Annotated in this window: 89 protein-coding genes, 2 tRNA genes, 1 pseudogene and 2 riboswitches (2 of these 94 cut by a window edge); of the genes and pseudogenes, 31 read left to right on the forward strand and 61 right to left on the reverse strand. The window is 40.6% G+C overall.

Annotated features, from left to right (window positions below):
- From radC to EHW67_RS14560, 26 genes are all read right to left on the reverse strand, one after another.
- Positions 1-92, reverse strand: the beginning of a protein-coding gene (gene radC / locus EHW67_RS14435) for a RadC family protein (RefSeq protein WP_126163086.1). The gene continues 607 nt to the left of window position 1, outside the view; only the first 92 of its 699 coding nucleotides appear in the window; the start codon lies at positions 90-92; the stop codon falls past the left edge of the window.
- A gap of 152 nt (positions 93-244) precedes the next feature.
- Complete coding sequence (locus EHW67_RS14440) at positions 245-1,582, reverse strand: Gfo/Idh/MocA family protein (RefSeq protein WP_126163087.1); 1,338 nt, start codon at positions 1,580-1,582, stop codon at positions 245-247.
- Between the two features lie 8 nt (positions 1,583-1,590).
- Positions 1,591-2,397 carry a 3-keto-disaccharide hydrolase gene (locus tag EHW67_RS14445; RefSeq protein ID WP_126163088.1) on the reverse strand — a complete coding sequence of 269 codons (807 nt, stop codon included), beginning with the start codon at positions 2,395-2,397 and terminating at the stop codon, positions 1,591-1,593.
- 225 nt (positions 2,398-2,622) lie between these two features.
- Positions 2,623-4,350, reverse strand: a complete 1,728-nt coding sequence (locus tag EHW67_RS14450) for a glycoside hydrolase family 26 protein (RefSeq protein WP_126163089.1) — start codon at positions 4,348-4,350, stop codon at positions 2,623-2,625.
- A 74-nt stretch (positions 4,351-4,424) separates the two neighbouring features.
- The gene (locus EHW67_RS14455; protein ID WP_126163090.1) at positions 4,425-6,980 is read right to left on the reverse strand and encodes an LTA synthase family protein; all 2,556 of its coding nucleotides are present in this window, start codon (positions 6,978-6,980) and stop codon (positions 4,425-4,427) included.
- 165 nt (positions 6,981-7,145) lie between these two features.
- Positions 7,146-8,210 (reverse strand): serine hydrolase domain-containing protein, encoded by a 1,065-nt coding sequence (locus EHW67_RS14460; RefSeq protein ID WP_126163091.1) that lies wholly within the window; start codon positions 8,208-8,210, stop codon positions 7,146-7,148.
- A gap of 141 nt (positions 8,211-8,351) precedes the next feature.
- The gene (locus tag EHW67_RS14465; RefSeq protein WP_238389951.1) at positions 8,352-9,167 is read right to left on the reverse strand and encodes a head GIN domain-containing protein; all 816 of its coding nucleotides are present in this window, start codon (positions 9,165-9,167) and stop codon (positions 8,352-8,354) included.
- A 122-nt stretch (positions 9,168-9,289) separates the two neighbouring features.
- The gene (locus tag EHW67_RS14470; RefSeq protein ID WP_126163092.1) at positions 9,290-10,387 is read right to left on the reverse strand and encodes an acyloxyacyl hydrolase; all 1,098 of its coding nucleotides are present in this window, start codon (positions 10,385-10,387) and stop codon (positions 9,290-9,292) included.
- Positions 10,388-10,477: 90 nt separating this feature from the next.
- The gene (metF, locus tag EHW67_RS14475; protein WP_126163093.1) at positions 10,478-11,431 is read right to left on the reverse strand and encodes a methylenetetrahydrofolate reductase [NAD(P)H]; all 954 of its coding nucleotides are present in this window, start codon (positions 11,429-11,431) and stop codon (positions 10,478-10,480) included.
- 350 nt (positions 11,432-11,781) lie between these two features.
- A complete protein-coding gene (gene metH / locus EHW67_RS14480; protein WP_126163094.1) occupies positions 11,782-14,490 on the reverse strand; it encodes a methionine synthase in 2,709 nt (902 codons plus the stop codon).
- 39 nt (positions 14,491-14,529) lie between these two features.
- Positions 14,530-15,471: a pyridoxal-phosphate dependent enzyme gene (locus tag EHW67_RS14485; protein ID WP_126163095.1), complete on the reverse strand. Its 942-nt coding sequence runs from the start codon at positions 15,469-15,471 to the stop codon at positions 14,530-14,532.
- On the reverse strand, positions 15,468-16,481 hold the full coding sequence (locus EHW67_RS14490) for a homocysteine S-methyltransferase family protein (protein WP_126163096.1): 1,014 nt from the start codon (positions 16,479-16,481) through the stop codon (positions 15,468-15,470). The genes EHW67_RS14485 and EHW67_RS14490 overlap by 4 nt, the downstream gene beginning before the upstream one ends.
- Before the next feature lie 186 nt (positions 16,482-16,667).
- Positions 16,668-16,821, reverse strand: a riboswitch (SAM riboswitch).
- 155 nt (positions 16,822-16,976) lie between these two features.
- Positions 16,977-18,041, reverse strand: coding sequence for an NAD(P)/FAD-dependent oxidoreductase (locus EHW67_RS14495; protein WP_126163097.1), 1,065 nt, complete (start codon positions 18,039-18,041; stop codon positions 16,977-16,979).
- Between the two features lie 72 nt (positions 18,042-18,113).
- On the reverse strand, positions 18,114-18,944 hold the full coding sequence (gene cobA / locus EHW67_RS14500) for a uroporphyrinogen-III C-methyltransferase (protein WP_126163098.1): 831 nt from the start codon (positions 18,942-18,944) through the stop codon (positions 18,114-18,116).
- A 4-nt stretch (positions 18,945-18,948) separates the two neighbouring features.
- A complete protein-coding gene (locus EHW67_RS14505; protein WP_126163099.1) occupies positions 18,949-21,039 on the reverse strand; it encodes a HEPN domain-containing protein in 2,091 nt (696 codons plus the stop codon).
- Between the two features lie 120 nt (positions 21,040-21,159).
- The gene (locus EHW67_RS14510; protein WP_126163100.1) at positions 21,160-22,407 is read right to left on the reverse strand and encodes a sulfate adenylyltransferase subunit 1; all 1,248 of its coding nucleotides are present in this window, start codon (positions 22,405-22,407) and stop codon (positions 21,160-21,162) included.
- A 72-nt stretch (positions 22,408-22,479) separates the two neighbouring features.
- Positions 22,480-23,415 carry a sulfate adenylyltransferase subunit CysD gene (gene cysD / locus EHW67_RS14515; protein ID WP_394343593.1) on the reverse strand — a complete coding sequence of 312 codons (936 nt, stop codon included), beginning with the start codon at positions 23,413-23,415 and terminating at the stop codon, positions 22,480-22,482.
- A gap of 84 nt (positions 23,416-23,499) precedes the next feature.
- Positions 23,500-24,123: a phosphoadenosine phosphosulfate reductase domain-containing protein gene (locus tag EHW67_RS14520; RefSeq protein WP_126163101.1), complete on the reverse strand. Its 624-nt coding sequence runs from the start codon at positions 24,121-24,123 to the stop codon at positions 23,500-23,502.
- A 36-nt stretch (positions 24,124-24,159) separates the two neighbouring features.
- Entirely contained in the window at positions 24,160-24,429 is a 270-nt protein-coding gene (locus EHW67_RS14525) for a DUF2061 domain-containing protein (protein WP_126163102.1), read from the reverse strand.
- 227 nt (positions 24,430-24,656) lie between these two features.
- Positions 24,657-25,067, reverse strand: coding sequence for an RrF2 family transcriptional regulator (locus EHW67_RS14530; protein WP_126163103.1), 411 nt, complete (start codon positions 25,065-25,067; stop codon positions 24,657-24,659).
- A 102-nt stretch (positions 25,068-25,169) separates the two neighbouring features.
- A complete protein-coding gene (locus tag EHW67_RS14535) occupies positions 25,170-26,342 on the reverse strand; it encodes a trans-sulfuration enzyme family protein (protein WP_126163104.1) in 1,173 nt (390 codons plus the stop codon).
- A gap of 188 nt (positions 26,343-26,530) precedes the next feature.
- Positions 26,531-29,917 carry a bifunctional aspartate kinase/homoserine dehydrogenase I gene (gene thrA, locus EHW67_RS14540; protein ID WP_126163105.1) on the reverse strand — a complete coding sequence of 1,129 codons (3,387 nt, stop codon included), beginning with the start codon at positions 29,915-29,917 and terminating at the stop codon, positions 26,531-26,533.
- A 155-nt stretch (positions 29,918-30,072) separates the two neighbouring features.
- A complete protein-coding gene (locus EHW67_RS14545) occupies positions 30,073-31,350 on the reverse strand; it encodes an O-acetylhomoserine aminocarboxypropyltransferase/cysteine synthase family protein (RefSeq protein ID WP_126163106.1) in 1,278 nt (425 codons plus the stop codon).
- Positions 31,351-31,475: 125 nt separating this feature from the next.
- A riboswitch (SAM riboswitch) is annotated at positions 31,476-31,617 on the reverse strand.
- A 75-nt stretch (positions 31,618-31,692) separates the two neighbouring features.
- Positions 31,693-32,949 (reverse strand): methionine adenosyltransferase, encoded by a 1,257-nt coding sequence (gene metK / locus EHW67_RS14550; RefSeq protein WP_126163107.1) that lies wholly within the window; start codon positions 32,947-32,949, stop codon positions 31,693-31,695.
- Positions 32,950-33,187: 238 nt separating this feature from the next.
- A complete protein-coding gene (locus tag EHW67_RS14555; protein ID WP_126163108.1) occupies positions 33,188-35,875 on the reverse strand; it encodes a carboxypeptidase-like regulatory domain-containing protein in 2,688 nt (895 codons plus the stop codon).
- 57 nt (positions 35,876-35,932) lie between these two features.
- On the reverse strand, positions 35,933-36,769 hold the full coding sequence (locus EHW67_RS14560) for a GLPGLI family protein (RefSeq protein WP_126163109.1): 837 nt from the start codon (positions 36,767-36,769) through the stop codon (positions 35,933-35,935).
- A 198-nt stretch (positions 36,770-36,967) separates the two neighbouring features.
- On the opposite strand from EHW67_RS14560, the gene EHW67_RS14565 reads away from it, so the two are divergent.
- Entirely contained in the window at positions 36,968-37,582 is a 615-nt protein-coding gene (locus EHW67_RS14565; RefSeq protein ID WP_126163110.1) for a deoxynucleoside kinase, read from the forward strand.
- Positions 37,583-37,675: 93 nt separating this feature from the next.
- Here EHW67_RS14565 and EHW67_RS14570 read toward each other — a convergent pair whose 3' ends face one another.
- The 5 genes from EHW67_RS14570 to EHW67_RS14590 form a co-directional block, all read right to left on the reverse strand.
- Positions 37,676-38,941 carry an MgtC/SapB family protein gene (locus tag EHW67_RS14570; RefSeq protein WP_126163111.1) on the reverse strand — a complete coding sequence of 422 codons (1,266 nt, stop codon included), beginning with the start codon at positions 38,939-38,941 and terminating at the stop codon, positions 37,676-37,678.
- Between the two features lie 85 nt (positions 38,942-39,026).
- Complete coding sequence (locus tag EHW67_RS14575; protein WP_126163112.1) at positions 39,027-41,444, reverse strand: sodium-translocating pyrophosphatase; 2,418 nt, start codon at positions 41,442-41,444, stop codon at positions 39,027-39,029.
- Positions 41,445-41,559: 115 nt separating this feature from the next.
- Positions 41,560-42,090, reverse strand: a complete 531-nt coding sequence (locus tag EHW67_RS14580; RefSeq protein WP_126163113.1) for an inorganic diphosphatase — start codon at positions 42,088-42,090, stop codon at positions 41,560-41,562.
- Positions 42,091-42,156: 66 nt separating this feature from the next.
- Entirely contained in the window at positions 42,157-44,652 is a 2,496-nt protein-coding gene (locus tag EHW67_RS14585; protein ID WP_126163114.1) for a DUF5686 family protein, read from the reverse strand.
- A gap of 172 nt (positions 44,653-44,824) precedes the next feature.
- Positions 44,825-45,805, reverse strand: coding sequence for a pyruvate dehydrogenase complex E1 component subunit beta (locus EHW67_RS14590; RefSeq protein ID WP_126163115.1), 981 nt, complete (start codon positions 45,803-45,805; stop codon positions 44,825-44,827).
- Positions 45,806-45,991: 186 nt separating this feature from the next.
- Between EHW67_RS14590 and EHW67_RS14595 the strand changes: the two genes are divergently transcribed.
- The 8 genes from EHW67_RS14595 (at position 45,992) to EHW67_RS14630 (ending at position 53,661) form a co-directional block, all read left to right on the forward strand.
- Positions 45,992-46,738, forward strand: a complete 747-nt coding sequence (locus EHW67_RS14595; RefSeq protein WP_126163116.1) for an electron transfer flavoprotein subunit beta/FixA family protein — start codon at positions 45,992-45,994, stop codon at positions 46,736-46,738.
- Between the two features lie 143 nt (positions 46,739-46,881).
- Complete coding sequence (locus tag EHW67_RS14600) at positions 46,882-47,850, forward strand: electron transfer flavoprotein subunit alpha/FixB family protein (protein ID WP_126163117.1); 969 nt, start codon at positions 46,882-46,884, stop codon at positions 47,848-47,850.
- 89 nt (positions 47,851-47,939) lie between these two features.
- Positions 47,940-48,569, forward strand: coding sequence for a bifunctional nuclease family protein (locus tag EHW67_RS14605; RefSeq protein ID WP_126163118.1), 630 nt, complete (start codon positions 47,940-47,942; stop codon positions 48,567-48,569).
- 29 nt (positions 48,570-48,598) lie between these two features.
- Complete coding sequence (locus tag EHW67_RS14610) at positions 48,599-50,059, forward strand: NupC/NupG family nucleoside CNT transporter (protein WP_126163119.1); 1,461 nt, start codon at positions 48,599-48,601, stop codon at positions 50,057-50,059.
- 184 nt (positions 50,060-50,243) lie between these two features.
- Positions 50,244-51,068, forward strand: coding sequence for a thymidylate synthase (locus tag EHW67_RS14615; protein WP_126163120.1), 825 nt, complete (start codon positions 50,244-50,246; stop codon positions 51,066-51,068).
- A 157-nt stretch (positions 51,069-51,225) separates the two neighbouring features.
- Positions 51,226-52,386 carry an ergothioneine biosynthesis protein EgtB gene (gene egtB / locus EHW67_RS14620; RefSeq protein ID WP_126163121.1) on the forward strand — a complete coding sequence of 387 codons (1,161 nt, stop codon included), beginning with the start codon at positions 51,226-51,228 and terminating at the stop codon, positions 52,384-52,386.
- Positions 52,387-52,402: 16 nt separating this feature from the next.
- Entirely contained in the window at positions 52,403-53,374 is a 972-nt protein-coding gene (locus tag EHW67_RS14625) for an L-histidine N(alpha)-methyltransferase (protein WP_126163122.1), read from the forward strand.
- 47 nt (positions 53,375-53,421) lie between these two features.
- Positions 53,422-53,661, forward strand: a complete 240-nt coding sequence (locus EHW67_RS14630; RefSeq protein WP_126163123.1) for a DUF427 domain-containing protein — start codon at positions 53,422-53,424, stop codon at positions 53,659-53,661.
- A 137-nt stretch (positions 53,662-53,798) separates the two neighbouring features.
- Here the strand turns inward: EHW67_RS14630 and EHW67_RS14635 are convergent, their stop codons facing one another.
- Together EHW67_RS14635 and EHW67_RS14640 are read right to left on the reverse strand one after the other, a co-directional pair.
- On the reverse strand, positions 53,799-54,095 hold the full coding sequence (locus EHW67_RS14635; RefSeq protein ID WP_126163124.1) for an isoamylase early set domain-containing protein: 297 nt from the start codon (positions 54,093-54,095) through the stop codon (positions 53,799-53,801).
- A gap of 160 nt (positions 54,096-54,255) precedes the next feature.
- Positions 54,256-55,332, reverse strand: coding sequence for an aminotransferase class V-fold PLP-dependent enzyme (locus EHW67_RS14640; protein WP_126163125.1), 1,077 nt, complete (start codon positions 55,330-55,332; stop codon positions 54,256-54,258).
- 56 nt (positions 55,333-55,388) lie between these two features.
- On the opposite strand from EHW67_RS14640, the gene EHW67_RS14645 reads away from it, so the two are divergent.
- On the forward strand, positions 55,389-55,778 hold the full coding sequence (locus tag EHW67_RS14645; protein WP_126163199.1) for a 2TM domain-containing protein: 390 nt from the start codon (positions 55,389-55,391) through the stop codon (positions 55,776-55,778).
- Positions 55,775-56,269, forward strand: coding sequence for a dihydrofolate reductase (locus EHW67_RS14650; protein WP_126163126.1), 495 nt, complete (start codon positions 55,775-55,777; stop codon positions 56,267-56,269). The genes EHW67_RS14645 and EHW67_RS14650 overlap by 4 nt, the downstream gene beginning before the upstream one ends.
- 99 nt (positions 56,270-56,368) lie before the next feature.
- On the opposite strand, the gene murI is transcribed toward EHW67_RS14650, so the two are convergent.
- A complete protein-coding gene (gene murI / locus EHW67_RS14655) occupies positions 56,369-57,163 on the reverse strand; it encodes a glutamate racemase (protein WP_126163127.1) in 795 nt (264 codons plus the stop codon).
- Positions 57,164-57,282: 119 nt separating this feature from the next.
- Entirely contained in the window at positions 57,283-58,644 is a 1,362-nt protein-coding gene (locus EHW67_RS14660) for a UDP-N-acetylmuramate--L-alanine ligase (RefSeq protein ID WP_126163128.1), read from the reverse strand.
- 377 nt (positions 58,645-59,021) lie between these two features.
- Here EHW67_RS14660 and EHW67_RS14665 point away from each other — a divergent pair, with 377 nt between their 5' ends.
- The 3 genes from EHW67_RS14665 (at position 59,022) to EHW67_RS14675 (ending at position 66,563) form a co-directional block, all read left to right on the forward strand.
- Entirely contained in the window at positions 59,022-59,807 is a 786-nt protein-coding gene (locus EHW67_RS14665) for an SDR family oxidoreductase (RefSeq protein WP_126163129.1), read from the forward strand.
- Between the two features lie 245 nt (positions 59,808-60,052).
- Entirely contained in the window at positions 60,053-66,121 is a 6,069-nt protein-coding gene (locus EHW67_RS14670; RefSeq protein WP_126163130.1) for an alpha-2-macroglobulin family protein, read from the forward strand.
- 67 nt (positions 66,122-66,188) lie between these two features.
- The gene (locus tag EHW67_RS14675; protein WP_126163131.1) at positions 66,189-66,563 is read left to right on the forward strand and encodes a DoxX family membrane protein; all 375 of its coding nucleotides are present in this window, start codon (positions 66,189-66,191) and stop codon (positions 66,561-66,563) included.
- A gap of 98 nt (positions 66,564-66,661) precedes the next feature.
- Here the strand turns inward: EHW67_RS14675 and EHW67_RS14680 are convergent, their stop codons facing one another.
- The 3 genes from EHW67_RS14680 to EHW67_RS14690 all read right to left on the reverse strand — a co-directional run bounded on the left by EHW67_RS14680 (position 66,662) and on the right by EHW67_RS14690 (position 69,579).
- Positions 66,662-67,183, reverse strand: coding sequence for a DUF4136 domain-containing protein (locus EHW67_RS14680; RefSeq protein ID WP_126163132.1), 522 nt, complete (start codon positions 67,181-67,183; stop codon positions 66,662-66,664).
- 152 nt (positions 67,184-67,335) lie between these two features.
- Positions 67,336-68,337, reverse strand: a complete 1,002-nt coding sequence (gene obgE / locus EHW67_RS14685) for a GTPase ObgE (protein WP_126163133.1) — start codon at positions 68,335-68,337, stop codon at positions 67,336-67,338.
- 126 nt (positions 68,338-68,463) lie between these two features.
- On the reverse strand, positions 68,464-69,579 hold the full coding sequence (locus EHW67_RS14690) for an adenylate kinase (protein WP_126163134.1): 1,116 nt from the start codon (positions 69,577-69,579) through the stop codon (positions 68,464-68,466).
- A 143-nt stretch (positions 69,580-69,722) separates the two neighbouring features.
- On the opposite strand from EHW67_RS14690, the gene EHW67_RS14695 reads away from it, so the two are divergent.
- The 3 genes from EHW67_RS14695 to EHW67_RS14705 are packed head-to-tail and all read left to right on the forward strand — an operon-like array spanning position 69,723 to position 73,455.
- The gene (locus tag EHW67_RS14695) at positions 69,723-70,877 is read left to right on the forward strand and encodes a 5-(carboxyamino)imidazole ribonucleotide synthase (RefSeq protein ID WP_126163135.1); all 1,155 of its coding nucleotides are present in this window, start codon (positions 69,723-69,725) and stop codon (positions 70,875-70,877) included.
- Between the two features lie 15 nt (positions 70,878-70,892).
- A complete protein-coding gene (gene purE / locus EHW67_RS14700; protein WP_126163136.1) occupies positions 70,893-71,381 on the forward strand; it encodes a 5-(carboxyamino)imidazole ribonucleotide mutase in 489 nt (162 codons plus the stop codon).
- Positions 71,382-71,436: 55 nt separating this feature from the next.
- Positions 71,437-73,455 (forward strand): M3 family metallopeptidase, encoded by a 2,019-nt coding sequence (locus EHW67_RS14705; protein ID WP_126163137.1) that lies wholly within the window; start codon positions 71,437-71,439, stop codon positions 73,453-73,455.
- A 43-nt stretch (positions 73,456-73,498) separates the two neighbouring features.
- On the opposite strand, the pseudogene EHW67_RS21025 reads toward EHW67_RS14705, so the two are convergent.
- Positions 73,499-73,651 (reverse strand): annotated as a pseudogene (locus tag EHW67_RS21025) (PH domain-containing protein); the annotation flags it as partial.
- Positions 73,652-73,987: 336 nt separating this feature from the next.
- Positions 73,988-74,353, reverse strand: coding sequence for a rhodanese-like domain-containing protein (locus tag EHW67_RS14715; protein ID WP_126163138.1), 366 nt, complete (start codon positions 74,351-74,353; stop codon positions 73,988-73,990).
- A gap of 75 nt (positions 74,354-74,428) precedes the next feature.
- Between EHW67_RS14715 and EHW67_RS14720 the strand changes: the two genes are divergently transcribed.
- Positions 74,429-74,989, forward strand: a complete 561-nt coding sequence (locus tag EHW67_RS14720) for a sigma-70 family RNA polymerase sigma factor (protein ID WP_126163139.1) — start codon at positions 74,429-74,431, stop codon at positions 74,987-74,989.
- A 220-nt stretch (positions 74,990-75,209) separates the two neighbouring features.
- Here EHW67_RS14720 and EHW67_RS14730 read toward each other — a convergent pair whose 3' ends face one another.
- Complete coding sequence (locus EHW67_RS14730) at positions 75,210-76,031, reverse strand: UbiA prenyltransferase family protein (protein ID WP_126163141.1); 822 nt, start codon at positions 76,029-76,031, stop codon at positions 75,210-75,212.
- A 138-nt stretch (positions 76,032-76,169) separates the two neighbouring features.
- Between EHW67_RS14730 and gcvP the strand changes: the two genes are divergently transcribed.
- The 4 genes from gcvP (at position 76,170) to EHW67_RS14750 (ending at position 81,782) form a co-directional block, all read left to right on the forward strand.
- On the forward strand, positions 76,170-79,019 hold the full coding sequence (gcvP, locus tag EHW67_RS14735) for an aminomethyl-transferring glycine dehydrogenase (protein WP_126163142.1): 2,850 nt from the start codon (positions 76,170-76,172) through the stop codon (positions 79,017-79,019).
- Between the two features lie 168 nt (positions 79,020-79,187).
- Entirely contained in the window at positions 79,188-80,246 is a 1,059-nt protein-coding gene (locus EHW67_RS14740; RefSeq protein ID WP_126163143.1) for a 3-oxoacyl-ACP synthase III family protein, read from the forward strand.
- A gap of 115 nt (positions 80,247-80,361) precedes the next feature.
- Complete coding sequence (locus EHW67_RS14745) at positions 80,362-80,922, forward strand: methyltransferase domain-containing protein (protein ID WP_126163144.1); 561 nt, start codon at positions 80,362-80,364, stop codon at positions 80,920-80,922.
- Between the two features lie 5 nt (positions 80,923-80,927).
- Positions 80,928-81,782: a glycosyltransferase family 2 protein gene (locus EHW67_RS14750; RefSeq protein WP_126163145.1), complete on the forward strand. Its 855-nt coding sequence runs from the start codon at positions 80,928-80,930 to the stop codon at positions 81,780-81,782.
- Positions 81,783-81,825: 43 nt separating this feature from the next.
- Here EHW67_RS14750 and pafA read toward each other — a convergent pair whose 3' ends face one another.
- On the reverse strand, positions 81,826-83,529 hold the full coding sequence (gene pafA / locus EHW67_RS14755) for an alkaline phosphatase PafA (RefSeq protein WP_126163146.1): 1,704 nt from the start codon (positions 83,527-83,529) through the stop codon (positions 81,826-81,828).
- A 115-nt stretch (positions 83,530-83,644) separates the two neighbouring features.
- Between pafA and EHW67_RS14760 the strand changes: the two genes are divergently transcribed.
- Both EHW67_RS14760 and EHW67_RS14765 read left to right on the forward strand, forming a co-directional pair.
- Positions 83,645-84,382 (forward strand): MlaE family ABC transporter permease, encoded by a 738-nt coding sequence (locus EHW67_RS14760; RefSeq protein WP_126163147.1) that lies wholly within the window; start codon positions 83,645-83,647, stop codon positions 84,380-84,382.
- Positions 84,382-85,149: an ABC transporter ATP-binding protein gene (locus EHW67_RS14765; RefSeq protein ID WP_126163148.1), complete on the forward strand. Its 768-nt coding sequence runs from the start codon at positions 84,382-84,384 to the stop codon at positions 85,147-85,149. The genes EHW67_RS14760 and EHW67_RS14765 overlap by 1 nt, the downstream gene beginning before the upstream one ends.
- On the opposite strand, the gene EHW67_RS14770 is transcribed toward EHW67_RS14765, so the two are convergent.
- The 3 genes from EHW67_RS14770 to EHW67_RS14780 are packed head-to-tail and all read right to left on the reverse strand — an operon-like array spanning position 85,146 to position 88,305.
- Positions 85,146-86,609, reverse strand: coding sequence for a DUF389 domain-containing protein (locus tag EHW67_RS14770; RefSeq protein WP_126163149.1), 1,464 nt, complete (start codon positions 86,607-86,609; stop codon positions 85,146-85,148). The two genes, EHW67_RS14765 and EHW67_RS14770, sit on opposite strands and share 4 nt — an antisense overlap.
- A gap of 2 nt (positions 86,610-86,611) precedes the next feature.
- Positions 86,612-87,691, reverse strand: coding sequence for a mannose-1-phosphate guanylyltransferase (locus tag EHW67_RS14775; protein WP_126163150.1), 1,080 nt, complete (start codon positions 87,689-87,691; stop codon positions 86,612-86,614).
- Between the two features lie 11 nt (positions 87,692-87,702).
- The gene (locus tag EHW67_RS14780; protein WP_126163151.1) at positions 87,703-88,305 is read right to left on the reverse strand and encodes a SprT-like domain-containing protein; all 603 of its coding nucleotides are present in this window, start codon (positions 88,303-88,305) and stop codon (positions 87,703-87,705) included.
- Between the two features lie 190 nt (positions 88,306-88,495).
- Here EHW67_RS14780 and EHW67_RS14785 point away from each other — a divergent pair, with 190 nt between their 5' ends.
- Positions 88,496-89,548, forward strand: a complete 1,053-nt coding sequence (locus EHW67_RS14785; RefSeq protein ID WP_126163152.1) for an AI-2E family transporter — start codon at positions 88,496-88,498, stop codon at positions 89,546-89,548.
- Between the two features lie 17 nt (positions 89,549-89,565).
- On the opposite strand, the gene EHW67_RS14790 is transcribed toward EHW67_RS14785, so the two are convergent.
- The 7 genes from EHW67_RS14790 to porV all read right to left on the reverse strand — a co-directional run bounded on the left by EHW67_RS14790 (position 89,566) and on the right by porV (position 96,669).
- Positions 89,566-90,207, reverse strand: a complete 642-nt coding sequence (locus EHW67_RS14790; RefSeq protein WP_126163153.1) for an HAD family hydrolase — start codon at positions 90,205-90,207, stop codon at positions 89,566-89,568.
- Between the two features lie 15 nt (positions 90,208-90,222).
- On the reverse strand, positions 90,223-90,903 hold the full coding sequence (locus EHW67_RS14795) for an SDR family NAD(P)-dependent oxidoreductase (protein WP_126163154.1): 681 nt from the start codon (positions 90,901-90,903) through the stop codon (positions 90,223-90,225).
- Positions 90,903-91,952, reverse strand: a complete 1,050-nt coding sequence (locus EHW67_RS14800; RefSeq protein WP_126163155.1) for a M28 family metallopeptidase — start codon at positions 91,950-91,952, stop codon at positions 90,903-90,905. The genes EHW67_RS14795 and EHW67_RS14800 overlap by 1 nt, the downstream gene beginning before the upstream one ends.
- Before the next feature lie 196 nt (positions 91,953-92,148).
- Positions 92,149-93,762: a pyruvate dehydrogenase complex dihydrolipoamide acetyltransferase gene (locus EHW67_RS14805; RefSeq protein WP_126163156.1), complete on the reverse strand. Its 1,614-nt coding sequence runs from the start codon at positions 93,760-93,762 to the stop codon at positions 92,149-92,151.
- Positions 93,763-93,766: 4 nt separating this feature from the next.
- Positions 93,767-94,765 (reverse strand): pyruvate dehydrogenase (acetyl-transferring) E1 component subunit alpha, encoded by a 999-nt coding sequence (gene pdhA, locus EHW67_RS14810; RefSeq protein ID WP_126163157.1) that lies wholly within the window; start codon positions 94,763-94,765, stop codon positions 93,767-93,769.
- A gap of 195 nt (positions 94,766-94,960) precedes the next feature.
- A complete protein-coding gene (cdd, locus tag EHW67_RS14815; protein WP_126163158.1) occupies positions 94,961-95,446 on the reverse strand; it encodes a cytidine deaminase in 486 nt (161 codons plus the stop codon).
- A gap of 77 nt (positions 95,447-95,523) precedes the next feature.
- On the reverse strand, positions 95,524-96,669 hold the full coding sequence (gene porV / locus EHW67_RS14820) for a type IX secretion system outer membrane channel protein PorV (RefSeq protein WP_126163159.1): 1,146 nt from the start codon (positions 96,667-96,669) through the stop codon (positions 95,524-95,526).
- 436 nt (positions 96,670-97,105) lie between these two features.
- On the opposite strand from porV, the gene gldJ reads away from it, so the two are divergent.
- Both gldJ and EHW67_RS14830 read left to right on the forward strand, forming a co-directional pair.
- The gene (gene gldJ, locus EHW67_RS14825) at positions 97,106-98,767 is read left to right on the forward strand and encodes a gliding motility lipoprotein GldJ (protein ID WP_126163160.1); all 1,662 of its coding nucleotides are present in this window, start codon (positions 97,106-97,108) and stop codon (positions 98,765-98,767) included.
- A gap of 65 nt (positions 98,768-98,832) precedes the next feature.
- Positions 98,833-100,110 (forward strand): UDP-N-acetylmuramoyl-tripeptide--D-alanyl-D-alanine ligase, encoded by a 1,278-nt coding sequence (locus tag EHW67_RS14830; RefSeq protein WP_126163161.1) that lies wholly within the window; start codon positions 98,833-98,835, stop codon positions 100,108-100,110.
- Positions 100,111-100,134: 24 nt separating this feature from the next.
- Here EHW67_RS14830 and EHW67_RS14835 read toward each other — a convergent pair.
- Positions 100,135-100,209, reverse strand: a tRNA-Val gene (locus tag EHW67_RS14835).
- A 661-nt stretch (positions 100,210-100,870) separates the two neighbouring features.
- Here EHW67_RS14835 and EHW67_RS20405 point away from each other — a divergent pair.
- Complete coding sequence (locus tag EHW67_RS20405; RefSeq protein WP_158285132.1) at positions 100,871-101,035, forward strand: hypothetical protein; 165 nt, start codon at positions 100,871-100,873, stop codon at positions 101,033-101,035.
- Positions 101,036-101,208: 173 nt separating this feature from the next.
- Here EHW67_RS20405 and EHW67_RS14840 read toward each other — a convergent pair whose 3' ends face one another.
- From EHW67_RS14840 to EHW67_RS14875, 8 genes are all read right to left on the reverse strand, one after another.
- Positions 101,209-102,357, reverse strand: a complete 1,149-nt coding sequence (locus EHW67_RS14840; protein ID WP_126163162.1) for a lactonase family protein — start codon at positions 102,355-102,357, stop codon at positions 101,209-101,211.
- A 452-nt stretch (positions 102,358-102,809) separates the two neighbouring features.
- Positions 102,810-102,884, reverse strand: a tRNA-Val gene (locus EHW67_RS14845).
- 97 nt (positions 102,885-102,981) lie between these two features.
- Positions 102,982-104,193, reverse strand: coding sequence for a bifunctional folylpolyglutamate synthase/dihydrofolate synthase (locus EHW67_RS14850; protein WP_126163163.1), 1,212 nt, complete (start codon positions 104,191-104,193; stop codon positions 102,982-102,984).
- A gap of 106 nt (positions 104,194-104,299) precedes the next feature.
- Entirely contained in the window at positions 104,300-105,199 is a 900-nt protein-coding gene (locus EHW67_RS14855; protein WP_126163164.1) for an energy transducer TonB, read from the reverse strand.
- A complete protein-coding gene (locus EHW67_RS14860; RefSeq protein WP_126163165.1) occupies positions 105,199-105,585 on the reverse strand; it encodes an ExbD/TolR family protein in 387 nt (128 codons plus the stop codon). The genes EHW67_RS14855 and EHW67_RS14860 overlap by 1 nt, the downstream gene beginning before the upstream one ends.
- A gap of 13 nt (positions 105,586-105,598) precedes the next feature.
- Complete coding sequence (locus EHW67_RS14865; protein ID WP_126163166.1) at positions 105,599-106,291, reverse strand: MotA/TolQ/ExbB proton channel family protein; 693 nt, start codon at positions 106,289-106,291, stop codon at positions 105,599-105,601.
- Between the two features lie 49 nt (positions 106,292-106,340).
- Complete coding sequence (gene nhaD, locus EHW67_RS14870; RefSeq protein WP_126163167.1) at positions 106,341-107,705, reverse strand: sodium:proton antiporter NhaD; 1,365 nt, start codon at positions 107,703-107,705, stop codon at positions 106,341-106,343.
- A 21-nt stretch (positions 107,706-107,726) separates the two neighbouring features.
- Entirely contained in the window at positions 107,727-108,953 is a 1,227-nt protein-coding gene (locus EHW67_RS14875; RefSeq protein WP_126163168.1) for a Glu/Leu/Phe/Val dehydrogenase dimerization domain-containing protein, read from the reverse strand.
- 245 nt (positions 108,954-109,198) lie between these two features.
- Here EHW67_RS14875 and EHW67_RS14880 point away from each other — a divergent pair, with 245 nt between their 5' ends.
- The 3 genes from EHW67_RS14880 to EHW67_RS14890 all read left to right on the forward strand — a co-directional run.
- Complete coding sequence (locus tag EHW67_RS14880) at positions 109,199-110,341, forward strand: acyl-CoA dehydrogenase family protein (RefSeq protein ID WP_126163169.1); 1,143 nt, start codon at positions 109,199-109,201, stop codon at positions 110,339-110,341.
- A gap of 308 nt (positions 110,342-110,649) precedes the next feature.
- Positions 110,650-115,158, forward strand: coding sequence for a glutamate synthase large subunit (gene gltB, locus EHW67_RS14885; RefSeq protein ID WP_126163170.1), 4,509 nt, complete (start codon positions 110,650-110,652; stop codon positions 115,156-115,158).
- 7 nt (positions 115,159-115,165) lie between these two features.
- A protein-coding gene (locus EHW67_RS14890; RefSeq protein ID WP_126163171.1) for a glutamate synthase subunit beta crosses the window boundary here: on the forward strand, positions 115,166-115,343 show its start. 1,289 nt of this gene lie beyond the right edge of the window; only the first 178 of its 1,467 coding nucleotides appear in the window; it begins with the start codon at positions 115,166-115,168; its stop codon lies beyond the right edge, outside the window.

Genomic DNA, 115,343 nt, shown 5'->3' on the forward strand with positions numbered 1-115,343 from the left:
AGTACAGACCTACCTTTTTGCACTAGTTTTTCGCGTGGCTTATCGTCATCGGACCAGTTTTTTATGGAGAAGGAAGTGGGCTTCTGTTGCATAGTCTAAAGATAAGAATCTTAAGCATTTACCATACTATTAAAGCGGGATATTGCTAGTATTTCCCATACCTCCCTTATATAAAAAAGTCCGACCACCCCTATCGTTCTCATGAACATGGGATGTCGGACTTTATATAATTTGGCAATATTCCTTAAAAGTCCCTGTACGGAGCGTCTAAAAATTTATTGGCTTCCGGTTCCGAGAACTGGGCAGTATTGGTATCCCAGTGCAAGGTTTTATTTGGAAAACGGCCGGCAATTACCCCAAGCAATATAGTTTCCGTTAATCGGGCCGAATAGTCAAAGGGTGCACTACATTCGTCCTTGCCCAAACAAGCATCAACAAACTGATGGTAGTGCTTATTACCCTCAGGGCCATAATCCCTTACTGGCTCCCCAATGGCCTCCTGATCCTTTATTATGGACAGGTCCAACTCCTTGTATTCACCATCTACAATATGCCTTGGCAATTGCATAAAATGTGGCAACAACAGTCTCCCTTTTTCACCTATGAACATAGCTCCCTGTCCGGGCAACTCTTCATTATTGGGAAGCTTTAGATCTTTATGCTTTTTTGGAGCTCCAGGACCATCATACCAAACCCACTTTAGGGTATCCCCGGTATATTTGGTCCCTGGAAAGGTATAGGTCACCGTATTATTTTCTGGAAAACCAAAACCTGTAGGCTTTCTACATTTATTTTTGATGGTCATAGGCACATCCAATTGCAAGGCATTATAAGGGGTGTCAAAAATATGAACACCCATATCCCCTAGGGTACCACAACCGTAATCCAATAGTTTTCTCCAATTGGCAGGATGGTAATAGCCTTCCTTATAAGGTCTTTCGGCCGAAGTTCCCAACCATAGGTTCCAGTCCAAATTGGCAGGAACTGGATCGGACCCCTTAGGCTCAGGACCATTAAATCCCCAGTTCTTGGGCGACCAAGCCCTTACCGTATGTACCTTACCTATAATTCCAGATTGGATTAACAAGGTGGCCAATTTATAGTCATAAAAAGAGTGTACCTGAATTCCCATTTGGGTAACCAGGTTTTTTTCCTTGGCCATCTTCCTCATTGCCCTAGCTTCGGCCACATGGTGCGTTAACGGCTTCTGACAATAAACCGGTTTTCCCAGGTCCATAGCCATCATAGAAGCAGGAGCATGGGTATGATCGGGCGTTGAAACGATTACAGCATCTATATCATTCTTCATTTCTTTGAGCATTACCCTGTAATCTTTATAGGTAGCGGCCTTTGGGTGCAATTCCTTGGCAGTTTGTAAGGCCTTGGAATCCACATCGCACAACGCTACCACATCTACCAACTCATGCGATGATATGGCTGCAAGATCGTTGCCCCCCATATTACCAACACCAATATGCGCTGTTCGCAACCTGCCATTCTTACTCAAGGCCCATACCGAGGATGGTAACATGGCCGTTAATCCCAGAGCGGCCGTACTTTTAAGAAAATCTCTTTTTTTCATATTCTTATTTATAATTTTTTGATTTTTATATTTTTAAACCATATTGGACTGCTATGGTCCTGAAAACCTATGTAACCCGATTTGTAACGGCCGTAATGTTCGGCATCCTTCCACTTCCCTGAATTCTTTTTTTCATACCATTCATCGGACCAAGGGACAAAAGATAATACTTTTTTCCCATTGAGCCAGTGCTCAACACGCTCTGGGGTAAATACAATTTTGGAAGAGTTCCATTGCCCAACAGGGTACAGCACCTTTTTTTCTGGATCTGCAACATGCATGGCGTAATCCGATGCGGTCTGTTGCAGTGGCTGCAACTCCGCTGGATTCTCTGTATGGCCTAGACTTAAATTATATTGGGTAAGATCATGGATTTTAGCGTAATTCTCATCATCTATCAATTGATACTCCGGTGATATTACTGGGGGTCCTGCATTGGGAATATGCTCCTTTAAATGATAAAAAATTCCGCTATTGCCTCCCTCCGGCAATTTCCATTCCACATAAAACTCAAAATTATCAAACTCTTCAAGGCCATAAATAATGTCCTTTCCCCCTGTGTAGTCCTGTTCCAATCCCAGTTGGGTATCAAAGGTAAGTACACTGTCCTTTACGGTCCATCCAGGAGGCAAGCTATCCCCGTTGTAAGCTCTCCAGCCATTGGTGCTAACACCATCAAATAGATAGATCCATTCATCGGTCTTTGCTTTGGATTCTTGAGCTGTTTCAGATTTGGAATCGGCCTTGGATTTGGTATTCTGTTTACAGGAAAACAAGACCAAAGTCATGGTAAAAAAGGTGATTAAGAATTTCATATTATTACTTTTTTCGTAGTATTTATAAAGGTTTGAAGATATAATATTTTTTTTAACCAATTCTTGTACCCTAATTGACTATCAATTTTCAATAAAAAAGCTGCGTCTATTGGTTTGCCAACCATCAATAAAAATCCTTCCGCATAGCAGTCTGCACCGCATAAGCTCTCTGTTGCTTTACTTGCTGTTGATCCAAATTCAACATAATGTTCGGCACCGCTATCTTTATTTCTTCTTCTCCCTTTTTAGGGTTTCAGTGAAGCTTTGAAAGGATTTTTTGGAGATACTCCAGTCCGGCGGTTTAATTTCACCCCAAGCCTTGGGGGTATCAGACATATTAAAATAATTTACACCTATAAGCTGTGAGTTTTGTGTAATTATTTCCGCAGCCCGCTCCAGCCATTTGGTTTGGTATTCTTCGGGCCCCTTGACCCCAAATTCTGTAATAAAAATAGGTTTGTCCAAAAATCGCAATCGCCAAACCTTCCGATTAAAAATAGTTTCAAAAGATTCTTGTTTTTCTGGATCTGTAATGTTTTTATCAGGCAGGCCGTAAATAGCGATACTCACTATATCAACCACATCATTACCTGGCCACCACTCCAAAGAGCCCCTATCTCCGGCCGGACCCCAAACCCGTTTAATATTGGACATTTCCTTCTCCGGAAAATTCATAAAATAACGGAACGAATTAATATAAACAATTGGATCTTGACTCTGCCACGGGTAACGTGTAATTGGAATTTCCATTTCATGGGCATACCTCAAATACACCAAGCGCTCTGTATTTCCTATTATACGGTACAACTGTTTAATTTCCCGATCATACTTACCTAGGGAAACATTTTGAAGCACCTCAAAATCAACTTCTTTGTTGGGATTCCTAAAAGGTTCAAAGGTTACGATTATATCGTGTTCACGGGAAATTACTTCTTTAAACCGCCTTTCAAAACTTCCATTCTTCAAATTTTCAAAATCAACAAAAAGATGTTCAACGGTTACGGATTTCTCCGTGTTCAGCAATGCTTGGGGGTCATAAAGTCCTATCTCCAACCCCGTTCCTGCCCTCTTCATGGTAGCAATATGAGCACGATTAAAATTCGCGGTGGAATATACGGTTCTGTTATAATTACTTACTTTATTTGCCAAGGAAGTGAATAAGGAGGTATTTATGGAGTCTTTAGGAGTTAATTGGGACCCCAAAATAAAAATAGGTTTATCTATAAACCTTAATCGATGTAATCTCCTAAAAACATCGTAGTCAATAGGATAATCTTTGGGATAAACCTTCAAGACCATCTCCGATTCACTTTTGGCAATTATAGCAGCTGCATCAACCACATCATCTCCAGGATAATACTCCATTACGCCAGGATAACCGGCTGTCCCCCATACTAATTTCACCGCGGGAGCAAATTCTTTGCACAGCTTCGAAAAATGGCGATACGCTTCAATATAATCAATCCCACCATATCGTTGCCAAGGATAGCGTTTTACCGGAACCTCCATAACTGGATTAAACCTTATATATACGTTGTCCCTATTGCCTATAAATTGGGTACACATTGCTTTGATAGCGTCATCATAATTCCCCTTTATAAGTCCCCCCATTGGGTTATACCTATAGGAGTCATACAGTCCTTCGCCCCAAGTTTCCACTGTAATCATGATGGGAGTAGTATCTGGAAATTTGGCTATTTCATTTGCCGCTTTTTCCCAATTTACACTTTTTGTGAGCCGTAGCCTGTAATGCTTATAAGTCGAAATAAGTTCACTAGGCGCATCCGGCTTAAAAGAAAACACCCCAAGAACTGGTTCTGATACAACTTCTTCAAAGACAGTTGAAGTGTTGGATTTGACTAAATAAATAATGATGTGTTTGTATTTAAACACATAGTAGCCGGCAATTAGAATACCCCCTATAAACAGTATATACAAGATTAATTTTTTCATGTGATTTGGTCTAAGGTTAAATTACAATTGTGCCATTGTCTTGCACAGACTGGTACAACAAACTATTTATGTCACTAATCATCATTTTTTCTTAATATCCCTTTCACAAATTTATCCTGATATTGCACCCAAGCACCCAACCTTTTTCGAGCGTGTTTTACCTCATCTTTTAAGTCCGGTGAAAACAAATTTACTTTTTCACCAAAATCAGTACTAAGGTCATAGGCTTCCACCATGTTCTGACTCTCATTAAAGATAAACTTCATATTTCCCTTTCGATATCCAAATAAATAATCCGACCAAGGGGAAAAGAAAAAAGCTTCTTCGAAATGGGTATTAAGTAAATCCCTCCCCTGCCAAACCTCTGGAATATTTTTATTAATGATAGGAAAAACGGTAGTTGCCAAATCCTTTAACCCTCCTATATCTTTCTTCTGCTCTCCATGAAACAAGGACCTGTTAATAAAATAAAGCGGGACTCGTAGATTTTCTTCGTAAATAGAAGAACCATGACCGTATTGCCCATGCTGCCCAAAGGCTTCCCCATGATCTCCAGTAACCACTACTAAGGTAGTTTCCGCAAGGCCTCGACTTTCCAGTCCTCTCATTACCTGCCCAATAAGCTCATCGTTATGTTTTAAGGCGTTGAGATACCTATTAAAATACACGTCTCCAACACCAAAATCTACCTCTTCCTGTGCATAAAAATAAGGATAGTGTCCTTGGACTGTCCAAATCATGGAAAAAAAATTCTGGTACGAGTTTTCATCTAACCAGGAAAAGAACCTATCAGAAAGACATATGTCATCTATGCCATTGCCTTCCTCGTAAATATCCTGTTTAAATTGTTCATCACAACTAATACGCCTATAGTCTTCTATATGATCCAATCCCCTGTTCGCCAAAAATTTATTACTGCTTAAAAAATTGAGGTCGGCTGAAGTAAAAAATGATGTTCTGTATCCCACTTTCTTTAATATTGAAGACATGGTAGGATGATCAAAATCCGGCGCCTCATTGGTTAAACTTTTATATGATAAATAGGGATACATAGACCCTAATATAGAAACCAGGGATTGATTGGTACCGGGGGCATGTGCATAAATGTCCGTAAACAGTACGGCCTCATCTTCATAACTATTTAAATTGGGGGTTAGCTGATAAGATCCGCCATAGCCATCCAAATAAACTGATCCTGCAGATTCCAAAACAATAAAAAGTACATTTTTAACATGACTTTTATTTTCCGGTTTCCCAACATTAACTATGGGTGTCCCTTCTGTAGGACTAAATTCCGACGTCCCCTCAGGAAGAATGGCCGAAAAAAAAGAAGCTTCGGTAGAAGATGAAAAAATGGAATGGACAAAGGCAATTACAGCATTCTGTGACTGCCCCTTGCTCCATGTACCCTCTACTCTATAGGCGCGATTAAATAAAAGTATTACCGCCATAAAAGATAAGGGCACAACAAAGTATTTTACCCGCCGTGGCACTGAGATCAATTGATAGGACAGGTATAGAATTTTGGACAGAATAAAAACGGAAAGACAAAATGCCATTAAATTGGCCAATATTTTAAGGGATAAATTTTCTTGCAAGGCATTTGTGGCATCATCACTACCCAAAAAGTCCGAATAATAAAACCATTGATAATTAAATGGTTTTCCCAGATATACTACCGTACTAATATTGGTATAGGCAACCAAAGTAGACAATATCACCAAAAAGACAAAAATTCCATATACAGTGTTTTTTAGTCTTATACCCCTGCTCCACCTCTCCAATATTCCAAACAACAATACAAGACCTATAACATATATAAAATCTTCAAATCCCGCCTTGACAATCCTTAATATTAAGCTAGGACTTTTAAAAATATATCTAGGATCTACACCTACTATTTCAGACCTCGCAAGTGCATGAAATAATAACAGGCTTAAGCCCATGGATATAATTGCTCCTCGTTTATCAACCGCACTATTGGTAATTAACATCCTATTCCTTAGTCCCCACAACAACCCATACACCCCTAACAATACAAGAAGTAGCATCCACCCCCGTGCTACAATTTGGGATTTCTTATTATCTATCCTTTTAACGTATTGAGCCTCTTTCAAAATAGGTGAGGCATCAGAAACTACCATTCTACCCCCTGAATGGCTATCCCAATGATCTTGGTAATGTCCTTGGGCATTTTTGGAAATCCAAAACAAATACTCAAAACTACTTCCTAAAGGAATTCTTAACCGTATCTTAAAGGTATCCTGCTCTAGGAGCATAGAATTTTGCAAAAAACTTTTAACCCGCCCAGTGTGGTCGTTCCAGCTCATAGCTTCCTCAAGGGTATGGTTTCCTGATTTCCACACTATACTCACCGATCCAGCCTCAGGGGCATAGTACCGTAACTCTTTTTCTATAAATTTTACAGACTGTTCTTTTCCTTTGGTAGTCGGGGAAGTACCTGACAAATGTTGCGGCACTGCAGCACTCAGCATTACTCTGCTTATATCTTTCTCCCATAGGTTAGCCTTACAAACAGAAGCCCCTATTAACACCACTACGGTAAATAGTATTCCCCTTAACCTATACCTTATCATATTTGCCGCAACTAGCGTTACCATAGAAGTCATTACATAGTTGTTCTACTTAAAACCTTAGACCAATTTAACTTTTTTTTCCTTGTGTTAACGGTTATAAAAAATTATGAACCTCCATTCCAATAGGCTAAAAAAGCACTATCACCTCTATAAACCAATGGGGTCTTCCCGTTATTTTTTTTGTTAACCGTCCTATGGTCATTTTAGAAGTTCGTCCACCACTAATACCAAATCCTCACGAACCCCTGGATTGGTACAATTTATCATTATAGAAAAAACCATATCCTGTTCCGGATACACATAAAACACAGCATAACCACCAACCCCATTACCAATATGTCCAAAAAAAGACCTGCCCTTGGCATCCTTGCTTACCTCCCAACCCAGTCCGTAATGGGTAGACTCACCCTTTACAGTTTGGGCAGTTAGGAATTGGGACCATGTCCCACTTCCCCTTGCTGAAATATCCAAACAGGCCTGTCCAAAACGTGCTATATCTGAAGAAGTGGACAAATACCCCCCTCCGGCCAATTTGTAATGGTTATTTACGGGAATAGCCTTTCTAAAGCCTTCTTTTTTTCTTGAGTAAAAAGATGTACAATGAACATTATTCTTAGCCTGTTTTTCCGTAAAGGTGTCTTTCATCCCATAAGGCTCCAATACCTTTTCCCTAACATAGTCTGCAAAAGGAATACCGCTGACCTCTTGCATGGCCAGGGAAATCAATACCCAGCCATAACTATTATAGAGAAATCCCTTTCCCGGCTCAAACAGTAGGGGGTCGTCCTTAAATAGCTCCAGGCCCTCCTCTATGGTCAAAGGCCTATTTAATCCGTATTCACAACCCCTATACCCTCTTATTCCTGCAGTATGCCCTGCCAATTGGCGTATAGTAATATCAAATTGCTTCTTTGGAAAAAAAGGCACATAATCATATATGGAGGCGTTGAGATCCAACCCATGGCTCTCCACCATCGCCGCCAAGGCGGCCGCAGAAATTGGCTTGGATACACTGGCCACCCTAAATATTGTCCTTTGGGGGTCTACTAACGTACCTTTCTCCAAGTCGGCATAGCCATACCCTTTTTGAAAATAGACACCGCCTTTCTTTAAAACCGTAATCGCCAACCCAGGGATACGGCCATCATTTATCAGTTGTTGTAGTTTGTGATCTGCCCTAACTTTTCCCATTGTACTCCCATCTGCTCCCAGTATACGCTGGGAGGCAAATAAACCCTTAAGATATGTAAGAATTGGATTCATGGGGATCTAATAAAAAAGAATTCTTTGGCCCGCCGGGCAACCACTACCTCATATGGCAATACTGCGTACTGCAATCTAAACAAAATCTTTTAACTTCCCTATCCCACCTTGGCAGCCATCATCCTATAAAGCAAAGCAGTGCTAATCTTTAAAAATAAGCTTCCCTTTATATAGCTGTTCCACTTCAACCACTGGTGGCCTTGAAATACTTACCAAATCGCCCGTACCGCGTAAAACTCCCTTCAGGGATTCCTGGGGGTTTACCAAAATGTCATTGGATCCCCGGTGGTTTAAACTAATATTTTTGGCAATCAAGGCTTCTGCTTCCAAACGGGAATCTCCTGAAGCAAAGATTATACTAAAATTGTCGGTGCTGCCCTTTAAGCTGTAATAGGAGATGCCATTGGAGACAATAGAAAGGCTTTGGGTATCCAACTCCAATTTAAAAGCCCCGCTGGTATAGCCGGCATCCGGATCGTTAAAACTTTCAGATATAAGGGAAAGACTGGGAAATGCCAAGACTCCCTCACTTGTAATATCTAAACCGGTACTACTCCTTATTTCCGTAATATTGGGGGCTGTGACATACACTTTGGTCAATCCGTAGTCACGGGTAAAGTTACAGTTATTGGTATCACGCAACAATAGTCTGCCTTCCTCCACGGAAAGCTCTACCTCATTGCGTAAATAAGCCCCGGTTTCCAGCTCTACAACAATAGCATCGCCTTGCTTTACCACTAGCTGTACATTTTCATAGACCGTAATCTTGTTGAAATCGGGCAGCTCTACTATTTCTTTTTCAATACGACCGGCATTTTGGAAGCAATCCGGCGCATTTTCGCTATTGCAATTCAGGAACAAAAAGGACAGGGCTAGAAGAGGAAAGTAATTTATAACTTTCCTAAATATGTCGCCCTTACTTAATTTTACACCCTTCATACCCAATGTGAAGTTCATATTCTTAATTACCTATAATTGTCCCTAATAAAAAAATTTTATACCAACCCTTTAAGGTTATACCAACTGTTCCTTGTATTATCCCTTTCTCCGGGACCACTGTCCTCATTCCATGGTTCCCCTTACAGCCTCACTCCCACTCCTACTTCAACTGCTTCGGCCTTGGCCCCGTGCGATTTTAAGGTTACCGCACCATAGATTTTATCGGAAAAATAACGCTTCAACCCAATTCTATTATAAACCCTTCCTTCAAAATCAAAGGGGTAATACACATAATAGCCCAATTGCGTTAGTACCGACATTTTATTGATAAAAAGTTCATGGCCCACAAAAATGCCCGCCCTTTTATAGTCGTCATCCGCTTGCACGCCATACTCGGGGAAGGCAACGGACTGGTAGCGTATCAATTCCTTAAGAAAGTTGGAAAAGTAAAGGTCGGCACCCAATTGTAGCGCACTTCTCCTGCTAAGTCGTTTGTCCACATAGGCCGATAAAATATAAAAGGTATACTGCCCAGAATCCACTACATCACTTTCATTTACTCCTGTTCTAAATGCCAGATTGTACCTAAAAGGCTCTATTCGCTGTATCTTTTCGGAACTTATATAATCAACTTCCCTACCGCCGTCCAAGTCATAGGTAAGCCCCAGGTTAAGGGCCATGGTATTGGTAGAGGTATTGGGGGCCGTAACATTGGCATTGGAATAATGAATCAGGGAAACACCCGCTTTTAGCCCCAAACCATGAAAAATATTTTCCTTGTGATAGTTAAGCATCAAATAGGTAGAACTCAGCAAATGGGAGCCGTAGGCGTTGTTCCTAAAATTCTTTTCCTTATCAAAGGGATTGGTATTATAGGCTATCCCCTGCCCCAACCTAAATTGTAGGTTACGCTTAAACAAATAAAAGTTGTAATGTGCATAGACCCCATAATTCTCCCCCAATGTACTATTGTTCATATTCTGGTATATGAAAGAAAATCCCGTATCGGGATAGTTATACCATTGATGCCACTCCTCGTCCCCATAGGTCTTTTTATTAAAACCTATTATAACACCTGCTGGGTGATGGGTAATTAAATGGGAGATATCCGGATTGTGCAAGAGTACGGAACCATTGTACTGACTAACGTCCAAGGTGTACCTTTTGGTTTCTTTACGGTCTTGTGAAAAGCAAAGAGCTGTAAGGAAACAGCCTATAAGAAATAGCCTTAGGTTCATGGGGAGCAAATGTACGGAAAAATTAAAACAGGGCGTTACAAAACAACACCCTGCCATATACTCTACCGGACAAATTACGTCTAAAATCCTTTAGAACACACCTTTTGCAATAGCCTCTACATTGTCCGATTTTCCCATGGAATAATAATGTAATACGGGAACTCCTGCCTCCTTTAATTCCTTGGATTGCTGAATGGCCCATTCTATTCCCACCTGTCTTACCGCAGCATTATTGGAGCAATCATCCACAGCATCTATCAAATCCTGAGGCAAATCTATCTTGAACACCTGTGGCAACAACTGTAAATGCCGTTTTACCGCAATTGGCTTAATACCGGGAATAATGGGTACATTGATCCCCATTTCCCTTGCAGCTTCCACAAATTCAAAATAACGCTGATTGTCAAAAAACATTTGGGTCACCACATAGTCCGCACCGGCATCTACCTTTTCCTTCAACCGCTTAAGGTCGGTTGTCAGGGACGGTGCTTCCAAGTGTTTTTCCGGGTAGCCGGCCACCCCAATACAAAAATTGGCCTTGTTCACCATCTCTACCCTGTCATGCAAGTAACTACCACAGTTTAAGGCGTATATCTGCTTAACCAAATCCGAGGCATAGCAATGCCCTCCCTTGGTGGGACTAAAATATTGTTCCCCTTTCATGGCATCGCCACGCAGTGCCATCACATTTTCAATTCCCAGATATTGGCAATCTACCAATACATACTCTGTTTCCTCCTTGGTAAAACCACCACATAGAAGGTGGGGTACGGTATCTACCTTATACTTGTGCTGTATGGAGGCACAAATACCAACAGTACCCGGCCTCATACGGGTAAGTTTTTTATCTAGCAACCCATCCCGCTCAATATAAACATACTCCTCACGGGAGGTAGTGACATCAATAAATGGGGGGTTAAACTCCATTAAGGGATCTATATTATCATAGAGTTCCTGAATACTCCTACCCTTTAAAGGTGGTATGATCTCAAAGGAAAACAATGTCTTTCCCTTGGCATTTTTTATGTGTTCTGTTACTTTCATCGCTTCTCCCTAAGTCCTCCCCATACGGTAAGGCCCATATTTGGTTTATATTATAAATTCTATTTTATTCTATTTTGGCATTCCCCATCCCCTCTGTATCCATCGGGGTCGGGGCCGGGCTATCCACTGTATTTTTTTATGTAAAGTACATAAAAAAGATGCCGTTCCTATCCCTATTGCAGAAAGCCACCATCTCCCTATACGTTCCAGTTTTATTGTTCCCTGCATATTACAAGGATTGTAGCCCTTCGTAATCTTGGTTGTTCTAGACCTACAAGGTTTTAAAAACCTTGCAGGTCTACTTCTCCCTGCTGGTCCGCTTTCAATCTTGACAGGCCCTATGGTTCTGGCTATTCATCCGCAATATTGGGTGCCAACCACTTGCTGGCCTCCTCCAAGGCAATGTTTTTCCGATCTGCAAAATCGGCCACCTGATCTTCCTTTATCTTGCCCAGGCCAAAGTACCTTGCTTCTTCGTTCCCAAAATAATAACCACTAACACTGGCCGCTGGCCACATGGCCAAACTATCCGTCAACTCCACCCCTATATTTTCCTTAACCTTCAATAAGTCCCAGATCGTTAATTTCTCCAAGTGGTCCGGACAAGCCGGGTAACCAGGTGCTGGCCTTATTCCCTTATAGGTTTCTTTTATCAATTCTTCATTGCTCAGCACCTCATCTGCGGCATACCCCCAATGCTGTGTCCGCACTTCTTTGTGGAGGTATTCTGCAAAGGCCTCGGCAAACCTATCGGCAAGTGCCTTGACCAGGATACTGTTATAATCATCCAGATTTTTGCGATAACTATCGGCCAATTCATCGGCTCCAAATCCGGCCGATACACAGAAACAACCTATATAATCCTGTATACCACTATCCTTGGGGGCTATAAAATCCGACAAGGCAAAATTGGGCTTGCCAGCATATTTTTTTGTCTGTTGCCTTAGGGTCCTAAATATATATTCCTCCCCATCGTGCTCCAAGGAAATATCATCCTCATTAATTGTATTGGCCGGAAACAGTCCAAAAATAGCCCTTGCTTGGAACAGTTTTTTATCCAATACTTTTTGCATCATTTGCTTGGCATCTGCAAAGAGTTCCTTGGCCTGCTCCCCTACCACATCATCCTCCAAAATATCTGGATATTTGCCGTGTAGTTCCCAACTTCTAAAAAATGGGGACCAGTCTATGTAGGGCACCAGTTTTTCCAAATCCATTTCCTCTATCATCTGTATGCCCAAAGTATTGGGTTTTACAATATTGGCTTTGGTCCAATCCAGTTGATATTTATTTTCCCTGGCCTCCAAAAGGGTCAAGTACTCCTTATGTTTGCCCCTGTTTAGGAATTTTTGCCTAAAGTCGGCATAATCCAATTTTATACTTTCCTTGTACTTCTTTGAAACCTCTTTTTGCAAGAGATCCCCAACCACCGTTACCGCCCTAGAGGCGTCATTTACATGCACTACGGCACTTTTATATTGGGGGTCTATCTTAACGGCTGTATGCGCCTTACTGGTGGTTGCCCCACCAATGAGCAAGGGAACCGTAAAATTCTGCCGTTCCATTTCCTTGGCCAAAAAGACCATTTCATCCAAGGAAGGCGTAATAAGTCCGCTTAGACCAATAATATCTACATTCTCCTCCTTAGCGGTATTAATTATTTTTTCGGGCGGCACCATAACGCCCAAATCCACAATCTCATAATTGTTACAGGCAAGCACCACACTAACTATATTCTTGCCAATATCATGTACATCTCCCTTTACGGTGGCCATCAATATTTTTCCGGCTGCCGAGCTACCTCCCTCGGGCAGGGGATTTTTTAGTTTTTCCTCTTCTATAAAGGGCAAAAGATAGGCTACCGCCTTCTTCATGACCCTGGCAGATTTTACCACCTGTGGCAAGAACATCTTACCACTCTGAAACAGGTCTCCCACTACATTCATTCCGGTCATCAAATGACCTTCTATAACCTCTATGGGTGCCTCAACACTTAAACGGGCCTCTTCCACATCTTCGGTAATGTATTGATCCAATCCCTTTACCAATGCCCGGGTAATCCTATCCTGCAAGGGCTCTTCCCTCCAAGACAGATCCACCTTATTTTCCTTGGCCTTCCCTACTACCGATTCGGCAAAATCCAATAGGCGCTCCGTGGCATCATCCCTTCTATTAAGGATAACGTCTTCTACATATTCCAATAGGTCCTTGGGAATATCATCATAAACCTCCAACATACTGGGGTTTACAATTCCCATGTTCATACCGGCCTTAATGGCATGATAAAGAAATACCGAATGCATGGCCTCCCGAACCGGGTTATTGCCCCTAAAACTAAAGGACACGTTACTAACCCCGCCACTTACACTGCAAAAAGGTAAATTTTCTTTTACCCATGCGGTAGCTCTAATAAAATCCAAGGCATTTAATTTATGCTCCTCCATACCCGTAGCAACGGGGAAAACGTTTAGGTCAAAAATGATATCCTCGGGGGGAAACCCTACCTTTTCTGTTAAGATATCATAGGAGCGTTTGCTAATCTCCAAACGTCTTTCATAGGTATCCGCCTGCCCTACCTCATCAAAGGCCATAACAATAACGGCAGCACCATATCTTCTGATAAGTTTGGCATGACGAATAAATTCTTCCTCTCCTTCCTTTAAACTAATGGAGTTTACCACGCATTTGCCCTGTACCACTTGTAAACCGGCCTCAATAATCTCCCACTTGGAGCTATCTATCATTATGGGTACCCTGGCAATATCCGGCTCCGCAACAATTAGGTTCAAAAACTTAACCATGGCCTCTTTTCCATCAATAAGACCATCGTCCATATTAACATCTATGATCTGGGCCCCGCCTTCAACCTGTTCCCTAGCTATATCCAAGGCCTCCTCATACTTGTCCTCCTTGATCAATCTCAGGAATTTTTTGGAACCTGCTACATTGGTACGCTCTCCCACATTAACGAAATTACTTTCCGGGGTAATCACTAATGGCTCTAGCCCGGAGAGTTTTAAAAATCGTTTTGTATTATGTTGCTCCTTATTATTATCCATGTATTAAATATAAACCATAACCCTAATCCCGAACGGAAACTAGAACGGTAATTTTGTTAAATCCACATTACCTCCGGAGAGTATAATGCCCACTTTTTTGTCATTAAACTGTTCTTTCTCCCTTAAAACAGCTGCCAATGGAACTGCGCTGGATGGCTCTACAACCAGTTTCATCCGTTCCCATATTAACTGCATGGCCGCAATAATCTCTTCTTCCTCTACCCTGATTATATTGCTGACCATTTTTTTAATAATGGGGAAGTTCTTATCCCCCAAATTGGTTTTTAGTCCGTCTGCAATAGTATTGGTAGAGGTATTAATCTCAATTTTTCCACTCTTCAGTGACCTATAGGCATCGTCCACCTCATAGGGCTCAGCCCCCACAACTTTGCACTCACTACCGTAGTAATGGGCGTATAGGGCCGTCCCACCTAGGAGTCCACCTCCCCCAACAGGAGTAAGGACAAAGTCTAGACCTGGCTGGTCCTGCAGCAGTTCATAGGCTGCAGTCCCTTGGCCAATTATCACATTCATATCATTGGACGGGTGGAGGAAGGTAGCCCCCTTTTCCCTTACTATTTTTGCCGATTCACTTTCCCTGGATTCCAAGGTGGGCCCAGAGATTTTAACCATTCCCCCATAGGATTTAACGGCCTCTATTTTTACGGCCGGGGCACTGCTAGGCATTACAATATAAGCCTTTACCCCTAAGTTTTTGGCCGCCAAGGCCAAGGCCTGTCCAAAATTACCAGAAGAGTGGGTCACTACTCCGGCTTTTTTTTGTTCCTCGCTCAATTGCTGAATGGCATTTAAGGCCCCACGCATTTTAAATGCCCCCATTTTCTGGAAATTCTCACATTTAAAATACAAGTGTGCCCCAGATATATCATCCAATAAATGAGATGTGAGTACGGGCGTCCTATGAACAAAGGGAGCTATGCGGTCTGCCGCTTCCCTGACCAACTGCTTGGATGGTATCATGCTTGGTATTCTTCTAAGGTGTTGATAGGCCTGGGCCTATATTCTTTTACTACATCGCTCATGGCTTTAATATGTTCTGGAGTGGTCCCACAGCAACCACCAACTATATTTACCAGCCCCTTTTCTGCATATTCCTTTATCTGTGCTGCCATCTCTTCCGGTGTTTCGTCATACTCGCCAAAGGCATTTGGCAAGCCCGCATTGGGGTGAGCAGAAACGGCATGCTCGGTTTTGGCAGACAATACTTCCAAATGAGGCACCAACTGATCGGCTCCCAATGCACAATTGAATCCTACCGATAAAATAGGGATATGGCTTATGGATATCAAGAAAGCCTCCGCGGTCTGCCCAGAAAGGGTTCTGCCAGATGCATCCGTAATAGTGCCACTTACCATGATGGGCACCTCTATTCCACGCTCTTCCTTTACCTCCTCTATAGCGAACAAAGCTGCTTTGGCATTTAAGGTATCAAAAATGGTCTCTACCAATAGAATATCTGCCCCCCCATCCAATAACGCCTCTACCTGCTGTTTGTAGGCTAGCCTTAATTCATCAAAAGACACTCCCCTATACCCAGGGTCGTTTACATCTGGCGACATACTTGCTGTCTTATTGGTGGGCCCTATACTTCCTGCCACAAAACGTGGCTTATGGGGTTCCTTTGCTGTAAATTCATCCGCAACGGCCTTGGCTATTCGGGCCGACTCATAGTTTAGGTCGTATATCAAATCTTCCATATGGTAATCGGCCATGGCTATAGTAGTGCTCGAAAAAGTATTGGTTTCCACAATATCGGCACCTGCCGCAAAATATTGACGATGGACCTCAGCAATAGCTTCTGGTTGGGTTAGGGACAATAAATCGTTATTGCCCTGCAAGGGATGCTCCCAATCCTTAAATTTCTCTCCCCTAAAATCTTCCTCTGTAAATTTATGTCGTTGCAACATGGTTCCCATGGCACCATCCAACACCAAAATCCTTTCCTTTAGTACCTCCTGAATATTCTTCATATCAGTTTTCATTTTTCTTGGCTCCGCTTAGGCTCCAAATCATAAAATACTTTCTGCCCCATTCTAAATGACAAACGGCAAAAATAAAAAATCGACACCCCAATACAATGAGGTCTCCCCATTTATCGGTATCATAAAAATTTAAAAAATCAAGTAAGGGAAAGTCTAAGACCAGCGTCTTTTTCACTGTTATCTATTCCCACTGCCAATTATACTATGATAAAAACCGACCTAGGATTAGAACGTAGCACCTTCTTTTTTCCTCCCGATAGTTATCGACAAAGAAAAAGGGTTGCTAAGGCTTCACTGGGTCTAGTCCCTCCGCCTTTCTTGATAACGTTTCAATTTGATAATGAACTGAATGCAAAGTAACGGATCAATGCTTTTAAAAGCAAGGAAACACGCTTTTTTATTAATGCCCTATGGTGTTAAGAACAAGGGTCTTATTAAGCTTATAAAACCTGCCAGGTTGTAGGCCTGGCAGGTTGTGCGGCTTTACGCCATAATACTCTGTACTACTTCTTTTTTAGCTTCTTTTTTGCTACCATCAAATCCGGTTACACCACCAACAGTGGTATACTTCATAACATAACGCTTTCCTGGATTAATCAATTGGTAGGCACTCTGACACATAACGGCGGCTTCGTGAAAACCGGAAAGTATCAATTTTAGCTTACCAGGATAGGTATTCACGTCCCCAATAGCATATACACCGGGAATATTGGTCTGATAATCATAGGCATTGTTCACCTTTATGGCATTCTTCTCAATCTCCAGTCCCCAATCACCTATAGGTCCTAATTTTGGAGAAAGGCCAAACAAGGGAATAAAATTATCGGCTTCCACATAGGTCTCCCCTTTGCTTTCATCATTGTGTTTCACCACTACTGCTTCCAAGTGATCATCACCGTACAATTTAACAACTTCTGCCTGGGTAAATAATTTAATTTTACCCAATTTCGCCAATTCAGAAGCTTTCTCAACAGAGTCCAAAGCTCCCCTAAATTCATTTCTCCTATGCACCAAAGATACTTCGGCAGCCACGTCTGAAAGGAAAATAGCCCAATCCAAGGCCGAATCCCCACCACCGGAAATCACAACTTTTTTACCCCTGTACACTTCTGGGTCTTTTATAATGTATGCAACACCCTTATCTTCAAAATCCCCTATATTGGATATCAAAGGTTTTCTAGGCTCAAAAGATCCCAATCCTCCAGCAATGACCACTACAGGAGCGTGGTGCTTTGTCCCCTTGTTGGTGGTAACAATAAAGGAACCGTCATCTAATTTCTCCAAGGTCTCCGCTCTTTCACCTAAGGTAAAACCAGGTTCAAAAGGTTTAATTTGTTGCATTAGATTATCAACCAGATCACCTGCCAATATCTCTGGAAAAGCAGGGATATCATAAATAGGTTTTTTAGGATATATTTCCGAACACTGTCCGCCTGGTTGTGGCAAAGCATCTATCAAATGCGTTTTCAACTTTAACAATCCTGCTTCGAAAACCGTGAACAAACCTGTTGGACCTGCTCCAATTATAAGTATATCTGTCTTTATCATACTACTTTGATTAATTCCTAATTTATATAAAACCCTTTACCAAGGCTGTTTTCTTCTTATGCTGAGGCAAATTTAGCCTGCACTTTGTTTATTTATGGCTTCTGTATACTGCAATAGTTGCCCTCGGTGTTCTACCACCTCCCCTATAATTATTATCGCCGGGTTGCTCAATTGCTTTTTCGCAACTACTTCCTCTATGGTCCCTATTGTACCAACACCTATTTTCTCGTTTTTACGCGTACCGTTCTGAATAATGGCTATGGGCTTTTTTGATTTCCCTTCATTTTTGAACAAGGCTACAATCTCGCCCAATTTTCCCATTCCCATTAAGATGACAACGGTAGCATTAGACTTGGCAGCCAAGGCCACATCTGAAGATAGCTCATGGTTTTTGGTGGTACCGGTAATTACCCAAAAACTTTCGGCGGCCCCTCTTTTGGTTACTGGAATTTGCTGGGAGGCCGGTACAGCTACCGAGGATGATATTCCCGGAACCATGGCCACTTTAAGACCCTTGCTTGCCGCGTATTCCATTTCCTCGGCTCCCCTTCCAAATACAAAAGGGTCTCCACCTTTTAACCTTACTACATGGGCATTTTTCGCTGCCCTGTTTACAATGAGCTCATTAATTTGCTCCTGCTGATAGACGTAGCAACCTTTTCTTTTGCCCACAAATATTAGTTCGGCCTGGGGCGCATAATCCAATAAAGAGGTATCCACCAAGGCATCGTACAATACCACATCCGCGGCCTTAAGGGCCTTTATAGCCTTCAAGGTTATCAACTCCACATCACCAGGTCCGGCACCCACAACGGTCAATTGGCCTTGACTTTTCCCAAAGGAAACAAAACCACATTCCGCTGTGATGGAATTATTACGTGTATTGTCAATGTCTTTTATCATACTATTATATGGAAGTCAATTCTGCCGCCCTATGCGCTTCTACCTTATTCAAAAACGCTTCAGCGTCCTGCAAATAGGATTTTGCAAAGGACTCAGATGGTTGGTTCCTATTTAATTGAAGCGCCATTTCCTCAAAACTATGCTCCAACTCAAACTTGCCCGTTTCCACAAAAATCTTATCAAAATCCTTAATAATACCTATATGGGTATTGACCTTTGTTTTTTCTGCTGTTAACAAAGCCTTGGCCGTATTCACCATGGAAGAATAGGAATGGTAAATACTAGCTGCCCATTTACCATCTTCCAGATTTAGTTTTGCCGTTGCAATTTTTTCCTCACTATCAAACAACAAGGTGGCTATCAAATCAATGACCACACCGGCACATTCCCCTACACCAATTGCTTTTTCATATTTCTCCGTATTTCCCCAATCAACAAAATCAGAAGCCGTTAAATTATCAACATCGGATAATGGCTTTAGGAAATCATAAAAATACATTTGGCCTTTTTCTTCATAGTACTCTACAAAAGGTACTCCATTTCCATTGGCATCATAGTCGTTCAATATAGCCCTCAATGCCTCTGGCCCCCTTTTACTTGGTATCTTAACCACTTTGTCTGCAAACCTACCATTGCCATCACCTAGATTACCTCCACCCAACAGTACTTGAAGTGCAGGGGCTACCAATTTGTCCTTGGTTCTAACAGACATTCCCTGAAAACCAATATTGGCCATATTGTGCTGACCACAGGCATTCATACAACCACTTATCTTAATAACCACATCCGGATTATCAATATAATGTGGATATTCGGCCTTTATAACCCTTTCCAGCTCCTCAGCAATTCCAGTACTACTGGCTATACCCAAATTACAGGTATCCGTTCCAGGACATGCAGTGATATCCAATGCTGTGTTATAACCAATTTCTGTAAAGCCCAATTTCTCCAATTCCTGATAAAAGAAAGGTAATAATGACTCCTTCACATACGGAATCAAAATATTCTGGCGCAGGGTCAATCTAACTTCGCCTGCCGCATATTTTTCTACAAGGTCTGCCAATTGACGGGCTTTATCTATATAAAAATCACCCAATAATACCTTGACACCTACAGCAAAATATCCAGCCTGCTTTTGGGGTACCAAGTTTGTAGCTTTCCATTTGTTAAAAGCCTGCTCATCCTTGATGGTAACCTCAGGAGCTTCATTCCCAGCTACCGAAACTTTTGGATAGGCCTCTGCATCAATTACAAAACTTTTGAACGGTATAGCCAACTGCTCTTCTTCCAACAATTGCTTAAATCCGTCCAGGCCAATATCCTTGATCAAAAATTTCATTCTGGCCTTTGCCCTACTTTTTCGCTCTCCATATCGATCAAAAACACGCACCACACCTTCCATCAATGGAATAATCTTTTCGCTGGGAAGAAAGGAGTAAAGTTCATCGGCATGCCTAGGTTGGGAACCTAATCCACCACCCAACAACACCTTAAAGCCAGGCACGCCATTTTGCACCTTGGCAATAAATCCAAGATCGTGCATGTAAGAAAGCCCGGTATCCTGATCAGAGGCCGAAAAGGAAACCTTAAATTTCCTTCCCATTTCCTGACTGATAGGGTTTCTTAAAAAGTATTGAAAAAGAGCGTGGGCATACGGAGAAACATCAAAGGGCTCGTTCACATCTATCCCTGCAGTTTCACTGGCCGTTACATTACGCACCGTATTTCCACAAGCTTCCCTAATGGTGATATCATCCTGCTCTAACTGCGCCCACAATTCCGGGGTGCGGTTTATATCCACATAGTGTATTTGTATATCCTGACGGGTAGTAATATGAAGACGCCCAGTAGAATATTCTTCGGAAACATCACAAATCCTTCTTAGCTGCTGAGCACTAACTTTCCCATAAGGCAACTTAATTCGGATCATTTGAACCCCAGGTTGCCTCTGACCATATATACCTCTGGCCAATCGTAGACTACGAAATTTCTCCTCGTCCAAACTCCCCCCTTGAAATTCACGGATCTTAGCCTCTAAAGCAATTATATCCTGTTCTACAACCGGGTTTTCCACTTCTGATCTGAAAGTGCGCATGTTTCTTTTATTTTTTTATTCAATATAATTTTTAAACTCTTTTAAACTTATTATCCCATAGGAATAATAGGTTATTTTGACAACGATTCCAATCCGTTTAAGAATTGGAAGTCAGGGAAATTAGTTTATAAAACCAACTCCTGCCGTTGTATTGGTTTGGTTATCAATTAAGATAAACGAGCCATTGGTTCTATGATTTTTAAAGGAATCGTAAAAAATGGGCTTGTTCAACCTAAAGGTAACCTGGGCAATATCGTTCATACCCAAAGCGTTGATTTCCGTATCAATTCCAGAATAGTCCGGATTGATCTTATGGTGGATATTCTCTACTTTGGCCAATACTTTATTTACGCCGTGCTGCACCACATATTTACCACCAACCGTTAATTGTTGTGAATCCATCCATGAAACCGTGGCCGTAAATTGTTTGTCTATAGTTGGCAGGTCGCCAACCTTCACCAGCATATCTCCCCTACTCACATTAATTTCATCTTCCAAAGTAATGGTCACAGAGGAACGCCTGGTAGCCGTCTTATATTTTTTATCGTAAAAATAAATTTCTTTAATCTTGGATTTGGTCATGGACGGCAATACCACTACCTCATCACCTACACTTAACTCTCCACCGTAAACTTTTCCGGCAAACCCTCTAAAGTCATGAAACTCTTCAGTTTTTGGGCGTATTACATATTGTACTGGGAACCTTGGGGTTCCTACATTAAAGATATCCTTCCTATCCAATTCCTCAAAATGCTCCAAAAGGGTCTGTCCTTTATACCAAGGAGTATTCTCTGACCTGTTCACCACATTGTCTCCTTTCAAAGCACTTACAGGGATAAAGGTTATTTTTTGGTCTTGATAATCTCGCTTACTCATTAATTCCTCAAAATCGGCCTTAATTTCATTGTATCTCTCTTCAGAAAAATCAACCAAGTCCATCTTGTTGATAGCAACGATCACATCTTTTATACGCAACAAATTATTAATAAAGAAATGCCTGTTGGTCTGTTCTATAACTCCCTTTCTGGCATCTATCAATATTATGGCCGCCTGCGATGTAGAAGCACCGGTCACCATGTTCCGTGTATATTCTACATGACCAGGGGTATCTGCAATGATATAACTTTTGTTAGGGGTAGAAAAATAGATGTGTGCCACATCTATAGTGATCCCCTGCTCCCTTTCTGCTACCAATCCATCTGTGGCCAAGGAAAAATCAAGGTAGTCATACCCTTTTTGTTTACTTGTTTTTTCTATGGCCTCCAACTTATCGTCGGTAAGTGATTTGGTGTCATACAGCAATCTTCCGATCAAGGTACTTTTCCCGTCATCTACACTTCCTGCTGTTGCTATTTTTAGTACTTCCATTTCTTTTGTGTTTTGTAATTGGTCCCTTTAAAAAGGCAATCCTTGGCTTGCCAACTATGATAAGGTCCCGTCTTAAAAGTATCCTTGTTGTTTTCTTTTCTCCATTGCTGCCTCGGAACGCTTATCATCTATACGCGCCCCTCTTTCCGATATTTTGGATTCCCTAATCTCACCCACCACTTTTTCTATGGTGTCTGCATTGGAGAATACCGCAGAGGTACAGCTCATATCCCCTACCGTTCTAAAGCGAACCATTCTCTCTTCCACTTTTTCATCCTCGGCACGGAAAACCACGTCATCTTCGGCAGACCATATAAACCCATCCCTCAGGAATATTTTACGCTTATGGGCAAAATAGATGGAAGGTATCTCTATCTGTTCTTTTTGTATATAGCTCCACACATCCAGTTCGGTCCAGTTGCTAATAGGGAAAACCCTTACGTTCTGACCCAATTCTATCTGACCGTTCAACATATCAAATAATTCGGGACGTTGACTTTTTTCATCCCACTGCCCAAAATCATCACGCACAGAAAAAATTCTCTCCTTGGCACGCGCCTTCTCCTCATCCCTTCTGGCCCCTCCTATACAGGCATCAAACTTAAACTCTTCAATAGCATCCAACAAAGTAGTGGTCTGTAGCATATTCCTACTGGAGTATTTACCTGTCTCCTCTACTACCTTACCTTGATCTATGGAGTCCTGCACATTTCTCACAATAAGCTCTACCCCCAATTCCTTTACCAACTTATCCCTAAAGGCAATAGTCTCTGGAAAGTTATGCCCAGTATCAATATGCATTAATGGGAAAGGAATTTTTGCCGGATAAAAGGCCTTTTGGGCCAATCTCACCAAGGTTATGGAGTCCTTACCCCCTGAAAAAAGCAATACAGGTCTTTCAAACTGTGCTGCCACTTCCCTTAAAATATAAATAGCCTCGTTTTCAAGGGCATTATTGTTCAATACCTCCAACTCCTTTGATTCGTTCACCTTTGTCAATGTTTCCAATTCTGATTCTATTGTGCTCAAAATAATTTCGTATTTATTGGAAGCCCCACTAAGAAGTACACTCCAATTGTTAATATTTTTTTCTTAGGTATGCAACCCACATTCCCGGTTTTCCAAAACCTTGGTAGGATCAAAATACTTGTGCTCATTAGGCAAGTTTCTCTCCTCTAGATACACGTCCAATTCATTGTCACTATAATGATAAAACGGACTCACTTTTAACACACCATCCTTACTTAGACTTAAAACATCCAAGCTATCCCTCAAAGCTGTCTGCCCCTTGCGCAAGTTAGTAAACCATACATCTGGCCTATGCTCTTCCATAGCTCTCCTAAAGGGCTCCAATTTTACCTGCTCGGTAAAAAGCTGATGCCTAGGGTCCTCGATACCAGGAATTCCCATCACCGCATCCCTATGGGAAGATGTTTGCTTAGGCACATATAGTTTAATGTTCAACTTAAGCCTATCTATCAATTCTTCCGCATGTCTATAGGTATTGGGGGTATTATAACCGGTATCACACCAAATTACGGGAATAGAGGAATCTACCTGGGTAACCGCATGTAAAATAGCCACCTCATACGGCCTAAAGTTAGTGGTCACCACTGCCTTAGCCGCCTGATCTATTGCCCAAGAAATTATTTCTTGCGGTTGTTTACCCTTAAATTCTTGATTTAATTTTTGTATTTGCTCCTCTGTAAATGCCATCTTTTAATCGCTTTAAATTCTTTGTAATTTATCCAATTACTTTCCCCAGCTAATTTTATTCCATATCCTTTCATGGAAAAAATACAAAATCATTTTGGTGAACAATTCCACCATCCCAATAGAAAACGCAACAGACAATGTTCCGGTAACGATCCAAGAAATCAGCATCGTATCCAAGGTTCCTATTATTCTCCAGCTTATAGACTTGGCAACACTCCTCTTTGGGTTCTCGGTGCTCTTGTCCGCCTTATAACTTTTAGTAACCGTGCTTTTGTTATTATTTGCAACCAATTGTTCAGCAATCATATGACAAAAAACTTATTATTTATTACCCTATCGATTTAATAGAGTAAGCAAAAATAAAACTATTTTGGAAAACAGCATACTAAAATTCATTTAAAATTTAGATTACCCTACAATTTTAGTAGATTAATAAAAAATCTCTTTTAATTTTAAAGAAAGTCCAGCAATTTTACGGAAATCATCAATAAAATTTCCCAAAAAACAACCTTTGTCTCTCAAAATCAGCCCCTTTAGGGCACCAAATCTGCCAGAGTGTTGTTTCTAAATACATCCAAGGTACTATCCCTTACCTGAAGCATCAGTTTATGCACGGAGCAACTGGCCTCATCCGGGCAATCGGAACATTTTTCATAGAAATTTAAACTTACGCAGGGCACCATGGCAATAGGACCTTCCAACACCCTCATAACAGTGGTCATGGGAATATCCTTGGGATCTTTAATTAGGTAATAGCCCCCGCCCTTGCCTTTCTTAGAGCCAAGAAGTCCCGATTTCCTTAAGGTAAGAAGTATACTCTCCAGAAATTTTTGGGAGATATTCTCATGCTGGGCAATTTCCGATATTTGAACAGGTACTCTCCCTTCCTGGGTTGCCAAAAAGGTAAGTGCCTTTAATCCATATTTTGTCTTTTTGGAAAGCATTCAGCGAAGATAAGGAAAATTAACACTTTCTATAAAACCTATCTAAATTTTGAAAATCAAATAGCCTCTACTTAGCTTTACTACCCTTTTTTCCCATTACATTTATTGGTCCAAGGCTTGCGATATATCGGCAATAATATCATCTATATGCTCCAATCCCACTGAAACCCTAACCATACCATCTGTGATGGATGTAGACAACCTTTCTTCCACAGACAATTTACTATGGGTTGTAGAGGCAGGATGGGTTACTATACTCCTGGAATCCCCTAAATTAGCGGATAGCGATAACATCTTAATGGCATTAAAGAACTTTTGTCCGGCTTCCACCCCTCCTTTTACTTCAAAAGCTACCACACAGCCCCCGGCTCTCATTTGTTTTTTGGCCACCTCATATTTAGGATGGGATTTTAAAAAGGGATATTTCACCCAATTCACCTTTGGGTGTCCTTCCAGATATTCTGCCAGTTTTAAGGCATTATCACAATGCTTGTCCACCCTAAGGGACAGTGTCTCCAAACTTTTGGAAAGCACCCATGCATTAAAAGGGGACAATGCCGGACCTGTAATTCTAGAAAAGCGATACACCTTATCTATCAATTCCCTGCTACCTACGGTTATCCCTGCCAATACCCGGCCTTGACCATCCATTAATTTGGTTCCCGAATGGATCACCAAATCTGCCCCAAATTTAATTGGCTGCTGCAAATAGGGCGATGCAAAGCAATTATCGATTATAAAAATTAAATTGTGTTTTTTGGCAAAATTCCCCAATACTTCCAAGTCCAAAACATCCACTCCTGGGTTGGTAGGTGTTTCCGCATAAATAATCTTGGTCTTTGGCGTAAGCAATTCCTCCAAAGTATCCAGTTCATCTACCTTAAAGTAGGATGTAGTAATATTCCATTTAGGCAAAAACTGTGTAAACAAACTATGAGTAGATCCAAAAATACTCCTTGAAGAAATAACATGATCTTCGCTTTCCAACAATGCTGCAAAAGTGGAAAACACAGCAGACATTCCAGAAGCAAATGCAAATCCGTCCTCGGCCCCTTCCATCTTACATACCTTTTCTATAAACTCTGAGGAATTGGGATTGCTATACCTGGAATATATATTACGATCCTTTTCCTCTGCAAAGGATGCACGCATATCCTCAGCATCCTCAAAAACAAAACTAGAGGTTAAATACATAGGTGTTGAATGCTCCAGGAATTGTGTTCTCTCTGTTTGAGTGCGTATTGCTTCTGTTTCAAATTGATATTTCTTACTCATAATTTCTGATCTAAATAATTCTTACAACATCCCTTTTCCGGGATAATCCCCATACTTTTTCATTGGACCATTTACTATCTTCGCAGCTATTTCCATTCTCTATACCAACTTCCAGGGCAGACAGACCATATATCACATAAGCCTAGCTAACACCTCTGTTCCTATGCTCGCCGCTGCAAGCGCCAAAACTATCCTTTTTCAGCAATGCGCAATATATCACCAAATACCCCTCTGGCCGTTACAGCTGCTCCTGCCCCGGCACCTTGTATCACCAAGGGATGCTCCCCATAGGATTCGGTATATATTTCTATTATGGAATCGGACCCTTTAATTTGCCCCAGTGCACTTTCTTTGGGAACCGAGATCAATTTTACTTCCAAATTCCCTTTCTCCTGTTGTAGGTCCCCGGATAGGTCTCCTACATAACGTAATACGTGCCCAGGCTTTTGCGCGTTCTTTATCTTACTAAACTTTTCATCCAACACATCAAGGCGCTTTAAGAAATCATCCACCTCACCATCCTGCAGGGACTCCGGTATTAAATTCTCTATCTGCACATCAGAAAATTCATTGCTCAGATCCAGCTCTCTGGCCAAGATCAGCAATTTTCTGCCTACATCATTCCCAGAAAGGTCTTCTCGCGGATCGGGCTCGGTAAAACCAAGCTTCATAGCTTCCTGCAAAATATCAGAAAAAGGTGCATCCTTCTCAGAAAAGGTATTAAAAATATAACTCAACGAACCTGAAAATACACCTTTTATACCGGTAATGTTCTCTCCGGACAAATGCAGCAACTTAATGGTATCTATTAAGGGTAGGCCTGCCCCAACATTAGTCTCGTACAGATATTGTTTTTGATGCTTGGCAAGTTCTTCCCTCAGCTGCTGATAGTAATCAAAACCTAAGGTATTGGCAATTTTATTGGAGGACACCAAATCAAAACCATTGTCCACAAAATCAAAATAAGCCGATACAAAATCCTCATTGGCCGTATTATCCACTGCTATTAGGTTTTCCAAATGGTGCTCTTTGGCGTATTTAAAAATATCGTCCATGGTGTAGGGAACGGCCTTGGTCTCCATGGCGTTTTTCCAGTTCTTGGCTATACCTTTATTATTAAGCAAAACCTTTTTGGAATTGGCCACTGCAAACACATTGAGATGAATACCTTTCCGCTTTTCTATGGTCTTATTGGATTTTAATATCTGATCAATAAGGGTCCCACCCACATTGCCATGCCCAAATATGGCAATATTCACTTTCTTGCTAATACCAAAAATCTGACCGTGCATAACGTTCAAAGCCTTATGCATATCCGATTTTTTAAGCACCAAACTCACGTTCTTACCAGAAATGGTATTATTGAACAACAGAGGGACTATCTGATTTTTTATCAATGCATTATAGGGTTTGTAAAAAGTGCTTAGGTCCTCACCCACTACCGAGATTACCGACACCTGATCCACAACCGTAATGTTATTGATGTCCTGCAGTTTAAAATCTGTTTGAAATTCCTCTTCCAAAGCCCTCTTCGCCAAAGGGGCATTTTGGGCATCTACCACAAGACCGATACCTCTCTCCGAGGATCCCTGGGAAATAATGCTAACACTAATATTATTATTGCCCATAACCCTAAATATACGAGCATCAACTCCTACTTTACCCAATAAGCCACGGCCTTCCAAATTAATCAACGCCATGTTTTCTATTACAGATAGGGACTTAATACCCTCCTTATTGGTACTGGCGCTGATCAAGGTTCCCTCGTTATCATCGTTAAAGGTATTTAAGATGCGAAGGGGAATATTTTTTTCTATTAATGGGATAATGGTCTTGGCATGCAAAATGGTAGTTCCAAAATTAGCAAGTTCATTGGCCTCACTATAGGAAAGTTCCTCGATTCGCTGTGCCTCGGGCACCAAATCCGGATTGGCCGTAAAGATACCGTCAACATGGGTATAATTTTGCAACTCTTCCGCATTGAGGTAGTTTGCCAATAATGCGGCCGAATAATTACTTCCATTCCTACCCAAAGTAGTGGTTTCGCCCAATTCGTTTGAAGCGATAAAACCGGTGGTAACCACAACTGTACCCACTTCCAATTTTCCAAACTCACTTTTTACATTGTCCTTGGACAAGGTCTCCAACACCTTGGCATCGCCAAAATTGGAATCGGTTTTTATAAGCTGCCTAGAGTCTATAAACTGGGCTTTTACTCCCTTATCCGCCAGCAAGCGAGCTACTGTTTTGGCAGAGATCAATTCTCCGTGGGCCAAAACCTGATCTTTAATTTTTGGGCTATAATCCCCCAGTATGGCCACTCCTTCGTATAGTTTTAACAAAGACTTAAATTCTTCGGAAAGATCTATCTGCCCATAGGTATGCTGTTGATATTTTTCAAAGGCCTTAAAATCTTTGAGGTAATCGGCTCCATTGGCTGCCTTTTCCAACATGGCTTCCAATTGATCTGTAGCCTTGTTCCTAGCAGAAACCACAACAGCTATATTTTCTCCGGCTTTGAATTTATCGGTAACGATCTTCAATACCGTGTTCAAACCTTCACCATTGGCCAAGGATTTGCCACCAAATTTCAACACTTTTACCTTTTTAGATCTGCCATTATGGTCAAAAATTCCTTTTAGCAATTCCTCCATTTGATTAAATTCGATCAAAAAGGCATCGTGACCATGTAGGGAGTGGATTTCCCCATAAGTAACATTGCTATTGGCCTGTGCCAATTTTTTAAAGGTATCCTTATTCTCCTGGGCCGTAAAAAATAGATCGGAATCTACCCCAATAATATGAATATTGGTATCACTATCCTGTAGTTTTATAAAGGCTTCCTCTCCATCCCTTGTTATATCAATGGTCTTCAACAATTGGTTCATCAATTTATAGGCCGACAATTGGAAGCGTTCCTGCAATTTTTTTCCATGATGGGTTAACCAACTCTCCACATTAAAAACTTTCAATTCCTCATTGGTACTCCTCTTAAAGCGCTCCTTAAAGGATTCTGGCGTCCTATAACACAACATAGCATGCATACGCGCATCATGAACAGGCTGTTTGGAATTGATAAGGAACTGTTCCTGGATCTGACAATTGGCTATTAACCAATCTGTTGATTTCCAATCAGAGGCAACCGGAATCAAATGTTCTGCCAAATGGGGATCCAAAGCCGCCATTTCCCAAGCTATTCCTCCGCCTAAGGAACCTCCTATAAGTGCAAAAACCTTACTTATTTTTAACTGCTCCAAGCCAGAAAGAAAGATATGGGCTATATCCCTAGCCACAAAGTCCTTGTAATTATCTATTACAAAGCCATCATATCCGTTACCCGGAATATTAAAGGATAGTATGGTATATTTTTTAGTATCAATACACTTACCATCCCCTATCAAGGTAGTCCACCACCCGTTTTCCCCCGCCACATTGGAATTTCCGGTCAGGGCATGGTTTACTAAAATTATGGGGGCAGTATGTAAGGGTAGGCCAAAAACCTCATAGGATAATTTAATATCCAAGGTTTTACCGCTACAGGTTTGGTATTTATTAATTAAAAGATGATGTAACATAAGGTGTTTGTACTATAAATTTCTAAAGAACTTGGACCGTGGAGATACAAAAAAATGGGAGCGCCCTTTTACTAAGGAAATTGATTTATACGCTCCCAAATCATTTTATATATGAATGTATTAGGGAAATAAAATATTACTTAAGCCAATACCCATTAGTCTATGACCGAAAATGCCTGTTCCAAATCTGCTTTAATATCTTCAATATCCTCCAATCCAACACAGAGACGTATTAAATCCTTGGTCACCCCTGTTGTTTCCTGAGCTGTCTCGTCCAATTGCTGATGGGTTGTACTAGCTGGATGAATAATCAAGGACTTGGTATCTCCTATATTGGCCAATAGGGAAAATAATTTGGTTGCGTCCACCACCTTTTTGGCCGACTCATAACCTCCCTTAACACCAAAGGTGACAATGCCACTTTGCCCGTTAGGCAGATATTTTTTGGCTAATTCATGGTATGGACTGGATGCCAGGCCAGGATAATTTACCCAAGCAACCTCTTCCCTGTCCTGCAACCACTCAGCTAGCTTCAATGCATTTTCACTGTGTTTCTTAATACGAATCTCTAAGGTTTCCAATCCTTGGATGATCTGGAAAGCGTTAAACGGACTTAAAGCGGCGCCAAGATCCCTAAGACCTTCTACCCTAACCTTTGCAATAAAAGCGGCAGCTCCCAAAACATCATGGTATATAAGTCCATGGTACCCAGGAGAAGGCTCTGTAAATTCAGGGAATTTCCCACTGCTCCAATCAAATGTACCGGCATCAATAATAGCTCCACCCATGGAGGTACCATTCCCATTTACATATTTGGTAAGGGAATGGATCACAATGTTGGCCCCGTGCTCTATTGGTTTTACCAAAGCACTGGTTGCAACCGTATTATCCACAATAAATGGAATTTTTGCTTCTTTGGCCACCGTAGAAATAGTCTTTAGGTCCAACACATCCAATTTTGGGTTTCCTAAGGACTCCACAAAAATAGCCCTAGTATTGTCCTGAATGGCATTGGCAAAATTCTCCTTGTCCCCGGGCTCTACAAAGGTTGTTGTAATACCCAATCTAGGCAGGGTTACCGCTAAAAGGTTATAGGTACCACCATAAAGGCTATTGGAAGCAACAATATGGTCTCCCGCTTTTAACAATACCATTAATGCCGTAGAAATGGCTGCGGTCCCTGAAGCGGTAACTACAGATGCTATACCTCCTTCCAAAGCAGCTAAACGTTGCTCCAAAATGTCATTGGTAGGGTTGTTTAACCTGGTGTAAATATAACCGGGCTGGGACAAGTTAAAAAGGTTGGCCGCATGATCGGTATCGTTAAACACATAAGCTGTGTTCTGATAGATTGGCACGGCCCTGGTCCCACCTGTTAAATTTGTGTCGTGACCAGCATGTAATGCATTTGTAGCAAATTTTTGAGTACTCATGATTTCTTGTTTTTTTTATAAATTTTTATAAGATATAAATAAAAAGTAAAAACAAATAATGCAGACAATGCAATATTGTAAAATCAAAAAGTTAAAAAGAAAGTCAATTACAGAAGTAATCCTCAGTGTTATCTGCCATGAATACTGACTAGGTTCCAATAGGCATCGGATCAGTATTTAGGTAGAATGTAGCACCTTCTTCAACAAAAAATCAAAGGGTTGCTAAGGCTTCAAAGGGTCTATTCCCTCCACCTTTCTTGATAACAATTCAATAAGTGTTTGAACTTTAGGTTTGCAAATATAGGTATGGAAAATTCTAATTTCCTAATCTTTTAAAAGAAATTATAAATTAAACGCTTTTTTCACTGCTTCCAAAGCGTCCAATTTTTCCCAGGTAAACAATTCTACTTCTTTCTCTATTCGCCCATTATAAGGGGATTCAAAAACTTTGGTCACACTTTTTGGCTCCTTGCCCATATGTCCATAAGCAGCAGTTTCCAGATATATAGGATTCCGTAGTTTTAATCGCTCTTCAATGGCAAAGGGACGCATATCGAACAGCTCCGCCACTTTCTCTGCTATTTCCCCATCACTAAGACCCACTTTAGAGGTGCCATAGGTATCTACAAAAATAGAGGTGGGTTCTACCACCCCGATAGCGTAACTTACCTGCACCAACATTTCATCTGCCACTCCCGCAGCCACAAGGTTTTTAGCCGCATGTCTGGCAGCATAGGCGGCGCTCCTGTCTACCTTACTGGGGTCCTTTCCACTAAATGCCCCTCCGCCATGGGCTCCCTTGCCACCGTAGGTATCCACTATTATCTTTCTCCCGGTTAAACCGGTATCCCCATGAGGCCCTCCTATGACGAATTTCCCGGTTGGATTAATATGGTAGGTTATGCTGTCATTGAACAATTTCTGAATATCCTGTGGCAATTGCTCCTTTACTTTGGGCACTAACACAGAAATGATATCCTTCTTTATTTTGGCGAGCATCACCTCATCACTCTCGTCAAACTCGTCGTGCTGGGTAGAAACCACAATAGTATCTATACGCTGAGGCACGTTATCATCAGAATACTCAATGGTCACCTGTGCCTTGGCATCGGGCCTTAAGTAGCCAATGGTATCTCCCACACGTCGTAAATCGGCCAAAACCTGTAATATCTTGTGGGATATATCCAGGGCCAAAGGCATATAATTATCGGTCTCTTTGGTAGCATAACCAAACATCATCCCCTGATCTCCTGCTCCCTGTTCTTCTTTGGAACCACGATCTACACCCTGATTAATTTCTTTGGACTGCTCGTGGATCAAGGATATAACACCACAGGAATCACCACTAAACTTATACTCCCCGTTGGTATAACCTATCCTGTTTATGACATCTCGAGCTATTTGCTGCACATCCAAATAGGTGTGGCTCTTAACTTCACCTGCCAAGACAACCTGCCCAGTAGTCACCAATGTCTCGCACGCCACCTTACTTTCCGGGTCAAAGGCTAAAAAATTATCCAACAACGCATCACTGATCTGATCTGCTATTTTATCTGGGTGTCCTTCACTAACCGATTCCGAAGTAAATAAATATGCCATAAATCCTTTCTAAATAAAATTAATACGGATTTGACGAAGCACACTAGAGAAGTATGAATGTTTAAGCTCCCATGGAACAGAAACAATAAAAACTGCTTTAGCATTTGATTATACTGAAATTACTTCAGCACTTGAGGTTGCAATCAGTCAAATCCTTCCTCGATTTTTTTCGGGTACAAAAGTACAAGAATTACCGACGTAACTAAAAATGTTTAACAACATTTTTTACAAAGGAATATTACAGGTCATATTTTACGGTAAAAAGAACATATCTGGGCTGGATAAAATAAGAGGAGGTAGTAAAATACAATTCATTGGTACTGTCCCTGTTCAAGGTATCTGTTCCAAGTAGATTTGTTCCCTTAACTCCAAACTCCCATGGGCTGTCCTTTTTCTGATAGGTAAGATTCCCCTCCAAAAAGCTGTAGGTATTGTCTATGGTATCTTCTTCATCCCTATATTTATAATAATCATAATCCAAATTAAAAATAAAAGACTTTAAAAAGGTAGCGTACAATTTGGCATACGGCCTATTGGTGTAATAGGTGGTAGCCCTACCCCCGTTGTCATAGTTGTTTACCGTATACCTATACCCCAACTCCAAATTTGGTGCGTTCCTAAAATTGGTAGCCAAGGAAGATGTATAATTCTGGGTGAAGGATTCAGACTTTCTAGGCTCAAGATCAACTATGTTATTGGTAGCAGACCAATTGACATTGGCCCCAACAGAGGCTTTTATTTTACCAAAGGTACGCTGATACCTTCCGTTGGCACTTAAGGATTCGTCCTCCAAATTAGAGTTGATTGTACTACCAACCCTATTAATACCAATGATCTCAGAAGCACTTTTAAGGGCATCTATCCTCTTGGTATAGGTTACATTTCCAAATATATTTGTGAAATTAAACATATTAAAACTAAAAAAGTTCAAGGACAAATTATGATTTAAGGCACTCTCCAGATCCCTATTTCCAGAGTAAACAGAATTATAGTTGTTTAGGACATAAGCCTCCGCAAACTTAGTGATATCTGTAAAGGAGCGGGTTACCCGATAATTAAACCTAATATTCTCTGATTTTTTAAGTTGTGCGTTGATATACAAATCGGGCAACAAAGCAGTAAGATCATCCTTTATTGTGCTACCTAGCTGACTGTTTTTGGCCCCATATTGATGCAATGTCACCCCAGGATTAAAAGTAAAAATTCCAGCAATCACCTTGTAATGCAAGCCCAAATACAAATCTGAAATACTATAAGTTACGTCGTTGTTAAATTCAGGGTCCACAAAACCCAAGGAAGTGTCGTTATCCAAAATTTGAAAAATATTGGAATCAAAATTTTGATGGCTTTGCGTGGTTCCCAAAGTGAAATTTAAATTGCTTTTTAATCCGGTTACCCAATAGTAGTCCAACTTGGCATCTACCTTATTGGTAACGGTGTTTTTGCCCTGGTTAAGGTTGTAAATATCCTGCTCTTGATCTACTGGAAAAATATCGGTAAAGGCAAAATTATCGCGCATGGCCGTATAAAAAGGATCTTCATCCTGATAAATATGCTGGGCCTCAAAAGCAAATATATTCTTGGCATTCTCCGAAGTATAATAAATATTGGCATTCTGACTTACCGATACCGGTTTCTGCTTTTTTACTTCGGTAATCTCATCGGTAACATCGGAAACGGAGAGTACATTTTGCACTTCATCATCATCGGATTGCTTTAGCAGCACATCGTAATCAAATTGAAACCGATCATTGGGTTTGTAAACCGAGCTAAATTTTGCCAATCCCAAATGCGCGGTTTGGTCCGTGGAAGTGGTAGCGTCTTCGGTTTCATTGGAAGAGATATAAACCCTTCGCGTTTGGTTTTCCATTAAGGTACCGGTATAGGAATAAATACCAAATCCACTAAGGTCCCAATTTTCTTTTGGGGAATAACTAAAATTCACCGCAGCAAACTTGGTATCTATCTCCTTCGCCCTATTGTTCTGCAAGCTGGAAAGGCCTAGACCATCCCCTCCGATATCTATAGAACTCCCTCCTCTTGTCCCAAGGTTCCTAAAACCGCCGGTAAAATTCTGGTAATCCCTTCTATTAAAGGGTGCCTCCCCAATATTGTTAAGGTCTGTAATAATATTGATACTGTATTCCGGACTGTAATAAAATAGCTTAGGGTGCGCCAGATAGCTATCCTCTGTACCGTATCCTGCCGTTATCTCACCAAACCAAAAGCGTTTTTTTCCTTCTTTAAGTTTTATGTTAAGGGCCACATTATCATTATCGTTTGTCAACCCCTTCATTTGGGTAACTTCATTATAATTTCGCAACACCTCTATTTTATCCAGTGCATTGGCCGGGATATTTTCTGCTGCCAATTTGGAATCCCCATCAAAGAAATCCTTTCCTTCCACCATTACCTTGGTTACCTGCTTGCCCTCTACCTCTATTTGTCCGTCATCATTTATCTCCACTCCTGGCAAATTGGACAGCACATCCTTTAATTTTTTTTCGGTACCGTTAACAAAGGAGTCGGTATCGTAAACTATGGTATCACCCTTAACCGAAACTGGCATCTCATAAGTAACTTCCACCTCGTCCAACTGATTGGCCTGCTCATGCATTACAATATCCTTATCGGCATTGTTATCCGGTGCGGTAAAAGTAAATTCTTCGGTCTTAAACCCCAAATAACTAACGCGTACTTTGAAATTGCTGCCCGATTTTAGATTTAGCTTGTATTGTCCACTGTGGTTGGTAATGCCGTAGGATTCCAAGGCGTTGGTTTCTGTATTTATAGCGATTACATTCGCCATATCAATTCCCACACCGGTCGTATCCTTAACAATTCCCGATAGGGTAATTTCTTGGCCATAAGCTGTTGATAACATTAAAAGCAGGGCCAACACTAAAAAAAAATTCTTTTTATACATCTATAATAATTAAAACACCAAAAGGATAAATTTGTAAGAAACTGTCTATGATACTTATTAAGGCCTTCCCCCACCCCTTCTACCGCCTCCACCACGGAAATTCTCTCTCATTTCTGCCATCTTTTCCTTCGCAATTTTATCATACTCCTTTTGGGTTACCTTTTTACCTCCATTGGGTGCTTTAATTTCTTTTCTATCTGCTGGGTTGATCACTAGTTTGGTACACAGTACAACCGTTACGTCATCAGTAACCTCCAAGATCAAGCCTGGAAGCCCCCAATATTCCCCAGGTCCTTGACTCACCGGAATATCTGGGGTGTACCAGGCCACTATCTCTACATCCTTTTCAATAAACTCCTCTTCTTCCTTGTTTTCGGTATTTTCTCCCCTACGACGGAACATGGCCCTCATATTAGGCCTTTTTATACTTTTTATGGCCGTAGCCTTAAAAGCTGTATAATTCCCAATCTGCTTTGTTTCCCCTCCTAACTTCCAGTCCAATTGCGGCAATTCATCATCTACCATAAAAATTTTACCCAGCAGCTCATTCTTTACCTTATACCTTCCTTCTTTTACATCTTTATAATAATCCCCACCGGAAGGGTTCATCATTCCAAATCTTGATGGCCCCCTTCCGTTTCCTGGCTGCTCCAATTTTTCTTCTTCCTTATAAATAGACTGTGTTTTATCAAAGGTTAGTTTATAGGTACGCTCATTGGCATCCTTAATCCTTTGCATTATCTGTTTCTTCCTATCCTCCGGCATCTGCCTACCGTCCAAATTAATATCAACAGATGTTTTACTGAAATAAGTAGCCTCACCCTGAAAGTCTTGAGCATAAATACCCGTGATAGGGGTGATTAAAATCAGTAGCAAAAAAAGGTAATTTTTCATTTTGTTATTGTTTAATATTAAGCTTAAGACTACAAAGAAGTCTTTTGGTTTAATCCATACCTGAAAAAAAATCACCGTCCCATGGCATAGGTTTTTTATCGGATATTCATCCAAAGATTTTAACTTGCTCGCTATATCTTGTATATTGCACCCCTTAATTAGAAGTATCCACAACACTAACCGTAATTACAGAGACCTATGCATATCGCCGTTGCAGGAAATATTGGGGCTGGAAAAACTACCTTAACCAGATTATTGGCCAAACACTACCAATGGGAAGCTCAATTTGAAGATGTAGTTGACAATCCGTATTTAGACGACTTTTACAATCAAATGGAAAGATGGAGTTTTAATCTCCAGATATACTTTTTAAACAATAGGTACCGACAAATATTACAAATCAGAAAAAGTGGAAAAAACACTATTCAGGATCGTACCATTTATGAGGATGCCCATATTTTTGCTCCCAACCTGCACGCAATGGGACTCATGACCAATAGGGATTTTGACAATTACACCAGTCTTTTTGAGTTAATGGAAACCTTGGTACAACCTCCTGATTTGTTGATCTACCTACGGAGTTCCATCCCCAATTTGGTTAACCAAATACACAAAAGGGGGCGTGATTACGAAAATAGCATCTCCATTGATTATTTAAGTAGGCTAAACGAGCGCTATGAAGCTTGGGCCCAAAGCTATAGCAAGGGCAACCTTCTGGTTATAGATGTGGACAAACTTAATTTTGTTGATATCCCTGAAGATCTGGGATTGGTTATCAACAAGATCGATGCCGAAATAAACGGCCTGTTCTAACACCCCCTGCTGCACTACCCCAATAAGGTAAACCAAGCATAAGTCTAAAAAAACACCGGAACCAAAGCTAAACTTGCTGCTTTTCTCTTGTTCTTATAGGTGCCATGAGACAGGCCACAACCAAATTAAAATTGCTCCGGCCACAATGGCAATCCCAAAGGAAATTGCAATCCATCTACCCAACTCCTTACTGCCCAACACCCGTGCCAACACTCCCTTAAAAGCAAGATTGGATAATGAGGCCAATAAAATAAGTCGCCAACCCGTTGCTGCATTCAGGGTATCGGTTTTAACCAGTTGGGACAGGGAAAGGGTAATGGCATCCACATCTGTCAGCCCACTAATTATAGCCACAATGTACAGAGCCTCATTCCCTAATTCCTCCTTGGCAAAGGCAACCGCCAATAATATAGCCCCATAAAGCAGGCCAAAAACCAAAGCACTCTTAAATTGGGCCGGATTACTAGGCTCTGGCATACTGTCATCTCCCGACTCCTTATTTATACTGTAGAACAGACCAACACATATAATGGCCATCACAACAAATTGCAATATTAGCGGCAAAAGCATAACCGGAATTTTGTCGGGTACCACCACCCCCACTTCCACCATTACCCTGACCAGGGCTATTGCCGAGGCCGTAGTAATAACAAAAGCGGCCATTTTACTTATTGATACCGTATCTGTTGTCTTTCTGGCATAACTAACTGTGGTAGCCGTACTACTGATCAATCCTCCTAATATCCCATTAGAGATAATCCCAACTTTTTTCCCAACAAACTTGTATATAAAATATCCTAAAACACTTAGGCCTACTATAAGCGTTATCATCCACCATATATTCCTAGGATTCAATACTTGATAGGGACCAAAAGTCTTATCGGGCAAAATAGGAAGAATCACCAATGAAATCCCCGCAAAGGTCATTATGGCAGCGAAGTCCTTTTCCTTTAATTTATCTATTAAGCCATGAAGACTTTCCTTTATATACAGCAGTACAGACATTGAAGCTCCAATTATAACACCTACCACCCTATCGCCTACGACCAAATAAGCTCCTATCGCAAACATAATCAAGGCAGCAACCTCGGTGGTTTGCCCCACATCCGGATCGCTAAAGGCCCTTAATTTTATTATATTTGCCACAACCAATAAGGCGGTGAGTGCCAACCCCAGAATAGGCAGTATAAAAGGGTTTTGAAGATCCCTTGTCAGAAAACCTGCCAATACGCCCAAAATAGCGATTAGCGTAAAAGTCCTTACCCCAGCCATCTGATTATTTACCTTTTGACGCTGCAAACCAACCAAAAGACCAAGACCAAATGCAATTCCCAGGGTGGTTAAATCATGATAATCCATATGATATTGCTATTACCCAATTAGAAAGTAAAAGCCCCGAACAACGGGGCTTTTAAATATAATACCAAAATATTGGTTCTGCAACTTACTTCCTGATCTCGATTTTATCGATTACCACTTTTTCACCCTTCGCACCAGGTTTTGAAGCGCTACCCTCAATTGCCTCCAACTGGGCCTTTACCTCTTGCGCTGTACCTTTAATTCTCCTTTCTTGCGTTGTAGCCTTGCCGTTTATTGTTGTGGTATATGTTACAACTGCTTGGGCCAAATCTGTTGATTCTACCTGCATTTGCACTTCAACCTCTTGATTGGTTACCCCATTATCCACCGTATGTCCCCCTAATATTGGAGAAATAACCAACCCTATAAGACAGGTAAGTTTAATTAATATATTCATAGAAGGCCCAGAAGTATCCTTAAAAGGATCTCCAACCGTATCCCCGGTTACCGCAGCCTTATGGGCATCAGACCCCTTATAGGTCATTTCCCCGTTTATCTCCACTCCAGCTTCAAAAGATTTCTTAGCATTATCCCATGCCCCACCGGCGTTGTTTTGAAATATTGCCCAAAGCACTCCGGAAACGGTAACACCGGCCATATAACCTCCCAACATTTCGGCTATCAATTGATTGTCACTCCCGTATACCAATTTTCCCAGGATAACAATGGCGATAGGAAAACCTATGGTCAGAATTCCGGGCAACATCATCTCGCGCAAGGCGGCTTTGGTGGAGATATCCACACATCTCGCATAATTGGGCTTTCCTGTACCCTCCATGATCCCGGGTATCTCCTTAAACTGTCGGCGTACTTCATACACCATATCCATGGCCGCCTTACCAACAGAATTCATTGCCAGAGCAGAAAACACTACGGGAATCATACCTCCTACAAACAGCATGGCCAATACAGGAGCTTTAAAAATGTTTATCCCGTCAATTCCCGTAAAGGTTACATAAGCTGCAAATAGCGCCAAAGACGTTAATGCAGCAGAAGCAATAGCAAAACCTTTACCAGTGGCAGCAGTAGTATTTCCTACCGAATCCAAAATATCGGTACGCTCCCTGACAATGGGTTCCTGTTCGCTCATTTCTGCGATACCCCCAGCATTATCTGAAATAGGCCCAAAGGCATCAATAGCCAACTGCATGGCCGTAGTTGCCATCATTGCAGATGCCGCCAATGCAACCCCATAAAAACCAGCAAAAGCATAGGATGCCCAAATGGCAGCCGCAAACAAAAGAACGGTAGGGAAGGTAGAGATCATACCTGTTGCCAAACCGGCAATTACATTGGTTCCCGCACCTGTACTTGATTTTTGAACTATAGCCAGTACAGGTTTAGTTCCCAATCCCGTATAATATTCGGTAACCGAAGAGATTACCCCTCCTACTACCAAACCAATTACGGTGGCATAAAATACCCTAATAGATGAAATATCTTTTAAGCCTTCTCCAAAAAACTCCATTTGCATAGTTTCGGGCAACATATATTTTACTAGGGCAAAGCAGGTAATCAAGGTAAGACCAATTGATACCCAGTTACCAACATTTAAGGCTCCCTGCACTTGTTTTTCTTTGGCATCATTGCTATTTATTTTAACCAACATGGTTCCAACAATTGAAAACAGTATCCCAAAACCAGCAATAGCCATAGGCAACAGAATGGGGCCAATACCTCCAAAGACATCTTCTATTGCTCCGCCCATATCTTTTATAACGTAATTTCCAAGAACCATGGCAGCCAATACGGTAGCCACGTAGGAACCAAATAAATCTGCTCCCATACCGGCAACGTCCCCAACATTGTCCCCAACATTATCGGCAATAGTAGCAGGGTTTCTTGGGTCATCTTCCGGAATCCCGGCCTCAACCTTCCCCACTAGATCCGCACCTACATCTGCTGCCTTGGTGTAGATTCCTCCACCCACTCTGGCGAACAAGGCGATAGATTCTGCTCCAAGAGAAAATCCTGCCAGTGTTTCAAGAACAATAGTCATGTCTTCGGTAGAAGTCCACGAACCGTTCATAAAAAATTGAAACAAGAGAATAAAAGCAGTGGTTAGACCCAAAACGGCCAGGCCAGCTACCCCCAATCCCATAACCGTACCCCCACCAAAGGATATTTTAAGGGCCTCGGGCAAACTGGTACGTGCTGCCTGGGTAGTCCTAACATTGGTTTTTGTAGCGATCTTCATCCCCATATTTCCGGCCAAGGCAGAAAAAAATGCCCCAAAAATAAAAGCCACTACAATAAGAATATGTGTAGTGGGCACTATAAAGGAAATTGCAGCCAGAGCAACACTGGCACCTATAACAAATAAGGTCAATAATTTATATTCGGCTTTTAAAAAAGCCAAGGCCCCCTCATAGATATAATCCGAAATTTCTTTCATTTTACCATCCCCAGCATTTTGTTTTAATACCCAAGACCTTTTTACTGCCATATAAGCAAGACCAATTAATGCCATGATAACTGGCAAATAAATAATTATTGATTCCATTAGTTTGATTGTTTATAAAGTTATGTTACGGGCTAATGTAGTAAAATATGACAGAATAAAAAAAGCAATATTATTTCCATAATATTGCTTTTCAACTTATTAACTAAAAAATGTTTTAGTACTTTATACTCACGTCTTTTACCGGAACATCACTATCCTTAAAACGTTGTATACATTTGGCCACAATATCCTTGGCTTCCTGTATATCGCCCCAACCGCCAACATCAACTTTCTTCTTCTCCAAGTCTTTATAAACCTTGAAAAAATGTTCTATCTCTTTTATCAAGTGAGGATTAAGTTCATCAAGATTAGAGATTCTGTTCCATACAGGATCGGAAACAGGTACGCAGATAACTTTTTCATCCGGTCCTTTTTCATCGGTCATATGAAAAACGCCAATTGGCTTTACTTCCATTACGCAACCTGGGAAGGTTGCCTCTGTAACGAGAACGAGCACATCCAACGGATCTCCGTCCAAGGCCAAGGTTTCCGGGATAAACCCATAATCTGCCGGATACATCATGGATGAAAATATCATCCTATCATATCTAATCTTTTTTAGGTCAAAATCGTATTCATACTTATTTCTGCTCCCCTTAGGGATCTCTATCAATACATCAAACGAGGTAATTTCTTCACTGCTCATAGGTTATGTTTATTTTTCACATTTCTAAATTACAAATAATTATTAGGTACAGGGCATTTCTTATGCTTAGAAATAAAATCCAAACGATCCGGTTACCCCAAAAGACCTTGCGCCAGGGTTATCCAAATAATTGCCCCTAAAATTAAAATCTATTCTTAATATTTTAAATATATTTCCCACTCCAACGGAATATTCCCAATAAATCTTATCCTTTGGCGCCATCAATTGGATATTTGCCGGCGCACTCAAAGCTTTATTTTCATCACTAAGTGTTCCCCAGACACCTCTCAGCCCCACAATCTCCCTTAAATTCCATTTCTTGATAATCGGAATTCTAGAAAATATCCTTCCGTTAAAATTATGCTCAAAATGCGAAGAAACATAGGTATCGGTAACAAATTCATAAAAATCCAGATTGGAAAACGTATTGTACACGGAGAAAAAGGTCTGGTTTCCCGGGATGGCATTGAGTAATCCCAGTGGCACCTCCCCAAAGGTTTTCCCCATCTCTACCGTACTCAACAACCTACCAAAGCCTCCTAACTGCCATGGCTGAGTGTAGCTAAATTGAATTTTTTTATAGTCAAAATCGCTATCCATGAAATTTTTAATTCCGTTGCTATAGGTGAGAAACAGTGTACTGTAATCATCATTCACGTCCTTGCGCTCCACGCCATTACCAATAGTTCGTTTTCCCGGAGTATATATTATATTGGTAGAAAGTTCAAACTGATCTATTTCAGAGGAGATTCCTGATGGGGCAGAGGGATCTATATAATCCAAACTAAAAGCCTCTGGCAGTGCCGAACCTAGGGTTCTGTAAGACCCTCCCACCCTAAGTCTTACGTTCCGCAGGGGCTCCACCTCCATATTAAATGTACTAAGATCAATTGTACTAAGTCTATCGTTGGAACCTACGGTAAAAACAGAGGATGAGGCTATGCTCCTTCCCAGCACGTCTGTAGTAGACGTTAAACTGACCCCCAATTGTTCCACATCCCTTCGCTTCCCTGCCGAGACTATGAACCGTGATTTTTTATCAACCAACCACTTCCCTGAAATGCCATATTTAAATTTGTCGTCCCCAAAACCATAGGCTATGTAACCCTGTAACCTCCAGGGATCATTTTGTCCGAAATACGTTCTAGCCCCAGCCCTAACACGTACCCCTTCGGCTTCATTGTAACCAAAAACACTGTATACATCACCAAGGTCCAAATTCCACTTATCTATTTCCACATACCCTGAGGCCAATATGCTCACCATATTATAGTAGGTCTTAAACTTAGGAACTGTTTTTAGGGTATCCAACAGCTTGTATATCCCCCGTTCATCCTTGTTTAAAGACTCTAGTCTATTGGCCTCCCAAAACGCATCTTCCTTATCCAGCACCAAGGGATCAAAAGGGTCTGTTTTGGCCTTGTAAAATTCCTTGGGTTTGGGCTCGTTAAATTTATATCCCCCATATACCGTTGTTCTCTTGCCATAAACCCCCTTGGATTTCTCCTTTTTATTGAAACTGAAATCGGAGAGCATGTAGTCTCTTGTCAATAGAAAGACGGAATCGTTTACTACATCAAACTCCTGTTCAATATATATCTCCTTCACCCAATTTATATTGGCACTTTTGGTCACTGCCAAATTGATATTCTTTACGGCATAGGTTGTATCATTTACCCAGAAATTACCCTTAAAGGTAAGTTCATTCTTTCTTCTTGGGTAGTACACAATATTGTAGCACCACTTATTATCTATAAAGGCGCTGTCCGACAAAACATAATTGTAGGTATCCACCCCGGTTTTGGACAACGGACTGGTAAAGCTTTTATCAAAAAATTTTAAATAATTATCGTAAATATCATAGTCGTTGTACAAGTCCGCAACAAATGCAATAATGGCCTGATTATTATTGAAGCCGGAATTTTTACTTCCCTTCACATCTTCCTTTTCCAACGCCATTTCATTATTCCCATATACCTTAGAAAAAGTCTCATTAAGAAATATAGGCAAATAGGTCTTTCCGGTTATCCTAGAGGTATCCAAATCCTTAAAAACAAACTCCAGACCTTTAAAGACCTTGCTTTTCATAAGTGCACTATCAATAGTATTCAGGTCAAACTCTACCTTTTCATATTTGTCATATTGATATTGTTTAAACATATGCACCCCATTGTTGCGCTTTTTGGACCATATTTTCTTTAGGATATCAATAGCGGGGTTGTTCTTTTTATCGGTTTTTCCTACATAGACAACCACCTCATTGAGCTGCTCACTAGATTCCATTAACACCACCTTCATGTCATAATTAACCTTGGCGTTAAGCGGTATTTCCTTGGTTTCGTAACCAATGAAGGAGACGAGCAAGGCAGCATGACTGTTTTCGGACTCCATATAAAACCTACCATTGTCATTGGTAATGGTTCCCTCGGAAGACCCCTTGAACAGCACATTGGCAAAAGAGACCGGTTCCCCCTCCTCATCCACAACCACTCCGCCCACTTTGGTCTGCGAAGAAGCGTGCTGAACAAAAAACACCAATAAGATTAATAGGACTCTTGTCATTCTCTTTTTTAAAAGGACTACGGATTAAAGGATACTATTTTACAAAAACTTTAAACCTACCTTATAGACGCAATCAACTAAACTACCTTACCAAAATATAATGCCATATAATGTAAAAGCTTCGTCAACCCAAAGTCAACGAAGCCAAGACATAAGCCCTTAAGTAGTTACACTACAACTTGTACAATACTTTTTTCACAGCCTTCACAACATCCTCATGATTTGGCAACCACTCTGCCAATAAAACAGGAGAATAAGGAGCAGGTGTATCGGCCGTATTGATCTTTACAATTGGAGCATCCAGATAATCAAATGCGTTGGACTGTACGTGATATGTTATCTCGGTAGCCACATTTCCAAATGGCCAAGCTTCTTCCAGCACCACCAATCTATTTGTTTTCTTTACTGATTTTAAGACTGCTTCGTAATCCAATGGCTTAACGGTACGTAGGTCGATAATTTCGACACTTATATTTTCCTTGGCCAATTCTTCGGCAGCTTTATCGGCTTCTTTTATTATTTTCCCGAAAGACACAATGGTAACATCTGTACCTTCCCTCCTAATATCGGCAACACCCAATGGAATGGTAAATTCTCCTTCCGGCACCTCTCCTTTATCTCCGTACATTTGCTCGGACTCCATAAATATAACCGGGTCGTTATCGCGGATGGCCGACTTTAAAAGTCCTTTGGCATCTTTAGGATTGGAAGGAACCACTACCTTAAGACCTGGACAGTTGGCATACCAGCTTTCAAAAGCTTGTGAATGGGTAGCTGCCAATTGGCCTGCAGAAGCCGTTGGCCCCCTAAATACAATAGGACAATTAAATTGCCCTCCGGACATTTGATGGATTTTTGCTGCGTTATTGATAATTTGATCAATACCAACCAAAGCAAAGTTAAAGGTCATAAATTCTATTATAGGCCTATTGCCAGTCATCGCCGATCCTACGCCAATACCTGCAAAACCAAGTTCGGATATTGGTGTATCAATCACTCTTTCAGGACCAAACTCGTCCAACATTCCCTTTGACGCCTTATAAGCTCCATTGTATTCCGCAACCTCCTCACCCATCAAATAAATGGACTCATCATTTCTCATCTCCTCGGACATTGCTTGTTGTATAGCCTCCCTAAACTGTAGTGTTTTCATCTGTAAAATGCTATTCTTTATGTTAACTTACTAAAAGTGCAAGCAAAAGTAGCAAATAATATGTCAATTCTAAGGGGTTAAGAATTAAAAATACCTCAAAAATATACTATGCATGCATAGTATTTTAAAAATTATTGAGTATCTTAGCCAACATTTCGTAATTAACCGTCATCAAAATATAATTATATGAAAATTTTAGTATGCCTAAGTAATGTCCCTGACACTACTTCTAAAATAAACTTCACGGACAATGACACCAAATTTGACACCACCGGGGTACAATTTGTAATTAACCCCAACGATGAATTTGGCCTTACCCGTGCCATGTGGTTCAAGGAAAAGCAGGGCGCTACCGTACATGTGGCGACTGTTGGGGAGGCTAGCACAGAGCCAACCATTAGGAAGGCATTGGCCATTGGGGCCGATGAGGCCATAAGGGTCAACGCTTTTCCGGAAGATGGTTTTTTTGTTGCTGAACAGCTGGCAGAAATTGCCAAGAAGGGCAACTACGACCTTATCATTGCAGGAAGGGAATCTATTGACTACAATGGCGGTATGGTTCCAGGAATTATGGCCACTCTTCTGGAAATGAACTTTGTTAACACCTGTATTAGTCTAGAGGTAGATGGTAACAACGCCACAGCCATCAGGGAGATTGACGGAGGAAAAGAAAAAATCTCCACTACCTTGCCACTAATTATTGGAGGACAAAAAGGACTGGTTGCAGAAAGTGATTTAAGAATCCCGAACATGAGGGGAATAATGATGGCGCGCAAGAAGAAGCTTAGTGTGGTTGAACCCATATCCGCGCCCAAGGCCACCAAGGATATTAAATTTGAAAAGCCCGCACCAAAAGGTCAAGTAAAGCTTGTAGATGCAAACAATCTTGATGAACTTATTAATTTACTGCACAACGAAGCCAAGGCTATTTAAAGAACCGGTTTTGATCGTTAATGCTCCAAACGTTTTTGATACCACTTCAGAGACAATGACAGTAACAGAACCAAAAAAATAACCCAAGACCCAAAAGGCGAATATAACCGCGTTTGGACACTTGTTTAACACAAATAAGATCTATGTCAGTTTTAGTATATACAGAATTTGAAAACGGAAAATTCAAAAAAAATGCCCACGAAGTGGCTTCCTATGCTTACGAGGTAGCCAGTAAAATGGGCACTACCGTGACGGCCGTAGCCATCAACGCCAATAGTCCCGAATCGCTTGGTGATTATGGCGTGACCAAGGTTATCAATGTGCAGAATGAAGACTTAAAGACCTTTAATGCCAAGGCCTATGCAAATACCATAGCCCAAGTATCCGCAAAAGAAAACGCTACCATTATTATTCTTAGCTCCAGTGCGGATACCAAATTCTTGGCACCCATGTTAACTGCGCAATTAAAAGCGGGATACGTCCCCAATGTAGTTGCCGCCCCGGAAAGCACCAGCCCTTTCCAGGTAAAGAGAACAGTTTTCAGCAATAAGGGTTTTGCCATAACCCAATTGGATACGGATGTAAAAATAATTGGCGTATCCAACAATGCATTTGGAAGCGTGGAAAACAAAACCGATGCCACCGTTGAGGATTTTGCCCCTGACTTGGCCGAAGAGGCTTTTACCACCAAATCTATTGAAATAGACAAGGTTGTAGGAAAGGCCACCATTGCCGATGCAGATATAGTAGTGTCAGGAGGCCGTGGATTAAAAGGCCCTGAAAACTGGGGAATGATAGAAGAATTGGCTGAGGTATTGGGTGCGGCTACAGCCTGTTCCAAACCGGTTTCGGATCTAGGTTGGAGACCACATGGAGAACACGTTGGACAAACCGGTAAACCGGTTGCCAGTAATCTCTATATAGCCATAGGTATTTCTGGTGCTATACAGCACTTGGCCGGAGTAAGTGCCTCCAAAGTAAAAGTGGTGATAAATACAGACCCGGAAGCACCGTTTTTTAAAGCTGCAGACTACGGCGTAGTTGGTGATGCTTTTGAGGTTGTACCCCAACTAATAGAAAAATTAAAGGAATTTAAGGCGCAAAACGCTTAATTTTTGTTAAATTGTGCCCCTAAAGGGCTGCTCAAAATCACAAGGCCCGTCCTGTATTTTGAACAGCCTTTTTTAGTTGATAAATTTCTATGAGTTTAGTAAGATTAAAAATAAAAGGGATATCCTATAGCCAAACGCAAAATGGCGCATATGCCCTTATATTGAATGAAGTTGACGGTGATCGTAAATTACCTATTGTAATTGGTGCGTTCGAGGCACAATCCATTGCCATTGCACTAGAAAAAGAAATTAAGCCACCAAGACCCTTGACACACGATCTTTTCAAGAATTTTTCCGATCGGTTCGACATTGTAATCAAACAGGTCATCATCCACAAATTGGTAGATGGTGTTTTCTATTCCAGTATTATATGCGAACGGGACAAGATAGAAGAAATAATAGATGCCAGGACCAGTGATGCCATTGCATTGGCCTTACGGTTTAATGCACCTATTTTCACCTACAAGACCATTTTGGACAAGGCAGGTATATTCCTAAAATTCTCATCCAAAGAAAAAGACAAGGAAGACTCCGATGACAGTATTATGGTAGACGAAATACTTCAGGAAGGAGAAACCGTAGAAATAAATCCAAGCGGCTCTGAAGGCTACAAAGAACTTAGTCTGGAAGAACTGTATTCAGAACTGGACAAGGCTGTAGCCAGTGAAGATTATGAAAAAGCCGCCAAACTCAGGGACGAAATTTCCAAACGCAAATAGGACAATTATAAAGATTTAAGACTTTATGGATGAGAAATAAACTCCCGGTTTTATTGGTATGCTGCCTAATAGCCTTTCCGTCCCTTGCCCAAGACATCGGCAGTACCACTCCTCTCCAAAATACTACCGCAATTATACCCAATCAAGGGGCCAGCTTTAGCAGCATTTGGCGTGGCATTTTAGGTATGATTTCCTTGGTTTTTATTGCCTATCTTTTTAGCAACAACAGGAAAGCCATAAATTGGAAAACGGCCGGCATTGGCCTGTTGCTACAACTCCTACTTGCCATTTGCATACTAATTGGCGAAAAAATTGGCTTCAATGCTTTTGGCTACCGCTTTGACCTTAGTTTCGTTTCTAAATTCTTCGAATTTGGAGGCAAAATTTTTGTTAGTATTTTAGATTTCACAAGGGCCGGTAGTAAGTTTTTATTCGAGGGATTGGTGGTAGACATGGACACTTTTGGGTTTATTTTCGCCTTTCAGGTGCTCCCCACCATAATCTTTTTTTCGGCATTGACCTCCGTACTTTTCTATTTGGGCATTATACAAAAAGTTGTTAAGGCCTTAGCTTGGCTACTGTCCAAAACTTTAGGTATATCCGGTGCCGAAAGCTTAAGTGTTACAGGAAATATATTTTTGGGTCAAACAGAAGCTCCCCTTTTGATAAAGGCCTACCTTGAAAAGATGAACCGATCCGAAATACTATTGGTTATGATTGGCGGCATGGCCACGGTGGCTGGTGCCGTACTGGCCGCGTACATAGGGTTTTTGGGAGGGGACGACCCTATACTAAGATTACAATTTGCCAAACATTTGCTGGCCGCCTCTGTAATGGCCGCTCCTGGCGCCATTGTCATTTCAAAGATATTATACCCCCAGACCGAAAGTATAAACACAGATGTACAAGTCTCCAACGAGAAAATAGGCTCCAACATCCTTGATTCTATTTCCAACGGAACAACAGAAGGATTAAAATTGGCCGTAAACGTAGGGGCCATGCTATTGGTTTTTGTAGCCTTTATTGCCATGATCAATGGCATTTTGGACTGGACTGGCAACTTTACCGACTTAAACACGTGGATCGCAGCTAATTCACCCTATGAAAAATTTTCCTTGGAAGCCATATTGGGCACCCTTTTTGCCCCCTTAATGTGGCTGATAGGGGTAGATTCTTCAGACATTATGCTCATGGGACAATTACTGGGCATTAAATTGGCCGCAAGTGAATTTATTGGATATATACAATTGGCAGAACTAAAGGACAGTGCCAACATAGTTCACTTTACCTTTAACAAATCTATCATCATGGCCACTTATATGCTGTGTGGCTTCGCCAATTTCGCGTCCATCGGTATACAAATAGGGGGTATTGGATCATTAGCCCCTGGACAACGAAAAACACTATCCGAATTTGGCATGAAAGCGGTACTAGGAGGATCTATTGCCTCCCTGTTATCTGCCACCATTGCAGGCATGATCTTAGGGTAATTACACAGGCAGCCCTAGCTACCCTCTAGCAAGAAATAAAGCCCCCAACTCCGTTGATAAAAGTTTGATAACTTAGCCTAAAACCTAGCCCCAATAAAATGGGATTTGGCTAACTTGCCGACAGATTTAAAAGGACACTATACAAAAGGCCATTACTATTTACTAAGAGGCTGAAACAAGACACATGAAACAATACCACAATTTACTACAACATGTACTGGACAACGGAAGCCAAAAAGGAGATCGTACCGGTACCGGCACCAAAAGTGTATTTGGCTATCAAATGCGTTTCAATTTGGCCGACGGATTTCCCATGGTAACCACCAAAAAGCTCCATTTAAAATCCATTATACATGAACTGTTATGGTTTTTAAAAGGTGACACCAATATTTCGTATTTGCAAGAGAACGGGGTAAGAATCTGGAACGAATGGGCAGATGAAAATGGCAATCTAGGACCCGTTTACGGCTACCAATGGCGCAATTGGAATGGTGAGGAGATAGACCAAATTAAAGAAATAGTAGAAACACTAAAAAACAACCCCAACAGCAGAAGGATGCTGGTTTCTGCTTGGAACCCCAGTGTATTGCCCGATACCTCCATATCTTTTTCAGAGAATGTTGCCAACGGCAAAGCCGCCCTTCCTCCCTGCCATGCCTTTTTTCAGTTTTATGTAGCCGATGGAAAATTATCCTGTCAGCTTTACCAAAGAAGTGCCGACATATTTTTGGGGGTGCCCTTCAACATTGCCTCATATGCTTTGTTTACCCTAATGATGGCACAGGTATGTGGATTTGAACCAGGGGAATTTATACACACTTTTGGCGACGCCCATATCTACAACAATCATTTTGACCAGGTAAAATTGCAATTGAGCAGAGATCCCAGACCACTACCAAAGATGGTACTAAATCCTGAAATAAAAGATATACTGGACTTCAAATTTGAAGATTTTACATTGTTGGACTATGATCCACATCCCCATATCAAAGGGGCAGTGGCCGTATAAATTTCCGCTATCATGATGGTTAGGTAATTTTAGCATCCCGCACATAGTTTCCTTTGGTGTAAAAACCTAAAGCTAATCAAATGAGACCAAATCTTTAACAATTGGGTTAAACTTGGTTTATTTATATTCCTTAAATTTATAAGGATATCTATAAATTATGGTTTTAACCGATGAACTAACAGATTTTTTTTTAGAAACAAGGTCTTACACAGAAACTATATGCGAACCGCTGGAAACCGAGGATTATGTGGTACAGCCTATTGTGGATGTATCCCCTCCTAAATGGCATTTGGGTCACACCACTTGGTTTTTTGAAGAGTTTATATTAAAAAATCACCTAAGGGGCTATGAATCCTACAACCCCAATTTTTCCTACGTTTTTAACAGCTACTATGAAACAGTGGGCAAAAGGGTGGTGCGTGCAGACCGTGGCAACCTGTCAAGGCCATCCGTATCCAAGGTATATGATTACAGGAAATATGTAACTCAACACATGGAAACCCTACTCAGGGAACCTACCTCCAAGGAGGTTCAAAACCTTGTGGAAATAGGCATTCATCACGAAAAACAACACCAGGAACTCCTCCTAACCGATATTAAATATATTCTAGGAAACAATCCTCTTTTGCCTGTATATAAGGCAAACTACCAGGAGCACCTCAAAGAAAGGCAATCCCAGCAATGGCTTACCGTACCGGAGGGTATTTATGAAATAGGACATGCCTCTAAAGATTTCTGCTATGACAATGAATTAGGTCGCCATAAAGTATACCTACAGCCCTTTTCCATTTCCAACAGTCTGGTAACCAATTTAGAATATTGTGCTTTTATAGAAGATGGTGGCTACAAAAACTTTAAACTCTGGCATGCCGAGGGGTGGGATTGGGTGAAGGAGCATAACATTAAGGCTCCTTTATACTGGCACCTGATAGATGGTGAATGGCAGCATTATACTTTGAATGGGCTGCAAAAAATAAACAAACAAACCCCTGTCACCCACCTGTCCTATTTTGAGGCCTATGCCTTTGCCCAATGGAGAAATTGCAGACTGCCTACAGAATTTGAATGGGAAATAGGTTCCCAATATTTTAAATGGGGACAAAGGTGGGAATGGACAGAAAGTGCCTACTTACCTTACCCCAATTACAAGAAAGCAGAAGGAGCGCTAGGTGAATACAACGGAAAGTTTATGGTAAACCAAAAGGTACTAAGAGGAAGCTCTGTAGCCACTCCCAACAAACACAAAAGACATACCTACCGGAACTTTTTTCAGCCCCAACTACGTTGGCAATACACAGGATTAAGGTTGGCCAAATAATTACGACAATAAATTTATGGAAGAACGAACTCTAATTAAAACCGACCTTCAATTTGCACAAGAGGTTAAAAAAGGACTTACAGATTTTCCGAAACACCTATCTTCAAAATTTATATATGATCAGAATGGGGATAGGATATTCCAAAAAATTATGGAGATGCCCTCCTATTATTTAACCAACTGTGAATACGATACCCTGAAAAGGAACCGCAGGAAAATTGTAGACCTATTTACCCAAAACTCCAACTCCATCAACTTAATAGAATTGGGAGCCGGTGATGGTAAAAAAACAAAATTATTGCTGGAAGAACTTTCCAAGGGCAATACTTGCTTTAAATATAGCCCCATAGACATTAGTCAGAATGCCTTGGATCTATTACAATCCTCCCTATCCCAAGAGTACCCCAACATTAAGGTTGACCCCTACCAAGGAACCTATATAGAATCTTTAAAAACCATAGGCAATACTGGCGATGAGAAAAAAATTATATTATTCCTTGGCTCAAATATTGGAAACCTACTGCATGAGCAAGCCGTTCTTTTTTTACAGGAACTGAAAAAAACAATGAAAGATGAAGACATGATCTTTTTGGGCTGTGATCAAAAAAAAGACCCTCAGACCATATTGGATGCCTATAATGACCCCGAAGGTATTACCGAAGCTTTCAACAAGAATATTTTGGCCAGAATTAATACGGAGTTAGAAGGAAATTTTAATCTGGACAAATTTAAACACTGGGAAGTCTATGACCCACAAACCGGTACGGCGAAAAGCTATTTGGTTTCCATAGAACCCCAAGATGTATCCATAAAGGCTCTTGATCTTGAATTAACATTTGCCCAATGGGAAACCATACATACCGAAATATCCCAGAAATATGACGACCTTACCATTAATGCTCTAGTCGATAAGGCTGGGCTAAAAATAGCAAGGGCCTACGCTGACGACAGGGATTATTTTAAAAACTATATCCTAGTAAAAAAATAAAATGCAAGGGCCAATGACCTCATTTCATTAATTCAAAACAAAACTTGATGAAAGCTATTTGGAAAAATACGATTCTTGCAGAAAGTGACGAGACCACCGTAGTGGAAAACAACCATTACTTTCCTGCAGAAAGCATAAAAAAGAAGTATTTTACCCACAGTAACACTCATACCCGCTGTCCATGGAAAGGTAGGGCCTCCTACTACAATATTAAGGTAGCTGGAGAAGAAAACAAAGATGCAGCCTGGTATTACCCAGAAGTAAGTAAACTAGCAACACCTATTTAGGGAAGAATTGCATTTTGGAAAGGAGTTTCCGTTCAAGAATAAGTGTCAACTACCCTGTTACTTCAAAAAAACAGTTCTAAAAAAATTGATACAAACCGATACCGGCCAACCAAGCAGCAGGTATCGGCTGTTATACATTACAATTCCAATACCGAATTCTCAGCACCGGCATAGTCGTTCCATTGGTAACGATCGGCTTCCGCCTCGTTAACATAACTACCATCCACAATATACTTGAATTCAAAGGTTTTTTCCTTTGGCAAATCAAAAGTACCCTTAAATGTTCCGTTCTTTAATTTCTTTAAAGCACTCCCTTTCGGGCTCCAATTGTTAAAATCACCTACAACAGCAACCTTCTTGGCATCCTCCGCAGGCACTGAAAAAGTAACCTTACAAACTGGTTTAGTTTTTAAATATTGTTTTGTAATTCCCATAACCACCTAATTTTAGATTAAAAAGCAAAATTACACTTTTAAAGTGCTCATTTACAATGATCAATGTCATTTTTATCAATTTCTTAAAATAAGTTTAACAATTGATTCGCTTTAATAATTTAAGTGGGTTTTATTGGCAAGAATACAAGCCTGCACACGGTCATTTTAATATCCCTACAATCTTATCTATCTCATTTTCTGTGTTATAAAAATGAAAACTTAACCTAATTCCGCTTCCGCGCAGGGCACAAATCACATTTTGCCGCATTAATTTATCATACATTTCCTTACCCCCTTTAATATTAAAAATAGAACTATGGTCCTTTCTGCTTACCACAGCTTCCTCCAAAACCCCTAAACCTTCCAAACTTTCTTTTGCCTTATGCGTAAGTTTTCCAATTTTATCGCCTATACGCTCCATCCCAATATCCGATAAAAAACCCAAGGAATATTTTAAACTTCCAAAGTTCAGGGTGTCCAAATGCCCAGGTTCAAATCGCTTTGCAAAGGAAATACGTTCCTTGTCTTCCAGCTTGCCTTGGACAGCGTTAAAACCGGATGACAAGGGGGTAAATTTATCTTCCATTCCAACACCGAACATCATAAAACCGTTGCCGTAACCTCCCAACAACCATTTATAGGAACTTGCAGCCAGTACATCTATGCCCGACTCCTTAAAATTAAAATTTTCCGTGCCTAGGTATTGGGTACCATCTGCTATTATTATAAGGTTAGGGAACTCTTCTTTTAATTGTCTTAGGAATTCCAAATCTATTTTTATTCCGTTTAGCCATTGTACCAAACTCAAGGCCAAAATATCAAAATGGCCCGTTTTTATTTTATTATAAATATTTTCTTCCAGGTTTTCATTGATTTCCGCATAGTCAACTTTACACCCTCTAGATTCAAACGGCCAATTTACCGACGGATAATCGCCCTTCAATAAAAGAACATTGCGTTCCCTGCCTATTCCTTCCAACAAAAGATTAAGACCCATTGAAAAATTGGGCACCAAGGCCACATTTTCCTTTGGACAACCAAAAAAGTCTCCAATGCTATTTCTGGTGTCATCCAATAGAATGTGTGATGACATTTTCATCTGGCTACCACCAATGAGAAAATCAAGATCATGTTCCTGCCGCCATTCCAAAAGTCCGTCGTACAGCAGGCCAGAAGTTGCAGTGTTCAGGTAGGTATATTGACTTAAAACCGGGAATTGTTTAATAATCTTTTGCATATCAAAATTGATGAAATTTGTATTTATGGTATCTTTACGGAAAGATAGTGATAAGCATGTTCTCCAGAAACAAAAAAACATCAACAATTGAGGCGGAACAGCATGAAATGCTGGAATATGCCCAAACCAGGATTAAACAGAAAAAACGCTTATACAACCATTTTGTCCTTTTCTTAATAGGAAGTGTTTTTATGATAATCATCAACAAAATACTTAAGTACGGTGTTGAGTACAATTGGTTTGTTTGGGCCATTACCTTCTGGGCCTTTTTGTTTATAATCCATATTTTTAATGTATTTATTACTTCAAAATTCATGGGAAGGGATTGGGAGCGAAAACAGCGCGAAAAACTGGTTCTAAAACAAAAAGAAAAAATAGCCGAATTACAAAAAGAAATAGAAACCGATTTTCCATTATCCCACATAAATAAAAAAAAAGAAGCGTGAATACCCTTACCATTATTGCCGCCGCCGCCGAGAACAATGCCTTAGGAAAAAACAACGACCTATTATGGCATTTACCCGATGATTTTAAGCGATTTAAAAGCCTTACCTCCGGACATAAAATAATCATGGGGCGCAAAACTTTTGAGAGCTTCCCCAAGCCCTTGCCCAATAGAACACATATCATAATTACCAGGGATAAGGACTATGAGGTTGGCCATGCAGATTGTATGGTGGTCCATAGCATGGACGAAGCACTGGCACTTGTTAAGGAAGATCCCCTAGCCTTTATAATAGGGGGTGGTGAAATCTACAAAATAGGCATGGAATACGCCAACCATATGGAACTAACCAGGGTTCACGGATCATTTGAAGCGGATACGTTCTTTCCTGATTTTGATGAAGACCAATGGGAATTGACCAATAAGGAACACCACCCCAAGGACGAGCGACATAAATATGATTTCACCTATTTAACCTATATTAAAAAGTAAATAGCTCCCATTAAAAACGGTACATGCCTCTGAATTTAAAATATTATGCCTTGCTCTATCTATAGTGATAATTCCTAGGCCATAATCCTAGAAATACGACTAAAAATCCAAAAATTGGGCAGAATAGGGCACCGTAATATCTTTTAAGAAATCCTTTAAGATCAAGACATCACCATTGGTAAAGAATTGATGTTTTCCAACGGGTAAGGAGGATCCTTCGTTAAATAATCCGTACTTCTGCAAAATATTTTTGGTCTGCTTGGCCACCCCCTCGCCCGAATCTATAATTCTTATGTTTTTGGGCAACATCTCCTTCAACAAAGGAATTAAATAAGGGTAATGCGTACACCCCAATACCAACTGATCTATACCTTTCTTTAACATGGGCTCCAGGTATTTTTGCAACAACTCCCGTGTTCTATCAGAATACACCTCACCCTGCTCTATCAATTCTACCAGCCCCGTGCCCTCTTGTTCCAACACCGTTATTCCATTGGCATGGTTCTCAGATGTATGGTGAAACAAAGCACTGGACAAAGTGCCCTTGGTCGCCAGGACCCCAACGGTCTTGGTCTTGGAGTTTAAGGCTGCTGGTTTTATAGCAGGTTCAATGCCTATCAGGGGAATCTTGTATAATTTACGAAGCTCTGTTATGGCATTTGTTGTAGCGGTATTACAGGCTACAATTATAAGTTTACAGCCTTTATTTTTTAGAAATTCAACATTCTTAATACTTAGCTGTACTATCTGGTCTTTAGTCCTTTCCCCATATGGGGCATTTTTACTATCGGCCAAATAAAGTGTGTCTTCATTGGGGAGCATTCTACTAACCTCCCTCCATATAGAGGTACCTCCAATGCCCGAATCAAAAATACCTATGGGACCTTTATTCATTTAAAACAAATGATTTAACTGCATTAAAAGTACATTAATATTGCCTTTTAATACAGTACTTCGCCAAAATTTACATCCAAATGACACACAAAAGGAAAACTGCCCAACCTAATTAAAAATTAATTGGCCTGAACCAGCTCCTTAACCTCATCCAGATCTAATCCTCCATAATTCCCTGAACTCATTAAAAGCAGTACTGAGTTATCATATCCCTCTCCAAAAACAAAATTTTTAAATACTTCAGCATCGGTAAAAATCTGTAGATCATTACGCTGGAAAGCTTCTGATATTTGTTCCGGGGAAACCTCCTTAAGCTTTTTTATCCTAACCGACTCGGGCAAATAGAAAACTGCTGCCACATCTGCAGCATCCAATGCCCCTTTATACTCTTTTAAAAATTCGGGATTAAAGCTACTATAGGTATGTAGCTCCAAACAGGCAATTAGCTTTTTGTTAGGGTATTGTTCCTTTACTGCCTTGGTAGTGGCCATCACCTTACTTGGGGAATGGGCAAAATCCTTATATGCAACACTGGTTTTCCCCTCTGCTATTTTTTCCAACCTTTTGGAAGCTCCTTTAAAAGAAGCTATGGCCTCATAAAAGTCGTCCTCATCAACCCCCATATTTTGGCAAATCCATTTAGCTCCTGCCAAATTGCTCAGGTTATGCCTGCCAAAAATTTCTATGGGCATGGGTCCTTCGGGAGTTTCCAATATGGATTGTCCGTTTTCCACCTGGTATTCCGGGGTTCTATAAGCCAGTTTTCTTATAGGGTTCTCCGAGGCGTTAACCACCCTGTTTACCTCAGCATCCTCTTCGTTATAAGTGATACTCCCCCCCTTTACAATACTATCTACAAAAACCTGAAATTGTTCCACATAATTTTCATAGGTAGGAAAAACATTAATATGATCCCAAGCAATGCCGCTTAGAAGGGCTATATTAGGTTGGTACAAATGAAACTTGGGCCTTCTGTCAATTGGCGATGAGAGGTATTCATCCCCTTCCAGCACTATAAAATCATTTTCATCGGTAAGATGCACCATACGGTCAAAACCGTCCAATTGGGCTCCTACCATATAATCTACCGCTATATCGTGGTAATTTAACACATGTAATATCATGGACGTTATAGTAGTTTTCCCATGACTTCCGCCGATGACCACCCTAGTCTTATCCTTGGATTGCTCATAAAGAAATTCAGGGTAAGAGTAAATTTTTACCCCCAACTCCTGGGCCTTTATAAGCTCTGGATTATCAGCCTTGGCATGCATACCCAAAATTACCGCATCCAAACTCTTATCTATTTTTTCCGGAAACCAACCAAACGATGTAGGCAAAAGCCCTTTAGACTCCAGCCTGGTCTTGGAAGGTTCAAAAATTACATCATCACTGCCCGAAATAACATATCCTTTATGATGCAAGGCCAACGCCAAATTGTGCATGGCACTGCCCCCAATTGCGATAAAATGTATACGCATTAAATATTGATTTAAGCGGTAAAGATAAGCATTGTTATAGGCTATCAAAAAAAGTTAACGAATGGATTAGAAGTTGTTAATATATTCCTACAAAGTAATGCCTCCTAAGACCAATTATTTTTATTTTAGTAGAAAAGAATAGTATCCATGCCCTGTGCACTTTTACAGCTTCTTTTATGCTTACACATTATGCCGGTACCTACCCAAAATATGTTGTTTTTTTGGGAGCTACCGATAGGCAGCAGGTCCCTAACAAATTAGTTTAGCTAGCGGTACAACCAAGAAGTATGCAAATCCATATTAATTGGACTGCGATGGACCAAGCTGAATAGACACAGGGACAGAAGCCCTTTTAACTAAATTAAAAAATAGTAAACATGAACATTTCTCTTATAGGTAAAAAAGCAATGATAGGCGGCAGTAGCCGGGGAATAGGAAGGGCCATTGCCCAACAATTGGCCGCCAGTGGTGCCAGTGTAACCGTAATGGCGCGCAGTGAAGACAAATTGAACGCCTTGGTATCCAGTTTACCTACCAACAACGGGCAAAAACATCAATATTTAGTGGTAGACTATTCCAATTTTGAAGCCTATAAAAAAACTATCACCACATTTTTTAAAACAAACTCCGTAGATATCCTGGTAAACAATACCCAGGGTCCTGCTGCTGGGGGAGCCTTAGAAAAAAAGGTAGATGACTATCAAGAAGCCTTTGATCTATTATTTAAAACTGTAGTATACACAACAGAAATGGCCCTTAAAGGCATGATGGCCCAAAACCATGGACGAATTATAAATATAGCCTCCGTTTCCGTTAAGGAACCCCTTGCGTATTTATCACTTTCCAATAGCATACGGGCAGCCGTTGTAACCTGGTCCAAAACCCTGGCCAGTGATGTAGGCCCATACAATATTACTGTAAACAGTACCCTAACGGGATACTTTAATACTGAAAGATTAAAAAACTTAAATGCCACCAAGGCAAAATCATTGGGAGTGCCTATTTCAGAAGTAGAGGAACAAATGCTTACCCAAGTACCCCTTAGGCGATTTGGCGACCCTGCGGAGTATGGGCAATTTGTCACTTTTCTGGCCTCTGACCAAGCTTCGTTCATCACGGGCACCAACATTCCCATTGACGGTGGTTTGCTTAAGTCGTTTTAAGACCAAAATAAGAGCAGTAGGGCTTATAAAATATATCTGGAGCCCAAAAAATACAATATATACAAAGACAATTCTAACTAAGTTCTCCAAGGAAATTTATTTGAGTATTTTTTTTAAGCAACGTTGGTATTCTTTTTGCATCTATACATTCCAGGGAGCGTTAACTAACCTAATAGGGGCATTCCCTCGTTCCCGGTTGTCCCCCAGCAACAGATATACCAATTTTGTTCCTTAAATTAATACGAATGAAAAAAATAGCAACACTAATTATAATTCTATTATCACAAATGGGACAATCCCAAACAACAGATGATTCTTATGCCCTCCTTTGGCAACGCGTAGAAAAATTGGAAGCAGAGGACATGACCAAATCCGCATTGAAGGTTGTGAACTTGATCTCCAAAAAAGCAAAAAATGAAGTCGATTCCGCACAGATTATAAAATCACTGTTATATGCATCAAAATACAGCATGGACCTTGAAGAAGAGGCCCAGCTTCTTATTATACAGGAATTTAAATCGGAAATAGCCCAAAACCAATTCCCTGTAAACAATATTCTGCATAGCTATTTGGCCAATATGTATTGGCAATATTTTCAAGATAACAGGTATAAATTTTACAATAGAACCGAGACCGGAGAAAAGATAGACGAAACCGATTTTAGAACATGGGACCTGACTACTATTTTCCATGAAATTAGTAATCATTATGAAGCCTCGCTAAACAGGCCTTCAGCCTTGCAAGAGCTCCCTACTGATGTCTTTAAAGAAATACTGGACCAAGAGAAGGGGTCGGAGGTCTATCGCCCTACCCTGTTTGATCTATTGGCCCATGCTGCTTTAGATTTCTACAAGACCGGAGAAAATGAAATTACACGTCCTGCCGATAAATTTGAAATCACCGACCCCGAAATATTATGCGAAGGAAAACTATTCCTTCAACAAAAAATTAGCTCCACGGACAAGACTTCCTTACAACCCAAAGCATTAAAACTGTATCAGCAACTGTTGGATTTCCACTCATCCGACCTATCCAGCAAAGCCTATGTGGATGTAGACATACAGCGTTTAAAGTACATTAGGGAAAATGCAGTGTTCCCCGATAAAGACCAACACTATTTGGAGGTTATAAAGAATAGTGCACAATCTATCGAGAACAATAAAATCGCTGCCTTATACCAATATGAGATGGCCCTATTCTACCATGAGTTGGGCAATACCTATATTCCCCAGGAATCTGAAGAGCACCGATGGAAGCAAAAGGAAGCGCTTGCTATTTGCGAAACGATACTGTCCAAATTCCCCAATAGTAGCGCATCAAACAAATGTAAGGCCCTAAAATCAACAATTTTATCCAAAAGCCTTCAATTGACTGCAGAGCGGCATATACCTGTTAACCAACCTTCCCGACTACTTGTAACATATAGAAACCTAGATAACCTTCAGATGTCGGCTTACAAAATTTCCCAAAAGGAAATACAGCAACTGAACGCCCTGTATCCAGAGGAAGAAAAATTGGCCTTTATAAAGAAACTCAACGGCGTTAAAAACTGGGATGCCAAGCTCATCAACGAAAATGATTACCAATCCCATAAAACTGAAATCCTATTGCCCGAGCTATACAATGGATCATACATTATTGTAGCTACCCCTTATTCCCACTTAAACTCCACCTTTGCATATAGATCTATCCAAGTTACCAATTTTGCTTTGGTAGAAAGCAAAACAGATACAAAGCATAACTTTCAGTTAATAGACCGGAATAACGGAAAGCCTATAAGCGGGGCTAACTTAAAATTCTCCTATCAGCAAAACTACGAACGGCCTATTTTACACAAGACTTTCATTACGGACGATAAAGGACTAGTAACCCTACCCCTACCGAGCGAACGTTGGAACAAGGTCAACATCCAGGTATCCAACAATGGGGAAGTAGCCCATTTTGGAGATTTTTATGTGAATGCAAAATATAATCCAATACGTAGTGAAAATAATTATTCAGGATTTTTGTTTACAGACCGAAGCATATATAGGCCAGGGCAAACTTTATATTTTAAAGGGATAGCCATTTTGAAAGAAAATGATATATCCTCAGTGCTCAGCGGAACTGTTTTAACCGTAAGCCTTATGGATGTACACCATCAAAAAGTTGCGCAACAGGAATTTAGGACCAACAGTTACGGTTCCTTTTCCGGCCAATTTATACTCCCCAATAACGGACTGACCGGCAATTATTATTTGACATTGGATGCTGACGAAATAAATATTAACGGAGGTAGCAATTTTTTCGTTGAGGAATACAAGCGCCCAAAATTTAGTACTTCTTTTAAGCCTATAACGGAGACCTATAGACTTAACGATACCATCAAGGTTGAGGGCGAGGCCAATGCCTATGCCGGGAGTCCCATCACAAATGCCAAGGTAAGCTATGCGGTACGGCGAGTGGTATACTACCCAAAATGGCACTATGGGCATTTCCCTTATAGCAACAGTACGCCCCAAGTTATTGCCCATGGTGAAACGATGACCGACAGTAAAGGCCAATACCTCATCAAATTTAAAGCAATACCAGATTTAAGCATTGCAAAAGATAATTTGCCCACCTTCAACTATGAGGTTACGGCAGATGTAACAGACCTCAACGGTGAGACACATAGTACCACAACGATGGTCAACGTAGGATACCATGCGCTTACTGCCAATGTGCAAATAGATGACCCACTGAACAAGAACAGTAAAAACCCCAAGATAACTATTTCAACCAGCAACCTAAATGGTGAGTTTGTCCCGGCCAAAGGGAGCCTTAAAATGTATAAACTGAAAGCACCTAGCAATGTGTTACGACCCAGACCCTGGCCCGCACCAGATTTTGATGGCTTTGGAAAAACCAAATTCAAGGAACTTTTTCCCCATGATGCGCACGGTAAGGAAGATGATGCTACCTTCTGGGAAAAAGGGGAATTGGTATGGGAATCCAGCTTCGACACCGGGGAATCCAAAGAAATCAGTTTAGGCAAAGTGAAAAAATGGTTGTCCGGAAAATATATCCTAGAACTGGAAACAAAGGATAAGTTTGGCCAACTGGTAAAGGATATTACCCAAACTACTTTATACAGTGACAAGGACAAGGAATTGGCAGATAATCAGCTTTTTCAAATAAAGACCGATAAAAATAGTTATGCCATTGGGGAAAAAGTAAAGCTTACTGTTCTCTCTGCTGCCGAAGACTTGGCTGTAACCCTGTTTATAGAAAAAGATAAGGAAATAGTAACTACAAAATTGATTAATTTACGGCGTAACGCAAAGACTATTGAAATACCCATTGCCGACAATGACTTGGGAGGTTTTGCCATTAATTACAGCTTCTCGGCCTATAACTCCTTTCATTCCGGCAGCCTACCTATTGCCGTTCCCTACCCCAGTACCGACTTAAACATTGAGACCATATCTTTTCGGGATAAGCTATTACCGGGAAAGGAAGAAACCTGGTCTTTTAAAATAAAAGGGGCCAAAGGAGAAAAGCTAAGTGCAGAACTGCTGGCCAGTATGTACGATGCCTCATTGGATGCTTTTAAGGGGCATCACTGGCAATTTTCTCCCCATCACAAAAGTAATTACTACAGCAACAATTATTTAAATGCCTATAATAGTTTTGGAACCACTACCTTTAAATCTTACTTGAATTTTAAGGACACCTACCATTACACCACACAAAAATATGATTCCTTTGCTTGGTTCGACTTTGATTTTGGCTACGGACACATTATAATAGGAGCGACCGCAGCCACAATGAAAAGTAGTGCACCTAGTGCTAGAATGGGTGTCATGGCCGATAGCCCAGAGTTGGAAGAGGAAATAATTATGGACAGCGAATCACAGGCCCAAAATATGGAGGCCGGTAAGGAAGATGGTCTTAACGCTATTCCTATTAGAAAAAACCTTCAAGAAACTGCCTTTTTCTTTCCACATTTAATGACCGATGAAGAAGGAAGTATATCCTTTAGCTTCACCACTCCTGAAGCCTTGACCAAATGGAAATTACAACTACTGGCACACACCAAAACCTTGAAAAGTGGTACCACTACCTTGGAAACCGTAACCCAGAGAGAATTGATGGTCACCCCTAATATACCGCGTTTTTTGCGGGAAGGAGATAAAATAGTGATCAGCACCAAAATAGCAAACCTTACCAACAAGCCGTTAACGGGTACCGCTACGTTAGAACTGTCGGATGCCATAAGCGGTAGGGTGGTAACCCAAGAATTATTGACCAACAACAGTCCATCCGGAACTGTGCAATCCGATAATTCTTTTACAACGGATGCCATGGGCAATACCCAGGTATCCTGGCAGCTAAAGATTCCTGAAGGAATTGGGGCCATACAGTATAAGGTTATGGCCAAGGCTGGCGATTATAGTGATGGGGAACAAAATATACTCCCTGTACTCACAAACCGAATGTTGGTTACCGAAACATTGCCTATGTGGGTGCGGGGCAATGAGACAAAAACCTTCAAGTTGGATAAGCTAAGGAACAATAACTCCACCTCCTTAAAACACCATCAACTAAGCCTGGAGGTCACTTCCAATCCCGCATGGTATGCCATTAAGGCCCTACCGTATTTAATAGAATACCCATATGACTGCAACGAACAAATATTCTCCAGATATTACGCCAACACCCTGGGAGGGCATATTGCCAATTCCAACCCTAGGATAAAGGAGGTTTTTGATCAATGGGCAAGTTCCAATGGGCTTTTGAGCAATCTAGAGAAAAATGAAGAACTAAAATCGATCTTAATCCAAGATACACCCTGGCTACGTGATGCCCAATCCGAAACCGAACAAAAGAAACGAATAGCCCTGCTTTTTGACCTTAACAAATTGAAAAATGACCAATTTAATGCCTTTAGTAAATTACGGCAGAATCAAATGTCATCCGGAGCCTGGGCCTGGTTCAAGGGTGGTCCGGAAAACCGGTTTATCACCCAGCATATTATCATTGGCCTGGGGCATCTTAAAAAAATAACAACGACTGGGGCTAAAAACAAAAATTCCCTAACAGGGAAAGATCAGGATGCCCAGGAAGAGCAACTGACAAAAAGAGCAATTGCCTATTTGGATGATGAATTTGTAAAGGAATACGAGCAGATGAAAAAATATGCCTCGGACTTAAAGGATGACCATTTGAGCCACACCCAACTCCATTATCTCTATATGCGAAGCTTTTACCCAGAAGTTAAAGTCTCCAATAAAATTGCCGAAATTATGGATTATTACAATTCCCAGGCGATTAGATATTGGGCAGGTAAGGACCTGTATTCCAAAGGACTTATTTCCCTTTATCTTTATAGAAATGGAAATATGGCTACCGCCAATAAAGTAATCAAGTCCTTGGAAGAGAACAGCATATTGAGTGAAGAACTGGGCATGTATTGGAAGGAGAACAAAAATTCCTGGCATTGGCACCAGGCCGCCATTGAAACACAGTCGCTACTTATAGAAGCTTTTTCCGAAATAAAAAAAGATCCCAAAACTGTAGATAACCTAAAAATTTGGCTTTTGAAAAACAAGCAAACAAATCAATGGGAAACCACTAAGGCTACAACAGCCGCGGTATATGCACTGCTGATGGAAGGCAGTTCATGGTTAACAGTAAAAGATAAAGTGGATGTACTGGTAGGAGGAAAAGAAATTAACCCCTCAACCCTTAACAATGTACAGGTAGAGGCAGGAACCGGCTATTATAAAACCTCATGGACCAAAGAAGAAATAAATCCCAAAATGGCAGAGGTACAGCTACAAAAAACCGGGAATGGTATTGCATGGGGCGCATTGTACTGGCAATATTTTGAAGATTTGGACAAAATTACCCCTGCCGATACACCTCTAAAATTGGAAAAGAAGGTATTCTTAAAAAAGAACACAGATACTGGGGAGATATTATCTGAGATAAACGAAAAATCACCCTTAAATGTTGGCGATTTAGTCCGGATAAAAATCCAATTAAGAGTAGATAGACCTATGGAATTCGTTCATATGAAAGATATGAGAGCTGCAGGAATGGAACCTATAAATGTACTATCTGCATATAAGTGGCAAGATGGCCTAGGGTATTATGAAAGTACAAAGGATAGTAGCACCAATTTCTTTTTCCATTACTTGCCCAAGGGTGTATACGTCTTTGAATATGATCTTAGGGTTAACAATGCCGGAAATTTTAGCCATGGGATTTCCAGCATTCAGAGTATGTATGCCCCAGAATTTAGCAGCCATAGCGAGGGAATGCGGATTACTATTGAACAACAAAAATAGGTGATTGTTAAAAAGGTATTACTTTTTTTCATAAATTCATAAATAACTAACGTAAAATCAAAGAATTATGAACTCTACCTTTTTTATTGCTTTACGCCTTGTCTTTGGAATTTTCCTTATCGTCTTTGGGGCGAATAAATTCTTACATTTTATGCCGGCAGGACAAATGTCCGAAGCGGCCATGAACTATTTTTCGGCCTTAACCAGCACCAATACGCTATATGTAGTAGCTATAGTTGAGATACTTTCCGGACTTTCCTTGTTAGCTAACAAGTTTGGCGCCTTAATGATGATTATTCTGATGACTGTCTCTGTAAATGCCCTGTTGTTCAATGCATTTTTAGAGCCAGGTTCCATTGGTTTAACCCTAGTGTTGCTTATCCTAAATGTAGTAATGCTTTACGCTTACAAAGACCGGTATAAAGATATCCTTAGGGCTTAGACTTTCTACATTATGCTATAAAGCGGCTGAATTATAAATTCATCCGCTTTTTACGTATAAAAGACCGTTTTTGGTTCCATAAGGTATACTTCAATGTGTTATTTTTTAGGAGGATACTTTTCAAACGCCTTAACGACCAAGGCCCTAATTTTCTTCTCCCTCTCCTGGGGCGAACTATTTTCTTTTAGAGAACTTACAGTTACCGCTTGCCAAAAAAGCTCATCTTTTTGGCTGTCTACAAAATCAAACTGAATTTCCCGTTTTATGTTGGTAGCCCCTACAGGTAAACCAATAGACATACCGCCTCCAACATTTCCACCACCTCCCCCTATACCCACACCCACGGTATTATTCCTGGGCGCCTGAAAAGAACTACTAACAATTCCGATCAAAAATTCGGGCTCCTCGGACAATAAAAATCCCTTGCCGCGCAGCGTAGAGTCTATGGCCCGCAACAATCTTTTGGTATCCAATTCACTTAAGCCTGTATCCATATCCGGATAATAATTATACGTGGAATAGGCAGAGAATTCGGTTTCTTTATCGTAGTCGTAACTAACCTTTATAGCACTACAGGAGACAAAAAAGACAAGAATATATATAGAGAGCAGGTGTTTCATTATTCCATTTTACATAAAAATAGTGAAAATTACCGTTGCCCTTTTTTAAGTTGACAAGTATTCGACAAAAAACAAACTAATTTTCCTACAAGGAACTATTGCAGGGAATAGCAGTAACTAAAACAAAAAAAGAACACAGAATCCCATGGGTACTATTTATTTAGCATAGCCCATAGTCTATCCTTTAGTTCCACCAAACCTAATTGGGCCACTGAAGAAATGAACATATAGGGGATTTCCTTAAAGTCCTTATCCAGTTCCATTTTCATTTCTGTCATCAATTCCTCATCCAACATATCACTTTTAGAGATGGCAATCAGGCGATCTTTATCCAATAATTCGGGATTATATCGGCGCAGTTCGTCCAACAATATCTCGTACTCCTGTGAAATATCCTTACTATCGGCAGGAATAAGGAATAGCAGGGTTGAATTACGTTCAATATGCCTTAAAAAATAGTGCCCAAGACCTTTTCCCTCTGCAGCCCCTTCAATTATTCCTGGTATATCGGCAATAACAAAACTTTTAAACTCTCTGTATTGTACAATACCCAAATTAGGTTTAAGGGTTGTAAACTCGTAGTCTGCTATCTTTGGTTTGGCAGAAGTAAGGACAGAAAGGAGGGTTGATTTTCCCGCGTTGGGAAAGCCTACCAGGCCAACATCCGCAAGCACTTTCAGCTCTAAGATAAGATCTAATTCCTGACCGCTTTTTCCAGGCTGGGCATATCTAGGTGTCTGATTGGTGGGTGACTTAAAATGCCAGTTACCACGACCTCCCAAACCACCTTCCAAGATAATTTTCTCTTCTTGGTCCTCCGTAATTTCCATTATGACTTCCTGGGTCTCAGAATCCTTGATCACTGTACCCAAAGGAACTTCTAAATATACGTCCTCCCCATCGGCTCCACTACTTCTATTTTTACTTCCGTGTTCTCCATGGCCAGCTCTAAAAGTTCGCTTAAATTTAAACCCTAACAGTGTCCATAGATTTTTGTTTCCGCGGACAATAACATGCCCACCACGACCTCCATCCCCTCCATCAGGGCCACCTTTTGTTATAAACTTTTCCCTATGTAAATGTACAGACCCCTTACCTCCGTTACCGGATTCCAGGTGAACTTTTACATAATCCACAAAATTTCCTTCAGTCATTTTTCTAGTCTATTATTTACGGTCTACACCATTATACCTTTTAGTGTTTCCTGACAAAAAAGGCCTGCGCATATGATATGCTTTCAGGGCTTGGGCAAAGGCCATACTAAACCCCATTACCCCAGTCTAAACTGCCTGAAGCTCCTCTATCACCTTTGCCAAGCGGCTTGTAATATCCTCTATGGATCCTATTCCATTTACACTATGGAATTTTCCTTGATCTTCATAGTAGTCCTTGAGAGGAGCAGTTTTTTCATTATATTCGGTAAAGCGGTTACGTATCTTGGCTTCGTCCTGATCATCCGATCTTCCACTGACCTTTCCACGTTCCAACAATCGCTCTATCAGCACCTCATCATTGGCTTCCAAGGCAATGGTTGCGTCTATCCTCATTTCCTTGGATACCAAGAAATCGTCCAAGGCCTTGGCCTGTGCCGTAGTTCTTGGAAAACCGTCAAAAATAAAACCACTGGCATCGGCATTTTTTTCTACCTCGTCCTGCAACATTTTAATGGTAACCTCGTCTGGCACTAACTCTCCATTGTCTATATACGATTTAGCCAAATTGCCCAGTTCGGTACCATTCTTAATGTTATATCTGAAAACATCTCCCGTAGAAATATGTTTCAAATTGTATTTTTCCTTTAAAAATGAAGCCTGGGTCCCTTTTCCGGCACCAGGTTTTCCGAACAAAACTAGGTTGATCATGTGCTTTTGGTTTAATTGATATACTTCTCTTAAATTTCTTCCCAATTCATTATAATCCAGTCCGTAACCTACAATAAACCTATCTTCTATCTTCATTCCAAAATAATCAATATCATATTCTCCATTGTATACCTCGGATTTATAGAATAAGGTGGCCACCTTAAATTCCTTTACTTTGGTATTGGAAAACAGATCGATCAATTTTTTTACCGTCCTCCCCGTATCTATAATATCTTCTAGGATAATAACACTTCTACCCTCTATATTATCGGGAACATCCAAAAGGGTTTCCACGATTCCCGTAGAGGTGAGTCCCTGATAGGAACTTAAGCGCACAAAGGAAACTTCACAAGGGTGTGGGTATGCCTTTAAAAAATCGGACACAAACATAAAAGAGCCATTGAGGACACCCACAAAAATGGGGGTCTCCCTTTTATAGTCCACAGCAACCTGGTCCGCAATACGTTTAATTGCCGCCATAATTTCCCCTTCACTAATAAAAGGTTTAAAATATTTGTCGTGTAGCTTTATCAAGGCTGTCTTTTTTATAATAAATTCAAGATGCCAAATATAGCACTTTGATTTCTCTTTTTTAGCGGTCTAAGCCCAGTTTCTAAGATTTAGCTGTATTTTTGTCCTTAATTTACAATCTACATAATACAAGATAATCATTTCCAATGAACTATTTTTCTTCTGAATTTAAACTAGGAATACTAGGAGGCGGTCAATTAGGTAAAATGCTTTTGTATGAAACGAGAAAATTTGACATCCATACCAAGGTAATGGACCCGTCAAATGAAGCTCCTTCAAGAATTGCGTGTAATGAGTTTTTTCAGGGCGACTTAATGGATTATGATGCGGTATATGCCCTTGGAAAAAAAGTAGACCTACTTACCATAGAGATAGAGAATGTAAACCTTGATGCACTGGAAAAGCTGGAGGAAGAAGGCTTAAAAGTTTACCCTCCTACTTCTGCCCTGCGCATTATACAGAACAAAGCAAAACAAAAATTGTTCTATGTAGACAACAATATCCCAACTGCTGATTTTCAACGTTTCGCCTATAAGAGCGAAATAGAGGACAGTATAGCCAATGGCGGAATTACATTTCCCTTCATTTGGAAAGCCACTCAATTTGGATATGACGGCCAAGGAGTAAAAGTAGTACGTAAACTGGAAGACCTTAACGGCTTGCCCACAGGGGAATGCATTGCCGAAAAAATGGTGGATTTTAAAAACGAGCTTGCCGTGATCGTTGCTCGAAGTGCCAGCGGGGAAGTAAAAACGTACCCTGTTGTGGAAATGGAGTTTCATCCAGAGGCCAACCAAGTAGAATACGTGCTCTGTCCGGCCCGGATAGATGAAAAGGTAGCTGCAAAAGCAAGGGAAGTGGCTTTAGACCTATCCCATAAAATAAAACATGTAGGGTTGTTGGCGGTAGAAATGTTTCAGACCCAAGACGATAAAATATTGGTGAACGAAGTGGCGCCCAGACCACATAATAGTGGGCACTACAGCATTGAAGCCAGCTACACCAATCAATTTGAGCAACATATACGCGCTATATTGGATCTACCATTGGGCAATACAGACAGTAAGGTGGCCGGAATAATGGTAAATTTGGTAGGTGCAGAAGGCCATACTGGAAATGTTGTCTATAAAAACATGGAAAAAATCATGGGAATGGATGGGGTTACCCCACATATCTACGGTAAAAAACAAACCCGCCCCTTCAGAAAAATGGGACATGTTACCATTGTAAACAACGACATTGCCGAAGCTAGAAAAATAGCAGAGCAGGTAAAGAACAGCATTAAAGTAATTAGCGAATAAGAAATTTTCAACAAAATGAGCAAAGTAGCAATAGTAATGGGAAGCACCAGCGATCTTCCTGTAATGCAGGAAGCGATCGATATCTTAAAAGGTTTTGACATAGCGGTTGATGTGGATATAGTATCGGCACACCGCACGCCGGAAAAATTGTTCGATTTTAGTAATAACGCCCATAAAAAAGGATATTCCGTAATCATAGCGGGTGCCGGCGGAGCAGCACATCTACCCGGAATGGTAGCGTCCATGTCTCCCCTTCCGGTAATTGGGGTACCCGTAAAGAGCAGTAATTCTATAGACGGCTGGGATTCCATACTATCAATATTACAAATGCCTGGCGGTGTTCCGGTTGCCACAGTAGCCTTGAATGGAGCCAAAAATGCTGGGATCCTTGCCGCCCAGATCATAGGAAGCTCAGACAAATGCGTGCTGGACAAAATAATTCTTTACAAAGAAGGCTTAAAACAAAAGGTGATAGATGGCGCCAAGGAAGTAAACAAACAGTAGACTGTAATAATTGCCCTGTAGCCGAATACGAATTCTAAAAAAGTAATGCCAATTTATGAATCCATTATTGACCCCATTTGACACTGCCCCTTTCTCTAAAATAGAAAACGAACATTTTAAGCCCGCCTTTTTGCAAGCCATAAATGGTGCAAGATCAGAGATAGATGCCATTGCAAATGCCAAGGAGGCGCCTAATTTTGAAAATACCATAAAGGCCTTGGACTTTGCTGGTCAGCATTTGGATAGGGTATCCAGCGTATTCTTTAATTTGAATTCGGCCGAAACCAATGCCGAAATACAGAAGATAGCCCAAGAAATATCTCCCCTATTAACAGAATTCAGCAATGACATTACCCTGAACCAAAATCTATTTAAACGTGTTAAGGCCGTCTATGAGCAGCGACAAGACCTGAATCTGAACAAAGAAGAACAAACATTACTAGAGAAGAAGTATAAAAGTTTTAGCAGAAATGGAGCCAATCTTCCTGACGACAAGAAAAAGCGCTTACGGGAAATTGATGCAGAACTGGCCAAATTAAAATTACAGTTTGGCGAAAATGTACTGGCCGAGACCAACAAATACGAAATGCACCTTACCAATGAGAAGGATTTGGACGGACTCCCAGAAGGGGAAAAGGAGGCGGCAGCACATTTGGCAAAATCCAAGGAGAAAGAAGGTTGGCTTATAACCTTGGACTATCCAAGCTATATTCCTTTTATGAAATACGCCAGCAATCGAGAACTTAGAAAGGAACTATCTATAGCATTTGGAAGCAAGGGTTTTCACAATGATGAGCTGGACAACCAACAAAACATAATCCAAATAGCCAACCTAAGGCATGAAAGGGCCAATTTATTGGGTTACAAAACACATGCACACTATGTATTGGAAGAGCGCATGGCCGAAACCCCGGAAAAAGTCTACGAGTTTCTCAATGAATTGCTGGAAAAAGCCAAGCCCGCCGCTCAACGGGAATTTGCGCAATTGGAAACCTTTGCGAAAGAAATGGATGGCATAGATCGCTTGGAGAAATGGGACGGTGCCTACTACAGTGAGAAATTGAAACAAAAGCTGTTCAACCTGGACGACGAAAAGCTAAAACCGTATTTTAAACTGGAAAATGTTATAGCTGGGGTGTTCAAGGTTGCAGAAAAACTATTTGATCTCAAATTTGAGGAAGTTTTTGACGTGGACAAGTACCATCCAGATGTAAAAACCTATCGCGTATACGATGGCAACAAGCAATTTATTTCCTTGTTTTATGCCGATTTCCACCCCAGACCGGGTAAAAGAGGAGGCGCTTGGATGACGTCCTACAAACCTCAATACATTAAAAACGGTATCAACGTACGCCCACACATTTCCAATGTTTGTAATTTCACCAAACCAACTGCCAACAAACCTTCCCTACTAACCTTCAATGAGGTTACCACCTTATTTCATGAGTTTGGCCATGGTCTACACGGTATGTTGGCCAACACCGTCTATCCTGGACTTTCAGGGACTTCTGTTTATTGGGACTTTGTAGAACTCCCCAGCCAAATCATGGAAAATTGGTGCTACGAAAAAGAAGCATTGGAATTATTTGCCACCCACTATAAGACAGGAGAGGTCATCCCTATGGAACTGGTACAAAAAATAAAAGACTCGGCAACCTTCCAAGAAGGCATGGCCACTTTAAGACAACTCAGCTTTGGATTGCTGGATATGTCCTGGCACGGTGCCGACCCGTCCAAGATTACCGATGTTAAATCTCAAGAACTTGAAGCCTTTAAAGAAACGAATCTCTATCCGGAATGTGAGAATACCTGTATGAGCACATCATTTGCTCATATTTTCCAAGGAGGATATTCCTCAGGCTATTACAGCTATAAATGGGCAGAAGTATTGGATGCAGATGCCTTTTCCTATTTTAAGGAACAAGGAATATTCAATAAAGAAGTGGCTACAAAATTTAAGGACAACGTATTGTCCATGGGTGGAACAGAAAAGCCTATGGATCTATACAAGCGTTTTAGAGGAAGTGAACCCAAAATAGAAGCCTTATTAAAAAGGGCCGGACTATTGCAATAGCTTAGCCATAAACTATCAATTCTTAGTTCCCAAGAATAAGAACTTAGAGAGCAGTATTATCTTGTATTTTGGGTTTTAACCGTATTAAATGGCTTACAAACATCCTCTTCTTCTTAGGAGACAGGATAACACTTTGATATTTATTGTAAGATACCTCTAACCTATCTAATGAAGCAGCCGGTGCGCCGACAGGACTATTGGTTGCTTCATTTTTTTTATGCTAGTAATTAATATGGTACGGTTTATTAAAAAACCGCTATTAGTTCGCAATACCCCATCACCAATCCCATGATAAGTAGTTAGCAAAGAGTAAACGACTAACAGCATGGCTATGGGAAATGCCACAGCTCCAATCTACAAAGACTCTTGCCAGCACATACAAACAGAGGCACTAAGTACAACCAACCGTAACAAAACAAGAAATCAGTCTAGTTCAGACCTTTGTTTTACGATTATGTATAGTTTAAGAAGTTATCGGCTACTTTTTAACTATTACAAAAAGACGTAAGACTACACCAGAACTACTAGGCCATTACTTTTCCTTCTTTTGTTTAAAGGCCTCATATCCACCTTCCAAGTTTACCACCTTGGCAAACCCCATCAACTTTAATTTTTCCTTGGCCTTGGCGCTCCTGCCACCCATCTTACAGTACACATAAATGGTCTCATCCTTGCCAAAATCCTTAAACTGATCAGCAAATTCCGGATTATACCAGTCTATGTTCATTGCATTTTCCAAATGTCCGGCTTCAAATTCCTCTGCCGTTCTTACATCGACCAGAATTCCGTTTGCAAGCATTTCCTGTTCAAATTCGGTTATGGGCATATCAGCCACTTTTTCCTCTGAACAGCCCGTTTGCAATACAAGTGAAACCAATAAAATATACCACGTTCTCATATCTATTTTTGCTTATTCAAAAATAAGAATTCTACTTCAGAAAAAAATGCGTTATTTTTGAATTGACAAACAGGCATGACAAAACAAATTTTAAATCCGGACACATGGGTGGATAGTTATTCCGATTACCTTTTTAACTACGCGGTAACACGGGTAAACGATTCAGAAATTGCCAAAGACTTGGTGCAGGAAACTTTTTTTGCCGGCTTAAAATCTGCCAAAAATTTTAAAGGAGAGGCCGCAGAGCGCACATGGCTCATTTCTATTTTAAAAAGAAAGGTCATAGACCATTATCGAAAAATAAATTCTAAAAAGGCCAAATCCGTAATCCGCATTACCAAAAACAACAATAGCGATACGGACAGTAATTTTTTGGAAGAACAGGTTGCGGACCCAACGAGTCTTTTGGAAAACAGCAAAATGGAGAATGAAGAGCTGGGGATTGCTATTCAGGAGTGCATTGCAAAACTTCCCAAAAAACATGCTATGGCATTCACCTTAAAAACAATAAACGGCTTAAGCACGGAAGAAGTCTGTAAGGAGCTAGAAATCAATCCGTCTAATCTTTGGGTTATCATCCACAGAGCAAGAACTGCTCTAATGGAATGCCTAAACAACAATTGGTTTAAAATATGAAGACCTGCAAAGACGTAGAAATTTTATGCACAAAAGCTCAGTATAATGAGGCTACTCTTTTAGAAAAAATACAGCTTAAACTACATATGTTAATATGTAAAACCTGTAAAACATTTGTAAAAAAGAATACCAAGCTTACCTCCCTTTGCTCACAAGCAAAGATCAAAACCCTTCCTATGGAAGAGAAAGAAAAAATGAAACGAACGTTAAGGTCCAAATCTTAAAGCCCGCCCAGGACCAGGATAGCAACCCACCAAAAAATAGGGGTTGCCTCCACCCAGAAGGAAGAAAAATACTTGGGCTGTTTTCTTTGGGTGATGAGAATGAACACCCCCAACAATATGGATACAAGTGCCTTGCTAATTAATTCCAAAGGCGCCAACCAATCCTTTAAAAAGGTCATCATAAAAAAAATTACAACCCCAATAACCCCAAAAAGCTTCGTCTTTTGGTAACCAAATCGCTGCGGCAAGGTTTTAAGTTCCGGATCGTCATATTTCAAATCCCGTATTTCAAATGGGAGCATTAAAACAAGAACCACCAAAAATCGCTGTACGGTCTCTACCATTACATCCCAATCTATATTTTTCTTGGCCGACACCACGGGCAACAGCACCGTAGCACCTGCCCAGACCAAGGCCACTATAAAAATTTTTAGGCCTCCCAAACTCCTGAGGTTTTTGGTATTTGGGAGCAACGGAACAGCATACAAACTACTTAAAACGCCCAAAACGAAAATACCCATTAGAGTATAAAGTGGCAAAAAATACGCATGGTACAACACGCCCAGCCCCGCTAAAAAACTAAACAGTTGTATGTGCTTATGGTAGCTGTTGGCCACGAGTATATATTTTTTGGCCTCTACTCCGTATTTTACAAAATTATAGCAGGCAATTGTACCAAAAAATGCCAAATAGGAAAAATGGCTCTCCCTGTCTAGTTCAAAATATATGCAACTAATTTCAATTAATGCAAAAACCGAAAAGGCTACATGTACACTGGCATCCAAATAAAAATGAAAAATATATTTTAACCAGTTCATAAGCCAAAAATAGCCAAAGTGTTCATAACCCACGCATTTCGTTAAAAACTTTAAAAAGAGATCCTGGCAAAAGCAGCATAACAAAGATAAATAATGAGTATTTTTGCTCACCTTAATAAAGAAAAATTTGCTTGAATTATGAGGACAGACATGTTTGCCTTACGGCATATAGGGATTAACGAAGATAATCTTCCCGAGATGTTAAGTGAAATTAATGTTAATTCCCTGGACCAGTTAATTACAGAAACCATTCCCGATGACATTCGCCTTGCCAATCCTTTGGCTTTGGATCCTGCGATGAGCGAACACGAATATTTGTCGCATATTCAAGATTTATCGGAGCAAAATAAAGTTTTCAAATCCTATATTGGCTTGGGATACCACGAGAGTATTACCCCGTCCGTAATTAAAAGGAATATTTTGGAAAATGCCGGCTGGTATACGGCTTATACTCCATATCAGGCAGAAATTGCCCAAGGTAGATTGGAGGCCTTGTTAAATTTTCAGACCGTTGTTTCCGAACTTACAGGAATGGAATTGGCCAATGCCTCACTTTTAGACGAAAGTACGGCTGCGGCGGAAGCAATGGCCATGCTCTTTGACGTTCGCAGTAGGGATCAAAAGAAAAAACAGGTCAACAGATTCTTTGTCTCGGAAGAAATATTGCCTCAGACCCTTGCCCTTTTGGAAACAAGATCTGAACCACTGGGAATAGAACTGTCCGTTGGCAACCATGAGAATTTTTCTTACGGTGAAGAATATTTTGGAGCACTTTTACAATATCCTGGAAAGTATGGACAGGTTCATGATTTTGGTCCTTTTGTTGCAAAGGCGATAGAAAAGAACATTAAGGTAGCTGTTGCGGCAGATATTTTAAGCCTTGCCATTTTAACCCCTCCGGGGGAATTTGGTGCCGATGTAGTAGTGGGCACCACACAGCGCTTCGGCATTCCTATGGGATATGGCGGGCCACATGCCGCCTTTTTTGCTACCAAGGCCGAATATAAACGTAGTATCCCAGGCAGAATAATTGGAATCACCAAGGACACAGCCGGGAAGCCTGCTCTTCGTATGGCCCTACAAACCAGGGAACAACATATTAAACGGGACAAGGCCACCTCCAATATTTGCACTGCACAAGTTCTATTGGCCGTAATGGCGGGTATGTATGCCGTGTACCACGGTCCGAAAGGATTAAAATATATTGCCAATAAGGTACACAAGTCGGCCATAACCCTAACGGATGCCTTGGAAAAACTAGGCCTTTACCAAGTAAACACATCCTATTTTGACACCATTACCATAAAGGCAGAGACATCCAAAATAAAACCTATTGCAGAAAAACAAGGGGTGAACTTCCTTTATGTAGATGCCGAAACGGTTTCTATAGCATTGAACGAGGCCACATCCTTAAAAGACCTTCAACAAATAGTGAATATTTTTGCAGAAGCCTTAGGACAAGATGCCGTTACCTTTGAAAAAACCGTATCAAAAACGGTTCTAGACAGTCAGTTGAGGCGCAACTCGGAATTCCTTGAAAACACTGTCTTCAACTCCTACCATTCCGAAACGGAATTGATGCGCTATATCAAAAAATTGGAACGTAAGGATCTAGCTTTAAACCACTCTATGATTTCCTTGGGGTCTTGCACCATGAAATTGAACGCAGCTTCCGAAATGCTCCCTTTGAGCATGGCGAGATGGGGAAATATACATCCTTTTGTTCCCGTTGAGCAGGCACAGGGATATCAAACTATTCTAAAGGATTTGGAAAAGGACCTTAGTATTATAACAGGATTTGCTGCGACCTCCCTGCAACCCAATTCCGGTGCACAAGGAGAATTTGCCGGTCTTATGGTAATTAGGGCCTATCACGAATCCAGAGGTGAGGGGCACAGAAATATATGTCTTATCCCAGCCTCTGCCCATGGCACCAATCCTGCCTCCGCTGTTATGGCCGGTATGAAGGTAGTGGTTACCAAAACCGATGATTACGGAAACATTGATGTAAACGATTTGGCTGAAAAAGCGGCCTTACACAAGGACAATCTATCCGCTTTAATGGTCACCTATCCTTCTACTCATGGCGTATTTGAATCTTCCATCAAGGAGATAACAAAATTAATACATGATAATGGCGGACAGGTCTATATGGATGGGGCCAACATGAATGCACAAGTAGGATTAACCAACCCTGCCACTATTGGGGCCGATGTGTGCCACTTAAACCTGCACAAGACCTTTGCAATCCCTCACGGTGGCGGCGGCCCAGGAGTAGGTCCTATTTGCGTTGCTGAGCAATTGGTTCCATTTTTACCAGGGAATCCCGTTATAGAAACAGGCGGGGACAATGCCATATCGGCCATTTCTGCCGCCCCTTGGGGAAGCTCATTGGTATGCCTAATCTCGTATGGTTATATAAAAATGCTGGGAGAAAGCGGACTAACCAATTCCACCAAAACAGCAATCTTAAATGCCAATTACATAAAAAGCAGGCTCAGCGGAAAATTCAACGTGCTCTATACAGGTGAAAGAGGAAGAGCAGCACACGAAATGATAATTGACTGTAGACCATTTAAAGCCAATGGAATTGAGGTTGGCGATATTGCCAAAAGGTTGATGGACTACGGTTTTCATGCCCCAACAGTTTCATTCCCTGTTGCTGGCACTTTAATGATAGAACCTACTGAGAGTGAGAGTTTGGCCGAATTGGATCGTTTTTGCAATGCCATGTTATCTATTCGAGAGGAAATTGATGATGCCTCTTTAGCAGACAACAACAACCCCTTAAAAAATGCTCCCCATACATTGGAAATGATCACTAGCGATCAATGGGAGTTTCCTTACAGTAGACAAAAGGCAGCCTTTCCGCTTCCCTATATACTGGACAATAAATTTTGGCCAAGTGTAAGAAGGGTAGACGATACTTATGGAGACCGTAATTTAGTATGTACATGCGCACCTATTGAGGCGTATGCCGAAGCCTAAACACCCCCATAAAACAAGCCTTTACAGCCTTTCAATATAAATTGAAAGGCTTTTTTTATACTTCTTATTACAAAGAAACCTAGCCTTGGACATCATATGAATTTAAATAGCAGCACCATTGACCTAGCCATTTACCTTATATTTATACTATTAAACTATAATCAAATTATGAGCATTGGAATTACCGGCACCGGTTCTTACATACCCTCTTTGGTGACCAAGAATTCAGACTTTGAAGAACATGACTTTTTGAACACGGATGGTACTGCTTTTAAGCAAGGGAACGACATCATTATCCATAAATTTAAAAGCATAACTGGAATAAGCGAAAGGCGGTATGCAAAAAATGAACTAAACACTTCACAATTAGCATTCTTTGCGTCGGAAAAGGCCATATCGGATGCAAAAATCAACAAAGAAGAAATAGACTATATTATTGTTGCCCACAATTTTGGTGATGTCACCTATGGCAAATGCCAAGGGGACACCCTACCTAGTTTGGCCACTAGAGTAAAACAACAATTACAAATAAAAAATCCAAAATGTGTTGCTTATGACCTCCTTTTTGGATGCCCAGGATGGATAGAGGGGGTAATACAGGCCAATGCCTTTATAAAGAGCGGCATTGCCAAAAAATGCCTAGTAATAGGTGCAGAAACACTCTCCAGGGTAGTGGATCCACATGACAGGGACTCCATGATCTATTCCGATGGGGCCGGGGCCACCATCATAGAGGCCAAGGAAGGCACGGGAGAGATATTGGCCCACAACAGTGCAACCTACGCCAATGAGGAAGCCTTTTTTCTGTTTTTTGGGGAATCCTATTCCAATACCACGGAGGATGATAGACGCTACATAAAAATGCATGGACGAAAAATTTATGAATTTGCCGTTACCCATGTGCCACAAGCAATGAAGGACTGTTTATCACAAAGCGGTGTACCCATAAACGAGGTAAAAAAAATATTTATACATCAGGCCAATGAAAAAATGGATGAGGCCATCGTAAAACGTTTTTACAAATTATATGACATGGATATGCCAGACGGTATAATGCCAATGAGTATTGAAAAATTGGGAAATAGCTCTGTAGCTACCATCCCCACCTTATTGGATATAGTGAGAAATGGAAAAATGGAAAATCAATCCATCGCAAAGGGAGATGTTGTCCTGTTTGCAAGTGTTGGAGCAGGCATGAATATTAACGCTATAGTCTATAGGGTGTAACAGCTATAAGGATTCAACATCATTTAAAAATAGTATTTTTACGGACGGTACGTTTGCTGCTAACCTTATGTAGCAGCTCCGTTACAAATTTAAATAACATAGCATATAACGCCCGATGTACGAAAGAACATTTCCAAACAAACGTTTTAAACATACCCTAGACTTTCTACAGAAGCACGTTCCCAAAGACCAATCCATATTGGATCTTGGTGTTAAAAATCCATTTTCCAATATTATGATGGATAACGGATATAAGGTAACAAATACCAAAGGCGAGGACTTGGATCTGGATTTCTCCTCTGTCATTAATACTGATGCGGATGTAGTCACCGCTTTTGAAATTTTTGAACATTTAATTGCCCCTTTCAACATCTTAAGCCATATAAAATCTGATAAACTGGTAGCCAGTATCCCCTTAAGATTATGGTTTTCCCCTGCCTATAAAAGTAAGACGGATGCATGGGACAGACACTTTCACGAGTTTGAAGACTGGCAATTTGATTGGCTGCTGGAAAAGGCTGGTTGGGAAATCAAAGATAGGGCCAAATGGACCAATCCCGTAAAAAAAATAGGGATCAGACCCCTATTAAGGAGTGTCACCCCCAGATATTACATCGTATACGCAGAAAGAGCCCACAAGCCACAAACTAATCCCACCGAGTCCCAAGGCAATTAATTTATATGCGATATTACGTTATTATCCCGGCGCATAACGAAGAGAAATATTTATCGGACACCCTTACTTCGGTGACCAATCAAACCTTGACTCCCAAACAGGTAATTGTGGTCAATGATAATTCTACGGACGATACGGAAAACATCATAGATAAATTTATTGCTGCCTACCCCTTTATAAAAAAGATAAATACCTCCTCCTCCACGATCCATATGCCCGGAAGCAAGGTCATCAATGCCTTTAACAAAGGGCTGGAACAATTGGACGATGAATACGACTTCCTGGTTAAATTGGATGCCGATATTATTTTACCCTCGGACTATTTTGAAAGAATAGCACAAAAATTTAAATCGGACCCAGATATAGGTATTGCCGGCGGGTTTGCCTACGAACTGGACGCGCTAGGCCAATGGGAGTTAAATCACCCTATGGACAAAAACCATGTAAGGGGTGCTTTTAAGGCATACAGCAAAAGTTGTTTCCAAGCTATTGGCGGGCTAAGAAATGCAATGGGTTGGGACACGGTAGACGAACTATTGGCCCAATTTCACGGATTTAAGATTATTACAGATAGTGAACTTCAGCTAAAACACTTAAGACCATTGGGGCAGGCCTACAATAAAAAAGCTAAATTTTTACAAGGCAAGGCCATGTACAGTATGCGCTACGGATTTTGGATAAGCCTCATAGCTTCAATAAAAATGGCTTTAAAACAAAAAAGACCCTGGGCATTTGTAGATAACCTAAATGGCTACTTACGTGCCAAGAGGGATAAATCCAGTTTTTTGGTAAGCCCTGAAGAGGGGCAGTTTATACGCCAATTGAGATGGAAAAATATAAAAGCCAAACTATTGCGTTAAAATAGCTTGGCCTTTTTCTTTTTTACATAAGGATATACACCTACTACTCTATAACCTCGGAAATAGGCTCTCCTGTGGTTCCGGACGGAGCGTTCATCCCTAATAAAGCAGCTATGGTTGGGGCAATATCAGGAATTTCGGTTCTTTTTACGGTACTCCCTTTCTTTATACCCTTTCCATAAAACAACAAGGGAGCGTGCGTATCATAATTCCATGGAGAACCGTGTGTAGAGCCAGTCTTCCCATATTTTCCACTTCCCGGATCAAAGACCAACAACACCTCTCCAGAACGCTTCTGATTGTAGCCGTTCTGAATCATTGCCGGTATACCTCCCACATATTGATTTTTCCACATCTGATCTGCAGTAAATACCTTGTACAAACCGTCATACTGTATCAACTCCAAGGCAATATCTTCTTCTACTTCACCCAAATCCAAATCTAGGTTCTTCACCACCTTATAATCCAAAAACAATTGATTCCCGGATACCTTTTTTACTATATCAGTGGTACCATAGGTGTAATTTAAATATTGTGTTAATCTATCATTCAGGTAATTTCCGTCAACAACGCCCCCAGGAAGTTTTTGGTCCCTTAAAAATGCCGGAACATTGATCGCAGCGTGATCGGCTGTAAGAAACACCGTATACTCTCCTGCTCCAACCTTATCATCCAATGTATCCAAGAGTCTTTTTATATCCTGATCCAAACGAAGGTAAGTATCCTGCACCTCTTTTGAATTGACTCCCCATTTATGTCCCACATAATCGGTACTGGAAAAGCTAACAGCGAGAAAATCTGTAATAGCATCTGCCCCCAGCCCCTCGTTTTCTACTGCCGACAAAGCAAAATCGGTAGTTAGACTATTTCCAAAAGGGGTAGACTTAAGTATGCTATATTTCCCGTTGCCATCCCATAAAGCTTCCAAATCGTGTGGAAAACCAGAGGTTGACTGCCCTTTAAACAACCCTTCGTAAAGATTATTATCCGAGCCGCTCTCTACATATGTATTAATGTCCTTTAGAGTATTCCAGGTTTTTTTGTATTCATCTACACTACGTGCCTCATTAAACTGAGCTACCCAGGCAGGCAATTTATCCATATAATAAGTACTACTTATCCATTTACCATTGTCGCCACCGTCAAACCAATAGGCTGCATTTGCCGTATGCCCACCAGGTAATACCGCACCTCTATCTTTTATAGAAATAGCGATGACCTTTCCGTGCATTTGAGTGTGCAAGCGCAGTTGATCGGTTATGGTAGTGGTCTCCAACCTATGTGGGGACATTTTACCTGCATTGGAGGTAGTGCCAACAGTACTATAGGAATCATCCCCAGCACAATACACCATCTCATCTGCATATTTATCATACCAGTCATTGCCAATAATACCGTGATTGGACGGAGTGGTACCGGTGTAGACCGAAGCGTGACCTGCAGCGGTAACCGTAGGGGCGTAATTAAAATGATTGTTCTTGCAATTAAATCCGTCATTGACCAATCTTTTAAACCCACCTTCGCCATACTGGTCCCAAAAACGGGTCAAATAGTCGTAACGCATCTGATCTACCACTATTCCAACTACCAACTTGGGGGTAGTAGCAATGTCTGGGGCCGTGACAACCTCAGATATTTTAGGCCTGTTTTCTTTATTTCTTTTGGATTTTCTTTGGGCATTTACAATAAAGCTATTGGATCCTACCAAAATTAGAAATAGCCACAACAGAACACTCTTATTTTTCATTATAATAGATTTAAAATCACAAAAATATAGAATTTCACCCTTAAAATTTTAATTGCAAGTTAAATGATTCTTAATATTGTTATTTTTACCATCCATTGCAATTTTACACACTTGAATGAATTATTTAGCATCTATAGGTAGTTACTTCATTATGATCATGGAGGTTTTTAAAAAACCTACAAAATGGTCGGTTATGAAGACTTTAATCCTTAAAGAAATAGACGAACTGGTATATAATTCTATGGGGATTATCATATTTATTTCGTTTTTTATTGGAGGAGTGGTTTCCATACAGACGGCATTGAATATCACCAACCCACTAATACCCAGAAACCTTATTGGTTTTGCAACCAGGCAATCGGTCATTCTGGAATTTGCTCCTACCTTTACCTCTATAATCATGGCCGGAAAAGTTGGATCCTATATTACCTCGAGCATAGGTACCATGAGGGTTACAGAGCAAATTGATGCCTTGGAAATTATGGGTGTGAATTCATTAAACTATTTGGTCTTTCCTAAAATAATAGCCATGCTTTTGTATCCTTTTGTAATCGCCATAGCCATGTACGTTGGTATATTTGGCGGATGGACAGCGGGAGTATTTGGAGGGTTTAGTTCCAGTGCGGATTTTGTGGAGGGCCTACAATTGGATTTTATTCCTTTTCATGTTACCTATTCCTTTATAAAGGCCATGGTCTTTGCCCTTATTATTGCCACCATCCCCTCTTTTCACGGATATTACATGAAGGGTGGAGCCTTGGAGGTAGGAAAAGCCAGTACCACCTCTTTTGTTTGGACCAGTGTGGTAATAATTATTGTCAACTATGTGCTAACACAATTACTATTGGGCTAATGATAGAAGTAAACGATATACATAAATCTTTTGGTGACACCCATATTTTAAAAGGGGTCAGTACCAAGTTTGAAAAGGGGAAGACCAATTTGATCATTGGCCAGAGTGGTTCTGGAAAAACAGTTTTTTTAAAATGCCTCTTGGGTCTTTTTAGCCCGGAACAAGGCAAGATCAAATATGATGGCAAAGACTATTCTAAACTTTCTGCAAGCGAGCAAAGAAACTTAAGACAGGAAATGGGTATGGTCTTCCAGGGCAGCGCTCTGTTTGATTCCATGACCGTAGAAGGCAACGTTATGTTTCCGCTCACCATGTTTACAAAACAGTCCAAATCCGAGATGCAAGACCGTGTAGATTTTGTTCTCAAGCGGGTAAACTTAGTGGATGCCCATCACAAATATCCTTCCGAAATTTCGGGCGGAATGCAGAAAAGGGTTGCCATTGCAAGAGCGATAGTTATGAAACCAAAATACCTGTTCTGTGACGAGCCCAATTCTGGGTTGGATCCTAAAACGGCCATATTGATAGACAATCTTATTCATGAAATTACCCAGGAATATGATATCACAACCGTAATCAACACCCACGATATGAACTCGGTTATGGAAATAGGCGAAAAAATAATCTTCCTTAAAAACGGTCACAAAGAATGGGAAGGCAGCAACAAGGAAATTTTTAAGACCGATAATGAAGCGGTAACCGACTTTGTATATTCTTCGGAATTATTTAAAAAAGTACGACAGATGTATATAGAGGAAAGAAATTAACTTTCTTCTTCTTTCTTGACCTGAATACGCGAATCCTTGAGTCTTAAGCGCAACCAATCGGTTAATTTTTGAGAATCTGCTTTTATTTTTTCTGCAGACAAGCCCTTTTTCCAGGTCACATTAAAAACGGGAATGGTATCCAACTTATCAAAATCGGTCCTAATCGTATAAGAAAAGCCCAGACTGGTTAAATTTTCATAGTTGGTCTTTGCCTCCGCGCTTATTTCCTGAAATGGAATCTGTTGGGCAACAATTTTACTCATTTTCCCAACCTCTTCTTTTAATACCTGAATTTGTTGCTCCTTACTTAACAGTTCCGCTTTTTTGGATTCGTATAGTTCATTTACGTATTTCATCTGGTCCAGTTCCAGATTTTTGGAACCCTGAACTATTTTTAGGTCAACATTTTTAAGCTTCTCATAATTATTTTTTTGAGCAATCCATGTAGCAATTACATTGTCTGGAATGGTCTCGTTGCCCATAAACACCAATTCTATAAACCCGTCTTTCCCGTGATTATATTGTATATCGGTTAAATTTTCCAAATACCTTCCCTCCCCTGGCAATTTATACGGTTCAATATGGTCCCCTACAAACTGATTGGCCTGCTTTCTAAAAATGGACTCCTGAAACACATCGTAAAACGTAAAACCCGCCGGTATCATGACCAAAATTGCCACTATAGACGCCATTCTGGCTATAAACCTTCTTCTTTGTGAATTGGCATATCTAACCATTGGAAAGCGCAGCAACTTTATCACCAAAAAGGTCGCCAAACCAATAAAGATCGTATTAATGATGAATAGGTACATGGCACCTGTAGCATAGCCAAAATTACCTATGGCCAATCCAAAACCAACCGTACATAAAGGTGGCATTAAAGCGGTTGCAATGGCCACCCCAAATATAACACTGGCTATAGTTCCCCTCTTTGCCCTGGCTATTACCAATGCCAAGCCCCCAAAAAAGGCTATCAGCACATCCCTAATGTCTGGCGCCGTCCGCGCCAAAAGCTCAGAAGACTCATCCCGGAGCGGAAATAAATAAAAGAACAAAAAGGCGGTAAGAACACTTAGCCCAACCATTACGGCAAAATTCTTTAAAGATCGTCTTAATGTATCAATATCATTGATGGCCAGGGATAGCCCCATTCCTAAAATAGGACCCATCAGGGGGGATATTAACATGGCTCCAATAACCACAGCTGTAGAATTGGCATTGAGCCCCACAGAAGCTATAAAGATTGAACAAATTAAAATCCAGGAGGTATGCCCCTTAAAAGGAATGTCGGCAATTATGGATTCTTTCGTTGCCTCTTGATCCGTGTTACTACGAATGTCCAACAAATCTAAAAGAAATACTTTGACGCTCCCTAAAAGCCCCCTAAATTCCTTCTTGATTTCCTCTCCATTCTTATCGGCAAAATCCGCATTCTGGCCGTTGTCCTTTTTTTCCTCCATAATTAAGCTAGCTGGTCTCCAAATTGATCCTTAACTTTTGTAAGCACTTTCTTAATATCCTGCTCCTTGGACTTGGGATATATAAGCAACACCTCTTCCTTATCTACCACAATATAATCTTTTAATCCATCTATCACGACCACTTTTCCTTTTGGGGAGCGTATCATGTTTCCACTGGCATCCTGGGCCAAGACCTGACAATTTACCAAGGCGTTGTTACTTTCGTCCTTATCCAATTTATCATATAAGGAACCCCAAGTACCCAAATCGTTCCAATCAAAAGTTGCCGGCAAAACGAAAATATTATTTGAGGGCTCCAAAATAGCATAGTCTATGGATATATTTTCGGCCTTGGCATAATTCTCATTGATAAATGCTCGCTCTTGAGCCGTATTATAGAACTCCTCACCTTCTTGAAACAAGGCATACTGTTCAGGTTGAAACGTCTTAAAAGCATTAACTATGGTCTCAACGCTCCACATAAAAATTCCTGCATTCCATAAGAAGTTCCCTTTGGCTATAAAATCCTTGGCCGTCTTATAGTCCGGTTTTTCCCTGAACTGACGCACATTTTTTAAAGGCGCTTCATTTTCCTTTTCATATTCAATATAACCAAACCCGGTATTGGGAAAAGTGGGCTTTATCCCCAAGGTGCAAATTACACTTTCCTTTTCACATTTATCAAAACAACTAGTTACATCCTTGGTAAAGGCTTCCTCATCCTCTATCCAATGATCACTAGGTGCTACGATCATTACGGCATTTGGGTCCTTCTTCTGTATCTTTAAGGCAGCGTAAAGTATGCAGGGCGCCGTATTTCTCATTGCCGGCTCCAAGACCACCTGATCCTGATCTATTCCCGGTAACTGTTCCAGTACCAGGTCATTATATCTTTCATTGGTCAAGATTAAAATATTTTCTTCGGGAACAAACTTGGACAACCTTTTAAATGTCTTTTGTATCAGGGTATCCCCCGTACCCAGCATATCGTGAAATTGTTTGGGATAAGAAGAGGTACTTATAGGCCAAAATCTAGAGCCTACCCCACCTGCCATCAGTACTGCGTAGTAATTTTTTTTCATAGTTTTTCGCTTTAATCCTTAATTAGCTCCACTTCTGCATTGGGCTGAAAAAGATACATCTTTCCAGTGGCCAATTCAACACACTCATAACGCTTTATTCTCTTATTCTTTTTCTGAAACAATTTTCCATTATAAATTCGAAAGATACTGTTATGGGGCAGTTGAAAAACATATATTGCCTCGTTATCCCCTGGGTCGTAATGTTTCAATGCCAGAGATAATCTGGCATCCGTATCACTACTGGCCTTTGGGTTTCTAAAGTGATTTGCCAGCAACGGTAGCAGGGCCGTTGGAAAGATTTCGGGCCTCAAAAAAGGTAACATTAAATATTGGAAAGTTTTTTTCCACTCTAAACCATGAGGCTTAATTCTTCGCCCATATTTCTCAAAAGCGACCAAATGGGCAATTTCATGAATCAGCGTAATTAGAAAGCTATATTTATTCAAAGTGGCATTCACGGTAATCTGATGGGCTCCGTTGGGCATCCTTCGGTAATCGCCATGTCTGGTTACACGCTGGTCAACGATCTTAAGATGTACACCGTGTTCCTTAATAAGCGCTATACTTAAACCTACTGCCCTTTCAGGAAGATACTTTTCTAAAGTGTCCCGCATATAACAAAATTAGAAATTTTAGGGTTCCATTTAACTTCTTAAAAAGATTTTATCAAAAATTCAATCAACGATACTAAAAAAAACGTACTCAGAGGAATATTTACACTTTTATTAACGATTAAAGACAACTTCTTTCCACTAACTTTGCATTTCCAATGCCCAAGGCACTGAACTAACTATTATTTTAAATATGAACGATTTAAGAACTACAAATAAATTACTGCTCATTATAGTAATTCCTTTAGTGTTTTATCTATTAAAGCTACTTTCGTTTATTTTTATCCCTTTGATTTTTTCCATGTTCATAGCCCTTCTTTTTTTACCCATTATGAGGTGGCTGAACAAAAAAAAAGTTTCCAAACCCTTAAGTATCATTATTGTAATATTGATTTTTATGGGATCGTTAAAAATTGGCGGAGAACTTATACAACTTACCAGTAAAGAAATCCTGTCTACGGACAATGCTTTTTTTGAAAAGGCAGAATCGAAATTAAAGGACCTTTTGGCGATGATGGAAGAATATCTGGGCGTGCCCTACTCCGAGGAAGACAATATCATAAATAACTTTATCCCAAAGGAAAGTATGATGAAGAATTTTGGGACAACCCTTGATTTTCTTGGAAATACCCTCACTATGATGCTGATGACGGTATTTTTTGTAATCCTCTGGCTTGCCGAATCCATAAATGTTCAAAAATTAATGAACAATACCATCTTAAAGCAAAAGCATACTTCGGTAAAAACCTTTATGAAAGTTGAAAAAGATTTAATTAAATTTATTAAGGTGAAGTTTTTGGTAAGCTTATTTACCGGTATAGGTACAGGACTCTCCTGCGTGGTTTTTGGGGTTAGTTTCCCTATCTTTTGGGGTTTATTCGCCTTTTCCATCAACTTTGTGCAAATGGTAGGATCCATTATTACAGTAGTTCTTCTATCCCTATTTGCATTTGTTGAGCTAGACCCCACCAGTATGTTATTGTTCTTTGTACTTTCCATTACAGGGGTACAAGTTTTGTTTGGCTCTATCTTGGAACCAATTTTCATGGGAAAATCCTTTTCCATAAATATCATTACCGTTTTGGTGATGTTAATGTTATGGGGATATATATGGGGAGTTCCTGGTTTAATTATGGCAATTCCCATTACCGTATTTATAAAGATCATCTTGGAACAATTCCCTCAAACCAAGGTTATTGCAAGTCTCCTTTCAGGGAACAGTGCTCTGAAGAAGCCGTATAGTTAAGAAGCTATTAATCTGTGCTAAAGCCCCAATAAAGAAATTAATTCTTCCATTTCAACAAAGGACCTGGTCACTTCCATTTCAAATTTAGGATCTTCGTTCAATTGGGCATAACCGTAGACATCAAAGCCACCTGATGTAGCCGCTTTGGCGCCTTTATAGGAGTCTTCTATAACTATACAATCTTTGGGCAAAAACCCCATGGTCTTGGACGCATGCAGATAAATAGCTGGGTCGGGCTTCCATTTACCAATATCATAGCAACTAAAAATATTGGCATCAAAGAAGGATGACAAGCCAGCAGTGGACAAATTCCTTCTTATCTTTTCCTGAGGCCCGCTGGATGCAACACAGTATGGCACCCTTAATTTCTCCAATACCTTTTCCACGCCATCAACAGCCTTCAATTGACTAGAAAATACTTCATATGACCTTTTACGGTATTGTGGTTCAAAATCTTTAGGCAAGGGTCTTTTAATAATAGCCTCCACCTTATTCATGGAATCATTTAAAAATCCGCCTTTAAAGTGCTGCATGGCATAATTGAGGTCTATGCCCGCACCATATTCATTGGCCATATCCACAAACACTTGATTACCCAATAACTCACTATCTACCAGTACCCCGTCACAATCAAAAATAATACACTTATAAGCCTTCATTTGCCACTTTTCCTATTATGGTGTAGAATTGGACACCTGTAGTAATTTCCCGTTATAAAACTTATTCCCAGTCAATGCGAAATCCTTAATATAGGTCGCCATTTCCAAAGCCGAGGTAGGAGCTACATATCCCGGAAAAGCCTCTTCCAACATCTCGGTCTGCACAGCACCCAAAGCCAACACATTAAAGGACGGACCTGTTTCCTTAAACTCCTCCGCCCATAATTCTGTCATAGTAATTACAGCTCCTTTACTGGAGCTATAGGCAGATAGACCAGGAAATTTAACACTGCCTTGCACACCACCCATAGAACTAATTGTAACCACATGTCCCGTCTTGGGCATCCACGGCAAGACCTTTTGGGTAATATGGGCCACTCCGAAGACATTTACCTTATAAACCTCTTCAAAGGCCTCCATCTCCGTATCCACAAACGGCTTATTTAATAATTTGCCGGCATTATTTATGAGAACATCAACCTGTTTCCAGTTATCTTTGATGAACGCCTCCAATTGGTTATAGTCCTCCTTATTGGAGAGATCAAAGGAAAAACCTGATATATTTCTGTGTCCCAATGCACGAATAGGATCAGCATTTCTTGAAAGGGCCAAGACTTTGTGCCCGTTATTAGCAAACAATTTCGCCAACTCAAAACCAATTCCCCTACTACTTCCTGTAATTATAATATTTGCCATTATTTATATTCAATTTCCCTTATAGGGGCATCAACAATCTTTTCCAAAACCGGGATGGTTTTATTCACCAAAAGGGCCATGTGTTGCATATCCATAATAGAGACCTCATCGCCTACTTTATGGTAGTGGTCAAAGTTGGTAAAGTCAAAAGTACAAAAGGTCTGCGAAGGAACCCCAAACGCATTGTGAAAGGGATAATTATCAGACCTTTTAAACAAGTTATATTCTTTGGCCGTTGGTAGGAATCCAACCAACTTACCGCCCGCATAACCATTGCATATTTCTGCCAGGTTAGACTCTTCATAGCCCGTGACATACATAAAATAGTCTTTCCCTTGCAACGGCACTCCCACCATTTCAAAGTTGAGCATGGCGTACAAATCCAAATTTTGCGCCTTAAGCCTTTTGGCCAAATGCTTAGACCCCAAAAGCCCCTTTTCCTCGGCACTGAACAGGGCAAAAATTAGGCTTCTCTTATTACTTCCTTTTTCAGCAAAATACCTCGCAAACTCCAACACCGCCGTTGTCCCGGAAGCATTATCATTGGCTCCGTTAGCCACATGATCCCCGGACACCGGGCCTGCCATGCCTATATGGTCATAATGCGCCCCAATGATAACGTATTCATTTTTCAGATTTTCATCACTGCCCTCCAAATACCCTACTATATTATAAGCCGGTTTTTCAAAATTGGATAGCGTATCCTTATAGCTATTAAAATAGGGACCTACACCGTTCTTACTAAAAACACCTTCTATATAGGTTGCCGCCTTTTCTATTCCCTCTGTACCTGCTTCCCTTCCCAATAATTCATCGGAAGCCAAGTAACCAATAATTTTCTCAACCCGTTCTTCTGAGGAGAAGTTTACAGCCGAACTGTTTATTTCCGAAGCAGTAGAATTATTTGGTAAAACCTGTTCATCAGCAACATCCACAGCGGCGCCTGAGCCATGCGGTTGGGCTACCGTATCCTTTACTTGGCCTCCCCTACAGCCCAACATAATGGATAGGACAGTTACCCCTACTACTACAAGCATCTTATGTTTCATAGTAAAATGTATTTATTTAACGATTTATGCCAAGGCTATAAGGCATTGCAATCTTTTCAGCCCAACAAGGACCAATGTTTTGGATTAAAATATCCCTCTAAATTAAAAAAGCATCCCGATAAATTAGGATGCTTTTCTTATAACTACCTTAAGCTTGTTTCTTTATTAAGTAGAAAAAGCAAATCTGATTCATATCTTATGCCAACATAGTGACCGGATTCTCTAAATAAGACCTTAAGGTCTGCAAGAATTGAGCACCTGTAGCACCATCAACCGTTCTATGATCACAGGCCAATGTAACTTTCATAGTATTGCCCACTACGATCTGACCGTTTTTAACAACAGGTTTTTGAATGATGGCCCCTACTGATAAAATGGCGGAATTAGGTTGGTTAATAATGGAGGTAAATTCAGATATCCCAAACATTCCCAGGTTAGAAACGGTAAACGTACTACCTTCCATTTCGGCAGGACTTATTTTTTTGTTCCTAGCTTTTCCTGCCAAATCCCTTACAGAGCCACCTATCTGGGTAAGACTCATTTGATCTGCAAATTTAAGTACTGGCACCAATAGCCCCTCATCTACAGCAACAGCAACACCAATGTGTATGTGTTGGTTGTACCTAGTGGTATCATTGTTCCATGATGTATTAACCTGCGGATGTTTTTTCAAGGCCATTGCACATGCCTTAACCACCATATCATTAAAAGAAACCTTGGTATCCGGCAAATTATTGATTTGCTCCCTGGACAGCTTAGCATGGTCCATATCCACCTCTATCGTTAAATAGTAGTGTGGTGCAGAAAACTTGGATTCCCCCAATCGCTTGGCAATAACCTTACGCATTTGGGAATTCTTCACTTCCTCTGTTCCTTCAGTGCCAACTGGCAAATTAACGGGTGCAGCAGCTGGTGCTTTGGCGGCAGCCGTGTCTTCTTGGGCAACTGCTTTTTGTTTAGGCTGGTACTCCTCAATATCTTTTTTGATTATTCTTCCCTGATCACCACTACCTTTAACATCTTCTAGATTAATCCCTTTTTCCTTGGCTATTTTCTTTGCCAATGGAGAAGCAAAAATACGCTGACCATCTTTGGCCGCTGGGGTGGCATCTTGACTACTGGCCGCTGTACTTTCTGGCTTTTTAGTTTCCTCGGCAACAGCTGCCTTTTGGCTGGTAGTATCTGATCCGGCATTCAAAACGGCATCCACATCGGTGCCTTTGGGTCCAATAACGGCAAGTATAGAGTCTACTGGCGCGGTTTCCCCTTCTTGGATTCCTATATACAATAAGTTACCGGCGTAGAAAGACTCAAATTCCATAGTAGCCTTATCCGTTTCAATCTCGGCCAAGATATCACCTTCCTCAACCTCATCGCCCACTTTTTTCAACCAAGTGGCAACGGTTCCCTCTTCCATGGTATCACTAAGACGTGGCATTTTCACAATCTCCACCCCTTCTGGGATTTCTACTGCTTCGGTTTTGGTCTCAGCTGGTTCTTCTTTTACCTCTTCTTCTTTTTCGGATTCCACATCGGTGGTGGAGGCATTCAACAGACTGGAAATATCCTCTCCCTCTTCTCCTATAATGGCCAAAAGCGAATCTACCGGGGCGGTATCCCCTTCTTGGATCCCGATGTGCAACAAGGTACCTTCATTGAAGGATTCGAATTCCATTGTAGCCTTATCGGTTTCAATTTCCGCCAATATATCTCCCTCTTCAATCTTATCACCTACTTGTTTCAGCCACTTAGCAACAGTCCCTTCTTCCATGGTATCGCTAAGTCTCGGCATGTTTATTACTTCTGCCATTTACTTATATTTTATGTTGTACAAATGGATAGTCCTCTTGATCGTAAACCATATCATACAATTGGTTTACTGGTGGGTAATCTGATTCTTCCGCAAATTTTTCACATTCGGAAACCTGTTTCTTAACCCTCGCATCTATTTCCTTAATTTGGTCTTCCGATGCGTATTTCTTTTCTTTGATTACCGACAACACCTGTGTTATTGGATCTATTTTCTTGTATTCCTCTACCTCTTCCTTGGTTCTATAGTGTTGGGCATCTGACATGGAATGACCCCTATATCTATAAGTCTTCATTTCCAAGAAAGTTGGCCCCCCTCCAGATCTGGCACGTTCTATGGCCTTGCTCATTTCCTTAGCTACGGTTACGGGATCCATACCGTCTACAGGACCGCAGGGCATTTCATAACCAAGTCCAAGTTTCCAAATATCTGTAGAGTGCGACGTTCTTGCTACCGAGGTACCCATGGCATAGCCATTGTTCTCACAAACAAATACTACCGGCAATTGCCAAAGCATTGCCAAATTGAAACTTTCGTGCAATGAACCTTGTCTAACAGCACCATCTCCCATATAACATAGGGTTACGGAATCTCTTTTAAAGTACTTATCAGCAAATGCCAATCCGGCTCCCAAAGGAATTTGTCCACCTACAATACCGTGACCACCATAAAAACGATGTTCCTTGGAAAAAATATGCATAGATCCACCCATTCCTTTAGAGGTTCCTGTAACCTTGCCATAAAGCTCTGCCATAACCTTTTTCGGATCAACCCCCATACCTATGGGCTGTACGTGATTCCTATAGGCAGTTATCATCCTATCCTTTTTTAGGTCCATGGCATGAAGTGCACCTGCAAGAACAGCTTCCTGTCCATTATACAGATGTAAGAATCCACGAACTTTTTGCTGAATGTATACTGCGGCAAGTTTATCTTCAAACTTTCTCCAGAACAACATATCCTCATACCACTTAAGGTAGACTTCTTTGGTAATTTTTTCCATTAACTATTAATTTTTGTAGTATTTCGCTTTATTCAGAAACAAGTTTAAATTAAAAACGGAAAACAAAAATACACATATAAATCAATAGGAAAAAAATTTAAATTAAAAGCTTTGCAGAAAGCAATTATATATCTCAAAATAATAAATTCTTGAGATAAATATAAAAATGACCAAATGGGCCTATTTTATATCGACCTAGCCAAGAAAAGTGCTATTAAAAGCAAGGGGCAAAATATCTGCAACAGATTGACATTTTAATATTTCACCAGTTTCTCCAGACATAATAATAGATATAGGGCTCTGTTGTTTTATTTCGTATTCAGAGATGACTTGCCTACAATTACCACAGGGAGCCGCTGGCCTATCCACCACATAGTTCTTTGAGGTTGCACTAACAGCTATAGCTTTTATAGACACCTCCGGAAATTTTGAAGAGGCATAGAATATAGCTACCCGTTCTGCACATAAACCGGATGGGTAGGATGCATTCTCTTGATTACTCCCCGTAACGACCTTTCCATTTTCAAGTAGCAAGGCCGCCCCCACATTAAATTTGGAATAAGGGGAATAAGCACGTTCCCTAGCCTTTATAGCTTCCTTCATTAATTCCTGATCTGCCACATTAAGCTCCTGTAGCGATTCAAATATTAACAGCTCAAATGCGATGTTTCTTTTTATCATACCAAACTTATATATGGTAAAAATAAAGAAAACCTGCCGATAAGCAGGTTTTATTGTTCATACTCCAACGACCTTGATTAATCGTTCAAAAATTCTTCACCTAAATTAAATGTAAGGGAGAATCGCAGGGTATTTTCCAATGGGTTTCTCACTTGGGAGGTAGAGAAAAGATAGGAAAGATCTACCTGTGCCGACTTAAACCTAAATCCGGCACCCAAGGTAAAGAACTTCCTAGATCCTTTTAAATCGCTCTCATTAAAATATCCAGTCCGCAACATAAAGGCGTCTTGATACGTATACTCTGCCCCGAGAGCCCATGTTAACTCTTTTAATTCCTCGCTAAAACCATCTGGCGCATCTCCAAAGGACTTAAAGACCCCTTCAAAAAAAGTGGTCTGCTGATATTCATCATTATCTGTTCCATCTATTACACCATCATTATTGTAATCCTGTGGGGTAGGCACCAACAGCTTGTTAAATTCCGTCGTAAGCCCTACTACATTATCATGATCCAAGATAAAATCAAAACCCAAGCCTGCCTTCAGGTTTGTGGGCAAAAAATTCTCTTGTCCTGCATCGTCGTATTTTATTTTTCCTCCTAGATTGGAAATATTAAAACCTGCCCTCCATCGTCCATCAAATCTGTTATAGGCTATTTCCCTAGAGCGATAATACCCAGAAACATCAACAGCAAAAGAACTGGCTGCTTTGGAATCCTCACTGCCGTTATCGGGCAGTTTTAGATTGGAACTAATATACCTACCCGCAACGGCCATGGAAAAAGTCTCACTAAGCTTTAGGGAATAAGACCCATCAAAAGCTACCTCGTTGGGCTTGGCCAATCTGGCCTGATCCCCTGCAAACTGCCTTAGTTCTATTTCTCCTAGGGTAAAATACCGTATACCAAATGCAAAAGCACTTCTATCATTGATCTTATTGTGAAAACTAGCGCTTAACAGTGCTATATCGGTAATTATACTTTCCAAATACGGGGTATAACTAAGCCCTATCCCCATTTTTCTTTCTGCAAATGCAAATTTCGCGGCATTCCATTGTTGTGAAAACGCATCGGTAGAGGTTGCAACCCCCAAATCTCCCATACCTGACGCCCTAGCATCGGCGGCAATGGTCAAAAAGGGAACTGCCGTAGTAATAACCCTGTCTTCTTGGCCAGAAACCTTAAACAGCACTAAAAACAGAAAAAGAATTAATATTTTTTTCATTTCTACAAGTTATAATCAAGATTTAGCTCTCAAAACCACAGAACATGGCTTTTAATAAATCTTACGGGTTCATAACTAATCAAACGCCCTTTTTCCAATTATCTTATATAAAACCAAAAAAAAATAAAGCCTTCAAAAACATTTACACAAACAAATGAACCAAATAGGAAAATACAGCACACTAACACTATTATTTAAGAATAATTCCCAAAGAATTTCCAAAGGTCCATACTATATTAAACTTTAAGTCGTTATTCATGTTAAGCGATGTTATTGTGATGCTTGTTGGTGTTGGTAAAATATTTCACACCGAACAAAATATTATCCTTTAATCGTCGTTTAATAAGCCAAAAGCGACACAAAATTTTAATAAAATAAGAATGACGAACTTCATTATACCATATTATAGTTTGTCTTTTGAACTCAAGTCCTAATTATGAAAAAACAATTCATCAAAGTTGTACTCTCTTGCGCTATTGTAGCTGGCGGTTTTACAAGTTGTAAAAATGCCTCCTCCTCTAAGAACGTTTCAAGGGCCACAGGCTGGAAAATCAATGCCAAGGAAGGTGGTTTTCAGTACAATTCAGACTTTAAAGAGCAAGAAACTGCCCCAGGCCTAGTTTTCGTTGAGGGCGGCACCTTTACCAAAGGTCAGGTTCAAGATGATGTAATGCACGATTGGAACAACACCCCTACTTCCCAACATGTGCAATCGTTCTATATGGATGAGACAGAGGTTACCAATGTCATGTATTTGGAATACTTGGACTATTTAAAGAGTGTATACCCTCCTGAGAATCCCAAATATGCCCATATATATACAGGTGCATTGCCAGATACCCTGGTATGGAGAAACAGACTTGGTTTTAATGAAACTATGACCAACAACTACCTGCGCCATCCTGCTTATGCAGAATATCCCGTAGTGGGAGTTAACTGGATCCAGGCAACACAATTTGCAGAATGGAGAACAGACCGGGTGAACGAGGTTATGCTGGAAAGGGAAGGATACCTTTCAGAAGATGCAAAATACAAGGTAGTTTCCGGAGAAATTGAAGGCGGATTTAGCACTGAGGCTTATTTAAACAGACCAGAGTCTGTTTACAATGGCCAGATAGATTCCCTACAAGGAAAAATGAAAAAAGATTCAGTTTCCAACTTTGCCAAAAGAAGTAGTGGAATTATACTTCCAGAATACAGACTACCAACCGAGACCGAATGGGAATACGCTGCACAGGCACAGATTGGATCCAGGGAATACAACAACTACCGTGGTAGAAAAAAATACCCATGGGAAGGTGACTACACCAGAAACGGGCAACGTGTAGGTCGTGGTGACCAGTTAGCAAACTTTAAACAAGGAAAAGGTGACTATGGCGGAATTGCCGGATGGTCTGATGATGGTGCCGATATCACGGCAGAGGTTAAATCATACAAACCCAATGATTTTGGATTGTACGACATGGCCGGAAATGTTGCCGAATGGGTGGCAGATGTATACCGACCAATTGTAGACGACGAAGTAAGTGACTTTAACTATTACAGGGGGAATGTTTACATGAAAACTGCCATTGGAGAAGATGGCAAAGTAAATGTAATAAGAGATTCTATTGTATATGACACCCTACCCAACGGAAAAGTTATGGCCGTTAATTTACCAGGAGAAATTAAAATGGTGCCTGTTGGCGAGGAAGAAACTTTCTTAAGAACTAATTTCTCTTCCAGCGACAACAGAGGATATAGGGATGGAGAGCCTGGATCCACTAGGTTCTATGACAGATTTAACGATGACGAAGACGAATCCAACCAAAAGAAAATGTACAATGCTCCGGTTAGCAAAGTACAGGTTGACGACAATGGCGAAATTGTTAGGGCCTATGACAAATCGAACAACAGAACTACTTTGATCAATGATGAAGTAAGGGTTTTTAAAGGAGGCTCCTGGAGAGATAGGGCATATTGGTTAGATCCGGCCCAAAGGCGATACTTACCTCAATACATGGCCACAGACTACATAGGGTTTAGATGTGCCATGTCTAGAGTAGGTTCAAAATCCAAGACAAAAAACAAAACACCAAGAGGCAAAAAAGCCAGGTAGTTCTACACAACAAATTAATACTAAAAAGCCCTTTTTAAAAAGGGCTTTTTTTATATCTTCGATTTATGACTATAGAACAATTACATCAAATCTTTTTACAGTACCCCCAGGTTTGCACTGACACCAGAAAGATTACGCCCAATTGCATTTTTTTTGCCCTTAAAGGCGAAAATTTCAATGGAAACGACTACGCTTCCCAGGCCGTTGAAAGTGGAGCCTCCTTTGCTGTTGTAGATAATGCGGAGGTAGCCAAGGAAAATAAGATGATATTGGTAAATGACGTTCTAAAAACACTACAATCACTATCCCGGTTCCACAGAAACTATTGCAAGGCAAAAGTAATTGGTCTCACCGGCAGTAACGGCAAAACCACAACCAAGGAATTAATTACTGCGGTACTATCCACAAAATACAAAACAGTTGCTACAAAAGGCAACCTCAACAACCACATTGGCGTACCCTTAACCCTGCTCTCTATAAAAAATGATACGGAAATTGCCGTTGTGGAAATGGGAGCCAACCACTTAAAGGAAATTGAGTTCCTATGTGGAATTGCCGAACCGGATTATGGCTACATCACCAATTTTGGCAAAGCCCACTTAGAAGGTTTTGGCAGCGAAGAAGGAGTTATAAAAGCCAAAAGTGAGCTGTACAACTATTTAATAGATAACAACAAACCCATATTTTTCAACGCTGACGACCCAATACAACGAAGCAAAATTGAACCAGTCATAAAAAAATATGGATATAGCCAGGACAATTCGCAATACTATAACATTAAATTAGTGGACGCCGACCCTTTCGTAAAATTAGAGGTAGAGGACATTACCATAACCTCACAACTTATTGGACGCTATAATTTTTCAAATTGTTGCGCCGCTATATTGATAGGGAAATATTTTAGCTTAGATCTAAAAGAGATTAAACAAGGTATTGAGAATTATATTCCCCAAAACAATAGATCTCAAATCATCCATAAAAACGGACACCATATTATCCTAGACGCCTATAATGCCAATCCTACCAGTATGAAAGCGGCTCTGGAGAATTTTAAAGAGATAAGTGGCGACTACAAGATTGTATTTTTAGGAGATATGTTTGAACTGGGCAGTTTAGCAGAAAAAGAACATCAGTATATCTCGGATCTAGCCATAGCAATGGACTTTAGTGAGATCAACTTAATTGGAGAGAATTTTTTTACCACCAACAACACACTTAAGAAATTCAAGTCGTTTGATGAGCTTAGGCAGAGCTTACAAGACACCCCTATTCCCCAAAGCGCAACCATCCTAATAAAAGGATCAAGAGGAATGGCCCTGGAACGAATTCTGGACCTACTATAGAATGTGGTGCCAGTATTGTTTTAGTGGGACATACTGGATTCGAACCAGTGACCTCTGCCCTGTCAAGGCAGCGCTCTAAACCAACTGAGCTAATACCCCAATTTCATATTAAAATTGTACGCCAAAATTACATCATTTTTAACTGTTTAAAACAACCTGATGGTACTTTTTTCACCAGATCCATCTCCTTTAGTTGATATTACAAAATCCCAACTCCACAACCCACATATAATCAATTAGTTACCCGAACTAAAATTACAATACCCACTAAGTTGAACACACCCCAAAATAATCTGTTAAAACTTAGATAATATTGGGCATATAAGAAATTTCAACATCCATAGGAATAGAAATCAATATTGTTTTTTCATTTTTTATCAAACTACACTAACAAGACAACAAGTCCAGTCATCTCCTAGCAGGAACACAAAAACTGTATATTCCCTTGGTAAAAGGCTATTGTTTTTACAACCATATATCACTTAAATGATGATTTCCTCTTATATCCCCTTCCGTTTGTGCATAATTTCCTACCAACTATACATTTATAGTGCAGTAACCACAATTGATACAGTATCTTTCCACTAAATAACAAGGAGCCTAAAGATCATAGGAAAGCAAATATCATGAATAGGATCAAAAACATATGCCTCTAGGATTTATAACAGAAGTAAATAATTATATAAGCTATTCATATAAATATATAACATCTTCCCCCGCCTATTATCGACATTTGTATAACACCAAATAACAATTTATCATGTCAGAGATTATAAGCATCATTTTGGGATTGAATCTATGTTTCGCCGCAGGCATTATTATATTGATTGTTCATGGAATGTATTTTTCCAAAAAAGACAATCAGCCGGATACCGATATACTCTATGACAGACAAAACACTGAAAGGCCTAAAAACCAATATTAGACCGTTAAGTCCAAATCTTCAGAAACACTTTTTACATCACCTACTAAGCAAAAAATGGGCTTATCTTTTATTAAAACCCTCAACAGCCTTTAGGACAAAGCATTAAATACAGTTACACTAAAAAAACTGCCCTCAAATTTTCCCTCACAACCATAGATTTACCAGCCCAACCCCTAGAACTTTAAACAAACCGGTTGCGGAATGTTTATTTGGTTCCCGGTATACTTAAGTCGACCTGTTTCCTTATCTACCTGAAAAACGGTTATATTGTTGGAATTTTTATTAGCTACCAAAAGAAAATTTCCATCCGGGGATAAGGTGAAATTTCGAGGCCAATCACCCTGTACCGATTCAATTGTCACAGGTTTTAAATATCCGCTGTCCGAGACCGAATAAACCGCTATGCTGTTATGCCCCCTATTGGATGCATACAAGAATTTCCCGTTTGGACTTAAATGAATGTCCGCGCATGAATTTTTTCCTTCATAATCTGCTGGAAGCGTACTTTGTTTATCTATCTTCTTAAACTTCCCCGTCAAGGGGTCAACACTTGCAGAAACCACGGTACTGGACAATTCATTTATAACAAACGCCATATTTTTGGTAGGATTAAAAATTAGATGCCTAGGGCCATCACCTGGATCCAATTGTAGCCCCACCACTGCCTTACCCAGTTTCTTTTCCTGGGTAATGGGATAGGCCAAAATCTGATCTATCCCCAGATCTACGGCATAAAGAAAGTCTCCATTGGAAGAGAATTGTACACAATGGGCGTGCGCCGCTTTTTGGTTGGGATGCGGGCCGCTTCCCTCATGTTGTATTTCTTGGGGATCATCTAGGATTTCCCCATTTTGATCCACAGGGTATAACACAATACCTCCCGAGCCATAATTGGCGGCAGCTAGTAGGTCTTCGTCCGGACTTAACCCAATATAGCAGGCCCCATCCCCTTTGCTGCTCAGATTGCCCACTTTGTTCAAGGCCGTTTTATCTTTATTCCATTTAAATACCGACACACTCCCCGGCTGAGTGCCGTTTGAAGAGTAGACCCTTTCCCCATCCTTGGAAAGGTATAGATATCCTGGCCTGTTCTCCACGGCTACCTGCCGACTATTGGAAAGCACTCCCGATTCCGGATTAAACTCCAGTTGGTATATACCTTGGCCGTCCCCTTCAGCAAAAGTACCTACCAAGAGTTGTAGACTTTTATTTTGAATAGGCTGTTCTTCCAGCCCCACTTGAGATTTCTTGGATGTATTTTTACAACTTGTAAGTAGCAATAAAAAAACAGAAAGCACTACATAACCAAAAATATGTTTCATAAAAAGAGTGATTTTATTGATCTAAATATATTCAATTCCACCCATATTTCGCAGCCCAATTACGGGATTTAATTTAAAACTGTAAGCCTACATAGACTTCTACATTAATATAGGTTCTTTACTTTTAGTTGGAGGCTAAGGTTGAATCAAAGCTTGCAGAATACTATTTGGGTCATTAACAATACAAAGCTCTTCCTATTTAACGTAACTCAATTCTTTACATCAACATCACAATACCCAGATATCGCACTAGATCCGCTTTTAGATCACAATTTAGGGGAGTCAGGAATACGGAATACTTCTTATATCGCTTGATTAAATTATATTCTTAAAATGGTAAAAACCCAGATTTTGGACTTGATCCAGAAAGATGGTACATGCTACGTCTGTGCCGTATGCAACAAAAAACAAAAAAGGCTTCCAATTTCTTGGAAGCCTTTTATTTGTTACTGTGGGCCCTACTGGATTCGAACCAGTGACCCCCTGCTTGTAAGGCAGGTGCTCTAAACCAACTGAGCTAAGAGCCCTATTAAACTTGTATTTCAATTTGCTTCTTTCGTTTCCCAGAAGCGAGTGCAAATATAGAATAGTTTTTAAATTCCACAAAAGAAAAATCAGAAAAATTTAAACTATTTCTGCAACAACAAAAGTACTCCCTCCAATAAATACAAAATCTGTCTTTTTTGCATTTTTCAAAGCCATTCTATACCCCTCATTAACAGACGTATACACATCCCCTATCAATCCAAAGTCTGCCGCTCTGCCTTTTAAGACCTCCGCATCCAAACCTCTTGAAATTTCTGGTCTGCAAAAATAATAATTGGCTTCTTTGGGAAACAGAGGCAAAATCTGATCAAGATTTTTGTCTTTTACAAAACCAATCACCATATGAAGACGCTCATACTCCTGTTCCTTAATCTGACCTAAAACTAATGTAAGGCCTTCCGTATTGTGGGCAGTATCACAAACAACCGTAGGATTCTTACCTAAATACTGCCATCTTCCCAGCAATCCGGTATTAGCAGCTACATTTAAAAGTCCTTTGGTAATATGGTGCTCTGTAACCTCAAAATTGCTCAATTCCTTAATCACTGCCACCACGCCTTTCACATTTTTGGCCTGATAACTCCCCAATAAAGACGTTTTATAGGTTCCGGGGATCACCTCCCCTGCAAATATAATTTTAGACCTTCTTTCTTTGGCCACTTTATTAAAAACAGATGCGGTCTCTTCTTGCAGTTCACTGATTACCACTGGCACCCCGGATTTGATGATGCCAGCTTTCTCAAAGGCTATTTTCTCTATTGTATCACCTAACATTTCTACATGGTCATAACCTATATTAGTGATCAATGAAACTTCTGGCTCTATAATATTGGTAGAATCCAGGCGCCCTCCCAATCCAACTTCCACAATAGCTATATCTACTTTTTCCTTTTCAAAATAGAAAAAGGCCATACCTACGGTCATTTCAAAAAAAGAAAGATCATGGGCCTCAAAAAAAACTTTGTTGTCCTTAATAAAATCAACCACAAAATCCTCTTTTACCGGGACTCCATTAATCCTTATACGCTCCCTAAAATCCTTTAGGTGAGGAGAAGTATACAGCCCCACCCGGTACCCGGCTTCCTGTAAAACAGAGGCCAACATATGACTACTGGACCCCTTGCCATTGGTTCCCGCAACGTGGATACTCTTAAACTTTCTTTCTGGATGCCCCAAATAGGTAGAAAGAACTTTAATGTTATCCAGTTTGCCCTTGTATGCAGATTTTCCTTTTTGTTGGTATATAGGCAATTGGGCAAACATCCATGCCAAAGTCTCCTGATAGGTCATTTGATAGGTACTAAATAATTAATAATGAATAGGTCAATAATACCTCTAGATAGGATTTAGAAGTCTTAAATGAAGTGAACAAAAAACAGAAACAATCAAAATAGTCTTACTCTCCCAATTGAAAATTAACCACTACAAAACCTACTTGCTGACTGGGAGCGTTTGAATCCAAATTCCATTGGTGCATAAAAGCAGTTTTCTTGGCGGGTTCCATTAGGCAGGGATGTGTATTGGTAGTTCCCTTAACTCCTGGGGTAGCACTTACCACCTTACCGTTACGGTCTACTACGATTTTCACTACCACTCTACCTTCCTCATTACATTCTTGAGGCACCTTCCCCTTATTCACCAAGGATCGCCCATTAAGACCATAACCACCGGTACCACTTCCTGAACCAGGGCTGCCGTAATAACTTGTAGCATAAGGATCGCCCTCTGGCTTACCTTTATCTCCTGCGCTAGTATCATCACCTTCCCCTCCAGAGGTTACTCCTTCGGATTTGTTGATTCCCCCAATGAGTTGGTCCAATTTGTTCTTTTTGGCCTCCTGCTCCTTTCTTTTTTTCTCTTCGGCCTCCCTTTTCTCCTTAGCTTTCCTTTCGGCCTCGGCTTTGGCTTTTTTGGCAGCCTCTTCCGCCTTTCGCTTTGCCTCTTGTTGTTGTTTTATTTTTATGGATTCTTCATTATCCTGCGTCAGTACTTTTTCGGCCGGCTTGTCTACGGAAACCTCCTCCTCGGGCACCTGTTCCACAATCTCTTCTACCTGCTGCTCTTGAACCTGGGGTTCTTTTATAGGCTTATTCACCGGTTCGGATTTTATTTTTTCCTTGGGCTGTACCCGGCCACTTCCAAAATCCGTGGTACCGAAATTAACGGAAATACCATTTTCTATTGGTGGATCCATATAAGTAAGACCTATATAAAAAAGCAATAGGAGGAGCGCACTTAGCAGAAGAGTGGTAAGTGTAAAGGATTTTTTCTCGTGTTTCGTATTAAGTAATGACATTAATTTGGTCGCACTGCCAAAATAACCTTGTAATTATTTCTATTGGCAATATCCATAACATTTACAGCCTCCTTAATGGCCACGCTTTCTTCTGCCCTTAGAATAATAGTAGGTTTTTCTTGTCCTTTTAGTGCCTTTTTTAATTCAATTTCTATGTACTTCCCGTTAATTTTCTCGTTATTCACAAAATACTCCAACTTCTTATTAATGCTCACCGATACGTTCTGTGTATTGGTTGACTTTCCTTTGGCCTTGGGCAACAACAGATCCAATGCATTGGGCGAGTTAGCGGTAAGCATAAAGAAAATGAGCAATAGGAATACAATGTCCGTCATGGAGGACATGCTAAAATCCGGACTAACTTTATTTCTCCCTTTTAGTTTCATCTGTTGTTATTTTCTAAAGCGGTTCGTTCAACAAATCCAAAAACTCTACGGCGTTGGCTTCCATTTTGTGAACTACTTTATCTGTTCTATTCACCAAATGGTTATATCCGATATAGGCAATAATTCCGACGATAAGTCCCGCAACCGTAGTGGTCATGGCCGTATAAATACCAGATGCCAAAGACCCCATTTCTGCTTGCCCCCCACTGGTGGCCATTTGATGAAATGCCAAAATCATACCAATTACGGTTCCCAGGAAACCGATCATAGGAGCTGCCCCCGCCACAGTGGCCAGAACAGTTACATTTTTCTCCAACTTATACACCTCTAGGGTACCTGCGTTTTCTATTGCAGTATTAATATCATCTAGAGGTTTGCCGATCCTAGAAATTCCTTTTTCCGTCAATCTGGCCACGGGGGAATCTGTTTGGGCACATAATAATTTGGCCGCTTCCAATTTACCATTGGTAACATGATCCCGAATTTGGTTCATGAAGTTGCTATCTATCTGGGATGCCGCTTTTATGGCAAAAATCCTTTCGAAATAAATATACAATGCCACAAAAAGCATCACAAACAAAACACTAATGATCAAGATACTTCCCGTACCTCCGTTCACTATCAAATCTATAACAGAAAGGGTCTTTTCCTCGGACACCATTTCTTCTATTCCCGCCTCTTGAGCTAGGTCTTGAAACAATAACATATATTTTCCCTATTAAAGTTGCCTTAATAACGGTCTTTTATCGATTAAATTATCCGTTTAACACAAAATTTCTAATTAATATAAATCCGGCGGCACCAGCAATAAATCCTACGAAGGCCAACCAAGCTATTTTCTTTAAATACCAGAAAAAATCTATTTTTTCCATCCCCATGGCCACAACTCCTGCCGCAGAGCCAATAATTAACATACTACCCCCTGTACCTGCTGAATATGCAATAAAGTGCCAAACTGGATCATCCATACCTACAGAAAACATTCCGATACTGGCAGCCACTAAGGGTACGTTGTCTATCACTGCCGATCCAACACCCAAGAAAAGCACAACCAAATCAGAAACCAATTCTCCTTGTGATTCGGTTCCCAACATTGGCATTACCTCATCCAAGGTACCGGCAAAATGGAACAACATCCCCAACGATTCCAGAGCGGCAACCGCCATTAAGATCCCCAAGAAGAAAAGAATACTGGGCAACTCAATTTTGGAGAGCGACTTATGCACAGGGCTGTGGTGCGACTCTTCTTCACTTTCGCCATCTATATTGGAAATACTAAATTTGGATTTACTGTATATCTCCGCAAAGGTAGCCACCACCGCCAAGGAAAGCATCATCCCAACATAAGGAGGCAAATGGGTAATAGTCTTAAAGAAAGGAACAAAAATAATTGCTCCCAGCCCCAGATATAACATAGTAGCACCATATCTAGACTTACTGGGCTCCACATCATCCAATCCACCTTCAAGGTTACCTGAAAAAGCTTTAAACCTACTGGCTATAAGGGTAGGCACTACCATACATACAATAGAAGGCAATAAAACGTGTTCTACCAATTGTGCTGCCGATACCTTGTTGGCGATCCACAACATGGTGGTGGTTACATCACCAATTGGGGACCAGGCCCCACCTGCATTCGCCGCAATAATGATCATCCCTGCAAACCATAGCCTGGATTCCCTATCGTTGATCACCTTTTGCAAGATGGTTATCAACACAATGGTTGCCGTAAGGTTGTCTATTATAGCAGAAAGTATAAATGCCAAAATGGAAAACAACCACAGCAACTTTCTTTTACTACGGGTCTTAATAAATCCCTTAATGGTAGCAAAGCCATCAAAATAATCTATTATTTCCACAATGGTCATAGCACCAAGCAGAAACACCAAAATCTCCGCTGTTTTCCCCAGATGATGGAGCAAAATTTCATCTATATGGGTAGCTTCCAATTCCCGCAATTCGGCATTTACCTCAAAAACCGGCATATGCGTTAGAGCGATAACCGCCCACAAAAGGGCCATCATGGCCAAGGCAGGAATTAATTTGTCAATCTTAAGGTTGTGTTCCAGGGTTATTGCCAAATACCCCGCAACGAATAGAATAATAATAATGCTCTCCATCTTACTTAATTATGGTTTAGTTTAAATTAATTGTTTTAAAGCAATCTCAAAACCTGTTTTACTGAGATTAATTTTCGTATTATTTTGGTTAAAAATATTTAAAATCGCATTTCTGATAGTATTCGATGTATCATTAAAAATCAGTTCATCATCCATAGCCACCCTTCCTTCCATAAAATAAGCAAAGACACGGGCCATCCCACAGTTGGAGATAAAGTCGGGAATTAAACTCACCCGCCCATCAATGAACTCCATAATGGGCCCAAAAAATATCTCTTTATCGGCAAAAGGCACATTGGCTCCACAGCTGACCACCTCCAGCCCTGCCTCAATCTTCTGGGCAATCTGATCTTTGGTCACCAACCTGGAAGCGGCACAAGGAACAAAAATCTCAGCAGGCAACTTCCAAATCCTTTCATTTATTTCAGAAAAAGGAATCATTTCATCGGCTAAAAGCATATTCCCTTTTTTATTCAAAAAAAAGGAGGTTATTTCTTCAAAAGAATACCCTTCCTCCTTAATAACTCCTCCTGCCCTATCTATAATTCCCACTACTTTTGCCCCCATTTGGGCCAAGTAAAAGGCTGCGGCAGACCCCACATTTCCAAACCCCTGTACAATAGCCCTTTTACCTACTACCGAACCTCCATAGATGTCATAAAAGTGTTTTACAGCTTCGGCAACTCCAAAGCCGGTAATCATATCGGCCACGGTAAATTTCCTTGTTACGGCCGGGGAATAATTACTACTCTCCAAAACCTTAACCACTCCTAACCTCAATTGCCCGATCCTATTGATCTTATCGGCTTCCGTTGGCTTAAAGTGTCCGTTGAACACCCCTTCTTGAGGGTGCCAAACACCGGCATCCTCGGTTATTGGGATCACTTCATTAATTTCATCCACATTTAAATCCCCCCCGGTACCATAATAACTCTTCAACAAAGGCGCCACAGCGTGGTACCACCTTTTAAGAACACCCGACTTCCTAGGATCACTGGGGTCAAAATTTATCCCGGACTTGGCTCCACCTATCGGAGGCCCGGACACTGTAAACTTAACCTCCATTGTTTTGGCCAAGGACAATACCTCGTTCATATCCAATCCCTCCCTCATTCGGGTACCGCCTCCAGCAGCCCCACCTCTCAAGGAATTTATCACCGCCCAGCCCTCTGCTTCCGTTTCCGGATCTTTCCAATTAAAAACAATTTCAGGGGCCTTGTTCTCATATATTTTCAGCAACTCTTTCATTACAACTCTTTTTCAACTGTTCAACATCATTTACCACAACCATAAACTTCCCTTCTAAATAAGGACAGTTTCAATTACCGCGATAGCTAATGTTGTCTCATAACAGATAAGCTGTTTTATTACCAAAAAAAGTATTTGACCGAACAAATATAAAAATATAGATTAGGTTTTAATGTTTTTATTCTCCATTATTATTCCAATGTATACTCGTATATTTGTAAGATTCTCACTATTTTGTTAAAACAATGGATTTTTCACTAACCGAAGAACAGTTACTAATTCAACAAGCTGCAAAGGATTTTGCCCATAATGAATTACTTCCTGGTGTAATTGAAAGGGACGAAGAACAAAAGTTCCCCTTGGAGCAAGTAAAAAAAATGGGGGAATTGGGTTTTATGGGGATGATGGTAGACCCAAAATATGGTGGAAGCGGACTAGATACCATTTCCTATGTATTGGTCATGGAAGAGCTTTCCAAGATAGACGCCTCGGCCTCGGTAGTGGTATCTGTAAACAACTCCCTAGTTTGTTGGGGCCTTGAAACTTATGGGAGCGACCTTCAAAAAGAAAAATATCTAAGTCGCCTATCAACAGGGGAAAGACTTGGTGCTTTTTGCCTTTCCGAACCGGAAGCAGGTAGCGATGCCACCTCACAAAAAACGACAGCAAAGGACAAAGGAGACCATTATGTTCTTAACGGAACAAAAAACTGGATTACCAATGGCAGTTCGGCCGACATCTATTTGGTAATTGCACAAACAGATATTGAAAAAGGCCACAAGGGAATCAATGCACTCATCGTAGAAAAAGGTGCGGAGGGTTTTGAAATTGGCCCTAAAGAAAATAAATTGGGCATACGGGGCAGTGACACACATTCCCTGATCTTCAATGACGTTAAAGTTCCTAAGGAAAACAGAATTGGAGAGGACGGTTTTGGTTTTAAATTTGCCATGAAAACACTTGCCGGGGGCAGAATAGGAATTGCCGCCCAAGCTTTGGGTATCGCTGCCGGCGCCTATGAACTGGCACTTAAGTATTCCAAGGAGCGAAAGGCTTTTGGAACGGAGATTTACAACCACCAGGCCATTTCCTTTAAACTGGCTGACATGCATACACAAATTGAAGCAGCAAGGCATTTGGTATACAAAGCAGCCTGGGACAAGGATCAGCACCAAAATTATGATCTGTCCGGTGCCATGGCCAAATTATACGCCTCGCAAGTAGCCATGGACACCACTATAGAAGCAGTACAAATACATGGTGGCAACGGCTTTGTCAAAGATTACCACGTAGAAAGATTAATGAGGGATGCAAAAATCACCCAGATCTACGAAGGCACTTCAGAAATACAGAAAATCGTAATTTCAAGAAGTATTATTAATAAATAAAAAGAGAACACCCCTCTTCATTTACGGGTTGTTTCATTAAAAAACAATAATTTAAACAGTACCGCCCCTGTTTTTTAAGGGGTTAAAACACAAAGAAGAACCATTTTACATTATTAACCCCCGGAGAAATGGAATCTATCAATATCCAAACCTATATATTGAGGAAATCCCAATTTAAAGGGCCGAAATATCGGAATATGCATTTATTTTAACGTTGAATTACAAACGTTGAATTTCTAGCGCACTATTTAAGTGAGCCATGCAGTAAATGCAAATATTTTGATATTTTTGAAGAAATATGATATTTTATGAAGCTGAGAAAACAAGGATTGTACCTACCGGATTTTGAACATGACAACTGTGGAGCAGGATTTATTTGTAGTCTTAAAGGAAAAAAGTCGAATGATATTATTCATAAGGCTTTAGAGATTTTAGAGAAACTAGAGCACCGTGGAGCGGTAAGTTCCGACGGAAAAACAGGTGACGGCGCGGGAATATTAATAGACATCCCCCATGATTTTTTTAAGGAAGTTTGCTCTTTTGAACTCCCTGAACCTGGCAGTTATGCGGTGGGCAACATATTTTTACCTCAAAAGGAAAATCAGAGAAATTACTGTATTGAGGTATTTGAGTCCAACATTAAAAAGCAAGGACTTAAATTATTGGGCTGGAGAGACGTTCCCGTAAACAAATCCATTCCGGGAAGAATCGCAGCTGAAACAGAACCTTCCGTAAAACAGGTTTTTATAGGCCGAGAGAATGACGAGCAGGATTTTTTCAATTTCAACCTAAAACTTTTTACGGCCAGAAAAGTTACCGAACACACCATAAATGCTTCCAAACTATCGGAGAGCAAATTTTTCTATGTTCCTAGCCTTTCTACCAAGATCATTATTTTTAAAGGGCTATTGATGCCCGAAGACATTAGCCTTTACTATAAGGACCTAATGGATCCAAGGGTAGTTACACGTTTGGCTTTGGTACACCAACGTTTTTCTACCAATACATTCCCTACCTGGGATTTGGCCCAGCCTTTCCGCTACATGTGTCATAACGGGGAAATAAACACTCTTAGAGGTAATGTATCCAGAATGCGCTCTAGGGAAGAATTAATGAACAGTGAATTTTTCGGTGAAGAAATAAAGAATATTATCCCAGTAATCCTTCCGGGCAAGTCGGATTCCGCCACTATGGATATGGTAGTAGAATTATTGCTGATGACTGGAAGATCCCTACCGGAGGTAATGATGATATTGGTGCCCGAAGCTTGGGAAAAGAATGCCGATATGTCCGAAGCCAAAAAAGCTTTCTATGAATACCACTCCTGTTTAATGGAGCCATGGGATGGACCTGCATCCATTCCTTTTACTGATGGAAACTATATTGGGGCCGTATTGGACAGAAACGGACTAAGACCCTCTAGGTATTCGGTTACCAAGGATGGATATGTTATTATGTCCTCTGAAGTTGGTGTTGTGGATATTGAACCAGAAAACGTTGAGCTACACGGTAGACTTGAGCCAGGAAAAATGTTCTTGGTGAACATGGAAGAAGGCCGTATTGTTAACGATGAGGAAATTAAAGAAGCAATTGCCGTTAGACATCCTTACAAAGAATGGCTAGACAAGAATCTAGTTCATCTTAAGGATATTCCTTATAACGATTGTCCACTTTTCCTCAATGAAGCTACGGTTCAAAAAAGAAAATCCGTATTTGGTTATACCCTTGAAGATATAAACACTATTATTCTTCCAATGGGAAAAATGGCCAAGGAACCTTTAGGATCTATGGGGTCTGATACACCCATAGCTATTTTATCCGAGCGTCCGCAATTGATCTACAATTACTTTAAGCAATTGTTTGCCCAGGTTACCAACCCACCATTGGACGGTATTAGGGAAGAACTTATTACGGACATCAGCCTTACATTGGGAAGTGACCATAATATTTTTGAATTTTCAGAACTACACTGTAGAAAATTAAAAATCCAAAATCCTGTAATTTCCAAAGAGGATTTGGATAAGATAAAGAACTATGACGCCAGTCCAGATTACAAGGTGGTATCCATTTCAATGCTTTATGATATTGAAAAAGGACATAATGGCCTGGAAGATGCTTTACAGTCCCTTTTGGACCAAGCAGAGCAAGCTATTGACGAGGGAGCCAACATTATAATCCTTTCGGATAGGAATGTAAGCAAGGAAAAAGCACCTATACCTGCCTTATTGGCCTGTTCATTTGTAAACAGTGGACTCCAAAGACTAGGGAAACGTTCCAAAATGAGCATGATCATCGAATCTGCAGAACCTAGGGAGGTACATCATTTCTCCTTATTGTTCGGATTTGGTGCCAGTGCCATAAACCCGTATTTGGTAAACGAAATCATTGCGGAACAAATTGAAGAACACGACATAACCGAATACACTTTTGAGGAAGCCATAAGTAACTACAACAAAGCAGTTGGTAAGGGAATCCTTAAGGTGATGAACAAAATTGGCATCTCTACATTAAACTCCTATAGGGGGTCACAATTATTTGAATGTATAGGAATCAACACCAAGGTTGTAGACAAGTACTTCCCCAATACCCCTACCAGAATTCAGGGAATAGGGCTTTACGAGATTGAAAAAGAAATTGCGAAACGCCATCAGAAAGCCTATTCCGATAAAGAAATTGAAGGCAATCTAGATTTGGAAATCGGTGGTCAGTACCGATGGAGAAGAAATGGAGAAAAACACTTGTTCAATCCGTTGACCATTGCCAAACTACAGAAATCCGTTCGCAACAATGAACCGGAAACCTATAAGGAATTTGCCAAACTGGTAAACGAGCAGTCCAAGGACTTAATGACCATTAGAGGTTTGTTTGAATTCTCCAATTATGACCCTATTCCATTGGAAGAGGTTGAACCTTGGACAGAAATAGTAAAGCGCTTTAAGACCGGTGCCATGTCCTATGGTTCTATAAGTAAGGAAGCTCATGAAAACTTGGCTGTCGCCATGAACAGGATAGGCGGTAAGAGTAATTCTGGTGAAGGTGGCGAAGATGCAGAGCGTTTTTACAAGAATCAAACTGGCGACTGGAAGAACAGTGCCATCAAGCAGGTTGCATCAGGTAGATTTGGAGTTACCTCCAACTATTTAACCAGCGCCAAGGAAATCCAAATTAAAATGGCACAGGGGGCAAAACCTGGTGAAGGGGGACAATTACCCGGACCAAAGGTTAATCCATCTATCGCCAAGACTAGGAATTCCACACCATATGTGGGATTAATTTCACCTCCACCGCATCACGATATTTACTCTATTGAGGATTTATCCCAATTGATTTTTGATTTAAAATCAGCTAACCGCGAAGCCCGTATCAATGTAAAACTTGTTTCGGAAGTAGGTGTTGGTACTGTTGCGGCAGGTGTTTCCAAAGCCAAGGCCGATGTTATCCTTATCTCCGGACATGATGGAGGTACAGGAGCATCTCCCTTAACTTCCTTGAAACATGCCGGACTACCATGGGAATTGGGTATTGCCGAAGCACAGCAAACATTGGTCATGAACGACCTTAGAAATAGAGTTGTACTGGAATGTGACGGACAGCTAAAAACCGGTAGGGATGTTGCCATCGCCTGCTTGTTGGGGGCTGAAGAATTTGGATTTGCCACCGCACCATTGGTAGCTTCCGGATGTATTATGATGCGTGTATGCCATTTAAACACATGTCCGGTTGGTATAGCCACCCAAAATCCAGAATTACGCAAGAAATTTGAAGGAAAGCCAGAGCACGTTGTTAACTACATGTACTTTGTAGCGCAAGAGCTTCGTGAAATTATGGCTCAATTAGGCTTTAGGACTATAGACGAAATGGTTGGACAGGTGCAAAAGTTAGACCGCAAAAAAGCATTGGAACATTACAAAGCGGCCGGAATAGACCTAACACCTATTTTATACCAAGTAGATGTACCTATGGGTACTAAATTCCACAATACCCAGAAGCAGCAGCACGACATTAACAAGTCTATAGAATTTGAAATAATAGAAAAAGCGCATCCCGCACTTTTTAGAAAAGAGAAAATCACTTTAGATTTCCCAATCCACAATACGGATAGGGCAGTTGGGGCAATTATTAGTAATGAAATTTCAAAAATTTACGGTGTTGACGGTTTACCTGAAAACACTTTAAAACTGAATTTCACCGGTTCTGCCGGACAAAGTTTTGGTGCTTTCGCAACAAAGGGCCTTACCATGATCGTTAATGGAAATACTAATGATTATCTTGGAAAAGGTTTGTCTGGAGCTAAACTGATCATTAAAGTTCCTTATAAATCCACACTAAAACCAGAAGATAATATTATCACCGGTAATGTTACCCTTTATGGAGCTACTTCCGGAGAGGTTTATATCAACGGGAAAGCTGGTGAGCGTTTTTGTGTAAGAAACTCAGGAGCCAAAGCGGTCGTTGAGGGTATAGGAGACCACGGTTGTGAATATATGACCGGTGGTATTGCCGTTATCCTTGGTGAAGTAGGAAGAAACTTTGGCGCAGGTATGAGTGGTGGAATAGCTTATATCTTTGATGAGAAGAAAACCTTTAGAAAGAACTGCAACGCAGAAACATTAAATCTTTTGAAGGTAGAAGACGACAATGATATTGCAGAGTTGAAGGGCTTAATAGAAAACCACTACAATGCCACCCTTAGTCCACTAGCCCAAAGGATATTGGAAAATTGGGAAGATTGCCTACCTCAGTTCGTAAGGGTATTCCCAGAGGAATACAAGCAGGCATTGATACGTTTAGAAAAAGAAAAATTAGAAACGATATAATCGAAATATGGGAAAGATAACAGGATTTTTGGAATTCGATAGAAAAGTAGAAGAGTACGCCCCTGTAGAAGATAGAATTAAAAACTACAAGGAGTTTACGCTTCCAATGAAAGAAAAGGAGCTAAAAGACCAGGGTGCCAGATGTATGGACTGTGGCATCCCATTTTGTCACAGTGGCTGTCCGT

It is taken from the genome of Arenibacter aquaticus (genome assembly GCF_003957295.1).
In the GTDB taxonomy this organism is placed as follows: domain Bacteria; phylum Bacteroidota; class Bacteroidia; order Flavobacteriales; family Flavobacteriaceae; genus Arenibacter; species Arenibacter aquaticus.

Excerpts from the sequence above, each read along its gene's own strand:
- egtB (WP_126163121.1), top strand. The coding sequence starts at position 51,226 with ATGGTTTTAACCGATGAACTAACAGATTTTTTTTTAGAAACAAGGTCT.
- EHW67_RS14640 (WP_126163125.1), bottom strand. The coding sequence starts at position 55,332 with ATGCAAAAGATTATTAAACAATTCCCGGTTTTAAGTCAATATACCTAC.
- EHW67_RS14730 (WP_126163141.1), bottom strand. The coding sequence starts at position 76,031 with ATGAACTGGTTAAAATATATTTTTCATTTTTATTTGGATGCCAGTGTA.
- EHW67_RS14770 (WP_126163149.1), bottom strand. The coding sequence starts at position 86,609 with ATGGAGGAAAAAAAGGACAACGGCCAGAATGCGGATTTTGCCGATAAG.
- EHW67_RS14525 (WP_126163102.1), bottom strand. The coding sequence starts at position 24,429 with ATGATTGCTGAACAATTGGTTGCAAATAATAACAAAAGCACGGTTACT.
- EHW67_RS14460 (WP_126163091.1), bottom strand. The coding sequence starts at position 8,210 with ATGAATCCAATTCTTACATATCTTAAGGGTTTATTTGCCTCCCAGCGT.
- EHW67_RS14635 (WP_126163124.1), bottom strand. The coding sequence starts at position 54,095 with ATGGGAATTACAAAACAATATTTAAAAACTAAACCAGTTTGTAAGGTT.
- EHW67_RS14865 (WP_126163166.1), bottom strand. The coding sequence starts at position 106,291 with ATGTTATTGTTTCAAGACCTAGCTCAAGAGGCGGGAATAGAAGAAATG.
- gltB (WP_126163170.1), top strand. The coding sequence starts at position 110,650 with ATGAAGCTGAGAAAACAAGGATTGTACCTACCGGATTTTGAACATGAC.
- EHW67_RS14785 (WP_126163152.1), top strand. The coding sequence starts at position 88,496 with ATGAACGATTTAAGAACTACAAATAAATTACTGCTCATTATAGTAATT.
- EHW67_RS14450 (WP_126163089.1), bottom strand. The coding sequence starts at position 4,350 with ATGAAAAAATTAATCTTGTATATACTGTTTATAGGGGGTATTCTAATT.
- EHW67_RS14790 (WP_126163153.1), bottom strand. The coding sequence starts at position 90,207 with ATGAAGGCTTATAAGTGTATTATTTTTGATTGTGACGGGGTACTGGTA.
- EHW67_RS14555 (WP_126163108.1), bottom strand. The coding sequence starts at position 35,875 with ATGTATAAAAAGAATTTTTTTTTAGTGTTGGCCCTGCTTTTAATGTTA.
- EHW67_RS14880 (WP_126163169.1), top strand. The coding sequence starts at position 109,199 with ATGGATTTTTCACTAACCGAAGAACAGTTACTAATTCAACAAGCTGCA.
- EHW67_RS14465 (WP_238389951.1), bottom strand. The coding sequence starts at position 9,167 with ATGAACTTCACATTGGGTATGAAGGGTGTAAAATTAAGTAAGGGCGAC.
- gcvP (WP_126163142.1), top strand. The coding sequence starts at position 76,170 with ATGAGGACAGACATGTTTGCCTTACGGCATATAGGGATTAACGAAGAT.
- EHW67_RS14850 (WP_126163163.1), bottom strand. The coding sequence starts at position 104,193 with ATGACCTATCAGGAGACTTTGGCATGGATGTTTGCCCAATTGCCTATA.
- EHW67_RS14715 (WP_126163138.1), bottom strand. The coding sequence starts at position 74,353 with ATGAGAACGTGGTATATTTTATTGGTTTCACTTGTATTGCAAACGGGC.
- EHW67_RS14765 (WP_126163148.1), top strand. The coding sequence starts at position 84,382 with ATGATAGAAGTAAACGATATACATAAATCTTTTGGTGACACCCATATT.
- EHW67_RS14860 (WP_126163165.1), bottom strand. The coding sequence starts at position 105,585 with ATGAAACTAAAAGGGAGAAATAAAGTTAGTCCGGATTTTAGCATGTCC.
- EHW67_RS14445 (WP_126163088.1), bottom strand. The coding sequence starts at position 2,397 with ATGAAATTCTTAATCACCTTTTTTACCATGACTTTGGTCTTGTTTTCC.
- EHW67_RS14440 (WP_126163087.1), bottom strand. The coding sequence starts at position 1,582 with ATGAAAAAAAGAGATTTTCTTAAAAGTACGGCCGCTCTGGGATTAACG.
- EHW67_RS14530 (WP_126163103.1), bottom strand. The coding sequence starts at position 25,067 with ATGCTTTCCAAAAAGACAAAATATGGATTAAAGGCACTTACCTTTTTG.
- pdhA (WP_126163157.1), bottom strand. The coding sequence starts at position 94,765 with ATGGAAAAAATTACCAAAGAAGTCTACCTTAAGTGGTATGAGGATATG.
- obgE (WP_126163133.1), bottom strand. The coding sequence starts at position 68,337 with ATGACTGAAGGAAATTTTGTGGATTATGTAAAAGTTCACCTGGAATCC.
- EHW67_RS14600 (WP_126163117.1), top strand. The coding sequence starts at position 46,882 with ATGTCAGTTTTAGTATATACAGAATTTGAAAACGGAAAATTCAAAAAA.
- EHW67_RS14605 (WP_126163118.1), top strand. The coding sequence starts at position 47,940 with ATGAGTTTAGTAAGATTAAAAATAAAAGGGATATCCTATAGCCAAACG.
- EHW67_RS14855 (WP_126163164.1), bottom strand. The coding sequence starts at position 105,199 with ATGTCATTACTTAATACGAAACACGAGAAAAAATCCTTTACACTTACC.
- EHW67_RS14675 (WP_126163131.1), top strand. The coding sequence starts at position 66,189 with ATGAACTCTACCTTTTTTATTGCTTTACGCCTTGTCTTTGGAATTTTC.
- EHW67_RS14795 (WP_126163154.1), bottom strand. The coding sequence starts at position 90,903 with ATGGCAAATATTATAATTACAGGAAGTAGTAGGGGAATTGGTTTTGAG.
- gldJ (WP_126163160.1), top strand. The coding sequence starts at position 97,106 with ATGAAAAAACAATTCATCAAAGTTGTACTCTCTTGCGCTATTGTAGCT.
- EHW67_RS14720 (WP_126163139.1), top strand. The coding sequence starts at position 74,429 with ATGACAAAACAAATTTTAAATCCGGACACATGGGTGGATAGTTATTCC.
- EHW67_RS14505 (WP_126163099.1), bottom strand. The coding sequence starts at position 21,039 with ATGCGCACTTTCAGATCAGAAGTGGAAAACCCGGTTGTAGAACAGGAT.
- EHW67_RS14570 (WP_126163111.1), bottom strand. The coding sequence starts at position 38,941 with ATGGATTATCATGATTTAACCACCCTGGGAATTGCATTTGGTCTTGGT.
- EHW67_RS14470 (WP_126163092.1), bottom strand. The coding sequence starts at position 10,387 with ATGAACCTAAGGCTATTTCTTATAGGCTGTTTCCTTACAGCTCTTTGC.
- EHW67_RS14840 (WP_126163162.1), bottom strand. The coding sequence starts at position 102,357 with ATGAAACATATTTTTGGTTATGTAGTGCTTTCTGTTTTTTTATTGCTA.
- metH (WP_126163094.1), bottom strand. The coding sequence starts at position 14,490 with ATGGATAATAATAAGGAGCAACATAATACAAAACGATTTTTAAAACTC.
- EHW67_RS14595 (WP_126163116.1), top strand. The coding sequence starts at position 45,992 with ATGAAAATTTTAGTATGCCTAAGTAATGTCCCTGACACTACTTCTAAA.
- pafA (WP_126163146.1), bottom strand. The coding sequence starts at position 83,529 with ATGAAAAATAAGAGTGTTCTGTTGTGGCTATTTCTAATTTTGGTAGGA.
- purE (WP_126163136.1), top strand. The coding sequence starts at position 70,893 with ATGAGCAAAGTAGCAATAGTAATGGGAAGCACCAGCGATCTTCCTGTA.
- EHW67_RS14565 (WP_126163110.1), top strand. The coding sequence starts at position 36,968 with ATGCATATCGCCGTTGCAGGAAATATTGGGGCTGGAAAAACTACCTTA.
- EHW67_RS14660 (WP_126163128.1), bottom strand. The coding sequence starts at position 58,644 with ATGCGTATACATTTTATCGCAATTGGGGGCAGTGCCATGCACAATTTG.
- EHW67_RS14680 (WP_126163132.1), bottom strand. The coding sequence starts at position 67,183 with ATGAAACACCTGCTCTCTATATATATTCTTGTCTTTTTTGTCTCCTGT.
- EHW67_RS14645 (WP_126163199.1), top strand. The coding sequence starts at position 55,389 with ATGTTCTCCAGAAACAAAAAAACATCAACAATTGAGGCGGAACAGCAT.
- EHW67_RS14745 (WP_126163144.1), top strand. The coding sequence starts at position 80,362 with ATGTACGAAAGAACATTTCCAAACAAACGTTTTAAACATACCCTAGAC.
- EHW67_RS14670 (WP_126163130.1), top strand. The coding sequence starts at position 60,053 with ATGAAAAAAATAGCAACACTAATTATAATTCTATTATCACAAATGGGA.
- metF (WP_126163093.1), bottom strand. The coding sequence starts at position 11,431 with ATGAAAGTAACAGAACACATAAAAAATGCCAAGGGAAAGACATTGTTT.
- EHW67_RS14630 (WP_126163123.1), top strand. The coding sequence starts at position 53,422 with ATGAAAGCTATTTGGAAAAATACGATTCTTGCAGAAAGTGACGAGACC.
- cobA (WP_126163098.1), bottom strand. The coding sequence starts at position 18,944 with ATGATAAAAGACATTGACAATACACGTAATAATTCCATCACAGCGGAA.
- EHW67_RS14545 (WP_126163106.1), bottom strand. The coding sequence starts at position 31,350 with ATGAGTACTCAAAAATTTGCTACAAATGCATTACATGCTGGTCACGAC.
- EHW67_RS14590 (WP_126163115.1), bottom strand. The coding sequence starts at position 45,805 with ATGAAAACACTACAGTTTAGGGAGGCTATACAACAAGCAATGTCCGAG.
- metK (WP_126163107.1), bottom strand. The coding sequence starts at position 32,949 with ATGGCATATTTATTTACTTCGGAATCGGTTAGTGAAGGACACCCAGAT.
- EHW67_RS14485 (WP_126163095.1), bottom strand. The coding sequence starts at position 15,471 with ATGATACCATCCAAGCAGTTGGTCAGGGAAGCGGCAGACCGCATAGCT.
- EHW67_RS14760 (WP_126163147.1), top strand. The coding sequence starts at position 83,645 with ATGAATTATTTAGCATCTATAGGTAGTTACTTCATTATGATCATGGAG.
- EHW67_RS14830 (WP_126163161.1), top strand. The coding sequence starts at position 98,833 with ATGACTATAGAACAATTACATCAAATCTTTTTACAGTACCCCCAGGTT.
- porV (WP_126163159.1), bottom strand. The coding sequence starts at position 96,669 with ATGAAAAAAATATTAATTCTTTTTCTGTTTTTAGTGCTGTTTAAGGTT.
- EHW67_RS14875 (WP_126163168.1), bottom strand. The coding sequence starts at position 108,953 with ATGAAAGAGTTGCTGAAAATATATGAGAACAAGGCCCCTGAAATTGTT.
- EHW67_RS14520 (WP_126163101.1), bottom strand. The coding sequence starts at position 24,123 with ATGGCATTTACAGAGGAGCAAATACAAAAATTAAATCAAGAATTTAAG.
- thrA (WP_126163105.1), bottom strand. The coding sequence starts at position 29,917 with ATGTTACATCATCTTTTAATTAATAAATACCAAACCTGTAGCGGTAAA.
- EHW67_RS14750 (WP_126163145.1), top strand. The coding sequence starts at position 80,928 with ATGCGATATTACGTTATTATCCCGGCGCATAACGAAGAGAAATATTTA.
- EHW67_RS14705 (WP_126163137.1), top strand. The coding sequence starts at position 71,437 with ATGAATCCATTATTGACCCCATTTGACACTGCCCCTTTCTCTAAAATA.
- EHW67_RS14585 (WP_126163114.1), bottom strand. The coding sequence starts at position 44,652 with ATGACAAGAGTCCTATTAATCTTATTGGTGTTTTTTGTTCAGCACGCT.
- EHW67_RS14805 (WP_126163156.1), bottom strand. The coding sequence starts at position 93,762 with ATGGCAGAAGTAATAAACATGCCGAGACTTAGCGATACCATGGAAGAA.
- EHW67_RS14695 (WP_126163135.1), top strand. The coding sequence starts at position 69,723 with ATGAACTATTTTTCTTCTGAATTTAAACTAGGAATACTAGGAGGCGGT.
- murI (WP_126163127.1), bottom strand. The coding sequence starts at position 57,163 with ATGAATAAAGGTCCCATAGGTATTTTTGATTCGGGCATTGGAGGTACC.
- EHW67_RS14560 (WP_126163109.1), bottom strand. The coding sequence starts at position 36,769 with ATGAAAAATTACCTTTTTTTGCTACTGATTTTAATCACCCCTATCACG.
- EHW67_RS14780 (WP_126163151.1), bottom strand. The coding sequence starts at position 88,305 with ATGCGGGACACTTTAGAAAAGTATCTTCCTGAAAGGGCAGTAGGTTTA.
- EHW67_RS14495 (WP_126163097.1), bottom strand. The coding sequence starts at position 18,041 with ATGATAAAGACAGATATACTTATAATTGGAGCAGGTCCAACAGGTTTG.
- EHW67_RS14775 (WP_126163150.1), bottom strand. The coding sequence starts at position 87,691 with ATGAAAAAAAATTACTACGCAGTACTGATGGCAGGTGGGGTAGGCTCT.
- EHW67_RS20405 (WP_158285132.1), top strand. The coding sequence starts at position 100,871 with ATGTCAGAGATTATAAGCATCATTTTGGGATTGAATCTATGTTTCGCC.
- EHW67_RS14740 (WP_126163143.1), top strand. The coding sequence starts at position 79,188 with ATGAGCATTGGAATTACCGGCACCGGTTCTTACATACCCTCTTTGGTG.
- EHW67_RS14490 (WP_126163096.1), bottom strand. The coding sequence starts at position 16,481 with ATGAAGAATATTCAGGAGGTACTAAAGGAAAGGATTTTGGTGTTGGAT.
- EHW67_RS14625 (WP_126163122.1), top strand. The coding sequence starts at position 52,403 with ATGGAAGAACGAACTCTAATTAAAACCGACCTTCAATTTGCACAAGAG.
- EHW67_RS14510 (WP_126163100.1), bottom strand. The coding sequence starts at position 22,407 with ATGGAAGTACTAAAAATAGCAACAGCAGGAAGTGTAGATGACGGGAAA.
- EHW67_RS14610 (WP_126163119.1), top strand. The coding sequence starts at position 48,599 with ATGAGAAATAAACTCCCGGTTTTATTGGTATGCTGCCTAATAGCCTTT.
- cdd (WP_126163158.1), bottom strand. The coding sequence starts at position 95,446 with ATGATAAAAAGAAACATCGCATTTGAGCTGTTAATATTTGAATCGCTA.
- EHW67_RS14665 (WP_126163129.1), top strand. The coding sequence starts at position 59,022 with ATGAACATTTCTCTTATAGGTAAAAAAGCAATGATAGGCGGCAGTAGC.
- EHW67_RS14615 (WP_126163120.1), top strand. The coding sequence starts at position 50,244 with ATGAAACAATACCACAATTTACTACAACATGTACTGGACAACGGAAGC.
- EHW67_RS14800 (WP_126163155.1), bottom strand. The coding sequence starts at position 91,952 with ATGAAACATAAGATGCTTGTAGTAGTAGGGGTAACTGTCCTATCCATT.
- EHW67_RS14580 (WP_126163113.1), bottom strand. The coding sequence starts at position 42,090 with ATGAGCAGTGAAGAAATTACCTCGTTTGATGTATTGATAGAGATCCCT.
- EHW67_RS14575 (WP_126163112.1), bottom strand. The coding sequence starts at position 41,444 with ATGGAATCAATAATTATTTATTTGCCAGTTATCATGGCATTAATTGGT.
- EHW67_RS14535 (WP_126163104.1), bottom strand. The coding sequence starts at position 26,342 with ATGAGTAAGAAATATCAATTTGAAACAGAAGCAATACGCACTCAAACA.
- EHW67_RS14455 (WP_126163090.1), bottom strand. The coding sequence starts at position 6,980 with ATGACTTCTATGGTAACGCTAGTTGCGGCAAATATGATAAGGTATAGG.
- nhaD (WP_126163167.1), bottom strand. The coding sequence starts at position 107,705 with ATGGAGAGCATTATTATTATTCTATTCGTTGCGGGGTATTTGGCAATA.